Annotated in this window: 100 protein-coding genes, 1 tRNA gene, 1 pseudogene and 2 riboswitches; of the genes and pseudogenes, 63 read left to right on the top strand and 39 right to left on the bottom strand. The window is 39.2% G+C overall.

All coding sequences use genetic code 11. The features are described from left to right. Window positions 1-25: 25 nt before the first annotated feature. Entirely contained in the window at window positions 26-547 is a 522-nt protein-coding gene (locus J7J00_RS06180) for a P-loop NTPase family protein (protein ID WP_214788812.1), read from the top strand. Between the two features lie 157 nt (window positions 548-704). Here J7J00_RS06180 and J7J00_RS06175 read toward each other — a convergent pair whose 3' ends face one another. The 3 genes from J7J00_RS06175 to J7J00_RS06165 all read right to left on the bottom strand — a co-directional run bounded on the left by J7J00_RS06175 (window position 705) and on the right by J7J00_RS06165 (window position 5,055). Continuing rightward, window positions 705-2,111 carry a M20 family metallopeptidase gene (locus J7J00_RS06175; protein ID WP_214788809.1) on the bottom strand — a complete coding sequence of 469 codons (1,407 nt, stop codon included), beginning with the start codon at window positions 2,109-2,111 and terminating at the stop codon, window positions 705-707. A 36-nt stretch (window positions 2,112-2,147) separates the two neighbouring features. Further along, window positions 2,148-3,407: an amidohydrolase gene (locus tag J7J00_RS06170; protein ID WP_214788805.1), complete on the bottom strand. Its 1,260-nt coding sequence runs from the start codon at window positions 3,405-3,407 to the stop codon at window positions 2,148-2,150. 118 nt (window positions 3,408-3,525) lie between these two features. After that, window positions 3,526-5,055 carry an AbgT family transporter gene (locus tag J7J00_RS06165; RefSeq protein WP_286201211.1) on the bottom strand — a complete coding sequence of 510 codons (1,530 nt, stop codon included), beginning with the start codon at window positions 5,053-5,055 and terminating at the stop codon, window positions 3,526-3,528. Between the two features lie 488 nt (window positions 5,056-5,543). On the opposite strand from J7J00_RS06165, the gene J7J00_RS06160 reads away from it, so the two are divergent. The 7 genes from J7J00_RS06160 (at window position 5,544) to J7J00_RS06130 (ending at window position 13,415) form a co-directional block, all read left to right on the top strand. Further along, window positions 5,544-6,848, top strand: coding sequence for a helix-turn-helix domain-containing protein (locus J7J00_RS06160; protein ID WP_214788799.1), 1,305 nt, complete (start codon window positions 5,544-5,546; stop codon window positions 6,846-6,848). A 218-nt stretch (window positions 6,849-7,066) separates the two neighbouring features. After that, window positions 7,067-7,216: a YjcZ family sporulation protein gene (locus J7J00_RS06155; protein ID WP_309487145.1), complete on the top strand. Its 150-nt coding sequence runs from the start codon at window positions 7,067-7,069 to the stop codon at window positions 7,214-7,216. Between the two features lie 427 nt (window positions 7,217-7,643). Further along, window positions 7,644-8,324: an LbetaH domain-containing protein gene (locus J7J00_RS06150; protein ID WP_286201207.1), complete on the top strand. Its 681-nt coding sequence runs from the start codon at window positions 7,644-7,646 to the stop codon at window positions 8,322-8,324. A 395-nt stretch (window positions 8,325-8,719) separates the two neighbouring features. Further along, window positions 8,720-10,018 (top strand): helix-turn-helix domain-containing protein, encoded by a 1,299-nt coding sequence (locus J7J00_RS06145; RefSeq protein ID WP_214788930.1) that lies wholly within the window; start codon window positions 8,720-8,722, stop codon window positions 10,016-10,018. A 491-nt stretch (window positions 10,019-10,509) separates the two neighbouring features. Beyond that, window positions 10,510-11,682: a M20 family metallopeptidase gene (locus J7J00_RS06140; RefSeq protein WP_214788927.1), complete on the top strand. Its 1,173-nt coding sequence runs from the start codon at window positions 10,510-10,512 to the stop codon at window positions 11,680-11,682. Window positions 11,683-11,694: 12 nt separating this feature from the next. Further along, window positions 11,695-11,895, top strand: a complete 201-nt coding sequence (locus tag J7J00_RS06135) for a DUF3311 domain-containing protein (protein WP_214788790.1) — start codon at window positions 11,695-11,697, stop codon at window positions 11,893-11,895. Further along, window positions 11,892-13,415: a sodium:solute symporter family protein gene (locus J7J00_RS06130; RefSeq protein ID WP_286201206.1), complete on the top strand. Its 1,524-nt coding sequence runs from the start codon at window positions 11,892-11,894 to the stop codon at window positions 13,413-13,415. Before J7J00_RS06135 ends, J7J00_RS06130 begins: the two co-directional genes overlap by 4 nt. Before the next feature lie 161 nt (window positions 13,416-13,576). Here J7J00_RS06130 and J7J00_RS27915 read toward each other — a convergent pair whose 3' ends face one another. Next, on the bottom strand, window positions 13,577-13,705 hold the full coding sequence (locus tag J7J00_RS27915) for a hypothetical protein (RefSeq protein WP_255256698.1): 129 nt from the start codon (window positions 13,703-13,705) through the stop codon (window positions 13,577-13,579). Between the two features lie 1,686 nt (window positions 13,706-15,391). Between J7J00_RS27915 and J7J00_RS06125 the strand changes: the two genes are divergently transcribed. From J7J00_RS06125 to J7J00_RS06115, 3 genes are all read left to right on the top strand, one after another. Further along, window positions 15,392-16,420, top strand: coding sequence for a hypothetical protein (locus J7J00_RS06125; RefSeq protein ID WP_214788786.1), 1,029 nt, complete (start codon window positions 15,392-15,394; stop codon window positions 16,418-16,420). Window positions 16,421-16,545: 125 nt separating this feature from the next. Further along, a complete protein-coding gene (locus J7J00_RS06120) occupies window positions 16,546-20,649 on the top strand; it encodes a non-ribosomal peptide synthetase (protein WP_214788783.1) in 4,104 nt (1,367 codons plus the stop codon). 24 nt (window positions 20,650-20,673) lie between these two features. After that, complete coding sequence (locus J7J00_RS06115; RefSeq protein ID WP_214788780.1) at window positions 20,674-21,924, top strand: MFS transporter; 1,251 nt, start codon at window positions 20,674-20,676, stop codon at window positions 21,922-21,924. Between the two features lie 61 nt (window positions 21,925-21,985). Here J7J00_RS06115 and J7J00_RS06110 read toward each other — a convergent pair whose 3' ends face one another. Then, a complete protein-coding gene (locus tag J7J00_RS06110; RefSeq protein ID WP_214788777.1) occupies window positions 21,986-22,732 on the bottom strand; it encodes a 4'-phosphopantetheinyl transferase family protein in 747 nt (248 codons plus the stop codon). 183 nt (window positions 22,733-22,915) lie between these two features. Next, entirely contained in the window at window positions 22,916-24,145 is a 1,230-nt protein-coding gene (locus J7J00_RS06105; protein ID WP_286201205.1) for an alpha/beta hydrolase family protein, read from the bottom strand. Window positions 24,146-24,525: 380 nt separating this feature from the next. Beyond that, window positions 24,526-24,691, top strand: a riboswitch (M-box (ykoK) riboswitch). A gap of 279 nt (window positions 24,692-24,970) precedes the next feature. Here J7J00_RS06105 and mgtE point away from each other — a divergent pair. From mgtE to J7J00_RS06080, 5 genes are all read left to right on the top strand, one after another. After that, window positions 24,971-26,329, top strand: a complete 1,359-nt coding sequence (gene mgtE, locus J7J00_RS06100) for a magnesium transporter (protein WP_214788774.1) — start codon at window positions 24,971-24,973, stop codon at window positions 26,327-26,329. Between the two features lie 496 nt (window positions 26,330-26,825). Next, window positions 26,826-27,854, top strand: a complete 1,029-nt coding sequence (locus J7J00_RS06095) for an NADP-dependent oxidoreductase (RefSeq protein ID WP_214788771.1) — start codon at window positions 26,826-26,828, stop codon at window positions 27,852-27,854. A gap of 235 nt (window positions 27,855-28,089) precedes the next feature. After that, a complete protein-coding gene (locus J7J00_RS06090) occupies window positions 28,090-30,036 on the top strand; it encodes an FUSC family protein (RefSeq protein WP_214788769.1) in 1,947 nt (648 codons plus the stop codon). Between the two features lie 145 nt (window positions 30,037-30,181). After that, window positions 30,182-30,595 carry a YbjN domain-containing protein gene (locus J7J00_RS06085; protein WP_063235961.1) on the top strand — a complete coding sequence of 138 codons (414 nt, stop codon included), beginning with the start codon at window positions 30,182-30,184 and terminating at the stop codon, window positions 30,593-30,595. Between the two features lie 185 nt (window positions 30,596-30,780). Continuing rightward, window positions 30,781-30,854: transfer RNA gene (locus J7J00_RS06080), tRNA-Gly, on the top strand. Between the two features lie 546 nt (window positions 30,855-31,400). Here the strand turns inward: J7J00_RS06080 and J7J00_RS06075 are convergent. Then, window positions 31,401-32,069, bottom strand: coding sequence for a B3/B4 domain-containing protein (locus J7J00_RS06075; protein ID WP_214788765.1), 669 nt, complete (start codon window positions 32,067-32,069; stop codon window positions 31,401-31,403). A 104-nt stretch (window positions 32,070-32,173) separates the two neighbouring features. Between J7J00_RS06075 and queG the strand changes: the two genes are divergently transcribed. From queG to J7J00_RS06035, 8 genes are all read left to right on the top strand, one after another. Then, window positions 32,174-33,313 (top strand): tRNA epoxyqueuosine(34) reductase QueG, encoded by a 1,140-nt coding sequence (gene queG, locus J7J00_RS06070; RefSeq protein WP_214788762.1) that lies wholly within the window; start codon window positions 32,174-32,176, stop codon window positions 33,311-33,313. A 200-nt stretch (window positions 33,314-33,513) separates the two neighbouring features. Then, window positions 33,514-34,371, top strand: a complete 858-nt coding sequence (locus tag J7J00_RS06065; RefSeq protein WP_214788758.1) for an amidase domain-containing protein — start codon at window positions 33,514-33,516, stop codon at window positions 34,369-34,371. A 67-nt stretch (window positions 34,372-34,438) separates the two neighbouring features. Further along, a complete protein-coding gene (trmL, locus tag J7J00_RS06060) occupies window positions 34,439-34,927 on the top strand; it encodes a tRNA (uridine(34)/cytosine(34)/5-carboxymethylaminomethyluridine(34)-2'-O)-methyltransferase TrmL (RefSeq protein WP_098370923.1) in 489 nt (162 codons plus the stop codon). Between the two features lie 86 nt (window positions 34,928-35,013). Then, window positions 35,014-35,763, top strand: a complete 750-nt coding sequence (gene nfsA, locus J7J00_RS06055; RefSeq protein WP_214788755.1) for an oxygen-insensitive NADPH nitroreductase — start codon at window positions 35,014-35,016, stop codon at window positions 35,761-35,763. A gap of 291 nt (window positions 35,764-36,054) precedes the next feature. Further along, window positions 36,055-36,903: an ABC transporter ATP-binding protein gene (locus J7J00_RS06050; protein WP_214788752.1), complete on the top strand. Its 849-nt coding sequence runs from the start codon at window positions 36,055-36,057 to the stop codon at window positions 36,901-36,903. After that, window positions 36,854-37,774 carry an iron-hydroxamate ABC transporter substrate-binding protein gene (locus tag J7J00_RS06045; RefSeq protein ID WP_214788749.1) on the top strand — a complete coding sequence of 307 codons (921 nt, stop codon included), beginning with the start codon at window positions 36,854-36,856 and terminating at the stop codon, window positions 37,772-37,774. The genes J7J00_RS06050 and J7J00_RS06045 overlap by 50 nt, the downstream gene beginning before the upstream one ends. Window positions 37,775-37,840: 66 nt before the next feature. Continuing rightward, window positions 37,841-38,851, top strand: coding sequence for a FecCD family ABC transporter permease (locus J7J00_RS06040; RefSeq protein WP_141993803.1), 1,011 nt, complete (start codon window positions 37,841-37,843; stop codon window positions 38,849-38,851). Further along, window positions 38,848-39,855 carry a FecCD family ABC transporter permease gene (locus J7J00_RS06035; protein ID WP_214788745.1) on the top strand — a complete coding sequence of 336 codons (1,008 nt, stop codon included), beginning with the start codon at window positions 38,848-38,850 and terminating at the stop codon, window positions 39,853-39,855. Before J7J00_RS06040 ends, J7J00_RS06035 begins: the two co-directional genes overlap by 4 nt. 78 nt (window positions 39,856-39,933) lie before the next feature. Here the strand turns inward: J7J00_RS06035 and J7J00_RS06030 are convergent, their stop codons facing one another. Both J7J00_RS06030 and J7J00_RS06025 read right to left on the bottom strand, forming a co-directional pair. Further along, window positions 39,934-40,881: a response regulator gene (locus J7J00_RS06030; RefSeq protein WP_214788742.1), complete on the bottom strand. Its 948-nt coding sequence runs from the start codon at window positions 40,879-40,881 to the stop codon at window positions 39,934-39,936. 4 nt (window positions 40,882-40,885) lie between these two features. Further along, on the bottom strand, window positions 40,886-42,148 hold the full coding sequence (locus J7J00_RS06025; protein ID WP_214788924.1) for an ATP-binding protein: 1,263 nt from the start codon (window positions 42,146-42,148) through the stop codon (window positions 40,886-40,888). 434 nt (window positions 42,149-42,582) lie between these two features. Between J7J00_RS06025 and J7J00_RS06020 the strand changes: the two genes are divergently transcribed. The 3 genes from J7J00_RS06020 to J7J00_RS06010 all read left to right on the top strand — a co-directional run bounded on the left by J7J00_RS06020 (window position 42,583) and on the right by J7J00_RS06010 (window position 47,778). Next, window positions 42,583-43,572 carry a glutaminase gene (locus J7J00_RS06020; protein ID WP_309487146.1) on the top strand — a complete coding sequence of 330 codons (990 nt, stop codon included), beginning with the start codon at window positions 42,583-42,585 and terminating at the stop codon, window positions 43,570-43,572. 165 nt (window positions 43,573-43,737) lie between these two features. After that, window positions 43,738-45,372: a glutamate/serine transporter AimA gene (locus J7J00_RS06015; RefSeq protein WP_214788739.1), complete on the top strand. Its 1,635-nt coding sequence runs from the start codon at window positions 43,738-43,740 to the stop codon at window positions 45,370-45,372. 510 nt (window positions 45,373-45,882) lie between these two features. Beyond that, window positions 45,883-47,778, top strand: coding sequence for a PrkA family serine protein kinase (locus J7J00_RS06010; protein WP_214788736.1), 1,896 nt, complete (start codon window positions 45,883-45,885; stop codon window positions 47,776-47,778). 234 nt (window positions 47,779-48,012) lie between these two features. On the opposite strand, the gene J7J00_RS06005 is transcribed toward J7J00_RS06010, so the two are convergent. Beyond that, window positions 48,013-48,222 (bottom strand): hypothetical protein, encoded by a 210-nt coding sequence (locus J7J00_RS06005; protein ID WP_063235974.1) that lies wholly within the window; start codon window positions 48,220-48,222, stop codon window positions 48,013-48,015. 118 nt (window positions 48,223-48,340) lie between these two features. Between J7J00_RS06005 and J7J00_RS06000 the strand changes: the two genes are divergently transcribed. Beyond that, a complete protein-coding gene (locus J7J00_RS06000) occupies window positions 48,341-48,520 on the top strand; it encodes a hypothetical protein (protein WP_063235975.1) in 180 nt (59 codons plus the stop codon). 515 nt (window positions 48,521-49,035) lie between these two features. After that, complete coding sequence (gene yhbH, locus J7J00_RS05995; protein ID WP_076367698.1) at window positions 49,036-50,205, top strand: sporulation protein YhbH; 1,170 nt, start codon at window positions 49,036-49,038, stop codon at window positions 50,203-50,205. A gap of 306 nt (window positions 50,206-50,511) precedes the next feature. Here yhbH and J7J00_RS05990 read toward each other — a convergent pair whose 3' ends face one another. The 4 genes from J7J00_RS05990 to J7J00_RS05975 all read right to left on the bottom strand — a co-directional run bounded on the left by J7J00_RS05990 (window position 50,512) and on the right by J7J00_RS05975 (window position 54,388). After that, on the bottom strand, window positions 50,512-51,738 hold the full coding sequence (locus J7J00_RS05990) for a CynX/NimT family MFS transporter (protein ID WP_214788734.1): 1,227 nt from the start codon (window positions 51,736-51,738) through the stop codon (window positions 50,512-50,514). A 14-nt stretch (window positions 51,739-51,752) separates the two neighbouring features. Next, on the bottom strand, window positions 51,753-52,430 hold the full coding sequence (locus J7J00_RS05985) for a FadR/GntR family transcriptional regulator (protein WP_076367694.1): 678 nt from the start codon (window positions 52,428-52,430) through the stop codon (window positions 51,753-51,755). Window positions 52,431-52,469: 39 nt separating this feature from the next. Beyond that, complete coding sequence (locus tag J7J00_RS05980) at window positions 52,470-52,712, bottom strand: hypothetical protein (protein ID WP_214788731.1); 243 nt, start codon at window positions 52,710-52,712, stop codon at window positions 52,470-52,472. Between the two features lie 332 nt (window positions 52,713-53,044). Next, window positions 53,045-54,388 carry an amino acid permease gene (locus tag J7J00_RS05975; RefSeq protein ID WP_214788728.1) on the bottom strand — a complete coding sequence of 448 codons (1,344 nt, stop codon included), beginning with the start codon at window positions 54,386-54,388 and terminating at the stop codon, window positions 53,045-53,047. A gap of 214 nt (window positions 54,389-54,602) precedes the next feature. Here J7J00_RS05975 and J7J00_RS05970 point away from each other — a divergent pair, with 214 nt between their 5' ends. From J7J00_RS05970 to J7J00_RS05965, 3 genes and pseudogenes are all read left to right on the top strand, one after another. After that, the gene (locus J7J00_RS05970) at window positions 54,603-54,896 is read left to right on the top strand and encodes a hypothetical protein (RefSeq protein ID WP_214788725.1); all 294 of its coding nucleotides are present in this window, start codon (window positions 54,603-54,605) and stop codon (window positions 54,894-54,896) included. Window positions 54,897-55,091: 195 nt separating this feature from the next. Next, window positions 55,092-55,295 (top strand): annotated as a pseudogene (locus J7J00_RS29035) (insertion element protein); the annotation flags it as partial. Window positions 55,296-55,376: 81 nt separating this feature from the next. Further along, the gene (locus J7J00_RS05965; protein ID WP_286201204.1) at window positions 55,377-56,018 is read left to right on the top strand and encodes a dihydrofolate reductase family protein; all 642 of its coding nucleotides are present in this window, start codon (window positions 55,377-55,379) and stop codon (window positions 56,016-56,018) included. 318 nt (window positions 56,019-56,336) lie between these two features. Here the strand turns inward: J7J00_RS05965 and J7J00_RS05960 are convergent, their stop codons facing one another. From J7J00_RS05960 to galU, 4 genes are all read right to left on the bottom strand, one after another. Next, window positions 56,337-56,510 carry a hypothetical protein gene (locus J7J00_RS05960; protein WP_214788722.1) on the bottom strand — a complete coding sequence of 58 codons (174 nt, stop codon included), beginning with the start codon at window positions 56,508-56,510 and terminating at the stop codon, window positions 56,337-56,339. Between the two features lie 99 nt (window positions 56,511-56,609). Beyond that, complete coding sequence (locus J7J00_RS05955) at window positions 56,610-58,004, bottom strand: cytochrome P450 (protein ID WP_286201203.1); 1,395 nt, start codon at window positions 58,002-58,004, stop codon at window positions 56,610-56,612. Window positions 58,005-58,199: 195 nt separating this feature from the next. Then, entirely contained in the window at window positions 58,200-58,340 is a 141-nt protein-coding gene (locus J7J00_RS05950) for a hypothetical protein (protein ID WP_214788717.1), read from the bottom strand. 268 nt (window positions 58,341-58,608) lie between these two features. Next, window positions 58,609-59,472 (bottom strand): UTP--glucose-1-phosphate uridylyltransferase GalU, encoded by an 864-nt coding sequence (gene galU, locus J7J00_RS05945; protein ID WP_214788714.1) that lies wholly within the window; start codon window positions 59,470-59,472, stop codon window positions 58,609-58,611. Between the two features lie 177 nt (window positions 59,473-59,649). Between galU and J7J00_RS05940 the strand changes: the two genes are divergently transcribed. The 6 genes from J7J00_RS05940 (at window position 59,650) to J7J00_RS05915 (ending at window position 67,376) form a co-directional block, all read left to right on the top strand. Then, complete coding sequence (locus J7J00_RS05940) at window positions 59,650-61,314, top strand: DUF6044 family protein (protein ID WP_396020495.1); 1,665 nt, start codon at window positions 59,650-59,652, stop codon at window positions 61,312-61,314. 15 nt (window positions 61,315-61,329) lie between these two features. Next, entirely contained in the window at window positions 61,330-62,352 is a 1,023-nt protein-coding gene (locus J7J00_RS05935; protein ID WP_214788711.1) for a glycosyltransferase family 2 protein, read from the top strand. Further along, window positions 62,312-62,767 carry a GtrA family protein gene (locus J7J00_RS05930; RefSeq protein WP_214788708.1) on the top strand — a complete coding sequence of 152 codons (456 nt, stop codon included), beginning with the start codon at window positions 62,312-62,314 and terminating at the stop codon, window positions 62,765-62,767. The genes J7J00_RS05935 and J7J00_RS05930 overlap by 41 nt, the downstream gene beginning before the upstream one ends. 358 nt (window positions 62,768-63,125) lie before the next feature. Next, a riboswitch (cyclic di-AMP (ydaO/yuaA leader) is annotated at window positions 63,126-63,270 on the top strand. Between the two features lie 138 nt (window positions 63,271-63,408). Then, entirely contained in the window at window positions 63,409-65,235 is a 1,827-nt protein-coding gene (locus J7J00_RS05925) for an APC family permease (RefSeq protein ID WP_214788705.1), read from the top strand. A gap of 485 nt (window positions 65,236-65,720) precedes the next feature. Further along, complete coding sequence (locus tag J7J00_RS05920; RefSeq protein ID WP_214788702.1) at window positions 65,721-66,575, top strand: RhaT/GlcU family sugar-proton symporter; 855 nt, start codon at window positions 65,721-65,723, stop codon at window positions 66,573-66,575. A gap of 15 nt (window positions 66,576-66,590) precedes the next feature. After that, window positions 66,591-67,376 (top strand): glucose 1-dehydrogenase, encoded by a 786-nt coding sequence (locus J7J00_RS05915; protein WP_214788698.1) that lies wholly within the window; start codon window positions 66,591-66,593, stop codon window positions 67,374-67,376. Between the two features lie 79 nt (window positions 67,377-67,455). Here J7J00_RS05915 and J7J00_RS05910 read toward each other — a convergent pair whose 3' ends face one another. Then, the gene (locus J7J00_RS05910) at window positions 67,456-68,001 is read right to left on the bottom strand and encodes an NADPH-dependent FMN reductase (RefSeq protein ID WP_096340244.1); all 546 of its coding nucleotides are present in this window, start codon (window positions 67,999-68,001) and stop codon (window positions 67,456-67,458) included. 106 nt (window positions 68,002-68,107) lie between these two features. Then, the gene (locus tag J7J00_RS05905; RefSeq protein WP_214788695.1) at window positions 68,108-69,076 is read right to left on the bottom strand and encodes a bile acid:sodium symporter family protein; all 969 of its coding nucleotides are present in this window, start codon (window positions 69,074-69,076) and stop codon (window positions 68,108-68,110) included. 271 nt (window positions 69,077-69,347) lie between these two features. Here J7J00_RS05905 and J7J00_RS05900 point away from each other — a divergent pair, with 271 nt between their 5' ends. From J7J00_RS05900 to cobT, 4 genes are all read left to right on the top strand, one after another. Beyond that, window positions 69,348-69,764, top strand: coding sequence for an RrF2 family transcriptional regulator (locus tag J7J00_RS05900; RefSeq protein ID WP_076367661.1), 417 nt, complete (start codon window positions 69,348-69,350; stop codon window positions 69,762-69,764). Between the two features lie 114 nt (window positions 69,765-69,878). Next, window positions 69,879-70,586 carry a nitroreductase family protein gene (locus J7J00_RS05895; protein ID WP_214788692.1) on the top strand — a complete coding sequence of 236 codons (708 nt, stop codon included), beginning with the start codon at window positions 69,879-69,881 and terminating at the stop codon, window positions 70,584-70,586. Between the two features lie 297 nt (window positions 70,587-70,883). After that, window positions 70,884-71,429: a signal peptidase I gene (gene lepB / locus J7J00_RS05890; RefSeq protein ID WP_214788689.1), complete on the top strand. Its 546-nt coding sequence runs from the start codon at window positions 70,884-70,886 to the stop codon at window positions 71,427-71,429. A gap of 113 nt (window positions 71,430-71,542) precedes the next feature. Then, entirely contained in the window at window positions 71,543-72,589 is a 1,047-nt protein-coding gene (gene cobT / locus J7J00_RS05885; RefSeq protein ID WP_214788686.1) for a nicotinate-nucleotide--dimethylbenzimidazole phosphoribosyltransferase, read from the top strand. 59 nt (window positions 72,590-72,648) lie between these two features. Here cobT and J7J00_RS05880 read toward each other — a convergent pair whose 3' ends face one another. Beyond that, window positions 72,649-74,049 carry a sigma-54 interaction domain-containing protein gene (locus tag J7J00_RS05880; RefSeq protein ID WP_396020493.1) on the bottom strand — a complete coding sequence of 467 codons (1,401 nt, stop codon included), beginning with the start codon at window positions 74,047-74,049 and terminating at the stop codon, window positions 72,649-72,651. A gap of 267 nt (window positions 74,050-74,316) precedes the next feature. Between J7J00_RS05880 and J7J00_RS05875 the strand changes: the two genes are divergently transcribed. After that, window positions 74,317-75,984 (top strand): alpha-keto acid decarboxylase family protein, encoded by a 1,668-nt coding sequence (locus tag J7J00_RS05875; RefSeq protein ID WP_286201201.1) that lies wholly within the window; start codon window positions 74,317-74,319, stop codon window positions 75,982-75,984. Window positions 75,985-77,020: 1,036 nt separating this feature from the next. Here the strand turns inward: J7J00_RS05875 and J7J00_RS05870 are convergent. The 5 genes from J7J00_RS05870 to J7J00_RS05850 form a co-directional block, all read right to left on the bottom strand. After that, complete coding sequence (locus J7J00_RS05870; RefSeq protein ID WP_214788680.1) at window positions 77,021-78,202, bottom strand: C40 family peptidase; 1,182 nt, start codon at window positions 78,200-78,202, stop codon at window positions 77,021-77,023. Between the two features lie 284 nt (window positions 78,203-78,486). Beyond that, window positions 78,487-79,323 carry a TIGR03943 family putative permease subunit gene (locus tag J7J00_RS05865; RefSeq protein ID WP_214788677.1) on the bottom strand — a complete coding sequence of 279 codons (837 nt, stop codon included), beginning with the start codon at window positions 79,321-79,323 and terminating at the stop codon, window positions 78,487-78,489. Between the two features lie 14 nt (window positions 79,324-79,337). Next, window positions 79,338-80,216 (bottom strand): permease, encoded by an 879-nt coding sequence (locus tag J7J00_RS05860; protein ID WP_214788674.1) that lies wholly within the window; start codon window positions 80,214-80,216, stop codon window positions 79,338-79,340. A gap of 356 nt (window positions 80,217-80,572) precedes the next feature. Then, window positions 80,573-81,199: a DNA-3-methyladenine glycosylase gene (locus J7J00_RS05855; protein ID WP_214788671.1), complete on the bottom strand. Its 627-nt coding sequence runs from the start codon at window positions 81,197-81,199 to the stop codon at window positions 80,573-80,575. 110 nt (window positions 81,200-81,309) lie between these two features. Further along, window positions 81,310-82,875 carry an MDR family MFS transporter gene (locus tag J7J00_RS05850; RefSeq protein WP_214788667.1) on the bottom strand — a complete coding sequence of 522 codons (1,566 nt, stop codon included), beginning with the start codon at window positions 82,873-82,875 and terminating at the stop codon, window positions 81,310-81,312. A gap of 269 nt (window positions 82,876-83,144) precedes the next feature. Here J7J00_RS05850 and proC point away from each other — a divergent pair, with 269 nt between their 5' ends. Then, entirely contained in the window at window positions 83,145-83,951 is an 807-nt protein-coding gene (gene proC, locus J7J00_RS05845) for a pyrroline-5-carboxylate reductase (RefSeq protein WP_214788664.1), read from the top strand. An 84-nt stretch (window positions 83,952-84,035) separates the two neighbouring features. Continuing rightward, window positions 84,036-85,403, top strand: coding sequence for an FAD-binding oxidoreductase (locus tag J7J00_RS05840; RefSeq protein WP_098373356.1), 1,368 nt, complete (start codon window positions 84,036-84,038; stop codon window positions 85,401-85,403). A 347-nt stretch (window positions 85,404-85,750) separates the two neighbouring features. Here J7J00_RS05840 and ald read toward each other — a convergent pair whose 3' ends face one another. From ald to J7J00_RS05810, 6 genes are all read right to left on the bottom strand, one after another. Continuing rightward, complete coding sequence (gene ald / locus J7J00_RS05835) at window positions 85,751-86,884, bottom strand: alanine dehydrogenase (protein ID WP_076367639.1); 1,134 nt, start codon at window positions 86,882-86,884, stop codon at window positions 85,751-85,753. 172 nt (window positions 86,885-87,056) lie between these two features. Continuing rightward, window positions 87,057-87,878, bottom strand: a complete 822-nt coding sequence (locus J7J00_RS05830) for an EcsC family protein (protein WP_214788661.1) — start codon at window positions 87,876-87,878, stop codon at window positions 87,057-87,059. 48 nt (window positions 87,879-87,926) lie between these two features. Beyond that, window positions 87,927-89,183, bottom strand: coding sequence for a PucR family transcriptional regulator (locus tag J7J00_RS05825; protein ID WP_286201200.1), 1,257 nt, complete (start codon window positions 89,181-89,183; stop codon window positions 87,927-87,929). Window positions 89,184-89,313: 130 nt separating this feature from the next. After that, entirely contained in the window at window positions 89,314-90,312 is a 999-nt protein-coding gene (locus J7J00_RS05820) for an inorganic phosphate transporter (RefSeq protein WP_214788658.1), read from the bottom strand. Between the two features lie 15 nt (window positions 90,313-90,327). Next, window positions 90,328-90,948, bottom strand: a complete 621-nt coding sequence (locus J7J00_RS05815; protein ID WP_214788655.1) for a DUF47 domain-containing protein — start codon at window positions 90,946-90,948, stop codon at window positions 90,328-90,330. A gap of 238 nt (window positions 90,949-91,186) precedes the next feature. Further along, window positions 91,187-92,185: an inorganic phosphate transporter gene (locus J7J00_RS05810; RefSeq protein WP_214788652.1), complete on the bottom strand. Its 999-nt coding sequence runs from the start codon at window positions 92,183-92,185 to the stop codon at window positions 91,187-91,189. A gap of 394 nt (window positions 92,186-92,579) precedes the next feature. Between J7J00_RS05810 and J7J00_RS05805 the strand changes: the two genes are divergently transcribed. Together J7J00_RS05805 and J7J00_RS05800 are read left to right on the top strand one after the other, a co-directional pair. Beyond that, entirely contained in the window at window positions 92,580-93,410 is an 831-nt protein-coding gene (locus tag J7J00_RS05805; protein ID WP_214788649.1) for an aldo/keto reductase, read from the top strand. A 474-nt stretch (window positions 93,411-93,884) separates the two neighbouring features. Then, window positions 93,885-94,139 (top strand): GlsB/YeaQ/YmgE family stress response membrane protein, encoded by a 255-nt coding sequence (locus J7J00_RS05800; RefSeq protein ID WP_214788646.1) that lies wholly within the window; start codon window positions 93,885-93,887, stop codon window positions 94,137-94,139. A 200-nt stretch (window positions 94,140-94,339) separates the two neighbouring features. On the opposite strand, the gene J7J00_RS05795 is transcribed toward J7J00_RS05800, so the two are convergent. Beyond that, window positions 94,340-95,215, bottom strand: a complete 876-nt coding sequence (locus J7J00_RS05795) for an RluA family pseudouridine synthase (RefSeq protein ID WP_214788905.1) — start codon at window positions 95,213-95,215, stop codon at window positions 94,340-94,342. 268 nt (window positions 95,216-95,483) lie between these two features. On the opposite strand from J7J00_RS05795, the gene J7J00_RS05790 reads away from it, so the two are divergent. Continuing rightward, complete coding sequence (locus J7J00_RS05790; RefSeq protein ID WP_214788643.1) at window positions 95,484-95,903, top strand: DUF5365 family protein; 420 nt, start codon at window positions 95,484-95,486, stop codon at window positions 95,901-95,903. A gap of 68 nt (window positions 95,904-95,971) precedes the next feature. Here the strand turns inward: J7J00_RS05790 and J7J00_RS05785 are convergent, their stop codons facing one another. Both J7J00_RS05785 and J7J00_RS05780 read right to left on the bottom strand, forming a co-directional pair. Then, window positions 95,972-96,442 (bottom strand): thioredoxin family protein, encoded by a 471-nt coding sequence (locus tag J7J00_RS05785; protein ID WP_214788640.1) that lies wholly within the window; start codon window positions 96,440-96,442, stop codon window positions 95,972-95,974. A gap of 209 nt (window positions 96,443-96,651) precedes the next feature. After that, window positions 96,652-96,864 (bottom strand): hypothetical protein, encoded by a 213-nt coding sequence (locus J7J00_RS05780; RefSeq protein ID WP_214788637.1) that lies wholly within the window; start codon window positions 96,862-96,864, stop codon window positions 96,652-96,654. Between the two features lie 202 nt (window positions 96,865-97,066). Here J7J00_RS05780 and J7J00_RS05775 point away from each other — a divergent pair, with 202 nt between their 5' ends. From J7J00_RS05775 to J7J00_RS05765, 3 genes are all read left to right on the top strand, one after another. Further along, a complete protein-coding gene (locus J7J00_RS05775; RefSeq protein WP_214788634.1) occupies window positions 97,067-98,614 on the top strand; it encodes a carbon-nitrogen hydrolase family protein in 1,548 nt (515 codons plus the stop codon). 154 nt (window positions 98,615-98,768) lie between these two features. Beyond that, window positions 98,769-100,499 carry a phospho-sugar mutase gene (locus J7J00_RS05770; protein ID WP_214788631.1) on the top strand — a complete coding sequence of 577 codons (1,731 nt, stop codon included), beginning with the start codon at window positions 98,769-98,771 and terminating at the stop codon, window positions 100,497-100,499. A 169-nt stretch (window positions 100,500-100,668) separates the two neighbouring features. Continuing rightward, on the top strand, window positions 100,669-101,196 hold the full coding sequence (locus tag J7J00_RS05765) for an NADPH-dependent FMN reductase (RefSeq protein ID WP_076367619.1): 528 nt from the start codon (window positions 100,669-100,671) through the stop codon (window positions 101,194-101,196). A gap of 131 nt (window positions 101,197-101,327) precedes the next feature. On the opposite strand, the gene J7J00_RS05760 is transcribed toward J7J00_RS05765, so the two are convergent. Further along, a complete protein-coding gene (locus tag J7J00_RS05760; protein WP_048689737.1) occupies window positions 101,328-101,570 on the bottom strand; it encodes a YhdB family protein in 243 nt (80 codons plus the stop codon). A gap of 132 nt (window positions 101,571-101,702) precedes the next feature. On the opposite strand from J7J00_RS05760, the gene J7J00_RS05755 reads away from it, so the two are divergent. The 3 genes from J7J00_RS05755 (at window position 101,703) to J7J00_RS05745 (ending at window position 104,166) form a co-directional block, all read left to right on the top strand. Continuing rightward, window positions 101,703-102,671 (top strand): M14 family zinc carboxypeptidase, encoded by a 969-nt coding sequence (locus tag J7J00_RS05755; protein WP_214788629.1) that lies wholly within the window; start codon window positions 101,703-101,705, stop codon window positions 102,669-102,671. 50 nt (window positions 102,672-102,721) lie between these two features. Further along, window positions 102,722-103,042: a DUF3889 domain-containing protein gene (locus tag J7J00_RS05750; protein ID WP_214788626.1), complete on the top strand. Its 321-nt coding sequence runs from the start codon at window positions 102,722-102,724 to the stop codon at window positions 103,040-103,042. A 242-nt stretch (window positions 103,043-103,284) separates the two neighbouring features. Continuing rightward, window positions 103,285-104,166, top strand: coding sequence for a radical SAM/SPASM domain-containing protein (locus J7J00_RS05745; protein ID WP_214788624.1), 882 nt, complete (start codon window positions 103,285-103,287; stop codon window positions 104,164-104,166). Between the two features lie 95 nt (window positions 104,167-104,261). Here J7J00_RS05745 and J7J00_RS05740 read toward each other — a convergent pair whose 3' ends face one another. Further along, window positions 104,262-104,465, bottom strand: a complete 204-nt coding sequence (locus tag J7J00_RS05740) for a hypothetical protein (RefSeq protein WP_214788622.1) — start codon at window positions 104,463-104,465, stop codon at window positions 104,262-104,264. A gap of 89 nt (window positions 104,466-104,554) precedes the next feature. Next, window positions 104,555-104,728 carry a hypothetical protein gene (locus J7J00_RS05735; protein ID WP_214788620.1) on the bottom strand — a complete coding sequence of 58 codons (174 nt, stop codon included), beginning with the start codon at window positions 104,726-104,728 and terminating at the stop codon, window positions 104,555-104,557. Window positions 104,729-105,042: 314 nt separating this feature from the next. Here J7J00_RS05735 and J7J00_RS05730 point away from each other — a divergent pair, with 314 nt between their 5' ends. The 9 genes from J7J00_RS05730 (at window position 105,043) to J7J00_RS05690 (ending at window position 114,669) form a co-directional block, all read left to right on the top strand. Beyond that, on the top strand, window positions 105,043-105,885 hold the full coding sequence (locus J7J00_RS05730) for a MurR/RpiR family transcriptional regulator (protein ID WP_214788618.1): 843 nt from the start codon (window positions 105,043-105,045) through the stop codon (window positions 105,883-105,885). 63 nt (window positions 105,886-105,948) lie between these two features. Then, window positions 105,949-107,103: a M20 peptidase aminoacylase family protein gene (locus J7J00_RS05725; protein WP_214788616.1), complete on the top strand. Its 1,155-nt coding sequence runs from the start codon at window positions 105,949-105,951 to the stop codon at window positions 107,101-107,103. Then, on the top strand, window positions 107,096-107,908 hold the full coding sequence (locus J7J00_RS05720; protein WP_214788614.1) for a GNAT family N-acetyltransferase: 813 nt from the start codon (window positions 107,096-107,098) through the stop codon (window positions 107,906-107,908). The genes J7J00_RS05725 and J7J00_RS05720 overlap by 8 nt, the downstream gene beginning before the upstream one ends. Further along, window positions 107,905-109,014 (top strand): o-succinylbenzoate synthase, encoded by a 1,110-nt coding sequence (gene menC, locus J7J00_RS05715; protein ID WP_214788612.1) that lies wholly within the window; start codon window positions 107,905-107,907, stop codon window positions 109,012-109,014. Before J7J00_RS05720 ends, menC begins: the two co-directional genes overlap by 4 nt. A 155-nt stretch (window positions 109,015-109,169) precedes the next feature. After that, window positions 109,170-110,249 carry a YkvI family membrane protein gene (locus J7J00_RS05710; protein ID WP_214788609.1) on the top strand — a complete coding sequence of 360 codons (1,080 nt, stop codon included), beginning with the start codon at window positions 109,170-109,172 and terminating at the stop codon, window positions 110,247-110,249. Window positions 110,250-110,411: 162 nt separating this feature from the next. Next, window positions 110,412-111,827: a SpoVR family protein gene (locus J7J00_RS05705; protein WP_214788606.1), complete on the top strand. Its 1,416-nt coding sequence runs from the start codon at window positions 110,412-110,414 to the stop codon at window positions 111,825-111,827. A gap of 155 nt (window positions 111,828-111,982) precedes the next feature. Then, window positions 111,983-112,468 (top strand): arsinothricin resistance N-acetyltransferase ArsN1 family A, encoded by a 486-nt coding sequence (locus J7J00_RS05700; protein ID WP_214788603.1) that lies wholly within the window; start codon window positions 111,983-111,985, stop codon window positions 112,466-112,468. A gap of 289 nt (window positions 112,469-112,757) precedes the next feature. Continuing rightward, on the top strand, window positions 112,758-113,213 hold the full coding sequence (locus J7J00_RS05695) for a MarR family winged helix-turn-helix transcriptional regulator (protein WP_214788600.1): 456 nt from the start codon (window positions 112,758-112,760) through the stop codon (window positions 113,211-113,213). Between the two features lie 79 nt (window positions 113,214-113,292). Next, window positions 113,293-114,669, top strand: coding sequence for an NAD(P)-binding domain-containing protein (locus J7J00_RS05690; protein ID WP_214788597.1), 1,377 nt, complete (start codon window positions 113,293-113,295; stop codon window positions 114,667-114,669). Window positions 114,670-114,853: 184 nt separating this feature from the next. Here the strand turns inward: J7J00_RS05690 and J7J00_RS05685 are convergent, their stop codons facing one another. Then, window positions 114,854-115,234 (bottom strand): hypothetical protein, encoded by a 381-nt coding sequence (locus J7J00_RS05685; RefSeq protein WP_214788594.1) that lies wholly within the window; start codon window positions 115,232-115,234, stop codon window positions 114,854-114,856. Between the last annotated feature and the right edge of the window lie 109 nt (window positions 115,235-115,343).

Here is a 115,343-nt window from a genome sequence, read left to right as displayed (position 1 = left end):
ATAAAGTGAGGAAGCTGGTATATAAATGGAACGTATCATGGTTATCGGAGTGTCCGCGGGTGTTGGAAAATCCACTTTTGCAAGAAGACTTGGAGATAATTTGGATATCGAAGTCCATCATTTGGATACATTCTACTGGAGGCCTGGCTGGGTGGAGGCTCCTTTAGAGGATTTTATTTCTGCTCAGAAGGAAGTATTGAGTCATGACAAATGGATAATGGAAGGCAACTATAGTAATTCATTTAATTTACGTTCGGAGCTTGCCGATACGATTATTTATTTAGAACTTCCTCTCCGTGTTTGCCTTTACCGTGTTATAAAACGTTGGTTATCTTATCTAGGTAAAACAAGACCTGATATGGGCAAAGGCTGCAATGAAAAATTAGACTGGCAGTTTGTTAAATTTATCATGACCACCTACTTTCCTCGCAAGAAAGAAATGAAAATGAGATTTGCAGATTTTCAAAAGAGTGACCCTGAAAAGCTAATAGTCATATTAAAAAGCAAGCACGAAATTGAAGGGTATCTGTTGAATATGAAGGGATAAGCTTCTTACCATTAATTTTATGACACTTCGAGATTTCCGGGAGTTAATATAAAGCCCAAATGAAAAAGGGATCTTCCAATCGAAGATCTCTTTTAATACCTGAACTAAATGACCGTTTATGCCAGGGCCGATTACGGCAACCCACTAATCTAGTCTATCATCTTTTAACTGAAGCCTTTACATCTTGCGGAATAGGGGAGATATAGCTTTTCCCTTGTAATCGTTCTTTTAGCTCCGTTTTTGCCTTTTCAATTAATTCTGGATTTTGAAGCACTTCTACTGCAGTTGCCGCAATAACCTTGCCAGCATGAAGCATTCCTTTATGGGCAATGGATGTTGATCCCAGTGTAACCCACTGCCAGCTATGCAAAGGTGACCCAAGAACAAAACAAGCTGTTGTGCATTGGGCAGTAGGAACGATCCAACTAACATCTCCCACATCCGAGGAACCTGTTAATGGCGCTTGCAAGCCCTCAATGGGTTCTAACCAATTTGCCAATGCGTCATCTTGATTATCTTTAAAAGGATTGATTGTACTGTTCCTTTCTTGTTCGGTTAAGGTGGCGCGGACTTCTTTGGCAAGCTGTTTTTCCTTATCATCGTGTTGTGGAATACCTAATTCTTGAAAATTATTGTACATGACGGATTCTAGCACATTGTTTTGGATAACATTGGAACAGGCTTTGTCGAAAACGATTTCCAATTCAGTTCCTGTCATAAGGGCAGCTCCTTTAGCAATATTACAAACTCTCAAGTAAATATCTTGAACTTGTGAAACTTCCGGAGCTCGTAATAAATAAAGAACTTCTGCATCTTGTTGGACAACATTAGGCGATAATCCACCTGAATTCGTTATTGCATAATGGACTCTTGCTTCTTGAATAATATGCTCTCTTAAATAGTTCACTCCAACATTCATAAGTTCTACGGCATCTAAAGCACTCCGTCCCAAATGTGGTGATGCTGCTGCATGAGAGCTTTTGCCTTTAAACTTATAATACACTTGGAAATTGGAAAGCGAATCCATCGACATAACGCCGTTAACATCCAGTGGGTGCCAACAAAATGCAAAATCAACGTCATCGAACAAACCTTCTCTGACCATGAAGGTTTTGCCTGATCCGCCTTCTTCTCCTGGACATCCATAATAACGAACTGTCCCTTTTATATGATTCTCTTCCATATAATCCTTCACTGCAACAGCTGCAGCTAAAGATCCCGTACCAAGTAAATTGTGACCACATCCATGGCCATTTTCACCTTGTACTATTGGCTCTTGTTTAGCTGTAGCTTTTTTTTGACTCATACCTGACAGCGCATCAAACTCTCCCATGATTGCTACAATAGGTTTACCGGTTCCAAAGCTACCGATAAATGCCGTTTCTATGTTTCCAACACCTTTTTCAACAGAAAATCCTTCGTTTTCTAACGTGCTGCATAGCAATTCAGCAGATTGATATTCTTCAAAGCGTGTTTCTGCAAAATTCCATATACAGTCACTGACTTCAATGAATTTTTCTTTTTTTTGTTCAATGATTTCCGATAATCTATTTACATGTGTCATTTTACACTCTTTCCTTCCTGTATATATTCTGAAGAGTTATTTTAATAGGCGTCTTGCAATTAGATTCAAAAGTTCTGCACTCCTTGGTAAAACTTCTTCTTGAATATCGAATTTAGGGTGGTGATGTGGTGCAGGAATATCAGTCCCAATAATCATATATGTCCCTTTCCCGCCAATATCCTGTACTCTTCGAATCATAAAACTTGCATCTTCGCTACCAGCAGAACCGGATTCCCTGCATGCTTTGATTGTTGAAAAACCATCTACATTCCTGGCTTCTTCCATGGCCAGTTGGACAAGTTCTTGATCACAACGAATCGTAATTGCTTGACCTATAATTTCAATTTCATGTTCAAGCTCATGCATACCTGCACTATGAGCCACGATATTTCGAACACGGTGCTCCACTTCAGCATTTGTTTCTTCGGATACAGAACGGGTCTCAATGACCATTTTTGCATGCGCTGGAATAATATTAGCGGCTGTTCCTCCATTAAGAATACCTACATTTATGCGGGTAGAACCTGAACTGAATCTTGGAATGGCATGTATATTTAACAATGCGGTGGCTGCTCCTAACAATGCATTTTTCCCTTTTTCCGGAGAAGCACCTGCATGAGAAGATACCCCATGAAAATGGGCAGCCATTTTCGTACTTGCTAAAAAGCCGGAAGAACCACCATGAAATTCTCCTAGGGGGACATCTGTGCCAAGGTGCAGACAATATAAATAATCAACATCATCCAAAATCCCTTTTTGTACAATTGAATAGGCACCGCGTACTCCTTCTTCAGCAGGTTGAAAAATAAGCTTTACCGTTCCTGCAAAATTCCCATCCGCTAATTTTTCAGCAAGTCCTAAGCCAATTGCTGTATGGCCATCGTGTGCACAGGCATGCATATTCCCTTCATATTTGGAACGAAAACCGTTTATTTGCGGGAAGTGGTCAGAATCAGTACTTTCCGTAACAGGCAATGCATCCATATCAAAGCGGAAAGCTACGGTTGGGCCATCAGTTTTTCCTTTTAATAGTCCAATGACGGCAGTATATCCACCCTCCATTTCTTGAAGGATTTTTGGATTGGCGCCATCTTGTAATGCTCTATTAAATGTTTCCTCTAATACTTCTATAGGGGGGACTCCACGGCGAGAATCACCATCTAAAGCATCTTTTCCAAATATCACGTTATATTTCAGGGAAGTTAGTACTTCTACTACCTTTGAAGCAGTTCGAAATTCCGTAAAGCCAACTTCTGGATGTTGATGAAGATCACGTCTTAAAGAAATAATATCCAATTATTTTCACTCCTAATTTATTTGCTGATAATTCATATAATACGATTTGGTATCTAACCAAGCAGCCCAGCCCCTCAAGTCGCTTAAGGGGCATGCGAGGCGCTTGAGATTTTTCAAATTACGGTAATTTCGGATTTACTCCGGGACCAATTGGGAGGCCAAGGAAATACCAAACAACTACCAATAGCGTCCAAATGATGAAGATGATAATCGGATAAGGCAATATAAGAGAATAATAAGTTCCTAGTTTTGCATCTTTTCGATACTCTTGTAAGAAACTTAAGAATAGTGGGACAAATGGAGATACAGGTGCCAATGGCAGTACAGATGAATCTGCTACCCTGAACAACATTTGGGCGAAGGCAGGATGATAGCCTAATACCATGAACATTGGGACAAAAACGGGTGCCAATATAGACCATATTGCAGATCCGCTGGCAATGAACATGGAAAGAAGTCCAGATAAGAACATTAGCCCAATTAGGACAGGTGCACCTTCTATGTTTAGCTGTTCCAAGAGATCTGTGATGGATAAAGCCAAAAATTTACCCATATTACTCCAGTTAAAGCAAGCGACAAACTGGGAAAGCGGAAAAACCATAATAATGAATCCGGCCATTCCTTTAATTGGGTCCACCAATAATTCCGGAATGTCATTTTGTTTCTTGATTGCTCCCACCTTAACTCCATAAGTAATAGAAACTGTAAAAAAGAAGAGTAAGATGATTGCGACAATTCCAGACATGAATGGAGAGGGGAGAATGGCTCCAGTTTCTGGATTTCGTAATAGAGCTCCTTCTGGAACGACTAGAACGGCCATAACAGCTATAAAAATCAAAGCTGAAATACCTGTAGCCAGGAGTGCTTTGTTTTGTTGCTTCGTTAATTGCTCCAATTTTTTATGCTGACCGCCACCTTCATACTTTCCTAAGCGCGGCTCGACAAATTTATCTGTAATCAAAGATATAACTACCGTGAGTACAAGAACGGAAGTCGCCATAAAGAACCAGTTATCCGTAACATTAACGGTCAAATTTGCATTCATGCCTTTCGCTACTTCCGAACTAATTCCTGAAAGCAAGACATCTGTTGTGACGATTAATAAGTTGGCAGTGAAACCTGAACCAACCCCAGCGATGGCAGCGAGCAACCCAGCAACAGGGTGCCGTCCCACAGCAAGGAAAATTAAAGCACCAAGGGGAGGCATAATAACAAGCGCAGCATCAGAAGAAACATGACTAAAAAAAGCAACAAATACAACTAAATAACTAGCGTATTTCCCTGAGACTTTTAACGACATTTTCCGAATCAAAACTTCTAACAATCCAACTTTTTCTGCTAATCCTACTCCTAGCATAAGAGCTAAAATAGATCCCAGTGGTAAAAAGCCGGAAAAGTTTTTAATCATATTCGGCAAAATCCATTGGATGCCTTCACGGCTTAAGAGGTTTTGAACTTCCACTTTCTCTCCACTTATGGGGTCCGATGCCGAAACATGGAAAACTGATAAGAGAGCGGTTACAACAAATAAAAAGGCAATCATATAAATAAATAAGATAAAGGGGTGGGGGATTTTGTTTCCTATTCGCTCTACTCTATTGAAAAAACCACCCGTTTTATGATTTTGCAGATTAGTTGTATCTTTCATAACTTTTTGTTCCATTACATTCTCCTCCTAAACCTTCTTCCAATTGTAGTTTGTGCGTTTTGCACCATTCCATTTATAAACTTTGGCTCTAAACATGCCTTAAACTCGAATTACCGTCTTTCATCCTTTGTGAACTTCATTAATTCCTTCCAAATATACTGATTTTTATTTAACGAATATTTAACGATATTTTCGTTAAATGTATTATATAATTAAGAATAATCTATTTCAATAGAATTTTCAGAAAAAAGGGAAAATATTTTCTGGTAATTATTGTTAAATAAGCAATGGGATTCGAAACCTTTGAATGAATAAGTCCTGCCACTCTTCGACTCATGATAGATAAGAAACCATATTAAGCAGCACCGTTTATTTATGTCAAACGTGCTTTACATGCATTTATATTTTGAGCTCATTTTTTATTCCCTGTCAGGGTTGGTTATTTTGATATAATAAAACTAATAGTATGATGTAGGGGTGAAATAAACTTGTATAAAATTGGGGTTGTAGGTCCACTTTCATCTATAAAGAAAATTCGGGATGTTACTAATGAATTTGAACATGAAATAGATTTTATTGATTTTCCATATGAAGATGCACATGAGGTAACGGACATTATAAAAAATCACCAAAGCACAGTAAATGGTTGGTTTTTCTCTGGACCAGTTCCTTATAGAATAGCAAAAGGAATGTTGGATTCAGATGCCAATTTTACATATTGTCCTCCTGTAGGATCTAGTTTATATAGATGTTTATTACAAATGTCTGCAGATCAAAAACATTTTTTCGATAAGTTATCCATCGATATGATTCGATTGGAAGACTTTTTTTTGCATGAGTCGCTGCAAGAGCTAGGGATTTCCACCGAACATATTTATGTAAAAACATTTGATGAACAATATAATTATCAAGAAATTGTTCAATTTCATCTTCAGTTGTGGCGGGAAGGGGAGATACATGCTGTCCTAACCGTTTTACAATCTGTATATGAGGCCTTGAAGAAAGAAAATGTTGCCGTCTACAAAATAAATATGACAAAGATGGAAATTCGACAAGCGGTCAAGATTTTGATTGAAAAAGCAAAAAGTACCTATTTTAAAGATAGTCAGATAGGTGTGGAAATCATTGAAATTGATCAGTTCGATCAATTTGTTGACGAGGTTAATATTCGTTACCACCTGCAGCATGTGGAGCTTAAGATTAAACAAACATTACTTACATTTTGCGAAAAATTAGATGGATCCCTCATCGAAAATGGAAACGGCCGCTATCAAATATTTAGTTCACGCAAGGCAATTGAACGGGAAATTGGCAGCTTGCAAAGTACTGTTCAACAACTGGCCCTTGAAATGGATGTCCCAGTTGCAGTTGGTATTGGTTTTGGTGAGACGGCTGCATCGGCAGAAATCAATGCCCGCAAGGCAATCCGTCATTCGAAAAAGCAAGACAGTTCCGGTATTGTTGTTATCCAAGAAGATGGGGTAATGATTGAATCCGTAGGTCAAGAAGAACAATTGGCATATACCTTCCGTTCTAATGATAAAGAACTGCTAGATAAATTGAATCAGGCTAACATTAGTGTAAAAACGTATAAAAAGATAGTAGCATTGGTTGATCGTATGGGCTGGGATGGCTTCACTTCTTCAGACTTAGCTTCTCATTTATCCATGACCGTTCGAAATGCCCAGAGAATTATGAGTAGTTTGAGTGAAAGCGGTTTAGTGGAGTACAAAGGAGAAGAACTTCAATCACCTCGGGGAAGACCTCGTAAAATTTATATGTTAAAGAAGTAACACCTCGACGTTCTTGGTATACACGTAAATGAAATTCGAGTTCCGATGATGGTTTTGTGCATGAGGCTTCTAAAAAATGCTATTAAACCGCTAATTTCAGTCATAAGGGTGGTCAATAAAAAGTTTCCGGTGAGGTTAGCCAATATCCTAATTAGAACATAAAGTAAATTGATGTATTTACTTTATTCCTCCTTAGAACAAATAAGGAGATGTTTCTCTTGTCAAATTGTGGTTGTGATAACGGTGTTGGTGGATTTGATGGAGGTTTCGCTTTTATGGTCGTTTTGTTTATACTCTTAATCATTGTTGGAACTGCTTGTTTCGGTGGCCGTCATGGCACCGTCCAAGGATATGGCGGTTTCTTTTAATAATAGTTTATAAAGCGCATCCGTTGTAACGGACAGAGTAAAAAAGTCGAGGCAGTTTTTAGCAGATGATCTCTGATTTGAACAGGGGTCATTTTTTTTAATTCCATTGATATCTGTATGGTTGCATTATGTCATAAATTTCTTGATTTCACGTTTTAGATCCCCGGGTGGCTAAGAAACTTCGTGATCTTCCACGGTTGATTCACAAACTGCATAAGGGCAGGTGCATAACAGGATTGATGGGTATTTTCCTTAGTTTCTAACACGAGAAATATCCATTTCTATATTGAGGGGGAAAACTGAAAAATTCCATCCTCTGAGGTCCAGTTCTGCTTCATGGAAAGGAATAAATACCTGAATGATAGCCCGCTCTTCACCCGATCTTCCTGCATACTTAAACCCAATAAATTGTGAAGGAGGTGGTTACTTGGGCGGAAAAAAAGGAACAAACTCCTCTTCTAGTAACCATTCTCACTGTTTTGAACCATTTATAAGTCCCAATCCCATTACTTCATTTAATCCTGTCCAACGCTTTCCTAAAATTGATAAAACAGCATTTGTAAGTCAGTTTTCCAGTGTCATAGGTGATGTTACCATCAGGAACAATGTCTATGTAGCTCCTAACGTAAGTATACGTGCGGATGAAGGAACACCTTTTTATATAGATTCCAATTCAAATATACAGGATGGAGTGATTTTACATGGTTTATTAAATAAAAAGATTTTAGCTGGAACAAAAAGGTATTCAATATTCATTGGAAATGAAGTGTCCATTGCTCATGGTGCCCTTGTCCATGGTCCTTGTTATATTGCAGACAAAGTATTTGTTGGTTTTAATTCCATTGTTTATACTGCAATTGTAGGAAAAGGCACATTTATTTCTTATAATGCAGTAGTAACAAATTGCGTTCGGATACCACCTGATAGGTTTGTACCACCTGGAGCTAATATTGATTCGCAGGAAAAAGCGGATGCACTTTCACGAGTGCCAAAGGATAGTAAGGAATTTGCACATGAAGTTCAACGAGTCAATCAGGAATTCCCCGCATCTTATCACCTGTTATTTGGAAAAAATCGTTGCTCCTGCGGATTTGCCTATGACCAGTGAAATATATGCTGGATCGGGTCCTGTTCGTAGAGGATTCTTTATAGAAATGCGAAGCTGTCATTGAGGCAGCTTTTTTATTGTAATGGGCAGGATGGCATAATAATTCCTAAGAGGAGATGTTCACGAATAAAAGTGTTGCATGATAAAATGATACATAATGGAAAAGCTTGGCGTGGGAATGAATACAGCTATATATACCATTGCTATCACTCTTTTCTTTTTGCTGCTGATATGATAAGAGTAACAAGACAACTGATAATCAGGACTCAATAAAAATTGAGCAATTGTTAGACAGCAGAAGAATTAGGATTACGCTATCATGACTTAGATTAAACTAGGATATTCTACAAAGAACAATGAATCTATTACAGATTATAAAGGAAGTCGATTACTGGATGTATAAAATCGGACTGGTCGGTCTAAAAACTTCTATAGAACAAATATTAATCTTGGCAGAAGAATATAAGCATGAGTTGGAATTCATCTCTTTGCCCTATGTAAAGACAGAAGAGGTAGAGAATATTGTAAAGGAACATGATTCTACCGTACATGCATGGCTTTTTTCTGGTCCACTTCCCTATGAAATCGCCAACAAAACACTAGGCACAGATAAAATAATGGTCCATGTTCCAGCCACGGAATCAGGTTTTTATAAGTCCTTTTTAGAGATGATCTACGAACAAGGGAAAATCATTGAGCATTTAAGTATTGATACTATGTCCTCAAATAATATTAGCGAAGAAGCTTTGTCACAGTTGAATATAAAAACCAAAAAGATTTATACGAAGGTGTTTGAGACAGATGTTGATACGGATGAATTGGTACATTTTCACTTGAATTTATGGAATATGGGAAAGACAGAAGGAGCTTTTTCCTGTTTTCCGTCCGTGTGTGAAGCTTTAAGGGAATATGGCATTCCAGCCTACCGTATGTCGATGAGTAAGATGGAAGTGCGGCAAACGCTTCGAATTCTTTCTGAGAAAGTAAAGACATCCTACTTTAAGGATACACAAATCGGAGTTGAAATCATTGAAGTCGAATATTTTAACAAAGTGGCAGAGGAAATGAAAACTCCATATCATTTACAGTACTTGGAGCTTCGCCTAAAAGAAATGTTGATTCAGCTTGGAGAAAAAATAAATGGTTCCTTTTCAGAGAAAGGGAATGGAAGGTACATGATTTTTAGTTCTCGCGGCGCAATTGAACGAGAAATCATTACGCTCGAAGATACCATTCAAAAATTGGCCTTTGAAGCAGATACACCCGTTACCGTTGGAATTGGCTTCGGCGAGACTGCCTATTCAGCGGAAATCAATGCTTTTCGGGCTATTCAACACTCGAAAGAGATGAAAAAGCGTGAAATTGTGATTATTCAAGATGATGGCAAAATTATCGAATCACCAGGCAAAAAGAAAGAATTGCAATATGATACCCGTTCCCACAATAAACCTCTTATAGAAAAGTTGAAAAACGGAAACATCAGTGTTAAAACGTATAAGAAAATATCGGCTCTCGTTCAAAGAATGGGCTGGAGTGATTTTACTACAAAGGATTTAGCGACACATCTTGAAATGACAGAGCGCAATGTACGGCGAATTGTTGCAGATATGTGCGAAGTTGATTTGGCACAATGCATTGGGGAAGAGGCTAACGCCACTCGTGGAAGGCCGAGTAAAATTTATCGATTATTATAAAATACAGGCACCCCATATTTGGTGGTGCTTTAGACTGTAGACAAACTCGATGAAAATTGAGTTTGTCTACAGTTTTTTTTTGAGGGTTCGTGAAAATGCGAACGTTGATTGGATTGTAGGGCACTGCTTTCCGCGGGCGGTCCGTTCTCGGCGCCTTTACGCCTGCGGGTTCTCCCTTGGACACGCTTTTCTATGCAGGATTCAAGCATCTTTCGTTTTCAATCAACTTTGTTTTAACAGTTAGATAGAACCTACAAACTGAGGGACCCATAATTGGGGTGCCTTTCTGTTTCATGCTGCGTTTCAAATTTTTGTGAAACTTGGTAACTAGATGAGGTTAAAAAACGGTTTAGAATTTTCAAAAAATATTGAAATAAAAACCGAGGGAGATTATACTCTATTTAAGGAATTTTTTCCTTAAACTATCCTAAATTAATACCTGTTATGTAAATTGAATGAAAAAGGGGTTGTAGTGGGTGTCTCAAACGATAATGATTCATGATTTGATTGAGGCTGTTAAAGATGAAGTGGTTGCTTGGAGAAGATATTTGCATAAGTATCCGGAGCTTTCTTTTCAGGAGGAAAAAACAGCACAATTTGTTTATGAAAAGCTGCAAACTTTTGGTGAATTGGAAATTTCACGTCCGACAAAGACGAGTATTATGGCTCGTTTGATCGGTCAGCAGCCTGGGAAGGTTATTGCACTGCGGGCAGATATGGATGCGCTTCCAATTGAAGAAGAGAATGATTTTGACTTTGTGTCACAGAATTCAGGAGTTATGCATGCCTGCGGACATGATGGACATACGGCGATGCTGCTTGGCACAGCAAAAATTCTTACACAGTTAAAGGATCAGATTAAAGGGGAGGTGCGCTTTTTATTTCAACATGCTGAGGAACTGCCACCCGGTGGGGCTCAAGAAATGGTGAAAGCCGGTGTGCTGGATGGGGTGGATATGATCATTGGCGCCCATCTCTTGTCGACTCTTCCTTTAGGGAAAATTGGTTTGGGTTACGGTCCGGTGATGGCTGGAGCTGATACTTTTAACATTACCGTGGTCGGTAAAGGGGGGCACGCCTCGCAGCCTGAGCTTACCGTCGATCCCATAGCGATTGGAACTCAGGTTGTATCGAATCTCCAGCACATTGTTTCGAGGTATCGAGATGCCCAGGAAGCCCTTGTGATTTCAGTGACCCAGTTCCATGCGGGAAGTGCGATTAATGTCATTCCAAGTAAGGTAAGCATTGGTGGATCAGTTCGAAGCTTCAATCCTGAACTGAGGGAAAACGTTCCAACCTTTATCGAACGCATAGTAAAAGGGATTACGGATGCACATGGAGCTACTTATGAATTCGATTATCAGTTTGGTTATGCCCCTACCATTAATGATGAAGAAGTTACCCGATTGATGGACGAAACGATCTGTGAAGTATTTGGTGAAGGAAGTCGAGAGATTTTAAAGCCAATTATGGGAAGTGAAGACTTCTCTGCCTTTCAAAAAGTAGTTCCGGGATCTTATATTGTAATAGGAGCTCGTAATGAAGAAAAAGGGATTATTTATCCTCACCATCATCCCAAATTCACAGTCGATGAACAGGCTTTGCAATATGGGGTGAAGTTACTTGTTCATGGGACTTTGAAAATGTTAAATCTAACATACTAGGGGGTTAAGAGTTTGAAAAAAATATATTGGCTCGGAATTGTCCCATTTCTTGGCTTTATTGTGGGCGCTTTGTTTACAAATAAAGTGACTCCCTATGTTCTGGGAATGCCATTTTTTCATTTTTGGATTGTACTCTGGTCTGTGCTGACCACAGGGATAATGGGGATTGTTTATCTACTGGATCCTGCTAATCAGAAGGGAGATTCAAGATGAATATTGCCGTTTTTTTTATCCTGTTTTTTTTCATCATTTCTGTTTTGATCGGTATCCAGGCTAAAAAAGGGAAAGAAATGAACTTGGAACAATGGTCGGTTGGAGGACGCGGGATGGGAGCCCTATTGATTTTCCTCTTGTCCGCAGGTGAAATGTATACTACCTTTACCTTTTTGGGTGCAAGTGGATCTGCTTATGGGGAAGGGGGTTCCATCTTTAGTATCGTATCATACGGCTGCCTGGCTACAGTGATCTCCTATTGGACATTTCCTGCTATCTGGAAGTATGCAAAGAAACACCAATTAGTTTCCCAATCAGATTTTTTTGTGAAAAAATATCAAAGTCCTTATCTTGGTGTGCTTGTTGCTGTAATAGGTGTTATAGCTTGTACTTGCTACTTAGTCCTGCAATTGAAGGGGTTAGGATATATCGTTTCAGCAACATCCTATGGGGCAATCTCTTCTACAGCAGCCATTTGGGTCGGAGCAATTGGCGTTACCATTTTTGTAATGGTTTCCGGTATTCACGGTTCTGCCAGGACAGCTATTTTGAAGGATATTCTGATTCTTGGCATTGTCGTATTTTTAGGAGTTTATTTCCCACTTCATTATTACGGCGGGCTCCAACCTATGTTTGAGGTCATTGAACAGGCAAAGCCGAACTATACCATACTTCCAAATCAGGGAATGAGCGTTTCGTGGTATATATCCACTGTTGTATTAAGCTCTATTGGATTTTATATGTGGCCGCACGGGTTTTCACCTATTTATGCTGCATCCAGCGAAAAAGCCTTACGGAAAAATGCTATCCTAATGCCAATGTACCAATTGATTTTATTGTTTGCCTTTTTTGTCGGGTTTGCAGCGATCTTACAGATGCCTGGATTAAAAGGCGGCGACGCCGATCTTATCTTGCTGCAGCTTTCTAAACAGGATTTTGATCCATGGTTTGTGGGCTTAATCGGTGGTACAGGCGTGTTAGCCGCTCTAGTCCCAAGTTCCATGCTGTTAATGTCAATATCAACATTGCTTGCAAAAAATGTATATAGCGTATTCACTCCATCAGCAACGGAAAATCAAATAGCAAAACTGGTAAAATACTTGGTTCCCATTATTTCTCTCGTAGGGATTTACTTGACCTTTAAAGGTGGAAACACCCTCTTTAGTCTCGCATTAATCGCCTATAATTTCATCACACAACTTGCTCCTGCCTTTTTCGCAAGTTTGATGAGAAAGAATTTTGTAACCAAACATGGAGCATTTGCCGGGATAATAACAGGAGGAGTGCTAGTCTCTATTATGGAACTGGGGAACATAAAAATCAGTCAACTATTTCCTTATCTTCCTCAAGCAATTAAAGACTTGAATGTAGGAATTATTGCCCTATTTGTCAATATCGTAGTCTTGGTGGTGGTAAGCCTTATGACAAAAAACATTAATTATACTCATCAAGGTACCGATAGTTTGGAGACGACAACGGAAGGGCACAAGGTTCAGATACAAAAAGAATCAAATAGCTAACTTATTTTCACTTCCGATATGATAATGAAAAACGAATGACCTCTTTTCTGGGGAAAGTTTTGTAGGACTCTATTTACAGTCGGGATAACGTCGATAATGAATTGGACTTTTTGGTTACAAAAGGAACAAACCGGTCTGAATATGGCCGGTTTGTTTCATTATTACTCTGTTTTGGAACTTTGATCTTTATTTCTTTTATTTCCTTTACTGTTGTCCCCACTAACAGGAGCTTGCCCGTGTAATTGCGGTGAATTTTGATTACGGCTGCCTTTATTGAATTTTTTTGTCATGACTCACATCTCCTTTCTTTTTTCAAATACAGTTTGTCCCTTTTTGGTGAACTTATGTTTTCACTTGAAAAGAACATCTAATTCATGTGATTTTCAAACCAAAGATAAAAACCGAAAATTGCCTTTCTAGGCATGTGATAAAAATATTTTGACGTACAACAAGAAAAAACATGAACCTTGAGATGTAGTGAGGAAACGCACTTCTTCCACACTGAAACTCAAGGCCAGTAAGTGATAGCTCATCAGTAAGGATGATAAAAAATTATCACTACCCATTGAAAAAAGGGGCTGAGCTGCATTTCATCAGGTTGGTTAGAATTGAGTCATAGAAGGCTGAGTCAAATCTTAAAACGCTGTCAGACCCTCCAAGCTATCGATCTGGAACCAGCAAAGGGAATTATCATTTCGCCCTTGAGGGATCTTACACAGACAAAGCGTTTAAAAAAGTCGTTTTGACTATTGAAAGTTCTGATTATGGAGATAAAATAAAAAAAATCGTTAGGGAATGTTGGAACTAGAGGATCTTTTATCATAAGTTCATTCAAGAGGTTTAAATTACATAAATCGCTACTTTATTTTTAATATACTTGCAGTAGTAGATTGTAGTTCTGAAAAAAAGAATAGTATATACAGATAAATGATTTCAAGGATACATGTGGTGTTTCTTTTAAAAGCATGTATAAACATCTTCATAGAGATCCTTCCTTTCTTATTGTAATTTCATCAATTATACTAATGATTTTATACAAAATCTTCCTCTTTGTTAGATTACCTACCATTGTTTTTCTGAAAGTAAGATTTTGTTGAAAAAGATTCGTTAACCAATTCCAAACTGGTGAATATCGTCAGAGGACCATTTTAAGTGGACAATATTTCCGAAAATTACCTCGATAGAATATATATTACGTGCTATTTTTGGAATGACAAAAACTGATTTTGGTATGTACTTTATGAAGGATCAATATGCTTTAACTTAAGGGCAGAATCTGTACTTTTGGCTTTTAATTCCACTCAAAATTACAGTCCATAAGTTCCTGTTCCATTTACGGTGATTTCCCCAACCCATCGAAAACTCCAAGAGTAAAACTAGGTAGAAAGTTGCAAGTACAGCTTTGCCCACAAAATTACAGTATTCTTCTGTTCTAATGTTTTAAATCATTTACTACATAAGGTCAATAAAGGGATGTTTTCACACTCCAGAACTACGCATATTCAAAGAACTAGAAAAAGTCGATTCCTGGTTGAATTAGATGCCCCTACCTAATCTCATATAAAAGTTATTTAGCTCCCCAATCATTTTCTTGTACTCTCATGGTAAATCGAAAAAATTATCAGTTATCCACTAGGCAGTCAATCACAATAAATTAGGCTTCATATAACACGAAAATCCTCCTTTGAATTCATTGTAACAGTGCATTCCAGGTGTTAAGAAAAGGACGAATCATGGCATTGACCTGTTAGAAATAAAGGCTCTAATGTGAGTGGTAATGAGTAAGAAGATCCATTTTTATAACATTCGTTGAATTCTGAAAACTACCGTGTTAAAATTTGGTAGCACCAGCAATCATTTTACGTATTTACCTATTAATAGGGCCCTATTATTCAGAAGATTGCTAGATTTTTTCGCATCTAGACTTTAGTGATTTACTGCGTAAAAATAAAATTAATAGGATTGGAGCTAAGTTAATGGGTGTAGATACTAATGCAAGTACGAAGAATAAATTAAAAGTTGATTATGTGTTTACAGATGCAGAGAATCAACTTCTTACAAATAAATTTTTGGATCTAAAATGTAATCCCTATGAAGATTACACTTCCTTTCGTTCAGAAATCGAAAACATAGTGGTAAACGATGTTGAAATAAAAGATATTGTGAAAAAAATAAAAGCTGCCGGCGATAGGATTTGGAAGGAAGAACCATACTTATACCTACAAAATTGCCCTATAGATAAAGATGTTCCTATTTTTGACCATGAATCACCAGTTCAATCAAAAAGAGAGCTTAAAAAAACATATGTTGGGGAAGGTTTTCTTCAATTCTATGCTCAAGTCATGGAAATGCCAGCTATTGGATATATAAATGTAAACGATGGCGATGTCTTTCAAGATATCTATCCAATGAAATCCTTATCAGAAACACAATCACAAAAAGCACTGGTAGCTTTAGGATTCCATAAAGACTTAGCAAATCATTTTGTTCGCCCTGATTTTGTGAATATGTTATCAATGAGGGCCTATGAAGGCAATCAAATCTTTACAACATTCGTCAAAAATATAGATTTAATTCAGAAACTTGATCCATCTGATTTAAATTTGATGCGTCAAGAACTATTTTATACACCTTTTGATGATTTATCGACATATGGTAATCGTACTGAATTAGGGCGTGCAAAAAATCACGCTATCCTATTAAATGAAGAAGAATTTGATATTGCATATTTTGAAAATCGGACAGTTGGTCTTACAGAAGAAGCCCAGGAAGTTGTAGATAAAATAAAAGTTTTATTACATGAATTAAAGGCTCCACACCTACTAAAAGCGGGTGAATTTATTTCCTTGTCAAACAATCATTCCATTCATGGTAAAGATGTTGAAGAAATCACGGATGTGGAAAAGCAAAGAACTCGTTGGATAATGAAAACCGTTAATTTGTGGAATTTGGATGAACACAAAGAGCATTATGTAGATGGTACGGATTGCATTGTAAATGGATAAATAATAGATCTGTCGGGAGTTGACTCCCGACAGGTTTATTTCCTCTAATAGTTTTAAATTTAAAATACATACTTAAGTAACCAAAGGAGGACAGCGTTATTGATTTACCAATACGCTAAATTATTATGAATAATAGGTTTCTTCAAAATACTTTTGAACTTATGGTAACTATATATCCAAATAACATTGCAATAAAAGATAAAGATATGGTTATAACATATAAAGAATTAGATAATTGGGCAAATGCTCTTGCCTATTTGCTTGTAAAGAAGGGTATTAACGAGGGAGACCGGGTCGCCATTGCATCAGAAAGATCCATTTCATTAATAGCTGCTATGCTTGCAACGCTAAAAGCGGGTGCTGCATACGTACCACTTGACCCTTCTTATCCATTGGACAGGTTGAATTATTGTATTGAAAAAGCAGAAGTTAATGTATTAATGACTGACGGTTCTGTTCCAGATTTAACCTTTAATCGAAATTCAATAGATTTAAGAGAGCATTCTAAAATTAGAGTGGAAGATCCTCCAATAGTTCTGATCAAAAATGAAACACCGGCCTATATCATTTTCACATCGGGTTCTACCGGACGACCAAAAGGTGTAGTTATCCCGCATCGTGCCATTGTCAATCATATGCAATGGATGCAAAAAGAATTTTCTTGGACAAAAGATGATGTTTTTTTACAAAAAACTGCATCGGGATTCGATGCTTCTGTTTGGGAGATATTTGCACCACTATCGACTGGTGCTACTATGGTTATTGGTTCTTCCAACCCATTTGATATTGCAACTGATATCAAAAGGCATAAAGTAACAGTTGTACAGTTTGTACCAACTGTACTTAAATTATTGTCAGAAATGGAATTATTATCCGGATTTACGTCTTTACGTCTATTGTTTTGTGGTGGAGAATCATTGCAAACATCATTAGTAAAGAAAATCCAAAAGACTTTACCAATACCGATTATAAATTTATATGGTCCTACTGAAGCAGCTATTGATACTACTTATAGAGTTTGTTTGCCAGGTGAAAATCATCTATTTAGAGAAATTGATTTGGGACAGCCAATCGATAATGCTTCAGTACATGTTGTGGATGAAGAGTTGAATATATTAGGTACTGGTTGCGAAGGGGAACTACTGATTTCCGGTGAAGGTCTAGCTTTGGGTTATTTTGGTCTTCCCGATGTTACAAAAGAGAGGTTCGTTATATGTCCTTCTACAGGTCAATTGTCTTACCTCACTGGAGATCTTGTTTATATTAGAGAAGATGGTAATTACGAATTTCGAGGCCGTAAAGATCTACAAATAAAGTTAAGGGGACTTCGTATCGAACTGGGTGAAATTGAAGAAACCATACGAGAAGTATCTTTCGTAAAAGACATAGTTGTAGAGGTTCGTGAAGAAGTTGAAGAACAATGGCTTGTAGCTTATGTACGTTGTGATTCTAAGTCTTGGGATGAGATTGAGTTAAGAAGCTATATTGAAAAACGTTTGCCTTCCTATATGATTCCTAATTTTTTTGTTCAGATGGATAGTTTCCCATATTTAGAGAATGGGAAAATGAATCGACGGGAATTATCTATAATACCTTTTAGAAGTAAAAATAATTTTGAAGGGATTCATGATAAATGGGAGCAAGTTATTGCGAATATTTGGGAAGAAGTCATTGGAGAAAAAGTTCATTCTGCAACAACTACATTTGCCTCAGTAGGAGGACATTCATTACTGGCAATTCGACTCGCAAACCTTCTTTCCACTGAGTTTCAGATATCGTTAACACATGGTTTTGTCTTTTTGTATCCAACAATTCGAAAACAAGCAGATTATCTGAAAAAGAATATGATAAAGAATGGCAAGAATACTGTAGTACCTAAGAAACTGGACAAGATCAAACAAAAATTTGATGCTAATCTTGAAGCTCCATTATCTTTGGGACAACAGGGGATACTATTCTTTGAACAAGAAAAAGGAGCATCTCAATATCATATAGCGTTTCTATTAAGCTTTGAAAAAGGTAGAACTACAAAAGTAGAAAAAGCAATTTCCTATTTACGGAGAAGACATCCGATTTTATCATCACGAATTATTTTAACTAACAATGGTGAATATATACAGAAATATGACAGTTCATTAAGCTCTGAAATAAGTGAATATTCAGTTACGGAAGCGAACTTAAGAAAAGTAATTCAAACTGAAGCAGAAAGGAAATTTGAATTAAATAAGGGAGGATTTCGTGCCTCATTATTTAGTGCTGACAAGGCGGAATATTTATTATTAACTTTCCATCATCTAATAGTTGATGGTTGGTCATCTCAGTTATTTGTAGACGAGTTACATGAACTTATTGAAACCGATCTAGTCGAAAATAAGGAAGTGAATGCTGCATTTTTCCAATTTGCACATAATCAAAATTCAATGGATTTTAGTGAGGGTCTTAAATTTTGGAAGGAATATCTAGAACGGATTCCAAATAAATCAAGATTCTCAACAAGTATGATGAAGGGGAGTACCCAAACAATAAATGGAAAACATATAAAGTTTTCATTACCAAAAGAACTAGAGCAAAAGATACTTTCCTTTAGTCAGAATACATCAATTACAGAATTCTCCATTCATCTAGCAATGGCAGCTTATGTCCTTGCTAGAATGAGTGGTCAACGAGATATCTGCATTGGGGTACCGGTTGCAAATAGAACCTACGAACAGGATTTTGAAGCAATTGGGAATTATGTTAATGTTGTACCATTTAGAATTAACTTTACTGAGGATGCTACATTAAAAAGTATTTCCGAAAAGATTGCAAAGGATTATGCTGAGATAATAAAGTATGAGCATATTCCAATTGAAAAAATCATTCCGTCTGTTCTAAAGAGTAGAAATAGTGATTATCGGCCACTATTTCAAGTTATGTTTGTATATAATAGATTTTTGAAAAAGCAACCCTACACTCAATTTAAAATGGAATCGGTTTTAAGTGATACTTCCAAATGCGATCTTAGTTTTATCATAGAACATGATGGAGGGAATTCAACATTCACTATAGAATACTGTGACGACTTATTTACGGATAATGTAATCTCAGAAGTGAAGCAGGAATGGATCTCTCAAATGCAAAAAATAGCTGATGAAACAATTAAATTTGAAATCCAAGAAAATTGCATTGAAGCTACAACGATAGAAAATGAAAAAAACTATCATGCAGATAAAGAAACTTTAATGAAAGTTCAAAACATATGGAAGGATATCTTCAGAAACTCAGACCACAATTTAAATAGTAACTTTTTTGAAATAGGTGGCCATTCGTTGTTAGCCATGAAATTTATTGCTCAACTAAATAAGAAATTCGAGCTAACTTTGCCAGTATCTATTGTATTTGATTATCCCACTATACAAGGGATAGCTCATGTTATAACAAACTCCATTAAACCTAATGGCGTAGTACACGTCTCACCAGCTGAGAACCGTCAAAAAATATGGTTTATTCACCCAGCTGGCGGAGCACTTTGGTGTTATAAAGAAATGGCTACGGAATTAAATGAAATGTTTGATGTATGGGGAATTGAAAGTGCGGAGATTCCTGAAAGTGATAAATTTGAAGATGATTTATTAAATATGGCTAAACGATATGCTTCTTATATTTTATCTGTTCAACATGAAGGGCCTTATTATATTACGGGTTATTCGTTCGGTGGTAATGTGGCTTATGAAATAGCTCGTTCCTTTGAAGCAGAAGGAAGAGACGTTGGTTTATTAACATTATTAGACTGTCATTTTAGTAAAGCTCGTGAGTTCGACAAAATGGAGTTTGTTAAATCATATGCATTAAAGTTTACAAATGGAGCAAATGATAAGTTTAATCCTGATGAGTTAACCCTTATGGACAAAGAAGAACTATTGGAATTCCTTTTAAACTTAGGAAAAAATGGCGGGCATCTCCATATGGACGCAGAGGTTGAGGATGTTAAGAGTGGCTTGGGAATTTGGGAAGCAAATAATATCGCTATTCATCGTTACAATATATCAGGATCTTTTTATGGTAAAGTTCTGTTTATACGAGCTGAAGAAAATGAGCATGATACCACTGTAGGTTGGGGAAATTACTTGGTTGGGGAATTAACAGTGCGTTCAGTTCCAGCTCAACATTTTACGATCTATAAATCTCCAAATGCTGAACAAGTTGCTAAGATTATTATGGAACAAGTTGCATCTATAAGATATGTATAAATTTAAGGAAAAAGGGTTTTTAGTATGAAAAAAAATCAAATGCGTTGGAGATTTTTTGCTGAGGGTATTCAAAACACATTATTTTATATGCTATTTCCATTTATTGTTTTATATCTAAACGATGCTTGGAACCCTTATCTAGCATCTGTAGGTTTGGCCATAATTTCAGTATTGGGTGTAATATCAGGTATTTGGGGTGGGATCTTTGCAGATAGGATAGGAAGAAGACCTATGATGATATCTTCAAGTATAGGTTTTCTAGCTGCGACTATATTATTTATCATTGGAAGAATAGTTGGAAGTAATATAATGGTATTTGGTAGCTTCGGTTTAATGAGTATAGCTTATTCTTCATATATACCTGCAGGAAGAGCTTATATATCTGATTGGCTCGATGAAAAGGAACAAAAAAAAGCTTATGTATTCACCTACCAAATATTTAATGTTGCGGTGACGCTAGGTCCTCTTATAGGAAGTTTTATATTTGATTCTATGCCTATTTGGTTTATCGGTACATCCTTAGTATCTGTTCTGACATTAGTATATATATCACTATGGAAAACTCCAGAATTTCAGGTTAATAGAAAATTAGGTAATGAAGAAAGAATAGATTCAAATGGTAAGTTTACAAAAGCAGTAGTGCTTATAGGAAAAGATAAACGTCTTTTAATTTTTGTTGTTGCCAGTGTATTTGCAGCTCAAGCTTTCATGCAGTTAGAAATATTGCTTCCTTCAACTTTACTGGATAGTTTAACTAAAAGTACATCAATATTCGGTTTTTCAATTAATGCTTCTCAAAACTATGCTTCATTGTTAATGACGAATGGCATTTTGGTAATTATTTTAGGTAGCATGGCGGCTAGACTTTCTTCAAAGTATAGCACGCGTTTTGGGTTTGTAGGTTCCAGTATATTGTATGCTTTCTCTATGGTTATCTTTGGTTTTTCTCAAAACTATATAGGTTTTTTTATAGGAGTCCTAATCCTTACAGTAGCTGAATTACTTGTTGTTAGTACACAGGACTCTTACATTGCTGGTATTGCACCTGCTAACCAAAAAGCACAGTACTTTGCTGCGGCAAATATTCGATATTCAATAAGTCGAATATTTGCTCCACAGTTACTGGCATTTGTACCATTGATTCGACATGAGGGAGCTTTTCTGGTCGCTGCTTTTTCTTCCTTAATAAGCGCTTTTTTATTTTTCATGCTCTTTCAAAAAAGAATATTAGCTTATAATTCAAAAGTGGAACAGAGTATTTCGGAGAAAATATAAAAAAAGGCAGAAATACTCTGCCTTTTTTTTATATGGCTTCTACATAGTAATATAAAGTTATTTAAAGTGCTTTCAACTCATTCATTATACTATTCAATTCTATAATATCGATATTATCTGGGAATTCAAAATGATTTTCATTTCGGTTATTAATACAAACACTTAAGGGATACCCAGGGCTATGATGATACAACTTAAATAGATAGTTAGACGTATCTCCAATTTTTAAACCTAGTGTTTTTAGTTTTGAAAATTCCTCTGTAGGTATTTCTAAACCATATTGATTACTTCCATTCAAGATTGAAAAAGTATTTGGGGAAACCAAAAACCCTGAACCTATACACTTTAACCAGCTTTCCTTCAGCGTCCACATTTTAAAGAAAATTTCGATTTGTTTAGCTTTGGGTGATTTAATTAAATACTTAAATTCTTTACTGCTAAAGGTACTTTTGGTAATTTCATGGATGTTAAAATTTTTGATTTCTTCTATATCAACGCCTATGGGATCATTATGAATGCCAACAACAACCCAGTCACCTGAATGGGAAATATTAAAGTGAAGTCTTCCTCCTACTAGATTGGGCTTCCCATTTTTATCTATGATAAAGTGGATATTTTGAAGCGGTTCTTTTAAAATGTCACTTATGAACAACTTAGCTAATAGCTCACCAAATAAAGAGCGGTATTTATCATTTTTCTTTTGTAATTTGTGTATGCTTAATTGTCTCTGTTTAGGTAACAAATTCAGCATTTCTTCATAAGTAGTTTCATTCAAATTAATTGGTAATTTTAAAGCGATAATCTTCACATTTGATCTCCTTATTTACCCTAATATTGGGGGCATGAGGATCATTTGGGTGATCTTTGCAAGCCCGTGGAAGACACAATTCTCAATTGCTATTTTTACTGGTAATGTCATTTTTGTTTAAAAATTCAATGATTCCATCCACCAATCCAGGGGATAATGGTAGTTCAGGATTTGTATAGGTTGCTAAATTTCCCTTCGATCTGCAGGGGCTTCTTTCAATACATGATTCATCTTTTCAAGTATAAGTAATTCAGAATCGCTTTTTTCTTTATGTAACGCTTTTGCGTTAGTTGGCGGCACTTGAATATCTCTATTACCGTTTACGATTAGAACAGGGATATTCAGTTCCTTTACTAATTCTATCGGGTTATATTGAATCCATGAAATCATGTAAGGTTGAACAGAAGGTCGGAATACACTTTGCAAATCAGCACTGACAGTCCCGACTTGTTTTCCTTGTTTTAGCTTTGCCAGTATATCTTTGGATTCCGTTAATAATGTCGGTGTCAGTTGCTCTTCAAACTGTTTAATGAGTACTTGGTCAATGGGTTCGCCTGCACCCGCTAATGAAATGAATATGTCTGTTTCTGTTTTCTTTGCGGCTGCCATCCCAATTAAAGAGCCTTCACTATGGCCGATGATGCCAACTTTGGAAAAACGGCCATCCTTTTTGGCAAATTGAGCCCAAGCAGCTGCATCATCAATATATTGTTCAAATCTCAGGTCCTTTTCTTTTCCTGCCAATTGCATATTTTCACCAATTCCGCGTTTATCATACCTAATGCTTGCGATACCTTTTTCTGCAAGACTCTCGGCTAACATTTTTAAACTATTATTTTTTCCGGGATTTGCAATGGTGTTACCATCTTTATCGGTCGGACCAGAACCCGCAATTATAATCATCACAGGAAAAGGCCCTTCATTTTTTGGTGTTTCCAAAAGGCCTTTAATGGTTCCGTTCTTTAAGTCGGCCTGCACGATTTCACCTGATTCTTTTTCTTCAACTGCCTGATCGGATTTCTTAAGCAATTCAAAGGGGAACGCTTGCCCATTTTGAACAAATGTTCCTGAAATCCTTTCCTGATCTACTTTCCCATCAAACGTTATTTTCTGATTTTGGATTTCCATATCAAAAAACAAGTCTGATTTACTTAACTTTACGCTTCTTAAGGGGAGTTCGTTCAACCCTTGTACAGGAATGCTTATCGTTCCATCTTTCTTCGTAAAATGAACAATGATTGGAAGCGGTTGATTTGGAATCTTAATATCTCCCTCCCACCTGCCTTCAATAGCTTTCAATGAGCTCACTTCCTTCGATTTCTCTTCCACCTGTACCGCGTCCTTGGTTCTGCAACCTACCATTAATACAAAAGCACTTATGATAATACATATAATCGCAAAAGGTCTTTTCATTTGAGCCATTTCCTTTCTTTAATAATTAGAGATAAAAAGATATTTTTTTTTAGAACATGTAACGTGTTTCTTTGTTTCAGTCATTCATATCCGTCTTCATTATAAGTAAGTATTAATATATAATTCCAATATTTTCCCTTAATAGGGTGTTTCTTTTTTCGGTGTATCCTTTTAAAAATGGTGGCAAGGCGGCTGTGAAGTGGGATGTTATTAAAAAAATATCGAAGAGACATTCAATCAGACCGTCTTAATCGGGAGCGCTTAAGTCGGTGTGGTTCTCATGTTCCTCTTTTAAAGGTAGGATATTAGGTCAAATTTAGAATTATTTGAATCAAACATTGACATCTAAAAGAAACTCTTTTAGAGTGGATTTGTAAATTAAATATCCTCGTTAGGTGAGGCTCCTGTGTAGGAGATACGCTACTGCCCAAAAATGTCGAAAGACGCCAATGGGTCAACAGAAACCATCGACATAAGGTGGTTTTTAATGTAGCTGGCTTTGTCCTATGCCACACAGTGCTAAAGCTCTACGAATGGAGGAACTGGATTTATGCTTGTATTTGTCATTCAGTCATACGACTGTTTGTATTTGTCATCCAGACAATGTACGCATATAAACCGTATTTAACACCTTCATTTGTAATGGAGGTGTTTTTATTTTTTCCTGGAGGTGAGGATAGTGGGGAACTATTCACGACGATATATTCGAAGTCTAATGAAAATTGAATGAACACAAAGATTTAGGAAGGGGAATAATAATATTTTTTACTCTTAATATTTAAGGGAAATATTTTTTGGCTCCCCTAAAAAGGAGTGAGTGACGAAATGATAAAAATCCTGACGGAAGATCAAATAACTTTACAAATCATAAAAGTTTTAAAAGAAGGGAAAAAGAAAGAATTTCAAGCAATATTAGAAGAACTCCAGCCATATGACATTGCGCGAATTTTTGAGGGGCTGCCTGAAAAACACCATACACGCTTCTTGTTATTACTTGATTCAGAACAAATCGCTGAACTGATTCAAGAAGTAGAAAAAGAACATCAATTAAAAATCCTTAGTAAATTAGGAATAGAGAAATCCGGCCATGTAATGAATCTAATGGATAATGATGACCTAGCTTCATTGTTAGAGGATCTATCCCCTGGAAAAATTGAAGAACTTCTTTCAGGCATGGAACAAGAAGAATCAAAAATTGTTCAAAATATGATGAATTATCCCCCTGAAACTGCCGGGCGAATAATGACAAACCGTTTTGTATGGATTCCTCAACATTATACGGTTCGTGAATCAGTTGAAAAACTGAAAATCTTTGCGGAGTTTTCGGAAACGATCAATTATCTTTATGTAATAGATAATGATAAAAAATTAGTAGGTGTTGTCTCATATCGGGATTTAATAATAAATGATGAATCTGAAAAAATTCAAGATATTATGTATAGCCGGGTTATCTCCGTATCTGCTTATGAAGACCAAGAAGAGGTAGCTCGTGTTATTGAGCGATATGATTTTTTAGCAATTCCTGTAGTTGAAAAAAATAATGAGTTATTAGGAATTGTAACCGTCGATGATATTATTGATGTTGTCATTAAGGAAGCGAATGAAGATATTGAAAAATTATCGGCTTCCGGTAAAGCTATAGACTTTGACACGAAGGCGCACGTGGCCGCATATCGTCGGCTACCCTGGCTTATTTTACTTTTATTTATCGGCTTAGTGTCCGGAACTATAATAAGCGGTTTTGAAGAAACATTGTCCAAAGTTGTTGCACTTGCTTTCTTTATGCCGATGATCGCAGGGATGACTGGAAATACAGGTACTCAATCTTTAGCTGTTGTTGTAAGAGGCCTAATCACTAGTGATACAGATAAAGGTGTTGTAACCAGACTTATTATGCGGGAACTGAAAGTTGGATTGATAATAGGAATTACCTGTGGAATATTAATTTCCATCATAGCTTATGTTTGGCAGGGAAATCCCGTTCTGGGATTAGTGGTTGGAAGTTCGTTAGTGATGACCCTGATTATCGGGACATTAGCTGGGACCATTATTCCTTTGATATTATATAAATTCAACATCGATCCTGCCGTTGCTTCTGGACCGCTAATTACAACACTGAATGATATACTTTCGTTACTTATTTACTTTGGAATTGCAACGATGTTTATTTCAAAGTTGATGTAGTCTATCCATTAAACCAAGTTCATATATGCTTGCAAGGATTTTTCAAGGGCGAACATAGTCTCGATGATTTCAGTACAAACTGCCAGGCTGCCGTTTTAAATCGGGAATATAGATAAGAAGAAAAAGTAGCTGCTAATCTTGAACATTTGCCAAACAGACCAAAAAATAGTGTATTTCAAGCTGCGGCCTTTTCTCGGTATCCAAACGGGGAAAGGCCGTTAATTTTCCTGGGAAGCGAACCGTATATGGTAGTGTGCCTACGTACATTATTTATTCTTAAAATGAATATTGAAGGTAACAAAGCCATTTCCTGATGGACCTTTATATGAATGAAAAACATGGGACATAATAGGTTGTAGCAAGTTTAGGGTTTTCAGGAAAGGCTACATAAAGAGTGTTATGGAAGCAATAGCCAATCATATTCTTTGACCTAAGAACTTCATCAGTGATACGCTTCTTTTCGAAATTACGTATTCAAAACCAAGGAGGAACAATGATGACACAAACCAAACAACAAATGATCACCCTGGCAAATCGTCCAAAAGGTATGCCTTCGAAAGGGGATTTTAACTTTGTTGAGAGTGAAGTTCCCACACCAAAGGATAATGAAATTTTAGTACGTACACTATATTTATCTGTCGATCCATACATGCGTGGCAGAATGCAAGATACCAAGTCATATATTGCTCCATTTGAATTGAATAAGGTTATCACAGGTGGAGTGGTTGCTGAAGTTGTTGAGTCCAAATCGAATTCCTTCAAACAAGGGGATGTCGTTGTTGGGAATATCGGCTGGGCAGAATACACAGTTGTCACTGAAAAGGAAATCCGCGTGATTGATCCCAAGGTGGCTCCGGTCACAACTCATTTAGGGATTCTTGGAATGACCGGTTTAACTGCTTACTTTGGCTTGCTTGATATTGGTAAACCTCAAGAAGGTGAAACTGTAGTGGTTTCAGGAGCAGCTGGAGCAGTTGGTTCAGTAGTCGGACAAATTGCTAAGATTAAAGGTGCGAAGGTTGTTGGCATCGCCGGTTCAGATGAAAAACTTGAGTACTTAACGAAAGAGCTCGGATTTGATGGAGCCGTAAATTATAAAAGAGATAGTTTTAAGACAGATTTAGCTAATGCTGTTCCTGATGGAGTCGATGTTTATTTCGATAATGTGGGCGGCGAGGTGTCCGATGCTGTTTTCACACTTTTGAATGCGAATGCCCGAATTCCATTATGCGGAGCGATTTCCTCTTATAATGCAGAAGGGAAAGATCTAGGGCCGCGTCTCCAATCGGCGATGATCAAAACGAGTGCACTTATGAAAGGTTTCACAGTTGGAAATTATGCCGCTAGATTCCAAGAGGGAGCTACGGATTTAGGTAAGTGGCTTCAAGAAGGAAAGCTGAAGTATGAAGAAACGATTATTGAAGGATTCGAAAACACACCTGATGCATTTTTAGGTTTGTTTAAAGGAACGAACCTCGGTAAACAGCTTGTAAAAGTTGCGGAACCTGAATTCGCTCAAATATAAGTTTTAAGGAAATAAAGCTGAGGAAGGTCCTTTGTTGTGATTTTAGCAGCTTATAATAAAAAGCGGCCTTTTTTCGATATTCAATCGGGGAAAGGCCGTTTTCCTTTCAAGTTAAAATACAATCCTTCATTACCTTTAGTGGTATCTTTTGAACCATATGAAGGATATTAATTATTAGAAGTCACCTCATTCACTGCAGGGTCAATAGAATCATTAATGAAAGGATAAATTGAAAATGAGTGAAAATAAGCACCCTTCCAAACCTCTGAAATCAGATGCGATACAAACGACATTTAAACAGGCTTTTGAAATAAAGAAGAATCCATTTCCATGGATGAAAGCACTAAGTGCAGGCATAGCTGCTGCCTTACCTGTTTTCATTGGCTTATTATTCGGAAATTTAGCGTACGGTTTACTGGCAGGAATAGGAGGTTTCACTTATTTATACGTTTTTAACCAACCGTATCACCAAAGAGCAAAAAAGATTTTCTTTGTGATGTTGGGTCTTGCTTTATCTGTTGTTTTAGGAACGCTTTTGGCTCCATACCAATTGGGAACAGCCATAATGATGGGAATCATCGGGGCAAGTGTTTTTTTTATATTTGGTGCATTAAAGATTACCGGTCCTTCGGCGGTATTCTTCGTCCTGGGTTTCGCACTTGCGACAGGTATGCCGGTTGATCAAAGTCTGGCCCCATTACGTGGGGGCCTCGTTTTAATGGGTGGGGCACTATCTTGGATAATCTGTATGTTAGGCTGGTTTTTCAACCCGCATGGACCGGAATCGCTTGCGGTGGAAAAGGTGTACAGAGAATTGGGGGCATTCTTTGATTCCATTGGCACCGAGAAATTCAATAAAGCAAGACATGGAACGGTATTGGCGATGAAACACGCTGAAGATACACTGCTAGCCGGGTTTTCTAATGGACGAAGTTCTGATGAGTTAAAGCGGTTGTTTCTATTGAATGAACATGCGAATGCCATATTCCTGGAGGCTCTGGAAATCTCCTTGAACAAAAATATCGTAATGCCGCTTGAATTAGGTCAATCCGTTCGTGCCCTGGCTTGTTCCATTGCATCTAAAACAAAGAATAAAAAAAAGATTCTTCAACCTGACCAAATGACTGAAGAGGTGGAAGATTTATTCATGAAGATTTATGATGCAGATGCCATCATGAATGAACCTGTCCAGAAAATCGATCAAGCAGCAACCATTTCAAAGCCTTCTTTAAAAACCATTTTTCTTGGGGCGTTCGATAAGACTTCAATTGTCTTTCTCTCTTCCGTTCGATATGGAACAATCCTTACCATTGCCGCCATCATCGCCTATTCCGCCGATTTTAACCGGTCGTACTGGATTCCCTTATCATGTGCGGCCGTTATGTCGGGTTCGACCATCATCTCCACATTCCATCGAGCGGTCCAAAGGACTTTCGGGACGGTCATCGGACTCCTGCTAGCAAGTTTAATTCTAGCTGCCGTTCAAAACGAGTTCATCATCGTTTTAATCATTTTACTGTTGACATTCATTACAGAGCTTTTCATCGTTCGGAATTATGGATTGGCAGCGATGTTTTTTACCCCTTCAGCATTGATCATGGCGGAATATTCATCTCAAAGCTATGATTTCAGTTTTTTTGCGACTGTAAGGATAACCGATATCGTCGTTGGAAGCTTGATAGGTCTTATTGGGGCGCTGTTACTAGGCAGTCGTTCTGCATCCAGTCTTCTCAATCATTTGATGGCGAAAACGATTCGGAGCCAGGGGCAGTTATTATTGATGGCGTTCTCTGAAAAAGATAATGATCTTGCAATAGATGAAAGCAGCGAAAGGAACAAAATGCAAACAAATATGGTGAATCTATTAACGGTCTACAATGCATCCCTTGGTGAGATATTCAAAAACAAGGCTAGACTGGAATCTCTATGGCCCGTTATATTTTCGATAGAACAGTTGGGCTATTATCTAAATGCCAGCTTAAAATCCACAGAACGGCCAGTACTATCAGAGAGAGAGCTAGCACAAATGCTGTATGTTTTCGAAACCATGGCGATAGCGGCAGATAAAGGTAGATCAATTACTAATAAAGAAGTGCCTAAAATTGAAGGATATTCAAAAATCCGCCAGGAAATTTTGGATCTTCAAGAAGCGCTTCGGTTTTCCGGGAAAGCAACTGGCTAATCAATCTAGTGATTCTAATAAGGAATTTCTTATTTGACTCCATTCGCCTCTGTTAATAGGATGAAATTGGCAGGATTATAGAAAAGTCTGTAAAAATGCCGGTTTTCATTATAAAATGTACTTACAAACAGAAAGGTGATGAACCATGTCAAACGTTGCTAAATTTCGTGATTTTTTAACTAGTGAGAAAATCTATATGAATGAGTTGAATGAAGATGGCACCACCTTTTTTAGAGCTGAGCAAAAGTTAAAGGACGGGTGGAAGGTCCTTTTAGTATTTGCTTTCAATCAAGATGAAAATGTGGCGGACTTATTTTGCTTTAATGTCGCCGAGTTGAAGAATCCTGAAAAGAAACAGGATGTACATACACTGTTGAATGAATATAATGCTAATTTTAGGTATTCCAAGCTGTATGAAGAAAATGGGACCATTTCCATTCGGTATTCATACTCCATTGAGGGGGACATCGTACCGGATCTGGCGTTCAGGAAGTTAATCATGCTGCTTGAAACGGCACAGCAGGTTTATCCGCGATTAATGGAAGTCATTTGGTCTTAAATCATCATATAGGATGAAAAAGTTCTCTGAATCAGGGGACTTTTAACATCTTTACTAGAGTGAATGAATATATTAACGTTACAATACATTAATTATTAATTTTTTTTAAAAGAACTATTGCATTTTTTCACATTAAACTATATAATTAATTTTGTTAGTGATTCGACAAAGTTCTACAAGGATATGCGGGTGTAGTTTAGTGGTAAAACCTCAGCCTTCCAAGCTGATGATGAGGGTTCGATTCCCTTCACCCGCTCCAATACATACTCATAACGTAGGGTTTCGTTACCTGGAGAACGAAGCTTTGCGTTTAAATATTTTACAAGAATTCTACTGTTTACAGTGGAATTTTTTTATTGTCCAAACTAACTACATTCTATGGAAGCGTTAATACCGGATGTCCTACCGTAACGAAAGCAGGAGTTTTCTATTTATTGATAATTCTTCATCAGGGAGAGTGGGGATTTCGATGAAGTACACACTTGTTAAAAGAGATTAACTACGTTAGTAGAATCAGTTTGAATAAGTGTGTGTGGCGGAAAGGGCGCGGATCTCTGGAATCAACGAGATTATAAATATTATTTGTCATGTAATTACCCAAGCTTGTAGTTTTGATAAAGAGAGTGAATATCCTTTATGCTCTAAAATCCCAGGAATCATTTTATCGCATTTTTCAGGGTATGGCCGAACGGTTGAATAAAAGGATATTCGCGCACTGGTTATCATAATTATCCATATAAGTTAGGAAAAATCATGAAAAGACCCCTTCCGATTGTGGAAAGGGGTTATTTCCGTTCAATTTTAATTATCCTTCTACAATCGAGTAAGTCCCTTCACCACCGTGGATTTCAAGGAACATATCCATCAAGGATTTCGTTAGCTGATCTGCTTCCGTGATTGGAGTATTGGGTTGTAAATAAATGATTTGGATGGCTTTTTTCGTTCCTTCGGTGACTTTCGTGCGTTCTGAATCAACGTAAGGACTTCCGAATGCGCCATCATGATCAGCTGATGTGATCATATTTTCCATGGAATTCAAGCGGCCGTTCAAACCGTAATAACCATCTGACCCTTCGCCAATCTTTATCGAGATGTCTCCTGATAATTTTTCCGCATCATAAATGCCAATTGGAACTTCATATAACAGCGAGAAGAAGTTATTCAAATCGATGGCTGAATGGATGGGTGTCAAGTAATTCTGTTTTTTTACGCGGCGGTAAAGGGCTTCCACGGAGGGGCGATACCGTGATGGGTTTGTTCCCGTAGCCTTGAAGATCTCCCGCCAAGCTTTAATGCCGGAAAAGTCGGTCAATTCCTTTTCTTCAAGGTCGAAGAAAAGAGCTTCCTGAAACAGTTGAAGTCTTCCCTTCACCATTTGCGGGGAGGGGCCTACTTCGATGTTTTCATATGTAATGATCCCAACTTTGAATTCAGGGATTTTACTGCTAATATTAGCTGATACGGTAATTTCCAACCGTTTCACCTCCAAAAATGATTGCAATTAGTTTATCATAGATAGCAATGGTTTGAAATGGATTCAAGCTTCAATGGGAATACTGGATGAAGTAGGTGATTAATATGGATATGAACTCATTCAAGCAAGAAGTGATTTTATATAGTAAGGAAATCGGCATCGATAAAATTGGCTTTACATCGGCCACGGCTTTTACCGAATTGAAAGGTCGGCTGATACGTCAACAGGAACTGGATTATCAGTCAGGGTTTGAAGAAGCCGATATAGAAAAAAGGGTAAGGCCTGAATTGATATTCGATAAACCGCAATCCATCATTTCGATTGCGCTTGCTTACCCTTCGAAATTGAAGGATGCTCCGCAAAGTACAAAAAGTGAGCGACGCGGGATCTTTTGCAGGGCTTCTTGGGGAACGGATTATCATACCGTTCTCCGAAATAAATTGCTGTTGCTTGAGAATTTCATTAAAGATAAAGTGCCAGGGACATTGACGAAATCCATGGTTGATACGGGTGAATTATCAGATAGGGCAGTGGCTGAGCGTGCAGGAATTGGCTGGAGTGGAAAAAACAGCATGATCATCACTCCGGAATTCGGGTCTTATGTATATTTGGGGGACATGATTACCAACCTGCCATTTGAACCTGATCAACCGATGGAAGATCAATGCGGGACATGCAATAAATGTGTCGATGTTTGCCCGACTGGTGCGCTCGTTCAGGGCGGGCAGCTAAATTCCAAGCGTTGCATTGCATTCTTAACGCAGACAAAAGGTTTCCTTCCGGATGAGTTCAGGACGAAAATAGGCAATCGTTTGTATGGGTGTGATACATGCCAGACAGTTTGTCCGAAAAACAAAGGAATGGATTTTCATTTCCATGAAGAGATGGAACCAGACCCCGAGCTGGCGAAACCGCTGTTGAAACCACTGCTTACGATGTCAAATCGGGACTTTAAAGAGACATACGGCCATGTATCTGGCTCTTGGCGTGGTAAAAAGCCAATCCAACGAAATGCCATTTTAGCATTGGCCCACTTCAAAGATGAAACGGCATTGCCCCAATTGATACAGGTCATGAAGGAAGATCCAAGGCCCGTAATCCGGGGAACGGCGGCCTGGGCAGTTGGGAAAATTGGACGGGAGCAGGCCGTTTCCATTCTGGAAGAAGCACGAATGAAGGAAACGGATGAAGAGGCACTGGCGGAAATTGAGAAAGGACTGCAGTTTACCTTGGAAACAAAATGATATCTAAAATGCAGTCGCCCCGTAAATATTAATGGGGCGGCTTTTTTTGCTTAAGATATTCCGGTGCCTTCTAAGGAAACCTTTTTAATGCGTTTCATTATATTTAAAGAATTGAAATTCCCACATTATATGAAGTAGTGTTTTTGTCCATGCCCTCATACATACACATTAGCATAGATGGTAAGAAGGAGGGCATGAACTTGAGGGAACAATTGCAACGCCTTTTACAAGAAAGAGTGGAGTCTTATACTTCCGATGATCTGGAACGGAGTGAAAGGAAGTTACATTTGAAGAAGAAAATGATGAGGAACCGTGCTGCGGAAATTGTTCGGGTGAATGCGGCAGGCAAGGTACATTCGAAGAAAAAGGAAGACAATGATACAGTCCTAGCATATCATGTGCATCTGCAATATTTATTGAAACAGGAGGATTCATTTTATATAGAAGAAGAAATGGAAGAAAGGGAGGCCCGGTTTCGAAATGGGTATATAGTGGATGAACGAGAGCTTTTTCCCAGCTTTGAAACCGAAGAGGCACCGCCAAAATGTGATCCAGGCGGAGATCGTCTCGCATATAAATATGATCGGATGAAGGCCGTCCAATATGCCGAGCGTTGGTGGAATGAATTCAATCCGGCTTATCATAAATTCACTGATGATTGTACGAATTTCATTTCACAATGTTTACATGCGGGAGGAATTCCGATGTGGGGGGCGCCAAACAAAAAAAAGGGCTGGTGGATAAGAGGGAAAAGCTGGAGTTATACATGGACGACGGCCCATTCCTTATATCATCTGCTAAAAGCCGGGAATGCCATTAGAACAAAGCAGGTGGAGTCGGCCCAGGAATTGAATTTGGGTGATATCCTCTGCATAGATTTCGAAGGGGACGGACGGTTTGATCATAACTTGATTGTTACGGCGAAGGATCAGGACGGGATGCCGCTTGTGAATGCACATACGATGAACAGCCGTCACCGATATTGGACGTATGAGGATTCGACCAGGTATACACCGAACATCGTTTATAAATTCTTTGTGATTTTGGATGGAGGGTGATTGGTTTTTAGTCTTTTTTGTTTAATGCTATAATTAAGGTGAAGTTCAAACTAGAGGTGAAAATGAAGTGTCAATACATGTAGTTTTATATCAACCACAGATTCCAGCAAATACAGGAAATATCGCAAGAACATGTGCAGGGACGGATACGTCTTTACATCTCATCCGCCCGCTCGGTTTCTCGACGGATGACAAACAGCTTAAACGGGCCGGACTCGATTATTGGGAGAATGTAAAGATCCATTATTATGATTCGTTAGAAGAGTTTTATGAAAGAAATGCCGGCGGTGAATTTTATTACTTAACGAAATTCGGGGAGCAGCCGCATTCCAGCTTCGATTACAGTGATCAAGACAGTGAAATATACTTCATTTTTGGCCGTGAAACGACGGGTCTCCCGAAAGAACTGATCCAAGAAAATATGGATCGGTGCCTGCGGATTCCGATGACGGATAAAGTACGTTCCCTTAATCTGTCGAACACGGCTGCCATCTTGGTTTATGAAGCACTGAGACAGCAAAATTACCGTGAATTGGATTTGAAAACAAAAGGTTGAGTTTCATCAATGGCATACTGTCATCGGGGGCTTTTGAGCCCCGATGATGGATTCTTTACTTTACATATTCTTAAGGGGTGGGAGCATTGAATAACATTATTGAGAAGATTTTAGATCACCGTTCAGTTCGTTCATTTGAGGACAAGTTATTGTCTGAGGAGCAAATCAATACGATTGTGGAATGTGCCCAAGCGGCATCGACTTCAAGCTATATCCAAGCGTATTCAATCATAGGGGTAACCGATCCGGAAAAGAAAGCCAAGCTTGCTGAACTTGCCGGACCACAATCATATGTAGAGAAGAATGGACATCTATTCGTCTTTTGCGCCGATTTATATCGTCAGGATATGGTTTCACAAATGGAAAACACGGACCTGTCCGAATCGATTGAAAGTACGGAGAAATTCATGGTTGCCTGTATCGATGCTGCTCTTGCGGCTCAAAATGCAGCATTGGCAGCAGAATCAATGGATCTTGGCATTTGCTATATAGGCGGGATCCGCAATAATCTCCCGGAAGTGTCAGCGATTTTGAATATACCGCATCGCGTTATGCCATTATTCGGTCTAGTGGTCGGATATCCGAAAAACCGTTCGGATAAAAAGCCGCGTTTGCCGCTGTCCAATATCTATCATGAAAATGGATACCAGGAGGATAAGCAAGAATTCATCGGACAACTTGAAGAGTATAATGAAACGATTTCCAGCTATTACGAGCAACGGACTAAAGGTAAACGAAAAGACACCTGGACCGAGCAAATGGCTGGAATGCTTGGAAAGAAAAGCAGGTTGTACATGAAAGATTATGTTGAAAAACAAGGTTTTAAGAAACATTGATAGATGAAATTGCTTATTAGGAATATTCCTGCCTTCCCGTAAATGACATCTTTCCAAGTCCTGAGTATGGGCCAAGCGGTAAAGATCCCGGAAATGTTTCCGGGATCTTTACCGTTTTCATTTATATACGGTTCGGCTCAAAAAATCCCGGCAGAGTTTCTTCTTATATACCCATGAAATTACCATTGACAATATATATAGATAGAATTATAGTAATTAGGTAATAGATAATGATAATCATTTTCATTTGAGTTTTTACTTACCTATTTTTCAGTAAATGGAGGTTGAAAAATGGTTCGACTATATACAGAGAATTTAAATATTGGTTATGGTGAACGTTTAATTGTAAAAGATCTCAGTGTGGAAATTCCAGATAAAAAAATCACAACGATCATCGGTTCAAATGGATGTGGAAAATCCACACTTTTGAAAGCGATCACCAGGATCATTCCAAATCAATCAGGTTCGGTTGTTTTAGATGGAGTGAATATTTCAAAAGAAAGCACTAAGATCCTTGCAAGAAAAATGGCCATACTTCCGCAGACACCCGAGAGTGCAAGCGGATTGACGGTTGGGGAGCTCGTATCATATGGGCGTTTTCCCTATCAAAAAGGTTTTGGGCGCCTGACCCAAAAAGACTTTGATGTGATCGATTGGGCACTTGAAGTGACCGGCACGAAAGACTTCAAGTTCCGTCCGGTGGATGCTCTTTCAGGAGGTCAGCGCCAGCGTGTTTGGATTGCCATGGCCCTTGCCCAGGAAACGGAAATCATTTTCCTAGATGAGCCGACCACTTATTTGGATATGGCGCATCAACTGGAGGTTCTAGAATTATTACAGAAGCTGAATGTAGAACAGGGACGTACAATCGTCATGGTTCTTCATGATTTAAACCAAGCGGCTCGCTTTGCCGACTATATCATTGCCTTAAAGGACGGGGAAATAGTCAAAGCGGGTGATTGCGAAGAAGTCATCACTCATGAAGTGCTTAAGGAAGTATTTCATATTGATGCGGTAATCGGGCGAGATCAACGAACGAACAAACCAATGTGCAGCACATACAATTTATTAAAAGGAGATTTGACAACAAATGAAAAAGGTAATGATCCCGTTTATACTGCTGTTAGTGTTAATTATTAGTGCTTGTGGTAACGAGTCAACCGAAAAAGAAAAAAGCACCGCTTCAAAAAAGGAAAAACCAGGTACCATCACATATCAATCTGAAAATGGTCCTGTTGAAGTTCCGGCAGATCCTCAGCGTGTTTTAGTACTATCTTCTTTCGCAGGTAACGTAATGGCATTGGGTGTTAACCTTGTAGGGGTTGATTCATGGTCTAAAATGAACCCGAACTTTAAAGAGCTAAAAAATGTCGAGGAAGTAACGGACGAAAACCTGGAAAAAATCATCGAATTGAATCCGGATTTAATCATTGGTTTATCAACGATTAAAAATGTCGATAAATTAAAGGAAATTGCTCCAACTGTAACGTATACATACGGAAAAGTGGACTATTTAACACAACATGTAGAAATTGGTAAACTTTTGAATAAAGAAAAAGAAGCTCAAGCATGGGTGGATGATTTCAAAAAACGGGCAAAAACAACCGGTGATGAAATTAAGGCTAAAATTGGAGAAGATGCTACCGTTTCCGTTTTCGAAAAGTTTGACAAACAGTTCTATGTATACGGCGATAATTGGGGCCGTGGAACGGAAATCCTTTATCAAGAAATGAAATTGGGCATGCCTGAAAAGGTAAAAGAAACGGCATTGAAAGATGGTTACTTTGCCTTATCATTAGAAGTCCTGAAAGACTATGCCGGTGATTATGTGATTTTGAGCAATAACAAAGATCAGGACAATTCATTCCAGCAAACAGATACGTTTAAAAACATACCTGCCGTTAAAAACAATCAACTATATGAAGCTGATGCAAAAAAATTCTACTTCAATGATCCAATAACATTAGAATACCAATTAGACTTCTTTTCCAAAAGTTTTCTCGGAAAATAATACAGCCAGGGAGAGGGATTCCAATTCCTCTCCTTTTATTCTATAAAAAAGAGATGAGAGAGACAGATGACTAATGAAAATCAACGTTTCATCCCATTTATATATAAACTGATCATAGGGATCGCTCTATTCATAGGCATGTTCATTATTTCAATGGCATTTGGTGCTGCGGATGTTACCGTAAAAGATGTCTGGCAAGCACTGACGTCGAATGCTGCTGGTGAAAAGCTTTCAATCATTCGGGAAATCCGTTTCCCTCGTGAAGTGGGGGCAATCTTTGTGGGTGCAGCACTTGCCGTTTCCGGTGCCATCATGCAGGGAATGACTAGGAATCCACTTGCTGATCCAGGGTTGCTTGGATTGACGGCAGGAGCCAATGCAGGTCTCGCCATTACTTTGGCATTTATTCCAAATGCCAATAATTTAGGAATCATGATTGCGTGTTTTATAGGTTCCGCTGTGGGGGCAACCATGGTTTTCGGGATCGGTGCGATGAAAAAGGGAGGATTTTCTCCTTTACGGATCGTATTGGCTGGTGCTGCAGTCTCTGCATTCCTTTTTGCCGTTTCGCAAGGGGTCGGCCTTTATTTCAAAGTATCAAAAGATGTATCGATGTGGACTGCAGGCGGGAATATCGGAACATCATGGGACCAGCTTCGTGTAATCGTCCCGTTCATTTTAATAGGCATCCTGATCTCCCTTATCTTTTCCAGACAGCTCACCATACTAAGCTTAAGTGAAGAAGTGGCGGTAGGATTAGGTCAAAAGACAACACAAATAAAGGCGGTTCTCTTCGTAGTCATCATTCTCCTGGCTGGCGCTGCCGTTGCACTTGTTGGAAATATGGTATTCATCGGGTTAATGGTTCCCCATATGGTTCGGGCTTTCGTGGGTACGGATTATCGATTCATCCTGCCTATGTCCGCGATTTTAGGAGCCACTTTCATGCTACTTGCCGATACGATCGGCCGTACAATCAATTCTCCATATGAAACACCTGTGGTAGCGATTGTTGCGATGATAGGTTTACCTTTCTTCCTCCTAATCGTGCGTAAAGGAGGTAAAGCATTTTCATGATCCAGTCAGCTTTAGTCAAAAAACAGCGATGGATAGTAGGTGCACTATCCGCACTCATTATCATTACGATCATAATAGGGACGTGTTCGGGATATTCGAATCTTTCTTTAGGGCGACTGATTCCAACGCTTTTCGGGCAAGGGACATTTAAAGAGGAATTCATATTATTTTCCGTCCGATTACCACGAATCATCATTACCATTTTAGCAGGCATGGCCCTTGCACTGTCGGGAGCCATCCTTCAAGGAATCACACGTAATGATTTAGCCGACCCCGGAATCATCGGGATCAACTCAGGAGCTGGTGTTGCCATAGCCGCTTTCTTTCTGTTTTTCCCGCTAGACGCTGGATCGTTTGTTTATATGGTTCCGCTTGTCGGTTTTATCGGCGCGTTATTGACGGCCTGCTTAATATATATCCTCTCATTTAAGAGAAGGAGCGGCCTTGAACCCGTTCGATTAGTGTTGATCGGGGTTGGTTTTTCAATGGCGCTTTCAGGCCTGATGATTGTCCTCATTTCATCAGCGGAACGAGCCAAAGTCGATTTCATCGCAAAATGGTTGGCGGGAAATATATGGGGAACGGATTGGCCTTTCATTTGGGCAGTTCTTCCATGGTTAATCATCCTCATTCCATTCACTTTATATAAAGCAAATCGTTTGAATCTGCTTGGTTTAAGTGAACCGGTAGCAATTGGGGTCGGAGTATCGATTGAAAAGGAGCGGATCGTATTGCTAATCACGGCTGTAGCACTGGCCGCGGCTGCCGTTTCTGTTACAGGCGGAATTGCATTCATTGGACTCATGTCCCCGCATATAGCAAAATCTTTGGTAGGACCTCGAAATCAGCTATTCATTCCGGTTGCCATTTTAATCGGTGGATGGCTATTGTTGCTTGCCGATACAATAGGCCGTAATATAATTGAACCCGAGGGGATCCCTGCAGGTATCATGGTTGCATTAATTGGTGCTCCTTACTTCATGTATTTATTGTTAAAAAAATAAAATCTTGCAAAAATCCCCTGAAATCTTTCAGGGGATTTTATGTTTTTTCAGAGCTTCCGTAGTTTTTGAAAATCAGGATTATTTATATCTAATTATTTCATCAGGACTCAATCGTTTCGCTTCGAAATAAAATACTTGAATAAACTTTTTTGTATTTACCCGGGTAGGTGTAAGAACTATTGTTGAATCATTTTGCAGTTCTTTCATCTTTTGGCGAACGACTGTGAAATCAAAAAATTTAGAAGCGTAATTTTCAAACTTAGGATTGGAAAAATCCGTTAAACCGAGCGAAGCAAAATGATTTAACGAATGGTTAATCGTTCTGCGTATTCTCTGTTCGGCAGCTTTTATTTCCCGATTGATATCAGCCTGCAAAGCTGATGTGCCGAGCTTTTTTTTGGTGATTTCTACAAAGATATCTTTAAGGGTCGGGAAATGCTTTCCAAAAGTAAAAGTACGTTCATACATAAATAAATATTGAAGCATACCCATTAAATCTTTTGCACCATTTTCTCCAACAATCCCTAATTCCGATAAAAGGAATTCACCCACCTCTCTTATACTTTTTTCATTATAACTATTGGATTTATCAACTTTTGGCTGTTCAAAATTCAATACACTGTTTAATGAGGCTTGGATATTTGTGATCGATCTTTCCAAATGAATGCGTTCCATGACTTTTCGGATGACTGTTAATATTTCAATACGATTGATTGGTTTAGTAATATAATAATCGATTCCAAGTGAGTATGCCTCACCAATCAGCTCCTTTGATTCAACCTGCGAAATCATTATTATTTTTCCGTTAAATGTATTTTTTATATGACGAAGTGTCTCAATGCCATCCCGGATGGGCATTAATAAATCAATAAATAGTATATCAATTTGTTTTAAATTCAAAATATGTCCTTCTAATAGACTTCCATCCCCGGCTTCCTCCACCACTTCTCCTAAATCTTCGTTCTCAATAATTTGGCTCAAGTTTGAACGTATGGCACAATCATCATCTGTTATAAAAAAACGCATGGAATCATCCTTTCTGGATCAACTTATGAATGGGTAATTTTATTGAAAAAACGGCACCGTTAAAACTATTCTCAAACAGGATATCGCCTCCCAGTTCTTTTACGACTTCTTTAACATATGAGAGACCAATCCCTGTTGAAGGTGTCCCTAAATGATCATATTTTGAAGTGAATCCAGGTTTGAATATGACAGTCTGATATTTTTGAGGAATTCCAGGTCCGGTATCAGCAACCTTGAATTCTACATTGTCGCGAATTTCACTCAAACTTAAACGTACGATTCCCTTTTCTTTAATTGCTTCCACTGCATTAGCGACTAAATTATTGAAAAGGGATAATACGGTGTATACATGATAATGTGAATCGTTTTTTCCATCTAATGAGTATTCAAATTGAATATCCTTTCCTAATGATAAGGCATACTTTTCATTAATTTGGATGATTAAATGAAAAAGTTCAGCAGCATTCATATAATCCCTAAAACTCTCATTGGAAATCAGTTTGGAGAGACCAGCAAAAATTCGTTGATTATCTTTCTTGACTTCATGCATTTCACCCGCGATGCGCAATGCTTTTTGACTATATGGTTCTGTAGGAACATGAAGTTGCTTTTCCCGTTTTTCCAGTGCTTTTAATTCTCGATACAAATCATACGATTTCTTTGTAATATTCTCTGCATTATTTAACGTTTTTTTTAAGTGGATCGTTTCCTCATATAAATTGGAAATGAGCATCAGCATATGTTCATTTTGTTTTCTGATTTGCCGTTCCCTTGATTGTGCTTCATATAGTTTCATCATATTAAAAAAGCTTAAAACGATAAAACTGTGGGCGAATGCGATCATGATCATCTCGTTTAGTGAACCTAACGTAATTGTTGTTTCTAATACAATATATTGAAAGATTAATTCTATTGAGTCAGACAATATTTCGATAATAAGACCAATAAATCCAATAATCAACGATCGGTTTTGAAAGCGATTGATTTTCACTAAATAAAAAAGAAAGGAGTAGGTGAAATAAAAAAAGAAACTTGGAAAATGGACTTGAAAAGCGGAAGACCAGGAAAAACTATCAAGCATGAAAAAATCTTTTAGGATTCGAAATACCACAACCATTGTTCCTGTCAGGAAGCCTGAAAAAATGGCAGGTGTTTTCTGTAATAATAGTAAAAAGAAGAAAAGTACAGGCGGACCAAAACTTACCCGAAACGTTTCATTTAAAGGATAAAAACTCAATTCGCCAGCTAACGGCACTGTTAACACCATTAAAGCAAGGATATTGACCTCTTTTTTCATTAACGTACTGAGTTTCAAGTCGTCACCTCCCAATTTGTTTAAAAAATCAGTATACAGTTTCATCGGCCTCAATACAACGCTTACTTTGTTTCTGAATAGAACGGCTTACAACCAATTATGGCAAACCCAATCTTTTTTTCTATCCACAAAAAATGGGAACGGAATATGTGAAATAAACACATTTTTTTTGTGGAATTTTTTTTTTGATTTTGTAGGTTTTCGTATGATTATGTAGTTCCCAATTTAAAATTAACGTAGATAGAAATTTTTGAAAGCGCTTAACAATATTTAGAATATTCATTATGTTTTCATCGAATCTATTACAAGTAAACTTGATGGCATTCGGAAAGACGCTCATATTGAAAAAATGGATGAAACAACAACTGAAGAGGTGGAAGAATGTGATTGAAGAATTGTCAAAAGAGTATGACATTCATGTTAATAGTCAAAGAAAAGCCGACTTAGATGAATGGGTAGCACATTACAGATCCTTTGCTGCTGAAGGGCAAATCGCCAATTATATACCGGCATTGAGAAATGCACATTTATCGCAATTGGGCATTTGCATACTGGAGCCTGGTGGAACAATGATCAAGACAGGGGATTGGGAAGTCCCCTTCACGCTGCAAAGTATTTCAAAAGTGCTCAGCTTTATAGCCGCATGCTTGGGATGCGGCATTTCTTATGTGTTAGAGAGGGTCGATGTGGAGCCAACTGGGGATGCTTTCAATTCAATTATTCGTTTAGAAATGCATAAGCCGGGAAAACCGTTTAATCCTATGATAAATGCAGGGGCGATTACCATAGCATCGCTTCTCCCAGGGGATTCTTCACAAAAAAAATTGGAATTTCTCTATGCATTATATGAAAATTTGTTAGGGAAGCGCCCAACCATCAATGAGGAAGTGTATCAATCTGAGTGGCAAACTTCCCATAGAAATAGAGCTTTAGCTCACTATTTAAAAGAGACGAATTATTTAGAATCGGATGTAGAGGAAGCTTTAGAGGTTTACCTCAAGCAATGTTCCATAGAAGTAACCACAGAAGACATAGCCTTGCTTGGACTGATTCTTGCACAAGATGGATATCATCCTCTTCGTAAAGAACAAGTACTCCCTAAAAAAGTGGCTAAGCTGGCCAAAGCATTAATGCTTACTTGTGGTATGTACAATGCTTCGGGGAAATTTGCGGCTTTTGTTGGGGTGCCAGCCAAAAGTGGAGTATCTGGCGGGATTATGGCACTAGTTCCTCCGAGTGCCAGAAGCGGAATGCCTTTTCAAGATGGATGTGGCATTGGCATATACGGACCAGCCATTGATGAATATGGGAATAGCGTAACAGGTAGTATGTTATTGAAACAAATGGCACAGGAATGGGATCTAAGTATTTTCTAAAAGCAAAAAAATTTGTTCTTATAAAAAAGTAATATTTAACAAGAAGTGATGTAATGCAGCAATTACTTTAAGATTCAGTTGGATGTACTTAACCCAATCATAAATCCAATTACTTTAAGAACCTTATTATATAGGAATAATTTTGGAAAGCATGGTGATGAACATATGAATAATTTGCAGCGAAAGATGGGAACATTTTCGTTAACGATGGTAGGACTCGGGTCCATTATTGGCTCAGGTTGGTTATTCGGAGCTTGGAGAGCGGCACAAATCGCAGGACCCGCTGCCATTATCTCTTGGATTATCGGGATGGTCGTTATTTTATTTATAGCACTTTCATACAGTGAATTAGGGTCTATGTTTCCTGAAGCTGGGGGAATGGTAAAATACACGCAATACTCTCATGGTTCTTTTTTAGGGTTTCTTGCAGGTTGGGCAAACTGGATTGCAATCGTTTCCGTAATTCCAGTTGAAGCGATCGCTTCTGTTCAATATATGAGCTCATGGCCATGGGAATGGGCACGGTGGACACATGGTTTAGTGGAAAACGGAAGTCTTACTGGGGGAGGTTTGGCAATTGCCTCTGCCTTACTGATCGTCTACTTTTTATTAAATTACTGGACAGTTAGTTTGTTTTCGAAAGCTAATTCATTTATTACTGTCTTTAAGGTTATTATACCTGGACTTACGATTGGGTCACTTTTATTTGCTGGGTTTCATGGATCCAATTTTACCTCTGCAGGAAGTATTGCTCCCAATGGTTGGGCAAGTGTACTTACAGCTGTAGCAACTTCTGGTATCATCTTTGCATTTAACGGTTTTCAAAGTCCAATCAATATGGCAGGTGAGGCAAAGAATCCTGGACGTTCGATCCCAATTGCCGTAATTGGCTCCATTTTAATTGCAACGGTCATCTACGTTTTATTACAGGTTGCGTTTATAGGAGCCGTGGATCCGTCCATGATCGTGAACGGATGGCAACATTTGAATTTCAATTCACCGTTTGCTGACTTAGCAATTGTTCTAGGCATAAACTGGTTAGTTATTTTACTATATGTGGATGCGTTTATTTCTCCGTCCGGGACAGGAATAACTTACACGGCGACAACGTCACGAATGCTTTATGGAATGGAAAAGAATAAATATTTGCCAAGCGTTTTTGGGAAACTGCATCCACTTTATGGTATCCCTCGTCAAGCTATGTTTTTGAATCTAGGTGTATCTTTCTTATTTTTATTCATGTTTAGAGGCTGGGGGGTTTTGGCGGAGGTTATTTCGGTTGCGACATTAGTCTCTTATATTACAGGTCCAGTTACAGTTATGACATTAAGGCGCACAGGTCAGAATTTGTACAGACCATTACGTCTAAAAGGATTAAGCATCATTGCACCACTTGGCTTTGTTTTTGCCTCTTTGGTTCTATATTGGGCAAGATGGCCACTGACAGGACAAGTATTATTTATCATTATGATTGGTCTTCCCGTTTATTTCTATTATCAATTAAAAATAAAATGGAAGGGATTCCGTCAAAACTTTTCAGCTGGGCTTTGGATGGTTGTTTACTTACTCTGTATGATGACCATTTCATACTTAGGCAGTGAAAAGTTTGGTGGACTAAACATAATCCCATTTGGTTGGGATATGGCCATCATTACATGTTTATCTCTAGGGTTTTATGGTTGGGCAATAAAGAGTGGATTCCAAACAGAATATTTGGAACAAGGACAAAAAGTAAATGAAGACTTGAGATCGATGGAGAGCAACGTTGCATCTCAAACTGATAAAAAGAACGCTGTATAAATGATGAATTCACTTCATTGGTTAGCATATTCCAATAAGCTATTACATTCGTTGAATGAAATAGAAAGTGCTTCTTTCTATTTATAATGATGAGGACACAAAAAAGGGGGACGGCAAATTTAATTTGCTGTCCCCCTTTTTGGAATTTAAGAAAAGGCTGTTATTTTTTATTTCACACCTGGTTTATCTTCATATCCGGCAGTGAAGATAGCGGCTAAAAATGTAATAGCAACTCCAACGATAATAACTGTGCCCATGTTATGACCTCCCTTTACCCATATTGTCCCACTTAAGTATAGGCTTAGTATACCCTAATTTTTAGCAGTAGTGCACACAAATTTTCTTGTCAGCATATTTATCATCAATTCTCAATGATTAAGCCTTTTCGATGCATGGAGAGTCAAGGGGAATTCGAAACATTGCCCGGCCACTTTTTAAAGTCTGACATGTTTGTCAGACTTGGAGCATAGATTTAAGTATTCTCTGAAAGTGACAGGGGGAGGTTCCTTAATGGATATTTTAAAGAAAATCGAAAAATTTAGAGAAGATGAACAGAAGCTGAAGTGGGAAGGCACCTTCGCAGAGTACTTAGAAATATTGAAAGAAACGCCTTTAGTTGCTCAATCTGCTCATTCACGTGTATACAACATGATCAGAGATGCAGGGATAGAGGAAGTAAATGGGACAAAGAAATACAATTTTTTCAGCGGTCAATTGTTTGGACTAGAGGATTCACTGGAAAGGCTCATCGAGGAATATTTCCATCCGGCGGCAAAGCGGCTCGATGTCCGTAAGCGGATACTGCTTCTCATGGGTCCGGTGTCAGGTGGGAAGTCCACACTCGTTTCTTTACTGAAGCGTGGTCTTGAAAATTATTCATTAAAAGACACTGGTGCGATTTATGCAATAAAAGGATGCCCGATGCATGAAGATCCACTGCATCTCATCCCACAGTATTTACGGGATGATTTTTTTGAAGAATACGGCATCCGGATTGAAGGAAACCTATCGCCGCTGAATGTAATGAGGTTAGAACAGGAGTATGGAAGCAGGATTGAAGATGTGATGGTCGAGCGTATTTTCCTTTCAGAGGATAAGCGTGTTGGAATTGGAACATTCAGTCCTTCAGACCCTAAGTCACAGGATATTGCTGATTTGACGGGCAGCATCGATTTTTCGACCATTGCCGAATACGGATCGGAATCAGATCCGCGTGCCTATCGTTTTGATGGCGAGCTGAACAAGGCGAACCGCGGGATGATGGAGTTCCAGGAGATGCTGAAATGTGATGAGAAGTTCTTATGGCATTTGCTATCATTGACACAAGAGGGGAATTTTAAAGCAGGCCGTTTTGCATTGATCAGTGCAGATGAGCTCATTGTGGCTCATACGAATGAAACGGAGTATAAAGCGTTCATTTCCAACAAGAAAAATGAAGCATTGCATTCCCGTATCATTGTCATGCCTATTCCATATAATCTTAAGGTTACCGAGGAAGAAAAGATTTATGAAAAAATGATCCGTGAAAGTGATGTCTCGGATGTTCATATAGCCCCGCATACATTAAGGGTAGCGGCAATCTTCAGCATAATGACCCGCCTGAAGGATCCCAAAAAGGGCGATATCGATTTAGTGAAAAAGATGAGGCTTTATGATGGGGAAAATGTCGAAGGATTTAATTCCGCAGACATCAATGAATTGAAAAAAGAATTCCAGGACGAAGGCATGAGCGGAATCGATCCGCGTTACGTGATTAACCGAATTTCCTCTACGATCATTCGTAAGGAAAATCCGTCCATTAATGCATTGGATGTACTTATGTCATTAAAGGCAGGTCTTGACCAGCATCCGTCCATTACGAACGAACTTCGGGAGAGGTATTTGAATTTCATTTCACTGGCACGTAAAGAATACGATGCCATTGCAAAAAATGAAGTGCAAAAGGCATTTGTTTATTCGTATGAAGAGTCGGCGAAGATCCTCATGGATAACTATCTTGATAATGTCGAAGCATACTGCAATAAATCAAGGCTGCGCGATCCATTGACTGGGGAGGAAATCAACCCTGATGAAAAATTGATGCGCTCGATAGAAGAGCAAATTGGAATATCCGAAAATGCAAAAAAAGCATTCCGTGAAGAAATACTGATTCGCATTTCTGCATATGCGCGTAAAGGGAAGCGGTTCGATTATAATTCCCATGATCGTTTACGGGAAGCGATCCAGAAAAAACTATTCGCGGATTTGAAGGATGTCGTTAAGATCACTACTTCAACGAAAACACCAGATGAAAGGCAACTGAAGAAAGTGAACGAGGTCATCACGAGACTTATCGACGAGCACGGGTATAATTCGACTTCAGCCAATGATTTGCTGCGCTATGTGGGAAGCTTGTTAAATAGGTAATCCATAATTTTTTGCCCCTGCCCCATATCGGGCAGGGGTTTATCTCCTTTTGCGGAAGGCGGGATGCTTGAAAATTGGATTAGAGGAAACCCAATCGATTCCTTTCAAATTCTGAATTCCCATTGAAATCATGCACCTTTTGAAGGTGTTAAAGGGTGCTTTGACAAGGAAATAAATGAACCAAACAAAGCACCGGGCCCTACGGAATGGAGGGGAGCCCGGTGCTTTTTAATGCTATTTAGTTACATTCAAGCCATACTGCTCAATAAGTGTAATAAGTTGATTCGGTGATAGTTTGTCTTCGCTATGGTCGATTTTAATTTCCCCATCATCAACATCGATGATCGCACGTTCCACACCTTCCGTTTTCAAAAGTATGGACTCAAGATTTAAAATCGGGCCCTCTGACGTTGCTTCCTTTACATAAAGGGTAGTTGTTTGCATATTTCCTGCACCTCCTTACATTTGCTCATAATGTTTTATCTATACCCCACATTTCCATTAGATATGTTACGTTTTGGATTTGGAAATATTGGGTATCAATAAGTAGAGGTGATGGCAAATGAGTAAAGAGGAATTGAAAAAAGAACATGTTCCGGAAAATAGCTCCATGGCTAAGGACTATGAAGAGATGAAAGAACTTGGAAAGCAGATGGAAAATCAAAGGACGAATGAAGAATTGAAAGAGTGGGATAAACGCCCAGGTACAGTTCAACATGAAATAGAGGAAGATAAAGATTGACGAAAATCACAATGAGAATCATTCTATCTGTGTAAAAGGGGTGTCCAGAAAAACTACTGGGACACCCTTTTTGTTGTATTTCATTGCTTTTTAATGGTGTCCTAGGAAGTCTCTGTTTTGCAGATCAATTACGTGGCTAAGTTCAAAAAGATATTTTAAAGTTATCCTATAATCCGACAAATAAAACCTCCTTTAAAAAAGGACAGACCTGATAATCATCAAGTCTGTTCTTTTTCTTGAAATACTTATTTAGCAGTAACATTTAGAAAAAAACCTTAAATGTCCCATAACGTCCTTGGCAGGACTTGTCTAGTTCATAGGCAAACATCCATTATTGAATTTTGTTGTAAATTATCCTGCATCGCTGCATAAGATAGATTAATACTTTTCTTTTAATCCGTTTTTTCGCACTGTATTTTTTATTGGAAAACCGGAATGATGTGGGCATTCCCACACTAACTTATTATATGAAGGAATGATGAAAAGCGTGCAAACATTTTTAAGGGGGGAAGAGAATGTCGGAAGAGAGTAATCAACAGTATGTTATCTCACAGGAAAATTGGTCCCTCCATCGGAAAGGTTATGATGATCAACAACGTCATCAGGAAAAGGTGCAGGAAGCGATCAAGAACAATTTGCCTGATTTAATTTCAGAAGAAAGCATCGTAATGTCCAATGGCCGGGATGTTATCAAGATTCCCATTCGCTCCTTGGATGAATACAAAATTCGTTATAACTATGATAAAAACAAACATGTAGGGCAAGGCGATGGAGACAGTAAAGTGGGGGATGTGGTCGCAAGGGATGGCTCACCGTCAGATGCCGGAGCCGGTAAGGGCCAAGGTGCGGGTGACAAGGCCGGTGAGGATTATTATGAAGCCGAAGTGTCGATGATGGAATTGGAGGAAGCCCTGTTCAGCCAATTGGAACTCCCTAATCTTCAGAAGAAAGAACATGCGGAGCACACGCTTGAACACATCGAATTCAACGATATCCGCAAGACAGGCCTAATGGGAAATATCGATAAAAAGAAAACGATGATATCGGCTTTCAAACGGAACGCCTTAACGGGGAACCCAGGTTTTCATCCTATTTATAAGGAAGACTTTAAATTCAAAACCTGGAATGAGATTCAGAAACCTGATTCCAAAGCAGTTGTACTGGCAATGATGGACACTTCCGGAAGTATGGGGTTATGGGAAAAATATATGGCTCGAAGCTTTTTCTTTTGGATGAACCGTTTCTTGCGGACAAAATATGAAACGGTGGAAATCGAGTTCATTGCCCATCATACAGAAGCGAAAGTTGTTCCGGAAGAGGATTTCTTTTCAAAAGGGGAAAGCGGCGGTACGATTTGTTCGTCCGTATACCGAAAAGCATTAGAACTTATTGATCATAAATATGACCCCGCGAAGTTTAATATCTATCCGTTTCACTTTTCCGATGGCGATAACCTAACATCAGATAACGTCCGATGCGTTAAGCTTGTTGAAGAACTCATGAAGGTTTCCAATATGTTCGGGTATGGGGAAGTTAATCAATACAATCGTCATTCGACATTGATGACAGCTTATAAGAATATCGATAATGAAAAATTCAGGTACTATATTCTTAAGCAAAAGGCTGACGTTTTCCACGCAATGAAGAGCTTTTTTAAAGATGAGGAAAGTAAGAAGTATGCATAAAAAGGGAAACGTGGAAAATGTAATCTTCAAATCAAAATAATTGTAGGTTAAAAAGGCGTACGATTCACATTGTACGTCTTTTTTCAAATCTTCTTTTTTGTAGTGTCAGGGTAACGGATAAGATATCGGAATTACATATGAAAAGACCGTTGCTCAACAGAAGCAACGGCCTTTTCATATATTTATATCATACGTTTGAAGTTTTAAATTCACAATATTTATAAAGTTGAACAGAATCAAAGAAAGACAAAAAACAACCATACCCTTATATAAGTATGGTTGTTTTACAAAATTTCATGACTGGTTTTATTGAGTAGTTACATATTCATTATTTCCTGCACGCATTCCAACAATGAAAATAAGTGCCGATATTGCGGCCAACATCAATAAGGGAACTGTCCAGCTGTGTGTAATGTCATGAAGCAGTCCGAATAATACTGGTCCAATGGCAGCTAAGAGGTACCCGAATGATTGAGCCATTCCTGATAATTCCGTCGCCTCATGGGTGCTTTGTGTTCGAAGACTAAAAAACATCATGGATAAACTGAATACAGTTCCGACTCCTATTCCAATCAATATCATGCATACTGGTATGAACAGAGTGCTTCCATATAATATGCCGAATATCCCTGCGATAAGGAAGACGACAGGAGGGACCACTAACAGACGCTGACTTTGTAGTCGTCCAGCTAAAATTGGCACAAGGAATGTTATGGGAATGACGGCAAGCTGCATGATGGATAGCATCCAGCCGGCCTCATCAGCGTTCAGGCCTTTTTGCTCCAGGATTTCCGGCATCCAGGTAATTACTGTATAGAAAATAAACGATTGCAATCCCATGAAGAATGTTATCTGCCAGGCTAATCCAGAACGCCATAAGTTAATCTTTTTATCCTTTTGTGCCGTTTGTACATCTTTACCTGACTTGAATGGCCGTCTTAATTGCGGCATCCATAAGAAGACTGTAATAAGTGATAAGATTCCCCAACATCCAAGGGCACCAGCCCATCCCAAACCCGATGAAGAAGCAAGGGGAATGCTGATCCCGGAACCTATTGCACCACATAAATTCATGGAAACAGCATAGGTTCCTGTCATCAAACCGATATTCCTGGCAAAGTTATGCTTAATCAGACTGGGTAACAATACATTGCCGATTGCAATAGCTAACCCGATTAAAATGGTCCCTATGAACAATGTCGGCACTCCGCCAACTGAGCGTACCCCAATCCCGATTGTTAATAATATCAAGGAAAGGAAAAGTGTAAGCTCCATTCCAAAACGCCGTGCTATCCTAGGTGCAAATGGTGATAATAAAGCGAAAGAAAGCAAAGGCAATGTCGTTAATGAACCTGATAATGTATTGGATATCCCCAAGTTATCACGGATTGAAGTGACAAGGGGGCCAACAGATGTTAAGGGAGCCCTCAGATTTGCCCCAAGAAGAATGATTCCGATGATGAGTAGTCCAACCTTGGGTTTAATATCCATTTTTGTTTGTTCTAGTTGATTTACCGCTTGATTAATGCCCATAATCTCCTCCTTACTTACTCTAAAGATTTTTTGAATTGTGCAATGTATTCATTCACTGTTTCGATTGCCCGGTTCGCATCTTGTTCGATGATGGCATCTACAAGATTGCAATGAATGTTCAAATGAAAGTTTACATCAGAACTCATCTCCACTATCTGATGGATGGATTCATGCAGGGAGTGTTCCATATGTTCGTACAAATCAATCAATAAATCATTATGTGATGAAGCCATAATCGATTTATGTAACTGTATATCGGCTTCTTCGTAAGCCTTGATATCCTTTGCCCCGGCAGCTTTACTGCATGCTGATATATGAAACCGCAATCGTTCTATATCTTCTTGATTACGTCTTAATGCCGCTAACTGAGCTCCCTCTCTTTCAAGGGCATGACGGACCTCTAACGTTTCCAATATACTTGACTGCTGGATCCTTCTTTCAAATGCAGCCCCCAAGGCACTTGATGACCTTACGAATGTTCCTTTTCCTTGTTTCGTTACTAAAAGACCTGCATAAACAAGTGATCGTACAGCTTCTCTTAATGTATTTCTGCTTACATCGAACTGTTGGATCAAATCCATTTCAGGGGGGATTTGATTTCCAATTTTCCATTCACCTGATTCGATTAACGATTCGATTTGGGAAACGACTTGCTCTACAAGTGATAAGCGATTTGTTTTAGATATGGTCAATATACACACCTCGAATTTGTAGGATGATTGGTTCATTGGTTATTTTAACATATGTATATTGAAAATGGAGCAAACGGAGTATTTTAAATCCAAATTTGTTTCCCTTTTATTCTTCAGAAAAAAGTTGCAGTTGATTTCAGAAATCCGCTCCCTTTCCGCCGACTGTCTGCCAATCCTCATCAAAGCAAGCGGCTGTGGAGTCTCGACTAGCCAGTTATTCGGCAGGGGTGTCGCAAATTTCTTCAATTCAAAGAGGGTTTGATCCCAAAGGGCGTAACCCAAGTATGTTTTAAAATCATGGTTAGGGGTGAGACCATTTCTATTGATGGAACCGCCAGACTGTAGACAAATTTAAAGAACCGCCAGTTGGCCTATAGTTTTAAAAAAAACATTCCAGTTGATTGGAGCGGAAGGTACGAGACTCCTGCGGGAAAAGCGAGTGCAAGGGAGACCCCGCATGTGCAAAGGCGCCGAGGAGGCTTCCGGACCGCCCGCGGAAAGCGGGTGCCCTACGTTCCAATCAAATTGTTCTAGCACTAAAAAGACTGTAGGCAAACTCGACTTTCATCGAGTTTGTCTACAGTCTGAAATCCTCTATTAAAATTCAGGGGTTTTTATATAATATTTCTCTTTTTTTGTTTGACAATAAAAGAGAGAAGGATGAATATTGCTAACGTGACAAGACACACTGTGGTCCCAATGATGTTTTGCTTATTAAAGATAAATGCCAAAAAGATAATGCTTAAAGCAGTGATGGCTAATATAGTTGTAAATGGGTACCATTTTACCCGGAAACCTGGTTTACCAGTGTATTGATTACGCAGCTTCAATTGCGCGGAACAAATGCTGATCCATAATAATAAAACTGTGAATCCAGGAATGGCCATAAGGTAGCTTAAAATCAGGTCGGGAGTCAAATAGGATAAAAATACACCAGCCAATATACATAATGTAGTTAAAAATATACCATTAAGCGGGATACCCTTTTTGGTTGTTCTTAAAAATGCCTTAGGCGCTTCCCCATTCTGGGAAAGAGTGAACAATGTCCTTGAGGTAGCGTATATACCTGAATTTGCAGCTGATAACACAGCGGTTAATAGAACGAAATTCATGATATCGGCTGCTCCGGGAAGACCCGATAGGCTGAAAACCTGAACGAAAGGACTTACTTCAGTGCTTAACTGGTTCCAAGGTATTACCCCACAAATAATAAGTATCGGCAAGACATAGAAAAGGATCACCCGCCATACTGTTCCTTTAATTATTTTTGGTATGACCCGCTGACTATCTTTTGTTTCCGTGACGGCTACACCAATTAATTCTGCGCCCCCATATGAAAACATTACCACTAAAAGTGCACTTAACATTCCGTCAATTCCATTTGGGAAAAAACCACCATGTTCCGTGTAATTAGAAAATGAAGCCGAACTAGGAAAAAGTCCTAGCAGGATCAAAGCTCCTAAAATAATAAAGGCAATTAGGGTTATTATTTTAATTCCCGCAAACCAAAATTCGAGTTCTCCATAGTATTTTACTTGAAATAAATTAATTCCTATAATTACTGAAGCGCAAAGTATGCTTAACAGCCATAATGGCACTGTAGGAAACCAATATTGTAGAAAACTGCCGGCAGCGACTATTTCTACAATGATTACGATAATCCAATTAAACCAATAGAGCCATCCGACTATGAAGGATAGTTGAAAGCCAAAAGCTTTATTAATGAGATGTTGTACGTTCAAATTAGGAAAAGCGGTTGCCATCTCTCCTAATGCGGCCATTACAATAAATAACAACAGCCCCCCAATTATATAGGCTATTACAACACTTGGACCTGCCATATTTAATGTATCGGAGCTCCCCTTAAAAATCCCTGTTCCTATCATTCCTGCTAAAGCAATGAACTGGACATGCCGCGGCAATAGGCCCTTTTTTAAATCTTGATGAGTCTTCTCCATTTTATTCATGCCTTTCATTAATTATTTTAATAAAATAATCTATAAATAAAACTAAAAAGTTCTTCTGTTATTGAACGCTTTCCCGTACTAAAGTAACTATATTAATATATCATGAATCGGAAATAAGTCAATTTAGGCAGGTGAATTGGAATAGACTCCTAATCAGAAAAGAAGGAGTAGTCTTTATTATCTGAAAATATTTGGATTTTATGAAATGAATCAAACGAAAAGCAAACTGATAGGTGATTTTTTTGGGTATGTAGATGGGTTACACGTTAACCATACTTATACGACGATGGCACAGTTGTTTTTAATTAAGCAGATGATAAAAACGGACAAGTGGCGTATTGTCAGCGATGATGATATGGTTTTGAAAGCAGCAACTAAGAAGGCTTTTTTAAATGAAATTCAAGATGAAAAATTACATTACTTCGTAAATGTTTTTGACAAAACTCTAACTTTAGAGAAGATGCTTATAGGGAATTTATTAAATCAAATAAATACTTAAAGGAATGGGCGGAAGATAGTGGGGTAGAGGAACTCTCGGTGTATGATTTAGCTGTTGAGTATATGGAACGCAAAATATCTACTCACAAATTTTATGAAATAAAAATTGCACCTGATGGGACGCCTTATAGTATTCATAAATCTAACGATTAATCTAAATGTCTTCTTACAGGAAATCCGATGAAGTTCACCATTATTAGAAAGACCTTTAGTAATATCCAGAGGAGATGGAAAATAATATATAGATTCGAATTTTAATCCTACTCAAATGGCTATTACAATTCTTAGAACATATTATAACTTCTGCAAACCATTTAAGTCAGGTGAAACAAAGGAAACACCTGCTCAGCGTTTAGGAATTGCCGAAAAGGTGCACTCTTGGGAGGATATAATTTATTAAAAAGAAGCTCAATTTTATCAATGGAATACCTTTTTCTTCTTCAACTAACGACGCAGGTTAGTAAAAGAAGGAGGAATTAAATTGAGTGGAGAATTAATCTTGTTAAGAATGGTATCTTACTTAGATCAATGGAATTACAGGATGGTTTATATGAAGAAATATCAAGTTAATGTTCCGAGGGGGATCAGTTGGTTGATGAAAAAACAGCGTAACATTATTTTTTACATTGGTACTTCAATTGATGGCTATATTGCAAATGATGATGGTACATTGGAGTGGTTAGAATCCACAGAAGTAGAAGGAGATTCCGGCTATAATTCACTAATGGAAAGAATTGACACTGTTGTTATGGGAAAAGGAACTTATGATGTCATTCGTGGATTTGATATGAATTATCCTTATATTGATTATAAAAATTATGTATTTTCTAAATCTGTTAGTGGAGCAGATGAGTATGCTTCATTTATTGATGAAGATGTCAAAACTTTCATTAAAAAGATAAAAGAAAAGCCTGGTAAAGATATATGGTTAATTGGTGGAGGAAACTTAGCTCGTGAATTTTTTAAAGAAAATTTAATTGATGAATTCCAACTAGCCATTGCACCTATTATTTTAGGGAAAGGGATTTCCCTATATATGGGAGATGATATTACTCTAAAATACACATTAACCAAAGTAGAAAAATTAGGTCAACTTGCTATGCTTCATTATATAAAAAAATAATTTTCATCATCTTGCCCTTTTTTATTAGAGGAAGTTTTTTACCTTTTCAACTACATTTATCACTGAAAACCGTTCGATGTTTATATAACTAACGGTGAGCTTTAGTACAATAAGTTAATAAAGATAAATATAAGGAAGAGCACAGTTTAAATAACTGTGCTTATTTTATTGAAATATACTAAAATCACCGCAAAACTCGGTGCAAATAGTTGTACATAATAACATACATTTTTTAGAACAAATAAATCGTTTGAGACAGGTATCAGAACCGGTTACTTTCAAGGTCAGTTTTCTTCAATATAGGAAAATCTAACGAGACTATCCGTTCTCATATAAAAAGAGAAGAGGGGCCGGCTGTAGGTTTTCCGTTTCTTGTATCGGTTCAATTTCACTTATAAATTCCAAAAAACCGGTATAAACCTGCGAGGCCATCCCTAAATAGTGCAATTCAGTGTGGATGATTCCATTCCGTGGTGAATGGAGCATATACATATTTTCATCCCTCCTTTCTAAAAAGAATAGGCCAGCCTGTTATAGGAGTTAATCGAACCAATATGAACGTTATTTTTATTTGAGATCATTCTTAATACTTCAAAAATTGGATGCTCCAGGTTCGAAGGCTTCTGCATCCCTTTCTTCTATCACCATGCGCAGTCCATTCTTTGGTCTGAGTGTAAGGGCCGGAAGGGGGGTTACTTCATGATGGTCAGGAGCAAGCTTTATCCTATATCGTTGGGCAATGCAGGCCAGGACAAGCACCGCTTCCATCATGGCAAAATGATTGCCAATACAAACCCGAGGCCCTCCGCCAAATGGAAAGTAAGCGAACGCAGGCAGGCTTTTCAAAAAGTTATTTTCAAATCGCTCTGGAATAAATGATTCAGGTTGATCAAAATACTCTGGATTATGCTGCATCACGTAAGAACTTATTAGAATCATATCGCCTTTTTTGAAGCGATATCCTCCTATTACGACATCCTCCGCCACATCACGGGATAAAATATACGATGGCGGGTAAAAGCGTAGTGTTTCATGAATGATATTTTGAGTGTATGGTAATTTCATGAAATCTTCAGCCTTGGGTGTCCGGTGACCGATAATGCTATTCACTTCACTGAAAAGCTTGGATTGAATTTCTGGGTGTTTCGAAATTTCATACAGTGCCCAGGAAAGAGCAGTTGCTGTCGTTTCATGACCGGCAAGAAAAATAGTCATTAATTCATCACGGACCTGAAGGCTTGTCATACCCAATCCGTCTTTGGTATCACGGGCGTCCATCAGGATCCCAAGCATGTCTTCATGTTTTACTGTGTCGTTCTTCCGTTTTTCAATTATGCCGTAAATCACTTTATCAAGCCTTTGTATCGCCTTTTTATATTTACGGTTGATTTTAGTCGGTACCCATAATGGCATACGAAAAATCTTTCTCATCCTTTTGACTGTTATTCTTAATGCAGTTTCCAGCGGTTTTCCAACAATTTCATACCCACCCTTGAATTCCATGCTGAACATGGTCTTGCTGATTATCCCGAGAGTGATGTTCATCATATCCTTCGTTATAATCCGTTCATCATCATGTTGCCAAGTTGATATATAATCCATTGTGGTATCAATCATATCCTTGGCGTATTGGCTAATATGAGTCTTTTTGAAAGAGGGTTGGATAAGCCTTCTCTGTCTCATATGAAAGTCTTTTTCGCTTGTAAGTAGACCTTCACCGACAAGCGGTTTTAAAACATTGAAGTCCTTGGATTTGACGAAGGATTTTTGTTTTGTTACGAGTATTTCTTTTATTAAATCAGGATTTAAAATGTGATAAACATTATGGAATGGTCCTAAACGGAATTTAGCGACTTCCCCATATTCCTTGGCCAAGCGGGTCAGAAAGCCAATGGGATCAGTTTGAAACTCCTTTGTATGTCCGGAAATCAGCCTTCCTTTTGGAACCTTTGGAGAAGTGCGGAAGACATCATCAGCGTGGCTCAATGTAGTTTTTCCCCTTTCTTTAAAATAATTACATGTAATCATTCTATGAGGATAAGTTAAAACGGTTTGGACAAGTTGTTATAGAAAAGGGAAATAATTCTATGGGGAAAATAAAGTTTCATAAGTTAGCAAAAAAAACTCTGGATGAATAGAGCCAGAGTCTTTCATGAAAGCTTTGGATTAATGATGTGGGATTCAAGGTCTTTCTTGATCGTCCCCATGCAGGAAACGATCATTTTTTTCATTAATGGGCCCGGCAAATTGTGCATTGATTTCCTTAACCACTTGATCTAAAAAATCATCGGATATTATTGGAGTATTTGTTTTTTTGTGCATGTGTTTTTCAACAGCCCTTTCTGGAAATCGTCGTTGGGATCAATAATGAAGGATACGTTATCAACATAACCTCCCTGATTAAAAATTATTCTTTCTATGTCGAACATTTTCACTTGCTTTTACATTTCACGGAAGCGTTTATAATAAACAGTTATATTTTGCTTAGAGATTATGGTAAGGGATATGTTAGTGGATCATTTTACAACCAAAGGCGTGAACCCGAAATAGCCCAATCACCTCTAGGTAATTGGGCGGGGGTATATTAATTTCATTGAGGGAACAGCTGCCTTAAATATGTTATTAGCTGATCACGAAGTTCAGGTCGTTTCATGGCGAAATCTAATGAAGCTTGGAGGAAGCCGAATTTATCGCCGACGTCATATCGATTTCCTTCGATGATATACGAGTATAATGGTTCCTTTTCTAACAAAAGGTCTAAAGCTTCGGTAAGCTGGATCTCCCCCTTCCGATCGGGCTGTACGGTTTCAAGGATTTCAAAAATCGAAGGCGATAAAATATATCGGCCAATAATTGCCTGTGTTGATGGTGCATCCTCCACTTTTGGCTTTTCCACCAAGTTTTTTATCAGAAATAAATCCTCATAACGTTCTTGGAAATTTACGATCCCATACTTGGAGACATCGGCAGGTGACACTTCCTTACATCCGATAATGCTCGTACGAACCTTGTTATACTGTTCCATTAACTGCTTCAATGCTGGAACCTGGCTATCCACGATATCATCCCCTAACAGGACGGCAAAAGGTTCGTCTCCGATAAAAGTTTTCGCACATAACACCGCATGCCCCAGACCTAAAGGTTCCTTTTGTCTTACATAGTGGATATCCACCATGTTGGAAATGTTCTTCACGATGTTAAGCAGATCTTTTTGACCTTTCATTTGCAGAAGCATTTCAAGTTCAATTGATTTATCGAAATGATCTTCGATGGCACGTTTGTTTTTACCCGTAACGATGATAATATCTGTAATCCCTGATTGTACCGCTTCCTCGATAATATATTGAATGGTCGGCTTATCGACAATCGGCAGCATTTCCTTTGGTTGAGCTTTCGTGGCAGGTAAAAATCGTGTTCCTAAACCGGCTGCTGGAATCACCGCTTTCTTTATCATAGCCCAGCCCCTTTTTAAGGTTCTTTAATATGCTTTTTGTTCTACCCTTCATTTTATGTGGTCATTGGTTGACCTATTTCAAAATAGGTTAAAATAAATCCCAGAAATAGAATAGATTTACCTTTGAAGCAAATATTATGGATATATGAATTTGGTCAAGAGGTGTATATTTTGCCAATTGAAAATCAAGAGAGAGTTCAAATCCTTTTTGCCTTACTCGTCATTGTTTTATATCTTTCTCCTTTATTCATCCTTGGGGAAAATGCGCATATTCGCGTACATGATAATTTGGATTCCAACCTTGCCTGGTATAAAGTCCTTTCAGAAAGCGGTGAGTTATTCGGTGCAATAGACGCCGAAATTCCCCAGATTATGAATGGGCTGCCCCGAAATGCTTTTGGCAGTGAGTTCAGTATTATCGTGTGGCTTTATGCTCTTTTTCCGACAATGGTTGCATATGCAATAAGCCAGGCATTAACAAGGTTTATTGCATTCCTTGGTATGTATATCCTATTAAAGAAACATTTGATTACAGGAAGCCGATCAGGCTGGATTAGGGTTGGAACATCCTTAGCCTTTGCCCTTACCCCATTTTGGCCATCGGGAATGCTCAGTACACTTGGGATGCCGCTTGCACTTTGGGCTTTTTTGAATATTCGCAGCAAGGACCATTCTTGGAAGAATTATTTGGTCCTTACACTTTTACCGCTTTATTCAAGCATCGTGCTTGGCTTTTTCTTTTTCCTTGTTGCAATGGGGTTTCTTTGGCTAACGGATGTGGTCAGGAGAAAAGGGTGGAATATAACGTTTCTTCTTTCAATCGTGTATATGACCGTCATTTTTGGAATGGTGGAGTATCGTTTGGTCGCTTCATTCATTTTTGATTCGGAGCCAAACAGCAGAGATGAATATTTTCACGCAAGGCTGCCCCTCGAGTGGGTCATTAAGCTTACATTCAAAAATTTCGTTCTTGGCCATACGCATGTCATGACTGTACATGCGCTTATCATCCTGCCGATTACCATCTTTGCCCTTTATATTATTCTGACCAAAAAACTGTGGAGACAGGAAAGGGTATATGTTTTTTTATTTTGCTTGAATTTTATCCTCTCAGCATGGTACGCATTTTGGTTTTATAAAGGCTGGCTTCCTTTAACGGAAAGGTTTCACACTCTGGATACGTTTAATTTTGCAAGATTTCACTTTTTAAGGCCGATGGTAATTTACGTGGGGTTTGCCCTCGCGGTAAAAATCATTTGGGAACACAGCGATTATGCTAAGAAAACCCTTTCTATTTTCATCGCCGTTCAAATTATGGTTTTAATGGGTTCCAATGAAGAAATCACTCATAATAAAAAACCTTCTTTTAAAGAGTTTTATTCAGAAAGCCTTTTTCGGGAAATAAAAGATCATATTGACCTTCCGCAGGAAGAATATCGTGTTGCCAGCATTGGGCTGCATCCCGCAATTGTACAATTTAATGGATTTTACACGCTAGATAGCTATAACAATTTCTATCCGCTTACTTACAAACATCAATTTCGTCAAATAATTGAAAACGAATTGGCTAAGAATAAAAACATCAGAATCTACTTTGATGAATGGGGAGGACGTTGTTACCTATTTACCGATGAGCTTGGGAAGCATTATATGTTCAAGAAAAGCTCGAAGAAAGAGCTGAAAAATTTAGACCTTAATATGGATGCGTTTAAAGGATTAGGTGGCAAGTATATATTTTCTGCCATACCAATCAACAACGCGAAGGAAAACGGATTGGTACTAGATAGGATTTTCACGAAAAAAGGAAGCGTGTGGAAAATTTATTTATACAGAGTCATGTGAAAAGGGGGGAATAGAGTGAATTCACCGATACTAACGATTGTTGTACCTTGTTATAACGAAGAAAGCGTATTGCAGGATACCATTACCCAGCTTTGTGGATTGGTGAGGGGGTTAGTCGAAGAAAACGTTGTTTCTGGTCAAAGTAAAATTCTATTGGTTGATGATGGAAGTAAAGATCAAACATGGAAGATCATTTATAAGGAAACGATTAATAATGAACTTGTTCGTGGGCTAAAGCTTTCCCGGAATGCAGGACATCAAAATGCACTTCTGGCAGGATTGTTTACAGCTAAAGAAGCCTCGGATTGTGTGATTTCCATTGATGCAGATTTACAGGATGATATTCAAGTCATCCCTGAATTCATTCGGAAATTCAATGAAGGGTGTGAAATTGTATACGGTGTCCGCCAGAAAAGGGACCTCGATTCATTTTTTAAACGAACATCTGCAACTGGTTTTTATAAAATGATGAACAAGATGGGGGTTAACCTTGTCTATAATCATGCCGATTTCCGGCTAATGAGTAAGAGGGCGATCGCGGAGTTGGAACGATTTGATGAAACGAATCTTTTTTTACGGGGGATCGTACCGCTCATTGGGTTTAAGACGGACTCTGTTTATTATGACCGAAAAGAAAGATTGGCTGGGGAAACGAAATATCCATTTAAGAAGATGGTTGCTTTTGCGTTTGATGGCATTACTTCCTTTTCAGTTACACCGATTCGGCTTGTATTATGGCTAGGATGTCTTTCCTTTTTCATTAGCTTACTCTTTGGGTCTTACTTTTTATGGTTAAAGTTTTATGGGCAGACCGAAACTGGATGGACCTCATTAATCACCTCCATATGGTTGATCGGTGGACTACAGTTGATTGCTGTCGGCTTAATTGGGGAATATATCGGTAAAATCTATAATGAATCCAAACGCCGGCCTAAATATATAGTTGATCTGGATCTATTTAATCCACTCGATTTAAAAAAACGGGAGCAACTAGACAATGAACGGAACAGTATTGAAAAACTATCTAAAACACACTAACTCCTTTATCCGCTTTTTATTGGTTGGGATAGTCAATACAGCGCTTGGACTTTCCATCATCCTTTTTCTCATGAATGTTCTAGAATTCTCTTACTGGGTCTCCACCTTTATCGGTAATGGTACGGGAGCTGTAACGAGTTTTCTTTTGAACAGAACTTTTACCTTTAAAAGCGATATAGAATGGCGGAGAGGAGTTGCACGTTTCTTTTGCGTCATCCTGATTTGTTATTCCGCCGCATATTCTTTAGGCCAAGCTATTGCAGAATCAATGGAAGGATCCGTTTATTTACCCATACAACAAAATGTGGCTGTGCTGATAGGAGCAATTTTTTACACAGTTCTTAACTATATTGGCCAAAAATACTTTGTCTTTAAAAAAAGCAATTTGAGACCAATTCATGAAGGAAGGAACTAATTAGGGTGGATCAGAGGGATAATGCCCCCGGTTGTACGAAATAAAGGGGAATCAAAAAGCGAAAATCAATGCAAGTTTAATGATTCAAGCTGGGGGCAGATTGTTTCTATTCGTCCTTCACGATCTCCATGTGGCGATCATTTTTTCCTTTTCTGACCATCTTTCATTCATTGACTCCTTGATTTTTTTCCTTTTAGACGTTTACTTACCTCCTTTCCTCCCTTCGAACCATGTGTTTGCATGACTTATGTAATATACGTCAAGAATAAAACCTCACATACAAAAAAAAATTATATTTCTGTGCAAAATTTTCATTTACTTTTCCATTTCACGGGAGTATGATAATCAACAGTTTCATATTTCTAAATCGCTTAAACCTTATGGTGCGGGGGACCCGGTATTGGGATTGTTACTACAATCCAAGGGGTGAATCCTTTCAAGGTAGGGCTACTCTTAGGTCCGAATCCGACAGCTAACCTCGTAAGCGTTATATGAGAAGGAAGGTGGAGCTTGTTAGACAAAAAAAATGATGTCTACAGGTCTATTTAGCTATGACTTGTAGGCATTTTTCTATTTCGTCTTGTTTTTTGCTACAGCTGGGTAACATAAACTTATTAATTTAATATGGTGGTGAATACTTGATGTTATCTTCTATAAAGAGGTTCTTGATTGGGAGACCTTTAAAATCAAATGCACTTGGTGAACAAAAGCTTAACAAAACAAAGGCTTTAGCGATATTATCTTCTGATGCTTTGTCTTCGGTTGCTTATGGACCTGAGCAAATATTGATCGTTCTGATCACAATCGGTGCTGCAGCATTCTGGTATTCCATCCCTATCGCAATCGGAGTATTGATCCTGTTAACCGCCTTGATTTTGTCCTATAGACAAATCATTTTCGCTTATCCGCATGGCGGCGGGGCCTATGTGGTTTCAAAAAACAATTTAGGAGTCAATCCAGGGCTGATAGCTGGAGGATCCTTATTGGTGGATTATATATTAACTGTGGCTGTTAGTGTTTCAGCAGGTACGGATGCAATCACGTCCGCTTTTCCCGGCCTGCATTCATATAATGTCATCATAGCGATCATTTTCGTCATTCTGCTTACAATTCTGAACCTGCGGGGGGTTACGGAGTCGGCCTCTGTTTTGTCCTATCCGGTGTACCTATTCGTTTTAGCATTGTTCATCTTGATTGGTGTCGGGATTTACAAGATTTTGACAGGGGGAGTTTCACCGGAATTGCACACGTCCATCGGGACTCCGGTAGCGGGCATCAGTTTATTCATACTGCTAAGAGCATTTGCATCAGGAAGCTCCGCATTGACAGGAGTCGAAGCTATTTCCAATGCAATCCCGAACTTTAAAGATCCAGCCCCGAATAATGCGGCGAAAACTTTAATAGCGATGGGTTCCTTACTAGCTGTATTATTTTCGGGAATCGTATTCTTAGCCTATTATTTAAGCATTGTTCCTAGCGCAGAGGTAACGGTCGTCTCCCAGATTGCTGAAGAGATCTTTGGACGGAATTTCATGTATTTCTTCATTCAAGGTACGACTGCATTGATCTTGATACTTGCGGCCAATACTGGCTATTCGGCCTTCCCTCTGCTTGCGGTAAATCTAGCGAAGGATAAATTCATTCCAAGGGCGTTTACGATCAGAGGGGACCGATTAGGGTATTCCAATGGAATAATCATACTGGGACTTGCATCGATCATCTTAATAGTCTCATTTGAAGGACATACAGAAAATCTCATTCCGCTTTATGCCGTAGGGGTATTCATTCCATTTACTCTGTCCCAGACCGGGATGATTGTTAAATGGATTCGCGAAAAGCCAAAAGGCTGGATGTTAAAATTAACCATTAATTCAATTGGTGCCATTATTAGCTTTATCGTCACGATGATATTCTTCTTGACCAAGTTTACTCAGGTTTGGCCTGTTTTGATTTTTATACCTATTATCCTTTTAATTTTTCATCGAATCAAAAAGCATTATGAAGCAGTTGGTGACCAACTAAGGATTACAACATGTGAGCCGATCTTGCCAATTGAAGGAAATATCATTATCGTACCTGTGGCCGGTATAACTCATGTGGTTGAGAACTCTTTAAATTATGCAAAATCTCTTTCAGCGCATCAGGTCATTGCCGTTTACGTTGCTTTTGAAAGAGAAGATGAAAAGAAATTCGAAGAAAAATGGAAAAAGTGGCAGCCAGATGTCAGACTAGTTACACTGAATTCTTATTATCGAAGTATCATTCAGCCATTAACAAAATTTGTGGATACGGTTGAACATAAGGCGAGTGAATCCAATTATAAAGTTACGGTGATCATCCCCCAATTCATTCCGAAGAAGGGCTGGCACAATATTCTTCATAACCAATCAAGTTTACTGATTCGTGCCTACTTACTTTATAGAAGAAATGTGGTTGTTACGACGGTGCCATATCATTTGAAGAAGTAAGTTCCATTATCTAAGAAAAGAAGCAAACCTACATAAGGTTTGCTTTTTTTTATAATCTTTATAAAAAAGACAGCAGTAACTTACGCTGCCGATATTTGAGTATGAACATTCATTACCAACTCATACCCGTACAATAAAAAGGATTTGCAGTAAGATGTGGGGATACTTCCTCTTTTAGAGCTTTAATTTATGTTAATTTAAAACTTTCTCCATCATCATTATCCGTACGACGGCTGTTTGGGAAAGTGATTATTTCAAAGTCGCTGATGATTCGGAAATGGACATGCAACATCATCAACATGGTGGCTAGAATCAATCAGTATCACTAAAAAGGGCTGCGTCTGCAGCCCTTTTTGTGTTGAACACTGCTTTAGGGGAAACACTTCATAAAATTACCAAGGGTCAATTCAAATAATGCGAACATATTAAGAAGACAAAATGAAATTTACTGCTTAGTTTTGAACTTACATATATGGGGGTTGTAAATGGATATATTATTAGCTCTCTTGCCGGCATTATTCTGGGGAAGCATCGTTTTATTTAATGTGAAACTCGGGGGTGGACCTTATAGTCAAACACTAGGTACAACGATTGGCGCCTTGATTTTTTCAATTGGTGTTTATATTTTCGCAGATATTGAATTGTCACTCCTGGTGTTTGGAGTCGGAGTCGTATCTGGATTGTTTTGGGCTGTTGGACAAGCTAACCAGCTTAAGAGCATTGATTTAATGGGAGTTTCCAAAACCATGCCAATATCAACAGGATTGCAGCTCATTTCAACCACTTTATTCGGGGTCATAGTTTTTCACGAATGGTCTACAATGAAAGCGATTATTTTAGGCGTTTTGGCTTTAGTCTTCATTATTATAGGAATCGTCTTGACCTCCTTGGAAGATAAAGAATCGAAAGAGGGCAAGTCGGGAAACTTGAAGAAAGGAATTGTTATTCTACTCATCTCGACATTCGGTTATTTGGTTTATGTGGTAGTAGCCCGTCTTTTTGACGTTGACGGGTGGTCAGCGTTGTTCCCTCAAGCGATAGGGATGGTGTTAGGCGGTCTGTTATTGACTTTTAAACATAAACCGTTTAACAAATATACGATTCGCAATATCATTCCGGGTTTGATATGGGCTGCAGGGAACATGTTTTTATTCATATCCCAGCCCCGTGTGGGAGTGGCTACTAGTTTTTCCCTTTCGCAAATGGGCATAGTCATCTCAACTATTGGCGGGATCATCATTTTACGTGAAAAGAAAACGAAGCGCCAACTAATTGGAATTGTTATTGGAATAATCTTGATCATCATAGCTGGGATTATGCTCGGGTTGGCAAAAAGTTAATTGGAGGGTGATTAAATGTATACAGATTTAGAAGGTAAGGTCGTTGTTATAACGGGTTCATCCACTGGTTTAGGAAAAGCGATGGCCATTCGCTTTGCTAAGGAAAAGGCAAACGTCGTGGTTAATTATCGTACTAAATTAGAGGAAGCAGATAGTGTAATGGAAGAAATCAAAACAAATGGTGGGGAAGCCATTGCAGTAAAAGGCGATGTCACCATTGAAGAAGATGTCATTAACCTTGTTCAATCAGCGATAAAGAATTTCGGGAAACTCGATATATTCATCAATAATGCAGGAATTGAAAATCCGGTTCCATCTCACGAGATGCCGTTAAGCGACTGGAATAGGGTAATTAATACCAACTTAACCGGAAATTTCCTGGGCTGCCGTGAAGCTATCAAGTATTTTGTCGAGAACGATATTAAAGGGAATGTTATAAACATGTCCAGTGTACATGAGATGATTCCCTGGCCTTTATTCGTTCACTATGCGGCAAGCAAGGGCGGGGTGAAGCTGCTTACGGAAACCCTGGCTCTTGAATATGCACCAAAAGGGATCCGTGTGAACAGCATTGGTCCTGGAGCCATCGCCACGCCAATTAATACCGACAAGCTTGAGGATCCCGAAAAGAAAAAAGATCTTGAAAGCATGATTCCGATGGGGTATATCGGAAAGCCTGAAGAAATTGCTGCGGTTGCTGCATGGCTGGCATCTTCAGAATCCAGTTATGTAACGGGCATCACTCTATTCGCTGACGGAGGAATGACAAAATACCCTGCATTCCAAGCGGGAAGAGGATGAATTTAGTTTAATTCCTCTTTTAAGATGCAACAAGAATCCCAGCAGGATCATTCCTGCTGGGATTCTTGTTAAAAAAGCATTAACGAGTGTGATGATTATACCAGCTAATGAAGTTATCGACGACCGTATCGATAAACTGGACAGTCGACTCATGTGTAAGCCTGCCTTCGTTATCGATTTTGTCATGCACTGCACCAACATATACTTCATTTCCGGGAAGGAGCGGGGAGGAGATGCCTAATGCGAATAGGATCTCACGCAAATGCAATTGAGCTTTAACCGTTCCTAATTGCCCCATTGACGCACCCATGATCCATGAAGGTTTGCCGATCAAGACTTTATCGACACGTGATAACCAATCGATTGCATTGCCCAATACGCCTGGAATCGTACCATTGTATTCAGGTGTTACCCACAAGACTGCATCTGCTTCGGCCACTTTGCTTTTAAATTCTTTTACAACTAATGGAGGGTCATTTTCAATATCTTGATCATAAAAAGGTAAATCCCGAATGTTCAAGATTTCGAGATCAAACCGATCTTGATATCTAGTTTGAATATATTTTGCTAGCTTAAGGTTGTAAGACTCTTTACGAATACTTCCCACTATTGCAACAACTTTCATCTTCAATACCTCCAAGGATTTGTAATGGATAATCATGTAAATGTGTTCTACTTACCTATTATAATTGGAATATAAATGAAAGGGAAAAAGGATGCTTGAGAAATAATCATTCTGTGGATGACCCTTCATTCATACAACGGTGAAAATGCTTTTCCATGACATAGCCAAAAAAGGAGGCAAGCATTTGTTGAAACAGCATGCCAAGTACAACGGGAACAGCGACGGCAGCAGGGAAATAGGTTGTTGCAAGAACGGCTCCAGCACTGATGTTCCGCATACCGCCTGTAAATGTCAAGGTGATGATATCCTCCTTTTCCCACCTTAAATATGCACCGGCCATCCAAGAAAGGGCATACCCTGAAGCAGCTATGAACAAAACCAAGAAGGCCATGATCATTAATTTCTTATCGAAATGGGTTAAGTAAGGAGCGATTTTTGAACTGTTTAATATGACTACGATTCCAACGCTTATCTTGGAAAATGGAGCTAAGCGGGGGGATAGTATAGATTGTATTTTCCCTTTTGTAGCCTGATTCAAGAACATGGCAAGCATGGAGGGAAGAACGACCATTCCGATTAATCCTTTCACAATCGACCCCAAATCCATTTCAATCGTACCGCCTCCAAAAAGGGAAACACTGTAAGGAACGATGAATGGCGAGAGTAGGGTGTCGATCAAGATGATAGTTAGGGCAAGAACGGCATTCCCATTATAAATGGATACCCAGATCATACTGGTGACACCGGTTGGAATCACTACAGCCAGGACTAGGCCGGTAATCGTGAAAGCATCACCATGAAACACTAAGTGGCCGAGACCAAAAGCCCAAATAGGCATGAGCATATGAAGGATGAGCAATACGATGAAAACAGGTAAAGGGTGGGTGACAGCCTGTTGCAAAGATTTAAAGTTGGAGCCTAAACTTCCGGAAAATGTTATGAAGGCGAATATCCATGGAACAAGAAAAGTGTAATCCATTAGATGTTCGGCCAATAATACCCCAATCACCACGCTTAACGGAGTGATGAGAGGCATGATTTTATCCATTTGTTCATTTATTGTTTTCAGCATCATTCATTCACTTCCTGAGCTATTCTATTAAGTAAGTTTACCATATTCCCAAAGAAAAAATTTGTAAGACAAGTAATTTGTCTATTTATTTTTTCTGTATTTTTTAAAATGGTGAAAAGCATGTATTGGAAGGATAGATTCGGTGAGGGATTCATCGTTCCAAAAAGGGTTTTCCCGGTTGTGTTCATTAAAAAGAGATTTTGGCAGGTTTGTTCGATGCAGCGTTGTATATTCATCGAAAAATAGTTTAAAGTAGAGGGGAGAGGTGAAAGAAATGTCAGAAAAGGTTTCCAGTATAATGTGGTTTAGTCTTGCAGTGCAAGCCCTGCTTGTTCTTGCTGATCATGATGGATTATGCAATAGTAATAAATTGGCTGATAAGCTTGATTCGGAGTCCGGCTTTCTTAGAAAAATATTAAGTAATTTAGTGAAGGCAGGGTTGATTCAAGCAAAGGAAGGAAGGGATGGGGGATATTCACTTGCCAAAAATCCCGAACAAATCATTCTTGCAGATATATACGCTGCAATTAAATCTGAACCTTTTTCAAAGGGATTTCTTGATGTGAATGATAAGAAATGCTTTCAACCATCTTCACGCGAAGCTTTATGCGGTTTAAAAAACGAGATGGAGAGCTGGATTATACAAGGCCTGGAGCAGAAAACGATTGCTGATTTACTTTCGAAATCTTAATGTGAAAAACGAAACTGACATGGTTTCGTTTTTCATAAACTGTATTTGACAAAAGAACAGTATGCGTTATATACTGTTCCTGTATTAATTACAGTTAAATGGAGGTCATTATAAATGACAAAAAATATAATGAGTAAAGAAGAATACCTAAATAAATCGAAAGAATTGAATATACCGCTTGAAAAGCCCAAAGTCCTTAATGATACGGACTTCATTACGGTAGCAAAAGAACGGAGATCTGTTCGCCAGTACGATGCTGAATACGTGATGACTGAAGAGGAAATTCGCGAAATCCTGGATATTGCGATTCAAGCACCGTCTTCTTCCAACTTACAGCCATGGAGATTCCTTGTGATTCAAGATAAGCAAACCCAACAAGAATTGCTCCCAATCGCCAATAACCAACAACAAATCGTCGATGCATCTGCTGTCATTGCCGTTTTAGCTGATATAGAAGGTTACAAAAATGCAGAGCGGATTTATGGTGAATTAGTCAATAAAGGAATTATGAAGAATGAAATCAAAGAGCCATATGTAGTCTCTATTCTGCATAATTACGGCAACTTTTCCGCTGAAAAGGCTTTAAGTGTAGCCATGATTGACGGTGGCTTGGTTTCCATGCAGATCATGTTAGCTGCAAAAGCAAAAGGATACGATACAGTCCCAATGGGTGGGTTCGATGAAGCCAAATTTGTGGATGCATTCAATGTACCGGAAAACTTCAAACCTGTCATGTTAATTTCCATTGGAAAAGGAACTAAAGCAGGCTTTGAAAAAGTCCGTTTGCCACTTGATACTGTATTGACTTGGAATAAATACTAAGTTTTTGGAACAATATTTGTACTATGTTAAAAGGATAGCTAAAACTCGCTATCCTTTTTTTCATGATTTGAGATTTGCTCTCTACTCCTTTTATTAAAAATGATTATTCTCGCAAGCGATAAAAGGATATGTTACAATTTTTCCAGATATTTCTCTGGAATATCTCTTCTAAAAATCACCGACGGCAAACTTAAGCATAAGGGATAAACAGTGCTAAAGAATTGTTTTGGCGCGCAAGCCAAAAATACAGCAATTATCGTTGATTTAGCCGTTCACAATGGATTGGAGGGAGTCCTTATGAAGAATATGAAAAGTGAAGTGTTCTCGTGGTTGAAATCTATCTTATTCGCTTTAATGATCGTGTTCATTTGCCAACAGTTTTTATTTACACCTGTTACAGTAAAAGGTGAATCAATGGAGCCGACTTATGAAAATGATGACCGGATAGTGGTAGCTAAAATCGGAAAGCCGGAGCGCTTCGATATGGTCGTATTTTATGCTCCGGACGCGGAAGAGAATTATATAAAAAGGGTGATCGGTTTACCAGGTGACAGCGTTGAAATGAAAGATGATATCTTATATATCAATGGGAAAAAGTATACAGAACCATATTTGAAAATAAAAAAAGGGGAAGTTCCACCTGAAGAAAATCTGACGGAGAATTTCACCTTGAGTGATTTACTTGGGAAATCCAGGGTACCTGCCGGTCATTTATTTGTCATGGGGGATAATCGAAGGAATAGTTGGGATGGAAGAAGATTTGGTTTTATTTCTGAAAAATCAGTAATGGGCAAAGTGAAATTTCGTCTCTACCCATTAAATGAAATGGGATTGCCGAAGTAAATGGAAAGCCAGGAGGATAATTATATAGACTAAGTTGTATTTATAGCAGATGATGGATAAGAACCTTTTCCTGTGGTTAAGGTTTTTCATTTTGGATTGTGGGGGGTATACATATGACGAATGGGTTAGCTGCCATCTCCATCCCGATGCTGGATGAAGAAATGGGACGGCAGGTTAAAGGACATGTTGATTCACTGACCGTTCCTCAGGGAAGCTTAGGAAGGCTTGAAGAATGGATAATCGAACTGGCCAAGATGACAGGAGAGGCATTTCCGGACATTTCGAAACCGGGTGTGATCGTGTTTGCAGCCGACCATGGAATTACGGAAGAAGGGATTTCGGCTTATCCAAAAGAAGTGACGGAACAAATGGCACTTAATTTCCTGAATGACGGTGCTGCCATCAATGTATTAAGCCGCGCGATAGATGCTTACTTGGACATTGTCGATATAGGGATCGATGCAGATATCGAAGCACCAGGGTTAACTTCGAGAAAAGTCCGCAATGGAACTAGAAACTTTTATAAAGAAGAGGCGATGACAAAGGAAGAAGTAATTCAAGCGCTTGAAATTGGATATGACCGTGCACAGAAAATGATTGCCCGTGGTGCGAACTGCCTGATTCTTGGTGAAATGGGAATCGGAAATACGACTTCCAGTACCGCAATCATCTCCATCGTAAGCGGGAAAAGCGTCGAATCACTAGTGGGGCAGGGAACAGGATTGAAGTCAGAAGGCATTATACATAAGCGAAGAATAATTGAAGAAGCGATTTCATTAAGAAATCCTAATCCGGATGATCCAATCAATATTTTGATGAAAATCGGCGGGTTCGAAATCACAGGTATGGCAGGGGCCATGCTTGCTGCAGCGAATAACCGTATACCCATTCTTGTTGATGGCTTCATTACAACCACGGCTGCTGTATTGGCAAACCTGATTTCCGGACGTGCAGCCGATTATATGTTTGTTGGACATCGATCTGCAGAACCTGGTCATAGAACGGCCATAGAACTGCTTGGCAAGGAGCCAATCCTCGATGTGGGAATGAGAATCGGGGAAGGAACAGGGGCTGCCCTGTCATACCCCATCCTTAAGGCAGCGACATTGGTCATTAAAGAAATGGCAACATTTGAATCTGCAGGCGTGTCGAATAAGTAAGAAATAGGAGACCTTCATTGCGATGGTCTCCTATTTTTATGGTTTCTTTCAATTCACTTTTACTTAATGGGCAGATGACCTTTATATTTCTTCATTTTCCTGACGACGGAAGGCTGGCTTATCCCTAAGAATTTAGCCATTTCATATGTGGACTTACATTGTTTACTCGCTTTCATCATCATCCATCTTTCCACTTGTTCGAGGGCAGTATTGAGATCACTATCATCAACCATCATTTCGTCGATCATTAGGGTATCATCTATTTTCTCAAAAGATTCTTGTCCTTGGAAATGGGAGGGGAGAAAGCCAGGGAAAATGATGGAGTCTTCCGAGGTCAAAATGAGCCGTTCAATCAGGTTTTCCAATTCACGCACGTTTCCTGACCATTTATGCTGAATCAGTTTTTCGTATGTGGAAGGGTGCAATTTCTTATCTGACTTGTATTTCTTGTTGATGATTTCGAGATTATGATTGATTAAGATGGCAATATCTTCTTTTCTTTCTCGTAATGGCGGTATTTGGATGGGAATCACATTTAAGCGATAATACAAATCGAGCCTGAATGTTCCCTTTTCCACCATTTCCTCAAGGTTTTGATTGGTGGCCGTTACAAGCCGAAAATCTATCTTATGCTCTTTTTTTCCACCTACCCTTTTAAAAGTCTTCTCTTGTAGGACATTTAATAATTTCACTTGCATATCCAGCGGAAGCTCACCGATTTCATCCAGAAATAAGGTTCCGTTATCTGCTTGTTCTACTAGCCCTTGTTTCCCTTGCTTCTGCGCTCCGGTGAAGGATCCCGCTTCATACCCAAACATTTCAGATTCAAAAAGACTTTCTGGGATGGTACTGCAGTTAACTTCGATGAATGGCTCTTTGCTGCGGTAACTCTGATTGTGCAGCCGGCGGGCGAATACGCTCTTTCCCACACCGGATTCACCAAGAAGCATGACTGTCGCATCCGTTTTGGAAACACGGTGTATCGTTTTGGCGATTTGCCGCATTTCCTTGCTGCGATAGATCAGCTCCTCCTGTTCCCTAAGTTCCTCGACTTCCGATTGGTATTCTTGAATCTTTTTCTCCAATTGACCGTACTGATCCTGGAGGTTCCTGATTTCAGTTTGATCTTGGGCATAGCTGACGACACGAATCAATTCACCATCATCATCAAAGATGGGATAGGCAGTCGACATAACGATTTTTCCCGTCTTCGTCTGCTGCATGATCTGTACAGGTGTTTTCTCTTTCAATACCATGGCAGAAATAGAAGGTGAAAGGATTCCTTCCGTTTCGAGCTGGTAAACGGATTTTCCCAGATAATGTTCCGGTTCGATTCCATATATCCACCAATGGTTAGGATTCGTGAATAAAATGAATCCTTTTTCATCGGTCACGGTAATATTATTATTGGAAGTGTTGATGATGCATTCCAAAACTCTTTTGACATTGTTATCACTCATCATTTTCCCCCTTACCCACTATTCCGGTGATTCAAATATAAATCAAAAATAGAGGTGAAATCAAGAATTTTCAGATACTTTGATTTGGAATTGAATCATTTTTTATGAGAGCCATGCCTGAGATTATCTCACTCACATCATTTTTCAAAGCTAAAACTAGAGTAATAGAGTAGCTATCCCACCTTAAGTATGTGGATATTTACGGTTAACCTACTTATGTTTGGGTATAAATAAAGTAGAGAGTAATCGATTGAAGGAGTGATTGACTTGGCTGAAAAAAGAACCTTGGGACAATATTTATACAACTGCTTAAAAGCAGAAGGTATTACAGAGATTTTTGGTGTGCCTGGAGACTATAATTTCTCATTGCTAGATACTTTGGAAGATTACGATGGGATTGAGTTTATTAATGGACGAAATGAACTCAATGCAGGATACGCTGCGGACGCTTATGCCCGTGTGAAGGGAATTTCGGCACTCATCACCACTTTTGGTGTCGGTGAAATGAGCGCATGTAATGCAATCGCTGGCGCGTACAGTGAAAATGTGCCGCTCATACATATTGTCGGCTCGCCAAAGTCCATGATGCAACAGGATAAGGAGCTTGCCCATCATACGTTAATGGACGGAGATTTTGATGTTTTCCGTAAGGTTTATGAGCATATCACCAGTTATACGGCAATTCTTACCCCGGAAAACGCAGCTAGGGAGATACCGGCTGCAATCAGAATCGCGAAAGAAAAGAAAAAGCCCGTTTATTTAGTAGTGGCTATCGATCTTGTTGAAAAACCGTTGCTTTCTCACGGTGAGACTTCTGAAAATGTGGCCAAAACGAATGTCGATGCGCTGCAGTCAGCAGTGAAGCATATAAAAGGGATGTTAGAACATGTAAACAAAGCGGTTCTGCTTGTCGATTTGAAAACACTTCGTTATAACCTGCAGAAACCCGTACTGCAGCTCGCTGAGAGGTTAAATGTTCCAGTTGCTTCGTTAATGCAGGGAAAAAGCGGGTTTGATGAGAGCCATCCCCAGTATATTGGTGTATACGGCGGAGCTTTCGGAAGTAAGGATGTAACTCAGACTGTTGAAGAAGCGGATTTCATCATAGCCGTTGGTGCTGTTTGGTCAGACGTCAATACTTCCAAAGGTACAGCAAAGCTTAACCCGTTGAAAATGGTGGAAATTCAACCTGACACATTAAAAGTGGGGGAAGCCAGTTATATGAATGTCAGGGCAGAGGAAATTCTAAATGCGCTCCAGGACATTGGTTACCGGCAGAACGAATCTGTTGGAAACATCTCGTTTCCGTATGACACAATGGCGGAAGACCCATCAGCACCACTGAAAGCGGCTTCCTATTATCCTCGAATTCAGCAAATGTTAAAAGATAATGACATTGTGGTCACGGAAACAGGAACATTCTCTTATGGCATGTCACAGGTCAGGTTGCCGAAAGGGGCGACCTACATAGCCCAGGGAGGCTGGCAAAGCATCGGATATGCCACGCCCGCAGCTTTCGGTGCTTGTATAGCGGATAGAAACCGACGTGTCCTATTGTTTACCGGGGACGGCTCGATACAGCTGACAGCACAGGAAATAAGCTCGATGCTGGAGAACGGCTGCAAGCCCATCGTGTTTATTCTCAACAATAACGGTTACACGATAGAAAAATTCTTGAACGTAAAAGTCGATATAGAAAAACAGAAATACAATGAGATACCAGAGTGGAATTATACAAAGCTGGCTGAAGCGTTTGGTCAAGAGGCATTTACAGCAAGAGTCGAGACGAATGGTGAACTGGATGATGCCATTACAAATGCTCAGAACGCCGATAACCTTTGCCTCATAGAATTGGTCGTGAAAGATCAAATGGATGCCCCGGAATATTTGCAAAAAATGAGGCAGTATCTTGAAAACCAAGAGAGACTAAAGTAATGCCATGTTCAAAATGCTCTCGCGCCGAACCATGTTTTAAAGAAAACTGGTTATTCTTCATGATTTTTTGAGGGTTTGTTAAAATATAACGTTCCAGGCACTCGCCTTCCGCGGGCGGTCCGCCCTTGGCGCTCTTTGCGCCTGTGAGGTCTACCTTGGACACGCTTTTCTAAGCAGGAGTCTTGGCAGACAGTCGGCGGAAAGGGAGCGGATTTCTGAAATCAAGCTGGAACATTTTTTAAAGAAAGGTCTTCTGTTATGAAGGCCTTTTTTTTGTTGGTATAGATACTGTACTTACGATATATCTATACGGCCCGATCTAGGACAAGGGTGGCAAGTTGAAAAAGTAATCAGGATATATCCAGAATGATAATACCAATATTGGTCACTGTCATTTCAAAATTGAAACGGAGAATTTTTAAATTAAAAGTAATATGAAAATGTCACGAGGTAATAGGGAAAATATCTATTTATCCTAAGTAGTGAAAACCATTCTTTTTACGGTCGGCTATTTCTGTAGATAAGGGGGCATAAAAAATGCGTAAAAATTTATCATTAGCACGATTAATAGAATCGAATAAAGAAAACTCAACAATAATCAGCTGTTCATAGATCTTATTGAAGAAAAAGTTCATAAAAAGCAAGTGGAAATGCAGGAAAGACATGTGACAAAACAGGCAGGTGATGATGATGTTATTAAGAAAAGCTTGGTTCTTACAACAAACAATTGCCTAACATAGAAAAAAGAAGGATGAAATAGCCCAACGAAAGGAATTATCAAGCTTGGAAGGAGTCAAGTGTCAGTAATCAACTTAATTATGCGATTTTGGAAATGCAAAGGTTAATGCGCGAGTGAGGATGGATTCCAAAAAGATAATGAGAATGGTTATAGCCATAACACCAGTTGGCAGCTATTTGACATTATAATACGCAAAAAAGCGTGTATGATAGTTTATCAAAACACGCTTTTTTGCTCTTTTATCAAGACATATAGAGTTAATTTTTTAGCCAACAATCGGTTATTGCCATGAATCATTTAGTTAAGAACACGAACTGCCTTTACAAAGCTAGGTCCCCAGTAAGAACTGTTGATGTTAGCGTAGGATACACCTTTAGATGTAGAAGCATTCAGCATTTGACCGTTACCGGCATAAATTCCCACATGATTGATTACACCATCATTATTGGTATCGAAAAATACTAAATCCCCTTTTTGGAGGGATTTTGAAGATACAGCTGTACCAACGTGTGATTGTGCCACTGAATTTCGAGGCAAGGAAATACCTGCACTTTGGAATGCCCTTAATGTGAATGAAGAGCAATCAAATACATCAGTGCGTGAAGTGCTTGCACCGTAAACATACCTGGCTCCCATATATTTAGCGCCAGCAGCCAAAACTTGATCTGCCTTGGTCGAGTTGGACGGTTTTTTAATTGCAGATGCTGAGGCTTGTCCGGAAACCCGGATGGATTGGCCGATACGAATACGATTTGAATTAGAAATAGTAGGGTTCATTTTAAGTAAGGCACTAAGGGAAAGGTTATATCTTTTAGCGATTGTTGATAAGGTATCCCCTAATTTAACCACATAAACTTCTGTTGTATTTTTACTATTATTCGAACTCGTATAGTTGTTAAGGGTATTAACCTTCAAGACCTGGCCGGGAAAAATAAGGTTACTAGTCAAATGGTTTTTAGACTTTAATTGTTTGACAGTCATATTATTGACTCTAGCAATTTTATCCAGGGTGTCACCGGATTTGACCCTATATGTAGCATTAGAAGGACTATTTTTAGCCGTAGAGCTAGATGCAGGGGCCATTCCGGAAACCCGGATGGATTGGCCAATATAAATTCGATCCGAATTAGAAATATCAGTGTTTAATTTAAGCAGGGCACTAAGGGAAAGGTTATATTTTTTAGCAATTTTTGATAAAGTATCCCCCAGTTTAACCACATATTTTTCGGTTTTATCTATATTTTTATCTGTATGGTTGTTAAGGTTATTAACCTTCAAGACTTGGCCGGGAAAAATAAGGTTACTAGTCAAATGGTTTTGAGATTTTAATGCTTGGACAGTTGTATGATTAGCTTTAGAGATTCCATCAAGGGTGTCCCCTGATTTAACTTGATAAGAACCAGCATAAGCGGAAGTGCCTGCCACTAGGGTACCTATAATAGTACCTGCAAGAATGAAAGAGTTTTTAGAATTGTTCATTTAGGAAAGTTCCTCCTGATGTGGTAAAAAAATATGTAGCATTTATATTATAAGGGTATGGCATATAAAAAACAGGCCCATATAAATAAAATTCAACTTTTTCGTCATTTTTCAGTAATCTTATTGCAGGAAAATGGGGGTTTATGGGATACAGGTGGAGTGTAAGAGGGCCATACTGTAATTTCGCATAAATGGATTAAAAGAGCATTTCATAAAATGGAATTTTGAGGAAATTAAAAAGAAAGGTAAGGATGGCATATCCTTACCTTTCCATGATTCATTTTTTAATATTGTCTATAAACGTAGGGATCATCCGGTTCAGCGATTTTACTATGTGATGATACTTTGAGCAGGGGAATGGTTTTCTTGAATGGCTGATAATAAATGGATTCCAATTCACCTGTCACGGAATACCACTCATCATTTTTAGGATGCATTCCTTCAGGAAATTCGATTAGCATACCGAATACCCCAGAGTCCGCGACACAGTGAATGACCCCAAAACGAAACAGGAATACCTGGTTTTTGGCTAGCTCATTTGAATTGTACGTAAATCCGGTTAACGTTATTTGCTTGCCAGTGAACTTTCCAGGAGAGTAATAGATAGCTTCTAAATCGTTTAGATAGTTTTCATCTGTTAATTGAAGACTATCTCGATCAACCAAGCCTTTGAGAGAGTTATCCATTAAAGTTAAATAGTCATCCTTGCCATAATAAAGACTCGTATCCGGCTGCAGAAATTGATGCTGGCTATATTCATCCGAGTCTTCATATACCGGGAAATGAAATCCTTTTTTTTCTACAATATTGGAGTCCATAGTGGCAACAGGCAAAAAGAGACCGGTTAAAATGGGAATGAAGAATAGGAAGTAAGTAAGGTTCCTTTTCCATTTCTTATTTTCCTGGGGGTGATCATGTCCGCACTGACAATCAACACATTCTTCTTGATTATCTTCCTTAAAATATAAGTAAGATCCCATTAACGTGAATATTGCCAGTATATAGATGGCAATCTGTGAAACATATGAATATTCCATATTAATGTATTTCGATATATTCCCTGAGGCGTGTAAATGCATGAATAAAAAAGTAAGTCCAAGTAATATGAATAATCTTCCCATATAAAACACCCTCTTTAAGAAATAAACAATAAAGTTAGGCCTAAGACGGAAATAAATATATAGGCCATCAAACATAAAACGAATTTTGTTTTGAAGGTACCTAAAAGCATGATCGTATTTTTAATATCAAACATGGCCCCAAATACAAGAAAAGCAACTAGTGAAGAGGGCGAGAAGGTACTTCTAAAAGAACTTGCAACAAAGGCGTCCGCTTGGGAACACAAGGACATGACATAGGACAAAGCCATCATGACTGCATTCCCGGATAGTTTTCCTTGACCGATTTCAAGCAATAGGGATGTTTTCAAAAAGGTTTGAATGGCAGCTGCCAGCAATGCACCAATGATTAAGTATTTTCCAACAGAAAAGAACTCTTCTATCGAGTGTTTGAACATCCCCGTTATTTTGTCTTTAAATGTAAGTTTATGGTGATGTATATGTTCGATATGTTCCTGTTTAAGCTGATTTGTCTTAAATTGAAAAGACAGGATGCATGCAATGATCAGGACGACCGCGAATGCAATTCCGCCACGATAGAAAACCATGCTCCAGCTATTACCAAATGCTATATAGGTGGAAAACAGGACGATTGGATTGAGAATGGGTGCAGAAAGCATAAAGGCAATGGCTGCTGAAAGAGGAACCCCTTTAGCGATCAAACGGCGGGTGATCGGGACGATCCCGCACTCGCAGGCAAGAAAAAAGACTCCTGCACCTATTGCGGATAAAACAGCTAAGATCGGATTTTTCGGAATGATTTTTGCAATCATCTCTTCTGACACAAACATTTGGATGATTCCAGATATAAGGACTCCCAGTAAAATGAAGGGAAGGGATTCAATTAGGATACTAATAAAAATTGTATTCATTTGCAAAAGAGCCTGAACGTTCATCATAAACCACCTTCCATATTGCTGACTTAACTATATTAGATTCGTAATAGATGGAAGTCAATTTATTATTACTGGGGAAATATGCTAGAAGTTGAATGGGTAAGGGAATTATGGAAATTGAACTATGGGATATTGAGGGGACTTGAATAATCTAATGTATAAGTTTGGCAGAAATTAAGTATTACTTCAATTTAAGCCTTGTTCCTTTTGAGGCTATGGCTGTCATTAGCTATATTCATAATCCTTTCATACACGACTCTTGATATGGATTTCGGGATGCTTACGGACAAATTAAAATCCCCTCTAAGTTGTGTAACATACACAGAATTTACACAGTTCACTTAGAGGGGATATAATCATGGTTTATTTTTCGGCACAGCTTTATTAATTAGGTTTTTACGGGATATAAACGGATTGTCGGTAACCCAGAAACGCCAAGGATAATCTTTTGCTGCCCCGGAGTTGTCGATTCCGACGCGGGGGCCGCTGGATATGTGTTCAGGCATTTTTCCGGTAGCAAGATATAGCGGGGGATCTGTAAAAGATCGACCATAATCATCCATGGTGATGCCTAGTGCCTTTGTTAGCTTTCCAGGTCCATCGGTCCATTTACGAATATCGGCAATTCCGCGTCTTTCATGCATGAGCTCAAGCCCGGAATACGGTTCAACCGCCCTGATTAAAATGGCCTCCGGATTTTCAGGCCCGCCGCTTACGACATTGACCAGTGTATGTGTGTGCATGACGTATGTATATATCAATCCGGAATTACCGAACATCACTTCCGTCCGTTTTGTCCTTCTATTTCCAAAACTATGTGCGGCCCTGTCCCCAGGTCCAATATAGGCCTCTGTTTCAACAATGAATCCAGAAGCGGTTCCATCCGCTGTTTCTTTTACAATGAGGCAGCCAAGAAGGGATTTTGCCAGTTCAAGCGTGGGCCGCTGATAAAAATCCGCAGGTAAAATTGAATGGTTTATCATAGTATCACTCCATTTAGTCTCATACAGGTAAAATTCCCTTATCGATGAAAAAGAAACATGAAGGGATTAAAAAGGCCGGCTGAATATATCAGCCGGTCCCGAGCATATTTTTAGCCTAATTCTTTTTCCGTTTCTTGATCTTTTTTGATTCGTCCTGAACCCACGGAAAGTGCTACTAGTATCCCCGCGGAAACAAAAAAGATACCGGTGATGAAAACACTGGAGAATGCATCGATCCAAGCATTTTCAATCGTTTTTACAAGGACATTGCTGACTTCTGCCGGCATTTTAAGGTTTTCCGGATAAAGCATGATGTTGAATAACGCATCCGTTTTATCGGCTAATGCTTTCAGTGCCTCATGCAATATAGGGTCCTTTTGGCTTACGACCGCATCATCCATATTTTGCTGGAGATTGTGATTCATGACAGCGTTCAAAATCGTGATGCCCATCGTTCCTCCTATAGATCGGAAGAATGTGGAGGCCGCTGTAACCGACCCTAGCTGGGATTTTGGAAACTCGTTTTGAACGGCAATCATCAATGTCGGCATGACAAGACCCATACCTATTCCAAGGATGGCCATGAATGAGTACGCAGTGAAAATAGTCGTACTGCCGTCCATCATGCTCATTAGGAAGAAGCCAAGCGTTGCAAAGGCCATTCCAAAGGTAAGCACGGTACGAAAACGGAATTTCAATAGTAACCGCCCGCCAATTATGCTGGAAAGAATCATACCGATCATCATCGGAGTCATGGTCGACCCCGCTTTTGTTGGTGAAACTCCCAGTACGCCTTGCATGAACAGCGGGACGAACATGATTGCCCCGAACATGCCAAGGCCAAGCAGGAAGCCCAAAATATTCGTGGTGGAAAAAACTCTATTTTTAAAAAGGGATAAATCAAGGATCGGTTCGACTGCTCTTCTTTCAAAAATGATGAATAGGGCAATGAAGACAATGGTGCTGCCGAAAATCAAGAGAGATTCCAGTGATAACCATTCGAATTTATCACCACCGAAGGTCAAGCCCAGCAGTAACAGCACAATACCAGGAATCAAGGTGAAAATCCCCAGATAATCGATATTCACTTTCTCTGCTTTCCTTATGGCTTCATGTTTCAATCCTACATAAATCAAAATGGCAGATAGTAAGCCCGTCGGTACATTGATCAAAAAGATCCAATGCCAGCTTATATGGTCAACGATCAGGCCGCCCAGAAAAGGACCAATGACGGAACTTAAACCAAAAAGGGCTCCAAATACACCCTGCCATTTGGCTCTTTGTTCGGCAGAGAATATATCGCCGATTATCGTTTGGGATAAAGGCATGATCATCCCGCCGCCGATTCCCTGCAGCCCTCTATAAATGATCAATTGCTCCATCGAAGTGGCTGTGGCACATAAAAAAGAACCAATCGTAAAAATGATCGTACCAAGCAGATAAAGGGAACGTCTGCCATATAAATCAGATAGCTTTCCAACAATGGGTACAACAGTCGTTGAGGCTATTAAATAGGCAGTCGTCACCCATGCAAAGATGGTAAAACCATTCAATTCCCCGATAATTGTCGGCATGGCCGTACCGACGATCGTCTGTTCCAATGAACTGAAAAACATTCCAATGATCAATCCTGTTAAAACTAGCTTAGTATTGACCGCTTTTTTTTCCATTTGCATACGATTTCTCCATTCCTGGAACTGTATTCCTTATTCGTTTTGTGACTGATAGGTCAAAATTATAAATCCGAAATGACCATTTAGTCAATGGTTTTTCGCTGAAAATTTCAATTGCATGAAGGTGGATATGAAGATTCATCCATAACACCTTAGTAATTCGACCAGAAACCACCAAATCCTTCTGATTAATATCTCCAACGTGTTTCCATTTATGATATCCGATATAATAAGAAGGAATATAGATGAACTTATGATTGGAAGTGTAAGATATGAATAAAAAAATCGGGTTTATTGGATGCGGCAAAATGGGTGAGGCAATGCTTGAGGGCATGTTGCTTGCAGAGGTCATTTCACCTGAAGGGATCATGGTCAGTACTGCGAGTATGGAAACCAAAACTAAAATCACCACGAAATATAAAGTTAAAGGCACTTTGGATAATATAGAGGTTGCCGGTTTTGCCGACTTTCTCTTTCTAGGGATCCAACCTGCCATGCATAAGCAAGTGCTTGAAGAAGTGAAGAATCATGTGAAAGAAGACGCTGTAATCATTACCATGGCAGCTGGGATCACTATATCTTTAGTTGAGAGCAGCTTCGGAAAAAAAGTGAAGGTTGTCCGGACGATGCCAAACACTCCTTCGCTTGTCGGTGAAGGCATGACGGCCATGAGCATCAATGGTGAAATTACCGATGCTGATATAGAGGATGTGACTGCATTGCTGAATAGTTTCGGTAAAACGGAAATCCTGCATGAAGATTTGATGGACGCAGTACCGGCCATCAGCGGTTCGTCGCCTGCTTATGTATACATGTTCATCGAGGCGCTGGCTGATGGAGGGGTCCGTGATGGCATTCCAAGAAAACAAGCATACCGAATGGCAGCACAAGCTGTAATGGGAGCTGCTAAAATGGTACTGGAAACGGAAAGACATCCTGCTGCTTTAAAGGATGATGTCTGCACGCCGGGCGGTTCAACGATAGCTGCGGTAGCGTCTTTAGAAGAGAATCAGCTAAGATCCAGCATTCTGCAAGCAATGAAGGCCTGCACGGATAAAACGAAAGGTTTCAGTAAGTGAAGAAAGATGGATTGCCTATTAGCGGGCAATCTCATTTTGTGTGATATTTTCAGAATGTTTGGTGAAAAAAGAGGAGGCAGCATAATGAATGGTTATATAGAAGAACTTAGGAAGATACTGACGGCAGAACAAGTAACGGTGAATGAAACATTATTGGAACAGCACAGCCATGATGAATCATATCACACTCCGCATTTACCCGATATGGTCATTTATCCAAGGGATACTGCGGAAGTCAGCGCAGTCATGAGTTATGCGAATGAGCATGAAATACCGGTCATTCCTTTTGGATTAGGATCAAGTTTGGAGGGGCATGTCGTTCCAGTCAAAGGGGGAATTTCCCTGGATTTGTCCTTGATGAATCATATACTGGAAATCAGGGAAAATGATTTCCTTGTTAAGGTCCAACCAGGTGTGACAAGGACGCAACTCAATAAAGAATTAAAAAAATACGGTTTGTTCTTTTCCGTCGACCCTGGCGCCGATGCTACATTGGGAGGGATGGCAGCTACGAATGCAAGTGGGACGACCTCGGTCAAATATGGGATAATGCGCGATCAAGTCAGGGATTTGGAAGTGGTTTTAGCAAACGGTGAAGTGATTCATTCCGGAAGTTTAGCGACAAAATCATCCTCAGGCATTCACTTGAATGGCTTGTTTGTCGGTTCTGAAGGTACGCTAGGTGTATTTACTGAACTGACTTTAAAGGTATACGGTATTCCTGAAGTCACCATGGCTGGGAGAGCTTCATTTCCAACCGTCGAACAGGCAGTATCTGCGGTTAATGGGATCATGCTTGCTGGAATCCCGATTGCACGAATTGAATTGGTTGATGCCGAGTCCATAAAAAAAGTTAATCAATTCATGGACAAATCCTATGATGTCCAACCAACTTTATTCCTCGAGTTTCATGGGAATTTTGCCGGACTGGAACAGGACGTCAAATTTGCCAAGGAAATTGTAAGTGATTTTGGCTGTGGGGATATCCAGTTTGAAACCGATTCAAAAGCACGGAATGCCTTATGGGAAGCGCGCCATAACCTCGCATACGCATTCATTCACAGCGCACCTGGAAAGAAGCTGATGGTGACCGACGTAAGTGTGCCCCTTCATGAATTATCGAATGCCATACTGGATACAAGGAAGAAGGTCGAACAATCCAAAGTGGAGGGTGCGATTGTAGGACATGTAGGTGACGGGAATTATCATGTATTGTTCATGATCGATCTGAAAAATCCTGAAGAAGTTAAAGAAGCGAAGAGGTTAAATGAAGAAATCGTCGAATATGCATTAACAAAAGGCGGTACATGTACGGGTGAACATGGGGTAGGACTTGGAAAATCGAAGTATCAGCGAAGGGAGCATGGAGGAGCTTACGAAGTGATGAAAACAATCAAACAGGGATTAGATCCGAAAGGAATAATGAATCCTGGGAAGATCTTCATAGATTAAGAGGCAAATTTTATTTTGTAGATTAGTAATAACATCAAACAAACTTGATCCCATATAAAATGTGGTGGAAATAATGTGTATTATTGGGGTCAAGCCGAAAATGCCAATTACATATCACGGAATTTAACATATTCGCATAAAAATGATTTTCGACTTTAATTCGAGCTCTAATCGAAAAAATGGACCGTTCGATCTGATAATTCGACCTATATCTAGTTAAATCGCCCGTAGTGCGAGATAATCCGACATGATCCAGATATTGTGTCCGAAGAAGTACAGCTTCAACGAGATTCTCGTCCAAAAAAATAAGACTCCAGACAAGATTATGTCTGGAGTCTTATTTTTTATTAAGCGTTAATGTTATTTGAGTTTAAGGCATTTTCAACACTTACATAGTTGTAGCCAAGGTCTGTTGCAACTGCTTCGAACGTGATTTCACCGTTCGCAACATTGACGCCTTTTGCAAGTGCATCATTTTCAAGGATTGCTTTGATGGCACCTTTGTTTGCAATTTGAAGTGCAAATGGTACTGTTACGTTAGTTAATGCAACTGTAGAAGTTTGAGGCACTGCTCCTGGCATATTCGCCACTGCATAATGCACTACTCCATGTTTAACATAAGTAGGGTTATCATGTGTTGTTATGTGGTCGACCGTTTCAAAGATACCGCCTTGGTCGATTGCAACATCTACAATGACTGAACCAGGAGACATCGATTTAACCATTTCTTCAGTAACAAGCTTAGGAGCTTTAGCACCTGGAATCAATACAGCACCGATCACTAAATCGGCATCTTTAACTGCTTCCGCAATATTATAAGGGTTGGAGATAAGTGTAGTCAGTTCATTTCCGAAAATATCATCAAGTTGACGTAGGCGGTCAGGGCTTAAGTCAAGAATGGTAACATCTGCGCCTAATCCAATAGCGATTTTAGCAGCATTCGTTCCAACCATACCTCCGCCGACAACAGCGACTTTACCACGTTTAACTCCAGGAACTCCGCTTAATAGTATTCCTTTGCCGCCGTTATTTTTTTCAAGGAACTGAGCACCGATTTGTGCTGCCATGCGTCCTGCAACTTCACTCATTGGTGTCAATAAAGGAAGTGTGCGGTTTACTGCAACCGTTTCATAAGCAATGGCCAAGACACCGCTTTCTTTTAGGGCCTGAGCTAGTGCCGGTTCAGCCGCAAGATGTAAATATGTGAAAAGGATTAAATCTTTTCGGAAATATTTATATTCAGATGAGATAGGTTCTTTTACTTTCATGATCATTTCTGTGCTTGACCAAACGCTAGCAGCGTCCTCGACTATAACAGCACCAGCTTCTTGGTATGATTCATTTGTAAAACTGCTTCCTAGACCTGCGTTCATTTCGATTAATACTTCGTGACCTGCATTGACTAATGCCACAACCCCAGCTGGAGTGATAGCTACACGGTTTTCATTGTTTTTAATCTCTTTTGGAATTCCTATTCTCATCTTAATCCCTCCAATAATGTGTTTTTACTATTTGTATCACAAGTATAGTTGGAAAAAGAAATAGTTAGTATGTGGAAATCAGAAAATTGAAAATGGTGTATTTGTGGAATTCCACAAACGCAGTGTCAAAAAATATGGGCTTGCCAGGAACAAGACCTTTTTAAAGCTGAATTCAATTCTTTGCAATAGGCTCTTGAATGCGCTCTAAAATCCTTCTTTTCTTATATAGCATGATTCCCGTATCGGCTATATCGGCAATCATGGAACGATTTGTAAGGGCGCCAAAGATTATTCCGGCAACAGGAACCATTTGCAAAAGCTTTTTCCAGCCAAACTGATCACGGTATGTATAAACGACTTCCCGCCAACCTTGCAGTTCGGATGCTATTTCCCTTTTTGATTGGGAATCGGTCTGGTTCATTTTCGACAATTCATTTAATATAGCTTTTTTGCCGACAACATCCGATGTTGTGAATTGCAGACATTTTACGATGAAAATACGTTCTTGGCGGTCTTTAGGATTGAAGCCATATGTGATGGCGATATCCTGAAGCGTTTTGATCGACATGCCGAGAAGAAGGGGGATGTCGATGGCCAAGGTGAAGATTCCGCCAATCCCTGTAGTGGCACCTTGAACCGTTGCCAATTTGCTGCCTGAATTTTTAATATCCTGACTCACACTATCCATAATATGGAGGGGTATGCTTGAAACATCTTCCAGGGCTTTAATTTCCAAATCGGGAACCTTGGCTTGCAGCTGACTTAAAATATGAGCTTCTTTCGTTAAATATTTTCCGCCATTCTGAATGTAGCTGCCGATTTCATCAAGCATGACACCCAACTTTTTCTGAATGAAATCCGGTGTCAACTTATCCAATAGCTTGAAGGGGATTCGCCCGATCCGTTCCCAAAACCATAGTCCTTTCTGATCTTTCTCCCATTTTTCAATGATTGTTAATTCTTTTTCAAGCTCTTCTTTTGTTTCAAGTTTCATATGATCAACCTTTCCCACTTCTAGTATTCCATATCAGGGAATATATCATTAATTTTTCTTGTGAAATTCATCATATTGATTAAGTTTAATGTTAAGAAAGAGGGACATTTTTTGAATCGGGTCTTTTAGCCGAATATTTCCCACTTCAGAGATTCTTTTTAATCTGTAATTTAATGTATTCACATGGATATGAAGATTACTTGAAGCTTCATTTGGGTTGCAGTCTTTCTCTAGATAGACAGTGAGTGTTTGCAGCAATTCCGTCTGGTTCTTCATGTCATATGCTTTTAGCCTAAGGATCGAAGGATGAACACGACGCTGTTTGTTGCTTGCGAGTGTTTCAATCATTTGAAACATGCCAAGTTCTTCATAATGTAAAATGAGTTTCATGTCATCAGGGAAAACATTCTTCATTTTAAGGGTGTATTGAGCTTCTTCGTAACTTGATTTAACATCCATTAAGTTTTTATACATATTGCCAGCCGTTCCAAGAATATGCTCGACACCGAAACGCCGTTTCATCTCCAGAATGAAAAAAGGAATGAACTCATAAATCGATGAAGTGAAAGAAGGGCTGTTTTCCTGGTTGCCTCCCGCTAAAAGAATGAGCTTGTTATGGTCAATGGCAAATAAGGAACTGTTTATCTTTTGAGTGGTCGTTAACATGTATGAAATGTAGCGCTCCACTTCGCGATTGATCTCTTTAGGAAATTCGAATACCAATATGGAAAAAACCACTGGAACGTGGATGGAAAATTTCTTGTAATTTTCAATTATTTCCGATTCTTCTTGGTAGTGCCCGGTCAACATGCGCCAAAGGAACTCTTGATGACCTGCTTCTTTCCTTTTCTTTTTCAATTGCAATTGCTGTAACTGGTTCTTCGCCTCCTTGGCAGCGAATTGGAGAAATTTCATATCTTCTTCGGAGAAAGGTTCATTTACTTCCAAAGCCCAAATGAAACCAAGTACTTCATTATTTTTCCGGATGGAAACCGCAACCCTGTTACCGAGACCGACATCATTGATGGCCCCGATTTTAATGGGGGCATCTTCTTTCAATAACGCGGGGATGAAGCCATCTTTCCATAAACTGTTGATGACCTTTTCAGGGACACGTCTTCCGATTATGGTCATGATACGAGCCTGATCCGTAGTATCATCGTGTGTGCTATAAGCAAGTAAGCGATGGTTACCGTCCTCGATTGTAATGGGGCAACCCAAAACAGAACTGATTCTATCGACAAACTCCATCATATCTCCATAAAGGTCTTTAAAAATATCTCTATTTTTTTCGAATTCCTTCATTTTTATCTTGCCCCTCGCTAAAAAAAATTCCTTCTCCTTGAATTTTAAACGATTTCCTATTAATAAGCATAGATAAATCCTTTGTTAAAACAGAAAATCCCTACCGATGGAAACCGGAAGGGACTTTATTTTAGAATAAGAAGTTAATTAAAAGATAAAGCAAACCTGCTAATGTTGCCGAGATGGGAATGGTAATGAACCAAGTGATGATCATTCTTTTTGCCGTTCCCCATTTTACGCCCTTGACACGATGTGCTGATCCAACACCAAGGATTGAAGACGAAATAACATGGGTTGTACTGACTGGCATGTGTATTATTGTCGCGCCGAAAATGATGAAAGCACCGGTTAAATCCGCTGCAACACCATTGACCGGACGGATTTTCATGATTTTGCCGCCAACGGTTTTAATGATTTTCCATCCGCCGACGGAAGTTCCAAGCCCCATTGCTAGCGCACAGGAGAATTGAACCCAGAAGGGGATATCGGCACTTGATGCATAACCATTTGCAATAAGGGCCATCGTGATGATACCCATCGCTTTTTGAGCGTCGTTCGTTCCATGGGTATACGATTGAAGTGCCGCAGTAGCAATCTGTATAGTACGGAATTTTTGGTTTGTTTTTGTCAGGTTATTGTTTTTAAAGACTACTTTAAAGATGCTGTATACGATAAACCCGATTGCAAAAGCAATTAGCGGGGAGAAAATCAAAGCTTGAAGAATTTTCATGAACCCTTCCCATTTAATGCCGGCGAAGCCTGCTGCAGCAATGGCGGCACCTGCAATCGAACCAATCAATGCATGGGAGGAACTGCTTGGTATTCCGTAATACCAGGTAAGAAGATTCCATATGATAGCGGCAAGCAGAGCAGCCATGATTACATATGAACCATTCGGAAGCGTGAACGGATCCACGATATCCTTCGTTATGGTCTTCGCTACTCCAGTAAATGTCATAGCTCCGACGAAGTTCATGATGGCTGCCATGATGATGGCATGCCTAGGCTTCATGGCCTTTGTTGAAACAGCAGTCGCTATTGCATTGGCTGTATCATGAAAACCATTGATGAAGTCAAATGCTAAAGCAAAGAAAACGATTAATATTGTTAAAATTAATAAAGTATCCATTTATTGGGGTACTCCTTAGGCGTTTTTCATTATGATTGTTTCAAGTGTATTGGCCACTGCTTGACAGTGATCGGCGATTTCTTCAAGGCTTTCGTAAATTTCTTTATATTGAATGATCCTGATTGGATCTTTTTCAACTGTAAACAAGTTTTTGATTGATTGACGTTGGATTCCGTCACAAACTGATTCAAGATCTTTAATTTTGATTGCATTTTCACGAATCATTGGCAATTTCTTAGTGGATAGTGTATCGACAGCACTTTCAATCTCATACGTACATTGTTTGATTGCATCCACAAACTTAAGCATATACTCATCTGCATTGACAATTGAGTACATCTCGAATAATGCTGCACAGTGTTCCAAACCGTCTATGACATCATCCATTCTCATGGTCAATTCAAGTATATCTTCCCGTTCGATAGGAGTGATGAAGGCATTGTTCAGCTCTTTAATCACATTATGAACCATTGAATCGCCTTTATGCTCATAGTCTTTCATCGTATCTGAAAATACTTTGAGATCGGAGATGTTTTTGAGTTTATAATCCGCGAAATAGTCAGCACCTTCTTTAAGGTTTTGAGCGATGTTAAAAAGCATTACTGCGAATTTGTCTTTTTTTGATTTAAAAGCCATGTTAAAGCCTCCCAATTAGTCATGCAAATTTACGCACTTTAGTCGTACGCTTAGTATTAACAAATTGATTGTAACGAATTCATGTAGTATCCGGGAAGGTTTTTCGACGAAAATTTACAAAATCTTAATAAAACTTTATATAAAAACACAAGGAAAATTAAAAAATGGGGAAAACCCTACAATTATAAGGGGAAATCTGTAGAAAAAATGCCTTTCCAATATGGAAAGGCAAAAGGTTCTATAAAAATAAAGCAATTAAATAGTAAATGATTCCAGCTAAGGAAGCGGAAATTGGCAATGTAATGAACCAAGTGATCAACATGTTTTTTGCGGTTCCCCATTTTACCCCTTTGATGCGGTGTGCTGAACCGACCCCAAGTATTGAAGAAGAAATGACATGTGTCGTGCTGACCGGCATATGCAGGAAGGTTGCACCGAAAATGATGGATGCTCCAGTCATATCGGCAGCCACACCGTTAACTGGGCGGATTTTCATGATTTTACCGCCAACGGTTTTGATGATCTTCCAACCTCCGATTGATGTACCAAGTGCCATGGCTATTGCGCAGGATAGTTGTACCCAGAAAGGAACATCAGAGGTAGAGGCATACCCGTTAGCGATCAAAGCCATCGTGATGATACCCATGGATTTTTGAGCATCATTCGTTCCATGTGTATAAGATTGGATGGCCGCCGTGAGAATTTGTATTCTCCTGAATCGCTTATTGGTTTTTCCTAAATTATTATTTTTGAATACTACCTTGAAGATGCTGTATACAATGAATCCAAGCGTGAAGGCGAGGATAGGGGATAAAATCAATGCTTGTACAATTTTAGTGAATCCACTCCATTTAATCGCATCGAATCCACTAGCCACGATGGCAGCTCCCGCTATTGAACCAATGATCGCATGGGAGGAACTGCTTGGAATGCCAAAATACCAAGTGATTAAATTCCATATTATTGCCGAAAGCAGGGCGGCAAGGATTACATAAGAACCATTGTTCAATGTGAAAGGATCAACGATATCCTTCGTAATGGTATGCGCTACACCGGTAAAGGTCAGTGCTCCTAATAAATTCATGACCGCAGCCATGATGATTGCATGACGTGGTTTAAGCGCCTTGGTTGATACTGCTGTAGCGATGGCGTTAGCCGTATCATGGAAACCATTGATAAAGTCAAAGACCAGAGCAAAAATAATAATTAGCACGGTTAAGATGAGTATGCTATTCATACATGGAGGACTCCCTTAATTTCAAATATGTAAAGTGTATATGGATTGTCGCCAATGAATGGGCAGGACAGTTTGCAACTCCTCAATAATAGGATGGGAGTTTTACATTTGATTATTCTTAAAATTTGGCACCTTCTTTTTTACTTGGTTTTAAGCCGAACTATTCAATTGTAACGAATTTCATACCTATAAGGATAGATGTTTCGTCATTTTTTTACAAAATATTTAACTTAGTGAATGATTAAAGAGATAAAATGATCCCCTTTAATATATATGAATGGTATTTAAGGGTGTCTTTTCGCTTAAGAGGCTATATAAATCCCGAGGCTTATGGTTAGAAATAGAAGGTGGAGGGATGTATAATTGGTAAATAAAAGTAAGGGGGAATGATGGAATGATTTCAAATATTGGGGAAACGATCACCTTACATAATGGAGTTAAAATGCCACAGTTGGGTTTCGGTGTATTTAAAGTGAAAAACGGCAATGAAACGGTTGAGTCCGTCAAGAAAGCGATCGAAGTTGGTTATCGTGCGATTGATACGGCGGCCATTTATGAAAATGAAGAAGGTGTTGGTCAGGCGATTCGGGAATGCGGATTGCCTCGTGAAGAATTGTTCATTACATCTAAAGTGTGGAATACAGAGCAAGGATACGAAACGACGCTCCAGGCATTTGATGATAGTTTAAATCGTCTTGGTCTGGAATACTTGGATTTATACCTGATCCACTGGCCGGGAAAAGATAAATATCTGGAAACCTGGAGGGCATTGGAAAAGCTTTATAAGGATGGAAAGGTGAAATCAATCGGTGTGAGTAATTTCCATGTTCATCATTTGGAAGATTTACTTGCAAACAGTGAAGTGAAACCGGTCGTCAATCAAATTGAATTGCATCCACTTTTGACTCAAGTCGAAATTCGTGATTACTGTGCAAAACATGAAATAAAGGTTGAGTCTTGGAGCCCGCTAGGCAGAGGGAACCTATTGGAAGAGCCGACAATTAATCATATAGCGAAGAAGCACGGGAAAAGTTCAGCACAAGTTTTGATTAGATGGCATTTACAACATGATCTAGTTGTAATACCTAAATCGATTACGCCTTCCCGTATCGAGGAAAATGCAGAGGTATTTGACTTTTCTTTAAGCCTGAATGAAATGAATCAAGTAGATGCCTTGAACAAAAATGAACGGTTCGGTAGCAATCCCGATGAACTTTTGTTCTAAAAAGAATACTGCAAATGATAGGAGGGTGTCCCGAATGGGGCATCCTTTTTCTTTTTCCTCATGAACATAATTGAGACAGTTATTGCTTATACTAACTATGTGACAAAGTTAATCCTATGGTATACCCGTTTAATATGTCTGTTAATCCTGTTTTCGTTGCCAAATATTTTTTAAAAAAATTAGGTTTTAGATTAATTAAACGGGGAAAATAATGAGTACAGCGGCAAACAAAAAGAAAAAATTCACTAACATGAGGATTGTCCAATCAGTTACTCAAGGGCTATAGCTAGCTAATTCCACCCAATAACTAAAACATTCACATTCATTAGATATTGTGCATAATCGGCATCATACCATTTGAATGTAAAAGTTAAAAATAACTGAAAAAAGGCATGACAATATGGAAGTGATTTGATTTCTTGGAGTCTGCTGCAGAAATTGAAAAAATAACTAATTTGAAGGAGGAAATATATTATGGGATTTTTATGGTCATTAATTATCGGAGGTATCATTGGTTGGTTAGCAGGTATGATCGTTGGACGTGACGTACCATTTGGAATTATCGGTAACATTATCGCTGGTTTTATTGGTGCATGGTTAGGTTCATTAATTCTTGGGAACTGGGGACCTTCAGTAGCAGATTTCGCTATAATTCCAGCATTGATTGGTGCTATCGTATTTGTCTTCGTCTTAAGCCTTATCTTAAAAGGCATGAGAAAAGCTTCATAAATGCAGAAATTAAGCTGGCCCAAGTGGCCAGCTATTTTTTATGTCAAAATGAACTTATTTCGTCCCAAACATGCCTTTGATCCATCAATTTTGCCCAAAAGCAGAAAATCCTGCAGCTGGTTCCAAAAAAACGGGCAACAATTTCATATTAATGGAAGAAATAAAAACACCGTTCCGAAATCGAACGGTGTTTGTTCAGTTTAAATGGTGACATCGAATATTTCAGGGCTATCAATGAAAGGAGCTTCTATGCTCATTTTTTTTTCTGAAATGGGGTGGATGAATTCGATTTTCCTTGCATGCAGGGCTTGCCGTGGAAATGTCTTTTTTCCGCCATACAAGGTATCTCCGGCCAAGGGGTGATTCAAATGACTGAAATGCACCCTGATTTGGTGGGTTCGGCCGCTTTCCAGTGTACAGCTGACGAGCGTCAAGTTTTTCTTGGGATTGCGATTGAGTACCTGATAATGGGTGACTGCCGTCTGACCTGTAGGGGAAACCCTTCGTCTAGTGGCATGGTGTCGGTCGCGGCCAATTTTTTCTTTTATTTCGCCTTCATTCTTTTTAATGTTTCCTTCGACTAAAGCTAGATATGTCCGTTTGATTTCCCTTTCTTCCAACATTCTATCCAGCATGGACCCAATGAGGCGGTTTTTGGCAAAAAGGACCGCACCGGTGGTATCTTTATCAAGCCTATGAATATGCTTGATCATACAGGACTGGCCGGTTTTTTGAAGATGGTGCGCCACTCCATTGATGAGGGAGTGTGCTTCACCCGGTTGAGAAGGATGAGTATCCATTCCAGCCGGTTTATTGGCTATCAACAACACATCATCTTCATATATGATGGAAATTCCTAAGTCTGCCGCTTGAACTGTTTCATTTTCAGCGTGATCCAATAAGGGGATACTGATCGTATCTCCTTCATTAAGAATAGTTGACCATGTGACGGAATTCCCATTCACTGTCACTTCTTTACTCATCCTCCATTCATGGACTAATTTCTTTGGGGCCTTCCACCGCTTCCTAAAAAGCTTTTCCAATGTTAATCCATTCCAACTTTGGAGAACATTCATTATTAATTTTTGGTTAGTTATTTCAAAATTTTCCAATTAAACCCCTACTTTCGACTACTTTGGTTTTAATTAAATGAAAAAAATATATAATAATTAAAGATGAGTCATGAAAAAAGAAACCTTGGACCTATTGCTGAGATTTTCGTGGTGGAAATTACCACATATTTTTTACAAAATTTATGTTATTCTATTGGGAAAGAAATCGCTTGTCCTAGAATATACATATAATAGATAGGTCTAACGGATCTGAAAAAAGGTGGTTTTTTTAGTGAAGACGGTCTTTTCTTCAACTGAAGAACAAGAGCAAGAAATAGCGAGTCTCGTTTCTCGTTTCTACGAATCTGTATTTCCAAAATACTTTACGGAAAGTGAAATCCTTCATTTTCGCGAGATTGGCGTTTTAAAGCCCAATCAAAGTTCTGTCACTTACTTGGCAACATTAAGAGACGCATTTCAAGTAATGACATGTCTTCAAGTCCTCTTGTCGATATTAGACAAACAGAAGAGAGAAGATTTTATATTGATGGAATCTAAATCTGAAGAATTGTTCCAACATAACATCACTTTATTGAATGAATGTGGAATATTCTTCCCCTTTTATTATGACCATTTTTCAAGTATAAACCATGAAGCGAATAATGATATGCAGATGATGGACATCCAGGTGGCGAATCAATATTTAGTATAAGGCAAAAAAAATGAGCCGGCTATAACGGGAGAAGCATTTCCGTTAGGGCCGGCTCATTTTTTACATCCTTAATTAATATCGTGGTCCTCGAACCATTTCTCGAACGTTACTTCATCATTAAAGCCGACGATTCGTTCTTGTTCTTCCCCATTTTTATAGTGAACGATGGTCGGGGTCTTTTTGATGCCATAGTCGCTCCATCCTTGTTCAAACTCCAAAAGATTGAATTGAACTAGATCAATACCCAATTTCTCTGCCAAAGGTGCCACGACTGGTGTGGTTTTTTGACTGATTGAATTCGTAGGACTATAGAAATAAACGGTCACGTCTTTACTATCTTGGAGGTCCTGCTCCAATTCTACAGGAAGGATCAAATTTTGATAATTGGGGTCATCCAGCTGATCGACAGTAGCAGGTTTAAGCTTATCCTTGCCGTATGGATTTCCTTTTGATTTATCTTCTTTTTTCATGTTTGTAAAAACGCCCAGCAGGACAAAAAGGGCGACGATTATCACTAAAAATATAGCCATTTTCTTCATTAAGCTGCAACCTCCTTGGATCTTGTCCATACGATGTAAAAAATAATGATGAATGCAGTCAAGGCTAGAACGTGATGGTGATGAAACCAATACGTTTATATATTGTCCTTTACATGGAACCCTTCCTCATGCAAGGGTGTGGTCGGGAAAGACTGAAACCTTTGCAAAATAATGATATGTGGAAATATATGCACCGATGGCTGTTACTATCATGGTATAAAAGCAAATCCAATGATTTTTTCGAATGATTGCAATTCCTTAAATGATTGTAAAAGGATCCGTGATGATCCGCTGATACCAACAGAGCGCAAACGGTTCATTTTGCTTAATTTCAGAGAAATAAAAACTTCCAAACATAGCAATGATGGAGCAGCCAAGGCTACAGTTAATAAGTTTTCCCCATTGAAAATAGTCTTGTTCATGGTTCCTCTTCCCCATCTCTTTTTGCTCTCATGAAAAGTATAGTATGTATGGACGGGGTCTGTAAAATATATATTCTTTTTAACGGACATTAAGATTGGCTTTTATCCATGCAATTTTGAAATCCATGGGTAGGCTCAGTTGTTTTAATTTTTGAATAAGGGGTATAATTCTTATGGAAGAGATTAAAGGAGTCTGAGGAAAATGCCTAATTTGGACCTGCATAAATATGAAAAAATAATGGAAATACGTAATATGAGGCTAGGAGACATAGATGAAATAATTGCTTTGCAGTCGAGTTGCTTTCCTGGAATGGTTCCCTGGAAGCGAGAACAGCTTGAGAGTCATCTGGCAATTTTTCCAGAAGGACAGTTTGTGGCTGAATATGATGGAAAAGTGATTGGCTCATGTTCCAGTCTCATTATTAATTTTGACGAATATGATGACCGACATACATGGGATGATGTAACAGATAATGGATATATCACGAATCATAATCCGGACGGTTATAATTTATATGGGATCGAGGTCATGGTCCATCCTAAATTCCGCAGGATGAAAATTGGTCAAAGACTATATGATTCAAGGAAAGAACTTGTTGCCCATTTGAATTTAAAAAGCATCATTATCGGCGGCAGGATCCCCAATTATCATAAACATGCGGATGAACTGTTACCAAGGGAATATGTGAAAGAAGTTCAATTGCATAAAATATATGATCCGGTTCTTTCGTTCCAGCTTTTAAATGGGTTCACGCTTATGAGGATCAATCCTAATTATTTGCCGGATGATCTGCAATCGAATAAGTATGCTACGCTCATGGAGTGGAATAACGTCGATTATCAACCGAAAACAAAACGTTATTATAAAACATCAGAACCGGTAAGGATCTGCGTCGTGCAATACATGCTGCGTAAAATCGATTCATTCGAAGACTTCGCTAACCAAGTCGAGTATTTCACCGACGTTGCTTCGGATGCTAATGCGGATTTCGCCGTGTTCCCGGAATTATTCACCACCCAGCTGATGTCTTTCTTGAATGAAAGATCACCAAGCTTGGCTGTACGGAAACTGTCGGATTTCACGGAGCAGTACATTGAATTGTTTACCACTTTAGCTGTAAGGTATAACATCAATATCATCGGCGGTTCCCATTTCGTAAAAGAAGATGATGACAATATTTATAATATCGCTTATTTATTCCGGCGCGATGGGACGATTGAAAAGCAATATAAAATTCATATCACACCAAATGAAAGAAAATGGTGGGGTATTAACGCAGGTGACCGCGTTCGAGTCTTTGATACGGACTGTGGAAAAATCGCCATACAAATTTGTTATGATATTGAGTTTCCGGAACTCGCCCGGATTGCTACCGACATGGGAGCCAAAATCATATTCACTCCATTTTGTACAGAAGACAGGCAAGGCTACCTGCGAGTTCGTTACTGTGCCCAGGCCCGTGCTGTGGAAAACCAAATTTATACCGTCATTTCCGGAACGGTCGGGAATCTTCCGCAAACGGAAAATATGGATATTCAGTATGCCCAATCGGGAATCTTCGCTCCATCGGATTTCGAATTTGCGCGTGACGGCATAGTTGGGGAAACCAGCCCGAACCTTGAGATGGTCCTGATTGGCGATGTTGATTTGGAGATCTTAAGGCGGGAGCGTCAGTCTGGTACTGTAAGGCAATTGAAAGATCGCCGCCATGATATATACAATCTGCATTACAAAGATGGCGAAAAATAAAGAGGTAAAAGAGCTCGTGATGTGAAGAACGCTAGATTTGGTTCTTTTCATTACGAGCCTTTACTTCATTTATTGGAATAAATATGATAATTTTGTATATGTAAGGCAGATACATAATAATTACAAATAAGGCGTTTGGGAGGAGATGTTGGAGATGGACTGGAAATCTTTATACACCACTTGGTCAGGGTACCAGAATTTAAATGGGGAATTACGTGTCCTCCTTGAGGAAATGCAGCGGGATGAAGCAAAACTCGAAGATGCCTTTTATAAAAATTTAGAATTTGGAACAGGCGGAATGCGTGGGGAAATCGGAGTGGGAACGAACCGGATGAATCTTTACACTGTAAGGAAGGCTACGGTTGGGTTGGCTCAATATATCTCTTCGTTTGGGGAAGAAGCAAAAGGAAGAGGGGCTGTGATCGCTTATGATTCGAGACATAAGTCCCCGGAATTTGCACTCGAAGCAGCTAAGACCTTGGCTACATTTGGGGTGAAGGCTTATTTATTCGATGAATTGCGTCCGACTCCGGAATTGTCATTTGCGGTTCGTGAGCTGAATGCTTTTGCTGGAATCGTCATCACGGCAAGCCACAATCCGCCTGAATATAATGGTTACAAGGTTTATGGACCAGATGGGGCACAATTGCCACCGGAAGCGGCCGATCAAGTGATCAGCTACGTGAATGCCATTGAAAATGAGTTGGAAATTCAAATTGAAGAAGCTGAAGTCCTTAAAGGGACGGGCCTCATCGAAATGGTCGGGGAGGAATTGGATGCGGCATATAATCGTGAGTTGCTCACAGTTCCCGAGAATCCGCAGCTTGCCGAGGAAATAGATGTGTCAATTGTCTTTACACCGCTTCATGGAACGGCCAATAAATCCGTCAGGCGGGCACTGCAAAGCTTAGGGTATCAAAATTTGCATATCGTTAAGGAGCAGGAATTGCCAGATCCGGATTTTTCGACAGTTAAGTCACCAAATCCGGAGGAACCAGCTGCATTTGAAATGGCCATCGAACTTGGAAACAAAGTGGAAGCGGACTTATTGATAGCAACGGACCCAGATGCCGATCGGCTTGGAATTGCCGTGAAAAACGAGGTAGGTCAATATGTTGTCCTGACTGGAAATCAAACAGGTGCACTTTTCCTGGACTATTTACTGTCCCAGAAAAAAGAAAAAGGGAAGATACCTCAAAATGGAGTCGTCTTAAAAACAATCGTCACTTCAGAAATCGGGCGGGCGATTGCCGAGTCATATGGCTTGAAAACGGTTGATGTACTTACCGGGTTTAAGTTCATCGCCGAGAAAATAAATCAGTATCAGGTAAGCGGGGAAAATAGCTTTTTGTTTGGCTATGAAGAAAGCTACGGTTACTTGATTAAAGACTTTGCACGTGATAAGGATGCCATTCAAGCCGCAGTGCTGGCTGTTGAAGTCTGTGCTCATTATAAAAAGCAGGGATTGACACTATATGAAGGGTTACTGAATGTGTTTGAAAAATACGGCTTTTACTTGGAAGGGTTGCGTTCATTGACTTTAAAGGGCATTGAGGGAGCGAAACAGATTTCTGGAATATTGAATCAATTCCGTCAAAATCCTCCTTCCCGAATAGCTGGCATTCCAGTAGTTTCTGAAGAAGATTATCAACGCAGCAAAAAGCGTACATTACTTTCAAATAATGAAGAATTGATCGAGCTTCCGAAATCAAATGTATTGAAGTATTTCCTTGAAGATGGTACATGGGTTTGCCTTCGTCCTTCTGGCACTGAACCGAAAATTAAATTCTATTTCGGAGTCCAAGGTAAATCAATGCCAGAAGCTGAGTCCAAGTTATCGGGAGTCATGGAAGATTTCATGAGCAAGATTGAGGCGTTAGTTTAAATGTATGAAAGCTAAACGAAAGACCTTCTTCGGTCTTTCGTTTTTTTTGTGATGGCAAATTTTTAACAGCATGAATGATCAAAATTCTAGGAAATTCCGTTTCCGTTTTGGTATACTGTATTGGCGACTGATCTCGGAAAACATCGGGAAATAATGGAGGTATAAATTCATGAAATTAGTAATCATTAATGGTTCACCACGTAAACAAGGGCGTACGGGGATAGCCTCACGCTACATATCCAAGAAATACGGAGCGGAACTTATTGATTTAAGCAATAGTGAAATCCCTTTATATTCAGGTGAAGGTGAGCAATATCAATTGGATGTGATTCAAGGTCTTCGGAAAAGCATCGAGGAAGCTGATGGCGTAATTCTGACCACTCCGGAATATCATGGTTCCATGAGCGGAGCCTTGAAAAATGCCTTGGATTTTCTAAGCAGTGAGCAATTCACGCATAAACCAGTTGCACTATTGGCTGTCTCCGGCGGAGGTAAAGGCGGAATCAACGCCTTGAATTCCATGAGGACAGTGGGTCGAAGCCTTTATGCAAATGTGATCGCTAAACAATTGGTATTGGATCCACATTGCTTCGATTACGAAAATGATGGTTTATTTGAAGAGTCTGCTGTACTTGTAGAAGGTATGATTGAAGAGCTTAAAATGTATGCAACTGCATATACTGCAATGAAAAAATAATGAAATGGGGGTCAGGTATTTAAATACCTGACCCTTCCTTGTTTTTATAGGGTTTCACCAGCCAAAGTTATATCCCCGAAAATTAATCCTCTTGTATAAATTTTCCCGTTTTGCAAAAACTATAGTTAGTTTTAGCTTGGAAGCTCACTTAAATAATCACTTGTTTTTTCTGCCGCATGATCCAGATAGCGAAGCAGTGCATACAGCTGGGATTGAACGATTTGATAATCATGCTCAAACCTGTAAGCGTGTAAAAAATGTTCTATTTTTTTCGAAAGAAAGTGATCTTTCGTTCGAACCATCAATACTAACAAGCTGTCCCAATCAGAACGGTGTGTGTGAAACAATGCCTGATCATAATCCGCAATCCTCATGTTCTTCTCCCCCTTAATAAGGAGCTATTTGTATTTTGTTCAGATATGACAGAACATTTCCTTACAATAAGTGGCGATGTATTTGGACCGCGGTTGTTGCTTTTTTCCTGAATAAAAATAAAAGGTGAGTACATGAGAAAAATAATGATAATTGGAATATTGGTGCTGCTTTTTTTCCCTGAACCATCGCTGGCGGCAGAAGTGTATTCCCCTGAACAGATGGAAATGGATTTGCAACGAATCCAAAAGCAGTATGAATTGGACGTTAAAATAATCGGGCAAACTGAAAAAGGGAAAGATATAAAGGCAGTCAAATTAGGGAAAGGAAAAAGATCGATTTTGCTGGTGGGATCACATCATGGACGGGAATGGCTCAGTTCCATACTTTTAATGCGCATGCTTGAAGAGTATGCAGCCGCCTATCGAGCGGGCAAACCTGTTGGAGAATACCGGACGAAATCATTGGATGAAGTGAGCATCTGGTTTATCCCGATGCTGAATCCAGATGGAGTAAGCATCCAGCAAGGAGATCTCTCCAACTTAAATGTTTTTGAAAAGGCTGCAGTATGGAAAATGAACCGATTTAGCAGGAATTGGTCCCGGTGGAAAGCCAACGCCAAAGGCATTGATTTAAATAGGCAGTATTCGGCTGGATGGAAAGAAGTCATGAGTGATGAAACAAAACCAACGTATCAATTTTATAAAGGCGGAAAACCATTAGAAGCAGCTGAAGTAATAGCGCTTACGGATTTCACGAAGGAGGTCGATCCCCTTATTGCTGTTTCCTACCATACCTCAGGAAGGGAAATCTTTTGGCATTACAAAAATAAACGGAAAAATATGGCGAGGGATTATGGGATTGCCAAAAAGACTGCCGAATTGACTGGGTATGAACTGACCTTTCCGGAAAAAGAAGCGGTAGGAAGCGGATTTACGGATTGGTTCATAACCGAATTCCGCCGCCCGGGAATGACGATCGAACTTAGTTATTTAGTGGATGAAACCAATCCGCCGTTGACTGTGTTTCCTGAGGAATGGGAGAGGAATCGATTAGTTGGAATCATGCTTGTAAATGAAGCGAAGCAGCTGCATAACAACTGAACAATTTTTACATAATAATAGTAAGCGGAAAGTATGAGGAGGAAAAGATTTTGAAAAAAGTCATCGTGATGCTAATGGGGTTTTTCTTGATCATACAAACAGGGGCCATTTCAGCACAGGCCCAAAAACCCGATTACGAAAAATACGGAAAGATTGCAATTACTGTTTTGCAGGCAGATTATCCTGAAGTTGAGATTAACGATTACGAATATAAGGGCAGAAAAACTGTATCGAAAGATCTCGTCGAAGACAATTTCAGATTTTTGGTCGATGATAAAGGTCAGCAGTTCAATGTCATCGTGACCGTACAACATGATTTGAAAAATGAAAAATTACTTAGTTTGAAGGTCACGGAGCAAAAAGGAAAGTGAGCTCAGAACAAACGGAAAATTCAAGGGATGCATCTTACCGGACATCTTCACCTCGAGAAGATGTTTTTTTCTGATTTCTTTTATAGGTCGTTGGGAAAATGGTGGATACCGGATTAGTTGCCAATGGAAAGTGATTCACATCCGTTCAGCTGCCATGAAGTTTTCATTGCATTTATGAGCATCTAACCAGTATAGTTAGTATCAGATTGAAACAATAAGCTTGATTGTAGGGGTATTAGAAAATGAGAAAGTTTAAGAAAGTTTATGTGGAAATTACGAATATATGTAATTTGAAGTGTAATTTTTGTCCAAGTTCCAGCTTGCAAAGGACCCTGAAATTCATGGATCCGGAAGGGTTTACGGATGTAATCAAGAAAATCAAACCACACACCGATCATATTTATTTTCATCTGATGGGTGAACCATTTTTAAATAAAAATTTGGGTACATTCCTGGATATCAGTGCTGAAAATGACCTGAAGGTTAATATTACAACGAACGGTACTTTGATTCAAAAGGTCAAAGACAAGCTGCTCTCCAAAAAAGCCCTTCGGCAGGTGAATATTTCACTTCATAGCTTTGAGGCAAACGATACGAGCAATAGTCTTGATTCTTATGTCAGTAATATTGCCGATTTCATAAATGAAGCAAATGAAAAAAGTGAAGTGATTTGTGCCATCCGTTTATGGAATATGGATACGGCTGAATTAAAAGCGAGTAATGGTTTGAACGACGATATTCTTAGCATGCTGGAGGAGAAGCTTTCATTGGACATCCGCTTAAGTGAAGCTCTTCAGCAAAAGAATAATATTAAGTTGAAGGACCGGGTTTATATAAACATGGCCGAAAAATTCGAGTGGCCGGAATTGGACCGTGACATTATCGATGAAAATATTTTCTGCTATGCTCTTAGAGATCAGTTAGGCATCTTGGTGGATGGTACAGTGGTACCTTGTTGCTTGGATAGTGAAGGGAAAATACCGCTTGGAAATATATTTGAAACATCACTTGAAGACATTTTAAATGGTGAACGTGCGAAAAATATGTTTGATGGTTTTTCAAGAAGATGTGCAGTTGAAGAATTATGTAAACGCTGTGGCTATGCAAAGCGTCATAAAAAATAAGGTTAAGAAAAATCACGGAGACCATCTTCGTGGTTTCAGACTGTAGGCAAACTCTATGAAAACTCAGTTTGCCTGCAGTTTTTTATTTAAAAAGTTCAGTTGATTTCAGAAATCCGCTCCCTTTCCGCCGACTGTCTGCCAAGCCGCATCAAAGCAAGCGCCTGTGGTGTCTCGGCTAGCCAGTAATTCGGCAGGAGTGTCGCAAATTTCTTCAATCCAATGAGGATTAGAGTAATAAACCATAAAGGCCGGAGCACTATATTCGACCGTTCACCATTTTGTCGCCAAACTGAAATCACGAAGTCCATCTTCGTGGTTTCGGACTGTAGGTAAACTCTATGAAAACTCAGTTTGCCTGCAGTTTTTTATTTAAAAAGTTCAGTTGATTTCAGAAATCCGCCCCCTTTCCGCCGACTGTCTGCCAAGCCGCATCAAAGCAAGCGCCTGTGGTGTCTCGGCTAGCCAGTAATTCGGCAGGAGTGTCGGCAAATTTCTTCAATCCAATGAGGATTATAGTAATAAACCATAAAGGCCGGAGCACTATATTCGACCGTACACGCACTATATTCGACCCACCCCGCACATTATTAGACCGTTGAGGCACTATATTCGACCGTACACGAATTTTTTTGACCTTCACCTCACTATTCGGACTCCGAACACCATTTTGTCGCCAAACTGAACCACGGAGTCCATCTTCGTGGTTTTTTTGTGTGATTAAATGATATTGCCCCTTCTTCTTTATTAAAAATTCAGAATATTATTGTTTTTTTGGAAGTCCCGTGATAGAATACTCTCTATTATTGATGAAGTGAAAACTTCATATTGTCATATAAAAAGTATTGGATTCATATCTTGCTTCAGAGGGGATGTTTTATGGTTTTACAGCAAAAAGTTAAAGAAGTATTCCCTGGTTTATCCACTGGTCAAAAAAAGGTAGCAAAATACTTGTTAGTGCATTCACATACATTTGCAGTCACTTCAGCTCAAGAGCTCGGAAAAGATATAGGGGTGAGTGAAACGACCATCATCCGCTTTTGCTATTCATTAGGGTTAAGTGGATATGCGGAACTTCAAAAACTTATTCGCAATCAGTTGATATACGAGAGCAGCAGTTTGAATGAATATCATTCTTCAAAACTTGAAGCCGCGAATCAGCCAAACTTCATGGCTCAGGTGATGGGGCAAGATATCATCAGCATCGAAAAGACAATGAAAAATTTATCAAATGAAGATTTCTCCAAAACAGTTGATAAATTGGTGGCAGCTGACAATGTTTTGATATCCGGACACCGGTTATCATTTTCAGCAGCACATTGGTTAACCTTTACGATGAGGCTTGTTAGGGAAGAGGTCCATTTATATAGGCCTGATACAGATGATATTTTTTTACTGTTGAATAAAATGACTGAAAATTCCGTTTTTGTAGCCATCTCTTTTCACCGCTATGTTAAAGAGACGGTGAAAATCACGGAAATGGCCAAAAAAGCGGGTGCATTTGTAATTGGTGTTACGGATTCTGAACTGGCTCCAATTGCTGAATTCGCTGACATATTATTGCCCATTTCAACACCTAGGACCTCCACTATCGATACGGCACCGGTGTTATTCTCACTATTGAATAGTTTAGTAGCTGGTGTATCGATTAAGGATGAACAGGGTTTCAAAGAAAGAAAAGCTATATATGATGCGTTCAATCAAGATGAATTTTTCTTTTGAGATTAAATTTCCATCAGTTCGGTGAACAAGCCGATTAAACCGGGATACAAGGGGGAGACAGAAATGGATATCACACAGTCTATCGAAAAATTAAGGCCTCGTATTCTCGAGATCTTTGACCATTTACACGCACATCCTGAAACGAGTTGGAATGAAGTGAATACGACAGCTTTCATTTCAAATATTTTGACGGAAAATCAGTGTACGGTGAAAACATTCAAGGACTGTACAGGAGTGGTTGGGGAAATCGGGGATGGGAATTTCACGGTAGGGTTACGATCGGATATCGATGCACTTTGGCAGGAGGTGGATGGGACGTTTCAAGCCAATCATTCCTGTGGACACGATGGGCATATGACCTTGGCACTTGGAGTATTCCTGTTATTGAAAGAAATGGACTTTCATCCAAGAGGCAAACTGAAATTCATTTTTCAGCCTGCTGAAGAAAAAGGTACGGGCGCCTTGAAGATGATTGAAGAAAAAGTATTGGATGATGTCGATTTCCTTTATGGGGTGCACTTAAGACCGGTTGAGGAAGTAAAGGATGGGCAAGCGGCGCCAGCCATTGTCCATGGTGCCGCTCAATTCATTAAAGGAGAAATAGCGGGGACCGATGCACATGGAGCCAGACCGCATCAAGGGCAAAATGCCATCGAGATAGGAGCAGCATTCATCACTTTGTTAAATGGTATCCATCTCAATCCATCCATCCCTTATTCGGCAAAAATGACGCAGTTTTTTGCTGGAGGAGAAAGCTCCAATATCATCCCTGGGAGAGCCACTTTTTCATTGGATTTACGGGCACAGGATAATGCAATGATGGAAGAGCTCACCAAAAAGGTGGAAAAGGTTGCAGAATCTTTGGCCATTGTCCATGGAGTTGAAGTGAAACTCGAACCGGGAACCAATGTTGCCGCAGCAACCGTGAACGATCAAGCCCAGGAAATAATGGCTGAAGCGATAGCCGATACACTCGGGGAAGAAAATCTGGTAGCGCCTGTCATTACGACAGGAGGAGAGGATTTTCATTTTTATACGTTGAAAAGACCTGAACTTAAAGCGACGATGCTTGGATTGGGCTGTGATTTGGCACCAGGGCTTCATCATCCGAAAATGACGTTCAACAAAGATGCTTTGTTATCGGGGATTGAAATCCTGACCAAAGCCATCATACTGACTTTCGAGAAATATGGGGAGGGGGGACACTTACATGAGTGATGAATTTATCATTAAATCCCTATCAACACTTGAGGATTTACAAGAAGTGCAGCGACTGGAAGTTCTTGTATGGGGCATGGATTGCGTTCCCATCCATCAGACGATTACGGCAGTCAAAAACGGCGGGCTTGTTTTAGGCGGCTACATCAATGGTCAGTTAGTCGGGTTTCAATACAGTTTCCCGGGATTCAAGGACGGAAGGGCATATCTTTGTTCACATATGTTAGCAATCCATCCTGCCCATCAAAAGAAGGGCTACGGCAAATTACTTAAACTTGCACAAAAAGAAGAAGCACTCAAAAAAGGTTACGACTTGATCACATGGACGTATGATCCATTGGAAAGTGTGAATGCAAACTTGAACATCGGTAAGCTAAAAGCTGTTTGCTCTACGTATATGGATGATTGTTATGGAAATATGAAGGATACCCTCAATGAAGGATTGTCCACTGATCGATTCATGGTGGAATGGAATATACGGCAGGAAGCAAAGGAAGAGACTCCGCTTCCAGATAAAGCCATACACATCGTAACGACAGGAATGAATGACCAAGGCTTTCCTTACATCAAGGATTATCATTTTGAAACCAATGCAGAGATGATTGCCATACCCATTCCGACAGATATTCAACAAATCAAAAAAGCTGATCTCAGCCTTGCGATTGATTGGCGGTTAAAAACCGGTGAATTATTCAAAACGCTTTTTGCCAAAGGTTATGTTGCAGCAGGGATTGAACGGGAACAAGGTGGAAATATTCAAAACTATTTATTAAAAAAAACAAGAATAAGAGGGGAATCGGGATGAAAATAACAGAAGTGCGTTTACGTCATTTAAATATGGATTTGGTAGCTCCCTTTACAACTAGCTTTGGAACGTTTGTGGATAAGGAGTTCATTCTTGTGGAAGTGAAAAATGGAGAGGGGCTTTCAGGTTGGGCTGAATCTGTGGCGTTTTCAGCACCTTGGTATAACGAAGAAACCATAAAAACCAATTGGGCCATGCTGGAGGATTTCCTGATACCGCTTGTATTGGATAAAGAAATAGAGCATCCCCGTGATGTATCGGATATGTTCTCGCATATTCGTAAGAATAATATGGCAAAATCGGCAATCGAGGGAGCCATCTGGGATTTATACGCGAAAGAAAATAATATCCCATTAAGTATGGCTTTAGGCGGAGAACTGGAAAAAATCGATGTTGGGATCAGTATCGGCATCCAAAAAACGGTACCTGAATTACTGGCGAAGATAGAAGCTGGATTGAAGGATGGGTATAAAAGAATAAAAATGAAAATCCAACCAGGTTGGGATGTAAATGTAATCCGGGAAGTGCGCAATCGATATCCCGATGTCCCGATCATGGCAGATGCAAACTCCGCTTACCGTCTGAAAGACATCGAATTACTGAAACAGCTTGATCAATTTGATTTAATGATGATCGAGCAGCCTTTGTCATCAGATGATATTGTCGATCATGCCACATTACAAGCGGAAATCAAAACACCGATTTGCTTGGATGAAAGTATACATTCCGTGGAAGATGCAAGAAAAGCCCTTGAATTGGGAAGCTGTAAAATCATTAATATTAAGATCGGCAGGGTTGGCGGTTTAACGGAAGCAATGAAAATACATGAATTATGTAAAGAAAGGGATGTACCGGTTTGGTGCGGAGGCATGTTGGAATCTGGTGTGGGGCGTGCCCATAATATCGCATTGACAACACTTGATAACTTCACGATGCCTGGCGATACGGCAGCATCCGCGAATTATTGGCATAAAGACATCATCCAACCGGAGGTTACAGTGGAAGATGGAGTCATAACCGTTCCAAAGGCGGCGGGCATTGGCTATGAAGTAGATTACGCTGCGGTCGATGAATTCACTTCCTATAGTAAAAGATATACCAAATGATAAATGTACAAGAGTTGTAAATAAAAGTGCCTCCCAGCTTCGGCCCGTTAACTTGAAGCTGGGAGGGGATTGTAGAACAGGATAATGATGAAAGGGAAGATATTTCTTTTAACTTTAATTGTCAGAATAATCATATAATTAAGGTGGTATGTGATATGAAAAACAGTGTAAATCTTGCAGGTGCATATATTGGAATCATCATTGGAGCAGGTTTCGCTTCAGGACAAGAAGTATTACAGTTCTTCACGAGTTTTGGAATCTACAGTGTATTGGGAATTTTGGTGGCAACAGCTTTATTCGCGTTTTTAGGCATGCAAGTTACTCAATTGGGGAGCACTCTCCAAACACGCTCCCATAAAAGCATCATCGATCATATTTGTGGCCGTTATATAGGCAGGGTGGTCGATATTATTATCACATTTTTCTTGTTTGGCGTTACAGTCATCATGATTGCCGGTTCCGGAACTATTTTTGAAGAACAATTCGGGATTCCAAGTATAGTTGGTGCAATCGTTATGACGGTGCTCACGATTGGTACTCTTTTACTTAATGTTAACAAAATTATGTCCATCATAAGTGCCGTAACACCGTTTTTATTTGTTATCATGATCATTATATCAGGTTATTCATTTTTCACATCCGATCTAAGTTTCAATCAAATCATTTCATCTTCAAGTAAAGGAACGGCTGCAACCGGAAATTGGTTGATGGGTTCATTACTTTATGTTTCATATAATATGACTGCCGGAATTGCCATGCTAGCCGTAATGGGAGGGACCTTCAAGAATAAGAAAGAGGCTGGTATGGGAGGGATTCTAGGAGGTATCGGATTGGGAATCTTGCTATTCTTGATCAATTTGGGGATGATGTCCGACTTGAAGGGCATAGAAAGCTCAGGTATGCCTACCCTTCATCTAGCGAATCAGATTTCTCCATGGTTGGGATATCTCCTATCAATCATCCTTTTAGGAATGATTTATAATACTGCTGTCGGGATGTTGTATGCATTCACCGCCAGGTTGGTGCCTGCCGAAACGAAACGCTTTAAAATATCCGTGATCATGGTCGGGATCCTCGCTTTTCTTGCAAGTTTCGTTGGCTTTATTCAATTGGTTGGGACGGTATACCCAATCACAGGATACTTAGGCTTTGTTATCATAGCAGCGCTCATCATTTCCTGGATCCGTTCAAAAACGAAAAAAGAGGCTGTGAATACGGAATTAGTGAAATTTTAATATCAATAGGATTGAGTGCAGAACTGCATGAAACATTTGGCCTGACATCTTCTTCATGGAGGTGTTTTTTTCTGTTATCGAGGACCTTTACTCATGATCACGGCATTTTTCCTCCTTTTTTTCATACATTAGTTTAAAGGCGGAAGACAAGGGGGATATCGGATGAATGAAGCGGAGCAAAAGGCTCTGGAATATGCCATTAGTGAAATTACTGAAATAGCAACGGGGTTCGGGTTGGATTTTTACCCGATGCGTTATGAAATTTGCCCTTCAGAAATCATTTATACATTTGGTGCCTATGGGATGCCGACCCGTTTTTCTCATTGGAGCTTTGGGAAGCAATTTCATAAAATGAAGCTGCAGTACGACTTTGGATTAAGTAAGATCTATGAACTGGTCATTAACTCTGATCCTTGTTACGCTTTTCTGCTGGACTCCAATTCACTTGTACAAAATAAATTGATTGTTGCCCACGTTTTGGCGCATTGTGATTTCTTTAAGAATAATATACGTTTCAATAATACTAAGAGAGATATGGTAGAAAGTATGTCGGCAACGGCAGAAAGAATCCGTGAATATGAAATCCTGCATGGCAAAAAGGAAGTGGAAACCTTCCTCGATGCACTTTTAGCCATTGAAGAACATATCGATCCGTCGCTGATGAGACCGAAGCTTGCCTGGACGATGGAAGATGAGGAAGAAGAAGAGGAAATAAAACCGGCAGCCACACAATACGATGATTTATGGAACCTTGATAATAAGGATAAACCGAAGCAATCGAACATTAAAAAGAGAAAAAAATTCCCGCCAAGGCCTGAAAAGGATATTATGCTTTTCATAGAACAGTACAGCAGGGATTTAGCCGATTGGCAACGGGATATCATGACGATGATCCGGGAAGAGATGCTGTATTTCTGGCCGCAGCTGGAAACGAAGATCATGAACGAAGGCTGGGCATCCTACTGGCATCAGCGCATAATCCGTGAATTGGATCTATCTTCAGGGGAAGCCATTGAATTCGCAAAATTGAACGCAGGCGTCGTTCAGCCATCACGGACCAGCATCAATCCTTATTATCTTGGATTGAAAGTGCTTGAAGATATTGAAGAACGCTATGATAATCCAACTGAAGAAATGATCAAGCTGGGCGTCAAGCCTGGATCTGGCCGGGAAAAGATGTTCGAAGTCAGGGAAATCGAATCGGATATTTCCTTTCTCCGCAATTATTTGACGAAAGATCTGGTCATGCGAGAGGATATGTACTTATTCCAAAAGCAGGGCAAAGACTATAAAATCGTCGATAAAGCATGGGAGCATGTTCGTGATCAACTCGTGAGTATGAGGGTTAACGGCGGTTTCCCTTATATCACAGTAAATGATGGGGACTTCATGCGCAATGGGGAACTTTATCTAAAACATTGGTATGAAGATATTGAACTGGATCTGAAGTACCTCGAAAAAGTCATGCCATATATCCATCAGCTCTGGGGCCGCTCCGTTCATATGGAATCAGTCATTGAAGGAAAAGAAGTCCTGTTTTCCTATGATGGAAAAGGTATTCACCGGAAATATTTATAAAGCAGAAAAAACTGCCGATCACTCGGCAGTTTTCTTGTTTCAAGCTCTATTATTCGTTATAAAGAATCTTGATACTTGTGATTTGCAACTATTAATGTTATAAATCGGTTATGTAATTTGGAAAAAACTCATTAGGCAAACGGAAGGGGAAAGGCATGATCATTCGTGAAGCGATGGAAACGGACATAGTTTCCATCAAAGAAATTTACAATCAAGGGATTGAGGATCGGGTTGCCACGTTAGAAACAGAGATGAAGGACCAAACCTACATGAAGGAATGGTTTGCCAAACACAGCGGTCGATATAAGGTAATTGTCGCTGACCAAGAAGGGGAAATCGCTGGATGGGCTTCCTTGAATCCATATAACAGCCGCGATGCTTATAATGGGGTGGCTGATTTATCCGTTTATATCTCACGAGATCATCGAGGAAAAGGGATTGGCGGTTTATTGCTGCAATCAATAGAAAAGCTCGCAAAAGAAAATGACTTCAATAAAATTGTGTTATTCACTTTTCCCTTTAACCAGATGGGTCAAGGATTGTACAAAAAACGGGGGTATCGCGAAGTGGGAGTATTTAAGAGCCAAGGAATTTTAGACGGGAAATTTGTTGATGTGATGGCTATGGAGAAATTACTGTAAATAAAAAAGGGGTAGGGATTATAACTGTTAACCATTCAAGCGTATTGTCTGTTGGTTATTTTGATGCCTATTTCAAACTGCTTTAACTTCTCGTGAACCAGGGTTGGAAAAGGCAAAAGAATTCATCGAAACAAACTTTTTTAAAGGAGAAGCGTGCTATTACGGCGAGTAAACTCACCAAAATTTCATGACGGCTTTTAACAAGCTAAAAGGATCAATGAAACAATAGTTGAATCAAATAGTTGCAAAATGCAAATAATTAGCGTATAAATAAAGTGAGGTGAAAGTAATGGAAAATGAAAACCTTAGAGGTCTCTTCCAACTCTTAACAAGACGTTTTGGATTATTAAATAAAAATTGTTGCAGCGCTGATGGAATTGAGATATCCCTCGTTCAAAGCCATATCCTGTATGAAATAAACCGACAAAACCGTGCTTCCATCCAGCAAATTGCAGAAACCCTGGGAACGGATATTACGACGTTTAGTCGACAAATCCAATCCCTTATAAAATTGAATTTAGTCACAAAAACTCCTGATGCAGAAGATAGGAGAATTTCTATCCTTTCTCTGACCGAGGAAGGCGTGAAAATCAATCAAACCATCGATCAACAAATGAATGATTACTTGAATGAGATCTTCAAGACGATGAATGAGTTTGAAAAGGAATCCGTCGTGCGGTCTCTGACATTGCTTAATGATCGAATGTTGAAGTCTTCCGTATGTTGTACTACTCCTTGGGGGTAGTACAATTTTTCGGCAATACTTGCAAATTACAACTTATTTATGGGGAAAGATTCATGAAGAAAAACTGGAGGGAACAAGGATGGTTCAATTTGATAAAAATGCATTACCCGTAGCAATTATAGGCGGGGGTCCTGTGGGGCTTGCTGCTGCCGCTCATTTACTAAAAAAAGGGGAGAAGTTTATCGTATTGGAAGCAGGCGCCTCGGTTGGTTCCAGCATGCTGGAGTGGGGACACGTTCGAATGTTTTCTCCGTGGCAATATAACATCGATAAAGCAGCAAAGGAATTACTGGAGAAGTCTGGTTGGGCTTCACCAAACGAAGAAGCTTTGCCGACAGGTCGCGAATTGGTAGAAGAGTACCTTCAGCCGCTAAGTAACCTTCCAGAAATAAAAGAAAAGATTATGTTGCAGGCAAAAGTAGTCGGTGTTGCCAAAAAGGCTCACGATAAATTAAAAACAGGAAAACGGGACACTGTTCCCTTTCAACTGTATGTAGAAGTGAATGGTGACACAACAGTCATTGAAGTGAAAGCAGTGATTGATTCATCAGGTACTTGGACCAATCCAAACCCGATCCTTTCCAATGGTATCTGGACGAATGCGGAGAGACAATTACACAAACAAATCCACTATGGCATCCCTAACGTCGTACAACTAGAAGACAGATATCAAAATAAAACGACCGTGGTGATTGGAAGCGGCCATTCTGCCATCAATGCCCTATTGGATCTGGCAACCTTACAGCAAAAATTTACGAATACCAAGATCTACTGGGTTCTTCGTAAAAAACAAATCCATGAAGTGTACGGTGGGCAAGAAAACGATGGATTGGCAGCTCGTGGAGAATTGGGCATAAGAATTCAGCAATTAGTGGAATCTGGACGAATCAATATTCTTACTCCCTTTCATATTAACGGAGTTACTCCAACAAACGGTAAAATCACGGTGGTGGGAGAACTAAACGGAGAAGAATTCACACTCGGTGAGATCGATGAAATCGTTGTGAGTACGGGCTTCAGACCCGATACATCCTTTTTAAATGAAATAAGGATAAACCTTGATTCAGCTGTGGAAAGCATAGAAGCGCTTGCCCCACTAATTGACCCTAATATTCATAGTTGTGGAACGGTGCGACCGCATGGTGAACAAGAATTACGGCACCCTGAAAAGAACTTCTATATTGTTGGCATGAAGAGTTATGGAAGAGCACCTACATTCCTACTGGCGACAGGCTACGAACAAGTCCGTTCCGTGGTGGCTTATCTTACAGGGGATGTGGAGGGAGCAAAAGAAGTACACTTGGAACTCCCTGAAACAGGAGTTTGCAGTGTGAATCTGGCTTCTAGCTCATGCAACTCTGATACTCCAGCAACTGAAACTAAGGATGGTTCTTGCTGTGGCAGCCCCGTTCTAGCGAGATTAGAAGTTAAAAACAATTCTTCTTGTTGCGAATAAATCAAAAGACCAGTCTGAAACCAGGCTGGTCTTTTGATTTGATACTTTTTATTTCGAGATGCAATATAAAATTATTTTTGGATAGTCGGACCACTACTTATTGTGTCTTCTTTGGCCCTATTAAGCAACGCACCCGTTAGTGAAAGGGCAAAAAGGCATTAATCATCAGAAAAACTTCAATGCGTTATTCTTTCTTTTTCCAAGACATTAAATCAGAAAATGCCAATCCAAATGATACACCCAAAGGAATAACTAAATCACAAACATCCATTTCTGAACGTCTAAAAAAGTAAGAAAGAAGATAGTGCAAAGCACTTAAAGAAATAAACCAAATAATAAACGTAAAAAACCTTTTTCTTATTTGAATCCAATTTAACTTCCTTGTATTCGCAATAACTAAAAATATTGAGAACAAACCATATAGAAGAAGATAAATTACATATCCTATAATAAATTTATGAGATAGCGAAGTATCAATATCCTTATATATTATAAATATCGTAAGTATGGTTCCTGCCAAAAGTACAATAAACAAAATTAAGTTTATCGAAATATATTTCTTCATCTTTTACCCTTACCTTCAAAGTCTAGATACCTTTTGATTATCTCAAAATATCAGAATTAGGTATCCTTTTTCAACTAACCTGCCCCGATAGTTCCATAAGAAACTTCTA

The organism is Bacillus sp. ISL-4 (genome assembly GCF_018613275.1).
Classification (GTDB): Bacteria; Bacillota; Bacilli; order Bacillales; family DSM-1321; genus Peribacillus; species Peribacillus simplex_E.
Note: the sequence above shows the minus strand (reverse complement) of the source record. Positions and strands in the feature narration are given on the sequence as shown.

Coding starts and splice junctions, on each gene's coding strand:
- queG (WP_214788762.1), top strand. CDS start 32,174: ATGGATATGAACTCATTCAAGCAAGAAGTGATTTTATATAGTAAGGAA.
- J7J00_RS05720 (WP_214788614.1), top strand. CDS start 107,096: ATGAGTGATGAATTTATCATTAAATCCCTATCAACACTTGAGGATTTA.
- J7J00_RS05905 (WP_214788695.1), bottom strand. CDS start 69,076: ATGATGCTGAAAACAATAAATGAACAAATGGATAAAATCATGCCTCTC.
- mgtE (WP_214788774.1), top strand. CDS start 24,971: ATGATAAAAATCCTGACGGAAGATCAAATAACTTTACAAATCATAAAA.
- J7J00_RS06095 (WP_214788771.1), top strand. CDS start 26,826: ATGACACAAACCAAACAACAAATGATCACCCTGGCAAATCGTCCAAAA.
- J7J00_RS05770 (WP_214788631.1), top strand. CDS start 98,769: ATGGACTGGAAATCTTTATACACCACTTGGTCAGGGTACCAGAATTTA.
- J7J00_RS06175 (WP_214788809.1), bottom strand. CDS start 2,111: ATGACACATGTAAATAGATTATCGGAAATCATTGAACAAAAAAAAGAA.
- J7J00_RS05830 (WP_214788661.1), bottom strand. CDS start 87,878: ATGAAACTTGAAACAAAAGAAGAGCTTGAAAAAGAATTAACAATCATT.
- yhbH (WP_076367698.1), top strand. CDS start 49,036: ATGTCGGAAGAGAGTAATCAACAGTATGTTATCTCACAGGAAAATTGG.
- J7J00_RS05815 (WP_214788655.1), bottom strand. CDS start 90,948: ATGGCTTTTAAATCAAAAAAAGACAAATTCGCAGTAATGCTTTTTAAC.
- J7J00_RS06105 (WP_286201205.1), bottom strand. CDS start 24,145: ATGAAAAGACCTTTTGCGATTATATGTATTATCATAAGTGCTTTTGTA.
- lepB (WP_214788689.1), top strand. CDS start 70,884: ATGAAGAATATGAAAAGTGAAGTGTTCTCGTGGTTGAAATCTATCTTA.
- J7J00_RS06015 (WP_214788739.1), top strand. CDS start 43,738: ATGAATAATTTGCAGCGAAAGATGGGAACATTTTCGTTAACGATGGTA.
- J7J00_RS05745 (WP_214788624.1), top strand. CDS start 103,285: ATGAGAAAGTTTAAGAAAGTTTATGTGGAAATTACGAATATATGTAAT.
- J7J00_RS05870 (WP_214788680.1), bottom strand. CDS start 78,202: ATGAACAATTCTAAAAACTCTTTCATTCTTGCAGGTACTATTATAGGT.
- J7J00_RS05820 (WP_214788658.1), bottom strand. CDS start 90,312: ATGGATACTTTATTAATTTTAACAATATTAATCGTTTTCTTTGCTTTA.
- J7J00_RS05760 (WP_048689737.1), bottom strand. CDS start 101,570: ATGAGGATTGCGGATTATGATCAGGCATTGTTTCACACACACCGTTCT.
- J7J00_RS05775 (WP_214788634.1), top strand. CDS start 97,067: ATGCCTAATTTGGACCTGCATAAATATGAAAAAATAATGGAAATACGT.
- J7J00_RS05950 (WP_214788717.1), bottom strand. CDS start 58,340: ATGCACAAAAAAACAAATACTCCAATAATATCCGATGATTTTTTAGAT.
- J7J00_RS05755 (WP_214788629.1), top strand. CDS start 101,703: ATGAGAAAAATAATGATAATTGGAATATTGGTGCTGCTTTTTTTCCCT.
- J7J00_RS05730 (WP_214788618.1), top strand. CDS start 105,043: ATGGTTTTACAGCAAAAAGTTAAAGAAGTATTCCCTGGTTTATCCACT.
- cobT (WP_214788686.1), top strand. CDS start 71,543: ATGACGAATGGGTTAGCTGCCATCTCCATCCCGATGCTGGATGAAGAA.
- J7J00_RS06010 (WP_214788736.1), top strand. CDS start 45,883: ATGGATATTTTAAAGAAAATCGAAAAATTTAGAGAAGATGAACAGAAG.
- J7J00_RS06120 (WP_214788783.1), top strand. CDS start 16,546: ATGAATAATAGGTTTCTTCAAAATACTTTTGAACTTATGGTAACTATA.
- J7J00_RS05805 (WP_214788649.1), top strand. CDS start 92,580: ATGATTTCAAATATTGGGGAAACGATCACCTTACATAATGGAGTTAAA.
- menC (WP_214788612.1), top strand. CDS start 107,905: ATGAAAATAACAGAAGTGCGTTTACGTCATTTAAATATGGATTTGGTA.
- J7J00_RS05960 (WP_214788722.1), bottom strand. CDS start 56,510: ATGTATATGCTCCATTCACCACGGAATGGAATCATCCACACTGAATTG.
- J7J00_RS05880 (WP_396020493.1), bottom strand. CDS start 74,049: ATGAGTGATAACAATGTCAAAAGAGTTTTGGAATGCATCATCAACACT.
- J7J00_RS05865 (WP_214788677.1), bottom strand. CDS start 79,323: ATGGGAAGATTATTCATATTACTTGGACTTACTTTTTTATTCATGCAT.
- J7J00_RS05780 (WP_214788637.1), bottom strand. CDS start 96,864: ATGAACAAGACTATTTTCAATGGGGAAAACTTATTAACTGTAGCCTTG.
- J7J00_RS05910 (WP_096340244.1), bottom strand. CDS start 68,001: ATGAAAGTTGTTGCAATAGTGGGAAGTATTCGTAAAGAGTCTTACAAC.
- J7J00_RS05825 (WP_286201200.1), bottom strand. CDS start 89,183: ATGAAGGAATTCGAAAAAAATAGAGATATTTTTAAAGACCTTTATGGA.
- J7J00_RS05840 (WP_098373356.1), top strand. CDS start 84,036: ATGAATGGTTATATAGAAGAACTTAGGAAGATACTGACGGCAGAACAA.
- J7J00_RS05785 (WP_214788640.1), bottom strand. CDS start 96,442: ATGAAGAAAATGGCTATATTTTTAGTGATAATCGTCGCCCTTTTTGTC.
- J7J00_RS27915 (WP_255256698.1), bottom strand. CDS start 13,705: ATGACAAAAAAATTCAATAAAGGCAGCCGTAATCAAAATTCACCGCAA.
- J7J00_RS06005 (WP_063235974.1), bottom strand. CDS start 48,222: ATGCAAACAACTACCCTTTATGTAAAGGAAGCAACGTCAGAGGGCCCG.
- proC (WP_214788664.1), top strand. CDS start 83,145: ATGAATAAAAAAATCGGGTTTATTGGATGCGGCAAAATGGGTGAGGCA.
- J7J00_RS05690 (WP_214788597.1), top strand. CDS start 113,293: ATGGTTCAATTTGATAAAAATGCATTACCCGTAGCAATTATAGGCGGG.
- J7J00_RS05860 (WP_214788674.1), bottom strand. CDS start 80,216: ATGAACGTTCAGGCTCTTTTGCAAATGAATACAATTTTTATTAGTATC.
- J7J00_RS05930 (WP_214788708.1), top strand. CDS start 62,312: ATGAACGGAACAGTATTGAAAAACTATCTAAAACACACTAACTCCTTT.
- J7J00_RS05765 (WP_076367619.1), top strand. CDS start 100,669: ATGAAATTAGTAATCATTAATGGTTCACCACGTAAACAAGGGCGTACG.
- galU (WP_214788714.1), bottom strand. CDS start 59,472: ATGATAAAGAAAGCGGTGATTCCAGCAGCCGGTTTAGGAACACGATTT.
- J7J00_RS05990 (WP_214788734.1), bottom strand. CDS start 51,738: ATGGGCATTAATCAAGCGGTAAATCAACTAGAACAAACAAAAATGGAT.
- ald (WP_076367639.1), bottom strand. CDS start 86,884: ATGAGAATAGGAATTCCAAAAGAGATTAAAAACAATGAAAACCGTGTA.
- J7J00_RS05920 (WP_214788702.1), top strand. CDS start 65,721: ATGGATATATTATTAGCTCTCTTGCCGGCATTATTCTGGGGAAGCATC.
- J7J00_RS05705 (WP_214788606.1), top strand. CDS start 110,412: ATGAATGAAGCGGAGCAAAAGGCTCTGGAATATGCCATTAGTGAAATT.
- J7J00_RS06035 (WP_214788745.1), top strand. CDS start 38,848: ATGATCCAGTCAGCTTTAGTCAAAAAACAGCGATGGATAGTAGGTGCA.
- J7J00_RS06085 (WP_063235961.1), top strand. CDS start 30,182: ATGTCAAACGTTGCTAAATTTCGTGATTTTTTAACTAGTGAGAAAATC.
- J7J00_RS05925 (WP_214788705.1), top strand. CDS start 63,409: ATGTTATCTTCTATAAAGAGGTTCTTGATTGGGAGACCTTTAAAATCA.
- J7J00_RS05685 (WP_214788594.1), bottom strand. CDS start 115,234: ATGAAGAAATATATTTCGATAAACTTAATTTTGTTTATTGTACTTTTG.
- J7J00_RS05800 (WP_214788646.1), top strand. CDS start 93,885: ATGGGATTTTTATGGTCATTAATTATCGGAGGTATCATTGGTTGGTTA.
- J7J00_RS05695 (WP_214788600.1), top strand. CDS start 112,758: ATGGAAAATGAAAACCTTAGAGGTCTCTTCCAACTCTTAACAAGACGT.
- J7J00_RS05700 (WP_214788603.1), top strand. CDS start 111,983: ATGATCATTCGTGAAGCGATGGAAACGGACATAGTTTCCATCAAAGAA.
- J7J00_RS05895 (WP_214788692.1), top strand. CDS start 69,879: ATGACAAAAAATATAATGAGTAAAGAAGAATACCTAAATAAATCGAAA.
- J7J00_RS06125 (WP_214788786.1), top strand. CDS start 15,392: ATGGGTGTAGATACTAATGCAAGTACGAAGAATAAATTAAAAGTTGAT.
- J7J00_RS06165 (WP_286201211.1), bottom strand. CDS start 5,055: ATGAAAGATACAACTAATCTGCAAAATCATAAAACGGGTGGTTTTTTC.
- J7J00_RS05710 (WP_214788609.1), top strand. CDS start 109,170: ATGAAAAACAGTGTAAATCTTGCAGGTGCATATATTGGAATCATCATT.
- J7J00_RS06130 (WP_286201206.1), top strand. CDS start 11,892: ATGAATATTGCCGTTTTTTTTATCCTGTTTTTTTTCATCATTTCTGTT.
- J7J00_RS05810 (WP_214788652.1), bottom strand. CDS start 92,185: ATGAATAGCATACTCATCTTAACCGTGCTAATTATTATTTTTGCTCTG.
- J7J00_RS06140 (WP_214788927.1), top strand. CDS start 10,510: ATGATTCATGATTTGATTGAGGCTGTTAAAGATGAAGTGGTTGCTTGG.
- J7J00_RS06180 (WP_214788812.1), top strand. CDS start 26: ATGGAACGTATCATGGTTATCGGAGTGTCCGCGGGTGTTGGAAAATCC.
- J7J00_RS06030 (WP_214788742.1), bottom strand. CDS start 40,881: ATGCGTTTTTTTATAACAGATGATGATTGTGCCATACGTTCAAACTTG.
- J7J00_RS05855 (WP_214788671.1), bottom strand. CDS start 81,199: ATGATAAACCATTCAATTTTACCTGCGGATTTTTATCAGCGGCCCACG.
- J7J00_RS05900 (WP_076367661.1), top strand. CDS start 69,348: ATGTCAGAAAAGGTTTCCAGTATAATGTGGTTTAGTCTTGCAGTGCAA.
- J7J00_RS05850 (WP_214788667.1), bottom strand. CDS start 82,875: ATGCAAATGGAAAAAAAAGCGGTCAATACTAAGCTAGTTTTAACAGGA.
- J7J00_RS06045 (WP_214788749.1), top strand. CDS start 36,854: ATGAAAAAGGTAATGATCCCGTTTATACTGCTGTTAGTGTTAATTATT.
- J7J00_RS06115 (WP_214788780.1), top strand. CDS start 20,674: ATGAAAAAAAATCAAATGCGTTGGAGATTTTTTGCTGAGGGTATTCAA.
- J7J00_RS06090 (WP_214788769.1), top strand. CDS start 28,090: ATGAGTGAAAATAAGCACCCTTCCAAACCTCTGAAATCAGATGCGATA.
- J7J00_RS05975 (WP_214788728.1), bottom strand. CDS start 54,388: ATGGAGAAGACTCATCAAGATTTAAAAAAGGGCCTATTGCCGCGGCAT.
- J7J00_RS05970 (WP_214788725.1), top strand. CDS start 54,603: ATGAATCAAACGAAAAGCAAACTGATAGGTGATTTTTTTGGGTATGTA.
- J7J00_RS06025 (WP_214788924.1), bottom strand. CDS start 42,148: ATGGTGTTAACAGTGCCGTTAGCTGGCGAATTGAGTTTTTATCCTTTA.
- J7J00_RS05795 (WP_214788905.1), bottom strand. CDS start 95,215: ATGAATGTTCTCCAAAGTTGGAATGGATTAACATTGGAAAAGCTTTTT.
- J7J00_RS06000 (WP_063235975.1), top strand. CDS start 48,341: ATGAGTAAAGAGGAATTGAAAAAAGAACATGTTCCGGAAAATAGCTCC.
- J7J00_RS06040 (WP_141993803.1), top strand. CDS start 37,841: ATGACTAATGAAAATCAACGTTTCATCCCATTTATATATAAACTGATC.
- J7J00_RS05915 (WP_214788698.1), top strand. CDS start 66,591: ATGTATACAGATTTAGAAGGTAAGGTCGTTGTTATAACGGGTTCATCC.
- J7J00_RS06145 (WP_214788930.1), top strand. CDS start 8,720: ATGTATAAAATCGGACTGGTCGGTCTAAAAACTTCTATAGAACAAATA.
- J7J00_RS05725 (WP_214788616.1), top strand. CDS start 105,949: ATGGATATCACACAGTCTATCGAAAAATTAAGGCCTCGTATTCTCGAG.
- J7J00_RS06050 (WP_214788752.1), top strand. CDS start 36,055: ATGGTTCGACTATATACAGAGAATTTAAATATTGGTTATGGTGAACGT.